Source organism: Paenibacillus sp. FSL R5-0378, assembly GCF_038009285.1.
Lineage (GTDB): Bacteria > Bacillota > Bacilli > Paenibacillales > Paenibacillaceae > Paenibacillus_AQ > Paenibacillus_AQ favisporus.
The window spans coordinates 6,984,715-7,100,057 of record NZ_JBBPAY010000001.1 but is presented as its reverse complement, the minus strand read 5'-3'; the positions used below and the strand labels follow the sequence as shown (position 1 = coordinate 7,100,057).

Annotated in this window: 102 protein-coding genes (2 of these 102 only partly in view); 75 read left to right on the top strand and 27 right to left on the bottom strand. The window is 48.6% G+C overall.

From position 1 onward, the window contains the following. The 7 genes from MKY74_RS32740 to MKY74_RS32715 all read left to right on the top strand — a co-directional run. On the top strand, positions 1-171 hold the end of the coding sequence (locus MKY74_RS32740; RefSeq protein ID WP_076176612.1) for an McrB family protein. 1,980 nt of this gene lie to the left of the window's left edge; 171 of the gene's 2,151 nt are visible here — the last part of the coding sequence; its start codon lies beyond the left edge, outside the window; its stop codon occupies positions 169-171. After that, complete coding sequence (locus MKY74_RS32735) at positions 143-2,596, top strand: restriction endonuclease-like protein (protein ID WP_076176613.1); 2,454 nt, start codon at positions 143-145, stop codon at positions 2,594-2,596. The genes MKY74_RS32740 and MKY74_RS32735 overlap by 29 nt, the downstream gene beginning before the upstream one ends. Positions 2,597-2,634: 38 nt before the next feature. Beyond that, on the top strand, positions 2,635-2,721 hold the full coding sequence (locus MKY74_RS35750) for a nuclease-related domain-containing protein (protein ID WP_445671809.1): 87 nt from the start codon (positions 2,635-2,637) through the stop codon (positions 2,719-2,721). A 444-nt stretch (positions 2,722-3,165) separates the two neighbouring features. Then, on the top strand, positions 3,166-3,936 hold the full coding sequence (locus tag MKY74_RS32730) for a hypothetical protein (RefSeq protein ID WP_076176614.1): 771 nt from the start codon (positions 3,166-3,168) through the stop codon (positions 3,934-3,936). A gap of 247 nt (positions 3,937-4,183) precedes the next feature. Beyond that, the gene (locus tag MKY74_RS32725) at positions 4,184-5,407 is read left to right on the top strand and encodes a Shedu immune nuclease family protein (protein ID WP_076176615.1); all 1,224 of its coding nucleotides are present in this window, start codon (positions 4,184-4,186) and stop codon (positions 5,405-5,407) included. A gap of 329 nt (positions 5,408-5,736) precedes the next feature. Further along, positions 5,737-7,887 (top strand): ATP-dependent nuclease, encoded by a 2,151-nt coding sequence (locus MKY74_RS32720; RefSeq protein WP_076176616.1) that lies wholly within the window; start codon positions 5,737-5,739, stop codon positions 7,885-7,887. A 6-nt stretch (positions 7,888-7,893) separates the two neighbouring features. Further along, complete coding sequence (locus tag MKY74_RS32715) at positions 7,894-9,636, top strand: UvrD-helicase domain-containing protein (protein WP_076176617.1); 1,743 nt, start codon at positions 7,894-7,896, stop codon at positions 9,634-9,636. A 246-nt stretch (positions 9,637-9,882) separates the two neighbouring features. Here MKY74_RS32715 and MKY74_RS32710 read toward each other — a convergent pair whose 3' ends face one another. Beyond that, positions 9,883-10,239 (bottom strand): helix-turn-helix domain-containing protein, encoded by a 357-nt coding sequence (locus MKY74_RS32710; protein ID WP_076176618.1) that lies wholly within the window; start codon positions 10,237-10,239, stop codon positions 9,883-9,885. Positions 10,240-10,513: 274 nt separating this feature from the next. On the opposite strand from MKY74_RS32710, the gene MKY74_RS32705 reads away from it, so the two are divergent. Next, complete coding sequence (locus MKY74_RS32705) at positions 10,514-11,008, top strand: hypothetical protein (protein ID WP_076176619.1); 495 nt, start codon at positions 10,514-10,516, stop codon at positions 11,006-11,008. 123 nt (positions 11,009-11,131) lie between these two features. Continuing rightward, a complete protein-coding gene (locus MKY74_RS32700; protein ID WP_076176620.1) occupies positions 11,132-11,593 on the top strand; it encodes an MEKHLA domain-containing protein in 462 nt (153 codons plus the stop codon). A gap of 1,210 nt (positions 11,594-12,803) precedes the next feature. Here MKY74_RS32700 and MKY74_RS32695 read toward each other — a convergent pair. Then, positions 12,804-13,022: a hypothetical protein gene (locus tag MKY74_RS32695; protein WP_076176622.1), complete on the bottom strand. Its 219-nt coding sequence runs from the start codon at positions 13,020-13,022 to the stop codon at positions 12,804-12,806. Between the two features lie 299 nt (positions 13,023-13,321). Here MKY74_RS32695 and MKY74_RS32690 point away from each other — a divergent pair, with 299 nt between their 5' ends. From MKY74_RS32690 to MKY74_RS32680, 3 genes are all read left to right on the top strand, one after another. Continuing rightward, positions 13,322-14,227 carry a copper amine oxidase N-terminal domain-containing protein gene (locus MKY74_RS32690; RefSeq protein ID WP_076176623.1) on the top strand — a complete coding sequence of 302 codons (906 nt, stop codon included), beginning with the start codon at positions 13,322-13,324 and terminating at the stop codon, positions 14,225-14,227. A gap of 52 nt (positions 14,228-14,279) precedes the next feature. Continuing rightward, entirely contained in the window at positions 14,280-14,813 is a 534-nt protein-coding gene (locus tag MKY74_RS32685) for a hypothetical protein (protein ID WP_076176624.1), read from the top strand. A 96-nt stretch (positions 14,814-14,909) separates the two neighbouring features. Continuing rightward, the gene (locus MKY74_RS32680; protein ID WP_144025544.1) at positions 14,910-15,425 is read left to right on the top strand and encodes a hypothetical protein; all 516 of its coding nucleotides are present in this window, start codon (positions 14,910-14,912) and stop codon (positions 15,423-15,425) included. A 258-nt stretch (positions 15,426-15,683) separates the two neighbouring features. On the opposite strand, the gene MKY74_RS32675 is transcribed toward MKY74_RS32680, so the two are convergent. Next, a complete protein-coding gene (locus tag MKY74_RS32675; RefSeq protein WP_167372949.1) occupies positions 15,684-16,097 on the bottom strand; it encodes a DUF3221 domain-containing protein in 414 nt (137 codons plus the stop codon). A gap of 227 nt (positions 16,098-16,324) precedes the next feature. After that, positions 16,325-17,536, bottom strand: a complete 1,212-nt coding sequence (locus MKY74_RS32670; RefSeq protein WP_076176626.1) for a S1 family peptidase — start codon at positions 17,534-17,536, stop codon at positions 16,325-16,327. A 937-nt stretch (positions 17,537-18,473) separates the two neighbouring features. Between MKY74_RS32670 and MKY74_RS32665 the strand changes: the two genes are divergently transcribed. The 4 genes from MKY74_RS32665 (at position 18,474) to MKY74_RS32650 (ending at position 24,338) form a co-directional block, all read left to right on the top strand. Further along, the gene (locus MKY74_RS32665) at positions 18,474-19,406 is read left to right on the top strand and encodes an ABC transporter permease (RefSeq protein ID WP_076176627.1); all 933 of its coding nucleotides are present in this window, start codon (positions 18,474-18,476) and stop codon (positions 19,404-19,406) included. Between the two features lie 11 nt (positions 19,407-19,417). After that, positions 19,418-20,329 (top strand): carbohydrate ABC transporter permease, encoded by a 912-nt coding sequence (locus MKY74_RS32660; RefSeq protein ID WP_076176628.1) that lies wholly within the window; start codon positions 19,418-19,420, stop codon positions 20,327-20,329. A 29-nt stretch (positions 20,330-20,358) separates the two neighbouring features. Further along, on the top strand, positions 20,359-21,993 hold the full coding sequence (locus MKY74_RS32655; RefSeq protein WP_076176629.1) for an extracellular solute-binding protein: 1,635 nt from the start codon (positions 20,359-20,361) through the stop codon (positions 21,991-21,993). A 104-nt stretch (positions 21,994-22,097) separates the two neighbouring features. After that, entirely contained in the window at positions 22,098-24,338 is a 2,241-nt protein-coding gene (locus MKY74_RS32650; protein ID WP_076176630.1) for a helix-turn-helix transcriptional regulator, read from the top strand. A 298-nt stretch (positions 24,339-24,636) separates the two neighbouring features. Here MKY74_RS32650 and MKY74_RS32645 read toward each other — a convergent pair whose 3' ends face one another. Next, complete coding sequence (locus MKY74_RS32645; RefSeq protein WP_076176631.1) at positions 24,637-26,943, bottom strand: serine hydrolase; 2,307 nt, start codon at positions 26,941-26,943, stop codon at positions 24,637-24,639. Between the two features lie 548 nt (positions 26,944-27,491). On the opposite strand from MKY74_RS32645, the gene MKY74_RS32640 reads away from it, so the two are divergent. Further along, positions 27,492-27,833, top strand: coding sequence for a hypothetical protein (locus MKY74_RS32640; RefSeq protein ID WP_076176632.1), 342 nt, complete (start codon positions 27,492-27,494; stop codon positions 27,831-27,833). A 132-nt stretch (positions 27,834-27,965) separates the two neighbouring features. Here the strand turns inward: MKY74_RS32640 and MKY74_RS32635 are convergent, their stop codons facing one another. From MKY74_RS32635 to MKY74_RS32625, 3 genes are read right to left on the bottom strand one after another with little or no spacing between them, the layout of a single operon-like run. Beyond that, a complete protein-coding gene (locus MKY74_RS32635) occupies positions 27,966-29,087 on the bottom strand; it encodes a Ger(x)C family spore germination protein (protein ID WP_341013788.1) in 1,122 nt (373 codons plus the stop codon). A gap of 20 nt (positions 29,088-29,107) precedes the next feature. Further along, positions 29,108-30,631 (bottom strand): spore germination protein, encoded by a 1,524-nt coding sequence (locus MKY74_RS32630; RefSeq protein WP_285855412.1) that lies wholly within the window; start codon positions 30,629-30,631, stop codon positions 29,108-29,110. Then, complete coding sequence (locus MKY74_RS32625; protein WP_251678654.1) at positions 30,628-31,728, bottom strand: GerAB/ArcD/ProY family transporter; 1,101 nt, start codon at positions 31,726-31,728, stop codon at positions 30,628-30,630. The genes MKY74_RS32630 and MKY74_RS32625 overlap by 4 nt, the downstream gene beginning before the upstream one ends. Positions 31,729-31,833: 105 nt before the next feature. Here MKY74_RS32625 and MKY74_RS32620 point away from each other — a divergent pair, with 105 nt between their 5' ends. Beyond that, the gene (locus MKY74_RS32620) at positions 31,834-32,106 is read left to right on the top strand and encodes a hypothetical protein (RefSeq protein ID WP_076173974.1); all 273 of its coding nucleotides are present in this window, start codon (positions 31,834-31,836) and stop codon (positions 32,104-32,106) included. Positions 32,107-32,177: 71 nt separating this feature from the next. Here the strand turns inward: MKY74_RS32620 and MKY74_RS32615 are convergent, their stop codons facing one another. Both MKY74_RS32615 and MKY74_RS32610 read right to left on the bottom strand, forming a co-directional pair. Beyond that, a complete protein-coding gene (locus tag MKY74_RS32615; protein WP_076173972.1) occupies positions 32,178-32,582 on the bottom strand; it encodes a VOC family protein in 405 nt (134 codons plus the stop codon). A 179-nt stretch (positions 32,583-32,761) separates the two neighbouring features. After that, positions 32,762-33,661, bottom strand: a complete 900-nt coding sequence (locus tag MKY74_RS32610) for a LysR family transcriptional regulator (RefSeq protein WP_076173970.1) — start codon at positions 33,659-33,661, stop codon at positions 32,762-32,764. 117 nt (positions 33,662-33,778) lie between these two features. On the opposite strand from MKY74_RS32610, the gene MKY74_RS32605 reads away from it, so the two are divergent. Continuing rightward, positions 33,779-34,702 carry a DMT family transporter gene (locus tag MKY74_RS32605; protein ID WP_076173968.1) on the top strand — a complete coding sequence of 308 codons (924 nt, stop codon included), beginning with the start codon at positions 33,779-33,781 and terminating at the stop codon, positions 34,700-34,702. A gap of 117 nt (positions 34,703-34,819) precedes the next feature. Here MKY74_RS32605 and MKY74_RS32600 read toward each other — a convergent pair whose 3' ends face one another. Further along, positions 34,820-35,671 carry an aldo/keto reductase gene (locus MKY74_RS32600; RefSeq protein WP_076173964.1) on the bottom strand — a complete coding sequence of 284 codons (852 nt, stop codon included), beginning with the start codon at positions 35,669-35,671 and terminating at the stop codon, positions 34,820-34,822. Between the two features lie 172 nt (positions 35,672-35,843). Here MKY74_RS32600 and MKY74_RS32595 point away from each other — a divergent pair, with 172 nt between their 5' ends. Together MKY74_RS32595 and MKY74_RS32590 are read left to right on the top strand one after the other, a co-directional pair. After that, a complete protein-coding gene (locus MKY74_RS32595; RefSeq protein ID WP_076173961.1) occupies positions 35,844-36,293 on the top strand; it encodes a MerR family transcriptional regulator in 450 nt (149 codons plus the stop codon). A gap of 94 nt (positions 36,294-36,387) precedes the next feature. After that, positions 36,388-36,651 carry a hypothetical protein gene (locus MKY74_RS32590; protein WP_076173958.1) on the top strand — a complete coding sequence of 88 codons (264 nt, stop codon included), beginning with the start codon at positions 36,388-36,390 and terminating at the stop codon, positions 36,649-36,651. A gap of 196 nt (positions 36,652-36,847) precedes the next feature. Here the strand turns inward: MKY74_RS32590 and MKY74_RS32585 are convergent, their stop codons facing one another. Further along, positions 36,848-36,931: a putative holin-like toxin gene (locus MKY74_RS32585; RefSeq protein WP_269474728.1), complete on the bottom strand. Its 84-nt coding sequence runs from the start codon at positions 36,929-36,931 to the stop codon at positions 36,848-36,850. Positions 36,932-37,156: 225 nt separating this feature from the next. On the opposite strand from MKY74_RS32585, the gene MKY74_RS32580 reads away from it, so the two are divergent. From MKY74_RS32580 to MKY74_RS32520, 13 genes are all read left to right on the top strand, one after another. Beyond that, a complete protein-coding gene (locus tag MKY74_RS32580; protein WP_076173956.1) occupies positions 37,157-39,088 on the top strand; it encodes a fructose-1,6-bisphosphatase in 1,932 nt (643 codons plus the stop codon). A 177-nt stretch (positions 39,089-39,265) separates the two neighbouring features. Beyond that, positions 39,266-40,429 (top strand): epoxide hydrolase family protein, encoded by a 1,164-nt coding sequence (locus MKY74_RS32575; protein WP_076173954.1) that lies wholly within the window; start codon positions 39,266-39,268, stop codon positions 40,427-40,429. Positions 40,430-40,644: 215 nt separating this feature from the next. Beyond that, entirely contained in the window at positions 40,645-41,205 is a 561-nt protein-coding gene (locus MKY74_RS32570) for a helix-turn-helix domain-containing protein (RefSeq protein WP_076173951.1), read from the top strand. A gap of 193 nt (positions 41,206-41,398) precedes the next feature. Continuing rightward, a complete protein-coding gene (locus tag MKY74_RS32565; RefSeq protein WP_076173949.1) occupies positions 41,399-42,628 on the top strand; it encodes a CynX/NimT family MFS transporter in 1,230 nt (409 codons plus the stop codon). A gap of 5 nt (positions 42,629-42,633) precedes the next feature. Next, positions 42,634-43,065 (top strand): universal stress protein, encoded by a 432-nt coding sequence (locus MKY74_RS32560; RefSeq protein WP_076173946.1) that lies wholly within the window; start codon positions 42,634-42,636, stop codon positions 43,063-43,065. Positions 43,066-43,335: 270 nt separating this feature from the next. Further along, entirely contained in the window at positions 43,336-45,822 is a 2,487-nt protein-coding gene (locus MKY74_RS32555; protein ID WP_144025495.1) for an Ig-like domain-containing protein, read from the top strand. A 532-nt stretch (positions 45,823-46,354) separates the two neighbouring features. Beyond that, positions 46,355-47,524, top strand: a complete 1,170-nt coding sequence (locus tag MKY74_RS32550) for an ROK family transcriptional regulator (protein WP_076173941.1) — start codon at positions 46,355-46,357, stop codon at positions 47,522-47,524. A gap of 258 nt (positions 47,525-47,782) precedes the next feature. Continuing rightward, positions 47,783-48,862 carry an extracellular solute-binding protein gene (locus MKY74_RS32545; RefSeq protein ID WP_076173938.1) on the top strand — a complete coding sequence of 360 codons (1,080 nt, stop codon included), beginning with the start codon at positions 47,783-47,785 and terminating at the stop codon, positions 48,860-48,862. Between the two features lie 315 nt (positions 48,863-49,177). Continuing rightward, entirely contained in the window at positions 49,178-50,260 is a 1,083-nt protein-coding gene (locus MKY74_RS32540) for an ABC transporter ATP-binding protein (RefSeq protein ID WP_076173936.1), read from the top strand. A gap of 16 nt (positions 50,261-50,276) precedes the next feature. Next, positions 50,277-52,019, top strand: a complete 1,743-nt coding sequence (locus tag MKY74_RS32535) for an ABC transporter permease (RefSeq protein WP_076173933.1) — start codon at positions 50,277-50,279, stop codon at positions 52,017-52,019. Between the two features lie 173 nt (positions 52,020-52,192). Continuing rightward, on the top strand, positions 52,193-54,769 hold the full coding sequence (locus tag MKY74_RS32530; RefSeq protein WP_076174036.1) for an NEW3 domain-containing protein: 2,577 nt from the start codon (positions 52,193-52,195) through the stop codon (positions 54,767-54,769). A gap of 167 nt (positions 54,770-54,936) precedes the next feature. Beyond that, on the top strand, positions 54,937-56,448 hold the full coding sequence (argH, locus tag MKY74_RS32525) for an argininosuccinate lyase (RefSeq protein WP_076173931.1): 1,512 nt from the start codon (positions 54,937-54,939) through the stop codon (positions 56,446-56,448). Then, positions 56,445-57,509 (top strand): N-acetylglucosamine kinase, encoded by a 1,065-nt coding sequence (locus tag MKY74_RS32520; RefSeq protein ID WP_076173929.1) that lies wholly within the window; start codon positions 56,445-56,447, stop codon positions 57,507-57,509. Before argH ends, MKY74_RS32520 begins: the two co-directional genes overlap by 4 nt. Here MKY74_RS32520 and MKY74_RS32515 read toward each other — a convergent pair. Both MKY74_RS32515 and MKY74_RS32510 read right to left on the bottom strand, forming a co-directional pair. Beyond that, a complete protein-coding gene (locus MKY74_RS32515) occupies positions 57,455-57,658 on the bottom strand; it encodes a helix-turn-helix domain-containing protein (protein ID WP_244169392.1) in 204 nt (67 codons plus the stop codon). The two genes, MKY74_RS32520 and MKY74_RS32515, sit on opposite strands and share 55 nt — an antisense overlap. A 102-nt stretch (positions 57,659-57,760) precedes the next feature. Next, on the bottom strand, positions 57,761-58,144 hold the full coding sequence (locus tag MKY74_RS32510) for a RidA family protein (RefSeq protein WP_076173927.1): 384 nt from the start codon (positions 58,142-58,144) through the stop codon (positions 57,761-57,763). Between the two features lie 105 nt (positions 58,145-58,249). Between MKY74_RS32510 and MKY74_RS32505 the strand changes: the two genes are divergently transcribed. From MKY74_RS32505 to MKY74_RS32480, 6 genes are all read left to right on the top strand, one after another. Beyond that, the gene (locus MKY74_RS32505; protein ID WP_076174034.1) at positions 58,250-58,594 is read left to right on the top strand and encodes a winged helix-turn-helix transcriptional regulator; all 345 of its coding nucleotides are present in this window, start codon (positions 58,250-58,252) and stop codon (positions 58,592-58,594) included. Between the two features lie 83 nt (positions 58,595-58,677). Continuing rightward, positions 58,678-59,598, top strand: coding sequence for a GNAT family N-acetyltransferase (locus MKY74_RS32500; RefSeq protein ID WP_076173925.1), 921 nt, complete (start codon positions 58,678-58,680; stop codon positions 59,596-59,598). Between the two features lie 73 nt (positions 59,599-59,671). Then, the gene (locus tag MKY74_RS32495) at positions 59,672-60,046 is read left to right on the top strand and encodes a chromosome partitioning protein ParB (protein WP_144025494.1); all 375 of its coding nucleotides are present in this window, start codon (positions 59,672-59,674) and stop codon (positions 60,044-60,046) included. Between the two features lie 199 nt (positions 60,047-60,245). Beyond that, positions 60,246-61,466: a multidrug effflux MFS transporter gene (locus MKY74_RS32490; protein WP_076173921.1), complete on the top strand. Its 1,221-nt coding sequence runs from the start codon at positions 60,246-60,248 to the stop codon at positions 61,464-61,466. A 381-nt stretch (positions 61,467-61,847) separates the two neighbouring features. Then, entirely contained in the window at positions 61,848-62,795 is a 948-nt protein-coding gene (locus MKY74_RS32485; RefSeq protein ID WP_084204098.1) for an aminoglycoside phosphotransferase family protein, read from the top strand. Positions 62,796-62,992: 197 nt separating this feature from the next. Then, entirely contained in the window at positions 62,993-63,895 is a 903-nt protein-coding gene (locus MKY74_RS32480) for an AraC family transcriptional regulator (protein ID WP_076173918.1), read from the top strand. Between the two features lie 448 nt (positions 63,896-64,343). Here the strand turns inward: MKY74_RS32480 and MKY74_RS32475 are convergent, their stop codons facing one another. Next, positions 64,344-65,189 carry an alpha/beta fold hydrolase gene (locus MKY74_RS32475; protein ID WP_076173916.1) on the bottom strand — a complete coding sequence of 282 codons (846 nt, stop codon included), beginning with the start codon at positions 65,187-65,189 and terminating at the stop codon, positions 64,344-64,346. Between the two features lie 424 nt (positions 65,190-65,613). On the opposite strand from MKY74_RS32475, the gene MKY74_RS32470 reads away from it, so the two are divergent. The 5 genes from MKY74_RS32470 (at position 65,614) to MKY74_RS32450 (ending at position 68,921) form a co-directional block, all read left to right on the top strand. Further along, the gene (locus tag MKY74_RS32470; protein WP_076173913.1) at positions 65,614-65,928 is read left to right on the top strand and encodes a rhodanese-like domain-containing protein; all 315 of its coding nucleotides are present in this window, start codon (positions 65,614-65,616) and stop codon (positions 65,926-65,928) included. Positions 65,929-65,933: 5 nt separating this feature from the next. Then, positions 65,934-66,332 (top strand): rhodanese-like domain-containing protein, encoded by a 399-nt coding sequence (locus tag MKY74_RS32465; RefSeq protein WP_279628499.1) that lies wholly within the window; start codon positions 65,934-65,936, stop codon positions 66,330-66,332. Positions 66,333-66,396: 64 nt separating this feature from the next. Next, positions 66,397-66,780 (top strand): DUF302 domain-containing protein, encoded by a 384-nt coding sequence (locus MKY74_RS32460; RefSeq protein ID WP_076173910.1) that lies wholly within the window; start codon positions 66,397-66,399, stop codon positions 66,778-66,780. Positions 66,781-66,996: 216 nt separating this feature from the next. Next, positions 66,997-68,079, top strand: a complete 1,083-nt coding sequence (locus tag MKY74_RS32455) for a Gfo/Idh/MocA family protein (protein WP_076174030.1) — start codon at positions 66,997-66,999, stop codon at positions 68,077-68,079. Then, positions 68,076-68,921, top strand: coding sequence for a hypothetical protein (locus MKY74_RS32450; protein ID WP_076173909.1), 846 nt, complete (start codon positions 68,076-68,078; stop codon positions 68,919-68,921). Before MKY74_RS32455 ends, MKY74_RS32450 begins: the two co-directional genes overlap by 4 nt. Before the next feature lie 184 nt (positions 68,922-69,105). On the opposite strand, the gene MKY74_RS32445 is transcribed toward MKY74_RS32450, so the two are convergent. Further along, positions 69,106-70,302 (bottom strand): acyltransferase family protein, encoded by a 1,197-nt coding sequence (locus MKY74_RS32445; protein WP_076173908.1) that lies wholly within the window; start codon positions 70,300-70,302, stop codon positions 69,106-69,108. A gap of 96 nt (positions 70,303-70,398) precedes the next feature. On the opposite strand from MKY74_RS32445, the gene MKY74_RS32440 reads away from it, so the two are divergent. From MKY74_RS32440 to sigJ, 8 genes are all read left to right on the top strand, one after another. Further along, positions 70,399-71,325: a helix-turn-helix transcriptional regulator gene (locus MKY74_RS32440; RefSeq protein WP_076173907.1), complete on the top strand. Its 927-nt coding sequence runs from the start codon at positions 70,399-70,401 to the stop codon at positions 71,323-71,325. A 134-nt stretch (positions 71,326-71,459) separates the two neighbouring features. Continuing rightward, on the top strand, positions 71,460-72,773 hold the full coding sequence (locus MKY74_RS32435; protein ID WP_084204095.1) for an ABC transporter substrate-binding protein: 1,314 nt from the start codon (positions 71,460-71,462) through the stop codon (positions 72,771-72,773). A 76-nt stretch (positions 72,774-72,849) separates the two neighbouring features. Beyond that, entirely contained in the window at positions 72,850-73,800 is a 951-nt protein-coding gene (locus MKY74_RS32430) for a carbohydrate ABC transporter permease (RefSeq protein ID WP_076173906.1), read from the top strand. Between the two features lie 3 nt (positions 73,801-73,803). Beyond that, positions 73,804-74,637, top strand: coding sequence for a carbohydrate ABC transporter permease (locus tag MKY74_RS32425; protein WP_076173905.1), 834 nt, complete (start codon positions 73,804-73,806; stop codon positions 74,635-74,637). Positions 74,638-74,809: 172 nt separating this feature from the next. After that, entirely contained in the window at positions 74,810-76,534 is a 1,725-nt protein-coding gene (locus MKY74_RS32420) for an outer membrane protein assembly factor BamB family protein (RefSeq protein ID WP_076173904.1), read from the top strand. A gap of 197 nt (positions 76,535-76,731) precedes the next feature. Beyond that, positions 76,732-77,424 (top strand): aspartate/glutamate racemase family protein, encoded by a 693-nt coding sequence (locus tag MKY74_RS32415; RefSeq protein ID WP_076173903.1) that lies wholly within the window; start codon positions 76,732-76,734, stop codon positions 77,422-77,424. Between the two features lie 203 nt (positions 77,425-77,627). After that, the gene (locus MKY74_RS32410) at positions 77,628-78,935 is read left to right on the top strand and encodes a phytoene desaturase family protein (RefSeq protein WP_244169389.1); all 1,308 of its coding nucleotides are present in this window, start codon (positions 77,628-77,630) and stop codon (positions 78,933-78,935) included. Beyond that, positions 78,913-79,818 (top strand): RNA polymerase sigma factor SigJ, encoded by a 906-nt coding sequence (gene sigJ, locus MKY74_RS32405; protein WP_076173902.1) that lies wholly within the window; start codon positions 78,913-78,915, stop codon positions 79,816-79,818. The genes MKY74_RS32410 and sigJ overlap by 23 nt, the downstream gene beginning before the upstream one ends. A 159-nt stretch (positions 79,819-79,977) precedes the next feature. Here the strand turns inward: sigJ and MKY74_RS32400 are convergent, their stop codons facing one another. After that, positions 79,978-80,616, bottom strand: a complete 639-nt coding sequence (locus MKY74_RS32400) for a TetR/AcrR family transcriptional regulator (RefSeq protein ID WP_076173901.1) — start codon at positions 80,614-80,616, stop codon at positions 79,978-79,980. A gap of 185 nt (positions 80,617-80,801) precedes the next feature. Between MKY74_RS32400 and MKY74_RS32395 the strand changes: the two genes are divergently transcribed. From MKY74_RS32395 to MKY74_RS32385, 3 genes are all read left to right on the top strand, one after another. Next, complete coding sequence (locus tag MKY74_RS32395) at positions 80,802-81,044, top strand: SDR family NAD(P)-dependent oxidoreductase (protein WP_076173900.1); 243 nt, start codon at positions 80,802-80,804, stop codon at positions 81,042-81,044. A gap of 89 nt (positions 81,045-81,133) precedes the next feature. Further along, positions 81,134-82,018: an SDR family oxidoreductase gene (locus MKY74_RS32390; protein ID WP_076174021.1), complete on the top strand. Its 885-nt coding sequence runs from the start codon at positions 81,134-81,136 to the stop codon at positions 82,016-82,018. A gap of 235 nt (positions 82,019-82,253) precedes the next feature. After that, positions 82,254-82,433 (top strand): hypothetical protein, encoded by a 180-nt coding sequence (locus MKY74_RS32385; protein WP_076173899.1) that lies wholly within the window; start codon positions 82,254-82,256, stop codon positions 82,431-82,433. A gap of 190 nt (positions 82,434-82,623) precedes the next feature. On the opposite strand, the gene MKY74_RS32380 is transcribed toward MKY74_RS32385, so the two are convergent. After that, on the bottom strand, positions 82,624-83,085 hold the full coding sequence (locus MKY74_RS32380) for a copper amine oxidase N-terminal domain-containing protein (RefSeq protein WP_076173898.1): 462 nt from the start codon (positions 83,083-83,085) through the stop codon (positions 82,624-82,626). A 136-nt stretch (positions 83,086-83,221) separates the two neighbouring features. On the opposite strand from MKY74_RS32380, the gene MKY74_RS32375 reads away from it, so the two are divergent. From MKY74_RS32375 to MKY74_RS32365, 3 genes are all read left to right on the top strand, one after another. Further along, complete coding sequence (locus tag MKY74_RS32375) at positions 83,222-83,737, top strand: DUF4241 domain-containing protein (RefSeq protein ID WP_076173897.1); 516 nt, start codon at positions 83,222-83,224, stop codon at positions 83,735-83,737. Between the two features lie 18 nt (positions 83,738-83,755). Beyond that, the gene (locus MKY74_RS32370) at positions 83,756-84,613 is read left to right on the top strand and encodes a copper amine oxidase N-terminal domain-containing protein (protein WP_076173896.1); all 858 of its coding nucleotides are present in this window, start codon (positions 83,756-83,758) and stop codon (positions 84,611-84,613) included. 179 nt (positions 84,614-84,792) lie between these two features. Beyond that, positions 84,793-86,211: an N-acetylmuramoyl-L-alanine amidase family protein gene (locus MKY74_RS32365; protein WP_076173895.1), complete on the top strand. Its 1,419-nt coding sequence runs from the start codon at positions 84,793-84,795 to the stop codon at positions 86,209-86,211. Positions 86,212-86,530: 319 nt separating this feature from the next. Here the strand turns inward: MKY74_RS32365 and MKY74_RS32360 are convergent, their stop codons facing one another. Both MKY74_RS32360 and MKY74_RS32355 read right to left on the bottom strand, forming a co-directional pair. Beyond that, the gene (locus tag MKY74_RS32360; RefSeq protein ID WP_076173894.1) at positions 86,531-87,061 is read right to left on the bottom strand and encodes a GNAT family N-acetyltransferase; all 531 of its coding nucleotides are present in this window, start codon (positions 87,059-87,061) and stop codon (positions 86,531-86,533) included. A gap of 187 nt (positions 87,062-87,248) precedes the next feature. Continuing rightward, the gene (locus tag MKY74_RS32355) at positions 87,249-87,953 is read right to left on the bottom strand and encodes a DUF1036 domain-containing protein (RefSeq protein WP_244169388.1); all 705 of its coding nucleotides are present in this window, start codon (positions 87,951-87,953) and stop codon (positions 87,249-87,251) included. A gap of 242 nt (positions 87,954-88,195) precedes the next feature. Here MKY74_RS32355 and MKY74_RS32350 point away from each other — a divergent pair, with 242 nt between their 5' ends. Continuing rightward, positions 88,196-89,323, top strand: coding sequence for a beta-ketoacyl-ACP synthase III (locus MKY74_RS32350; RefSeq protein WP_076173893.1), 1,128 nt, complete (start codon positions 88,196-88,198; stop codon positions 89,321-89,323). Positions 89,324-89,460: 137 nt separating this feature from the next. Here the strand turns inward: MKY74_RS32350 and MKY74_RS32345 are convergent, their stop codons facing one another. From MKY74_RS32345 to MKY74_RS32330, 4 genes are all read right to left on the bottom strand, one after another. Beyond that, complete coding sequence (locus tag MKY74_RS32345; protein ID WP_076173892.1) at positions 89,461-93,936, bottom strand: glycosyl hydrolase; 4,476 nt, start codon at positions 93,934-93,936, stop codon at positions 89,461-89,463. A 264-nt stretch (positions 93,937-94,200) separates the two neighbouring features. Next, positions 94,201-95,619 carry a peptidase M56 gene (locus tag MKY74_RS32340; protein WP_244169387.1) on the bottom strand — a complete coding sequence of 473 codons (1,419 nt, stop codon included), beginning with the start codon at positions 95,617-95,619 and terminating at the stop codon, positions 94,201-94,203. Between the two features lie 107 nt (positions 95,620-95,726). Then, positions 95,727-96,677, bottom strand: coding sequence for an aldo/keto reductase (locus MKY74_RS32335; RefSeq protein ID WP_076173890.1), 951 nt, complete (start codon positions 96,675-96,677; stop codon positions 95,727-95,729). 107 nt (positions 96,678-96,784) lie between these two features. Beyond that, entirely contained in the window at positions 96,785-97,606 is an 822-nt protein-coding gene (locus MKY74_RS32330) for a helix-turn-helix transcriptional regulator (protein ID WP_076173889.1), read from the bottom strand. Positions 97,607-97,776: 170 nt separating this feature from the next. Between MKY74_RS32330 and MKY74_RS32325 the strand changes: the two genes are divergently transcribed. Continuing rightward, a complete protein-coding gene (locus tag MKY74_RS32325; protein WP_076173888.1) occupies positions 97,777-98,193 on the top strand; it encodes a hypothetical protein in 417 nt (138 codons plus the stop codon). 148 nt (positions 98,194-98,341) lie between these two features. Next, positions 98,342-98,827 (top strand): EVE domain-containing protein, encoded by a 486-nt coding sequence (locus MKY74_RS32320; RefSeq protein ID WP_076174017.1) that lies wholly within the window; start codon positions 98,342-98,344, stop codon positions 98,825-98,827. A gap of 421 nt (positions 98,828-99,248) precedes the next feature. On the opposite strand, the gene MKY74_RS32315 is transcribed toward MKY74_RS32320, so the two are convergent. Beyond that, positions 99,249-99,821, bottom strand: a complete 573-nt coding sequence (locus MKY74_RS32315) for a TetR/AcrR family transcriptional regulator (RefSeq protein WP_076173887.1) — start codon at positions 99,819-99,821, stop codon at positions 99,249-99,251. Positions 99,822-100,113: 292 nt separating this feature from the next. Between MKY74_RS32315 and MKY74_RS32310 the strand changes: the two genes are divergently transcribed. The 4 genes from MKY74_RS32310 (at position 100,114) to MKY74_RS32295 (ending at position 102,661) form a co-directional block, all read left to right on the top strand. Beyond that, positions 100,114-100,890, top strand: coding sequence for an SDR family NAD(P)-dependent oxidoreductase (locus MKY74_RS32310; protein ID WP_076173886.1), 777 nt, complete (start codon positions 100,114-100,116; stop codon positions 100,888-100,890). A 476-nt stretch (positions 100,891-101,366) separates the two neighbouring features. After that, positions 101,367-101,927 (top strand): TetR/AcrR family transcriptional regulator, encoded by a 561-nt coding sequence (locus tag MKY74_RS32305; protein ID WP_076173885.1) that lies wholly within the window; start codon positions 101,367-101,369, stop codon positions 101,925-101,927. A 7-nt stretch (positions 101,928-101,934) separates the two neighbouring features. Further along, positions 101,935-102,258, top strand: coding sequence for a DMT family transporter (locus tag MKY74_RS32300; protein ID WP_076173884.1), 324 nt, complete (start codon positions 101,935-101,937; stop codon positions 102,256-102,258). 1 nt (position 102,259) lies between these two features. Beyond that, positions 102,260-102,661 (top strand): YvaD family protein, encoded by a 402-nt coding sequence (locus MKY74_RS32295; protein WP_076173883.1) that lies wholly within the window; start codon positions 102,260-102,262, stop codon positions 102,659-102,661. Between the two features lie 295 nt (positions 102,662-102,956). On the opposite strand, the gene MKY74_RS32290 is transcribed toward MKY74_RS32295, so the two are convergent. Together MKY74_RS32290 and MKY74_RS32285 are read right to left on the bottom strand one after the other, a co-directional pair. Then, on the bottom strand, positions 102,957-104,654 hold the full coding sequence (locus MKY74_RS32290) for an ABC transporter ATP-binding protein (protein ID WP_076173882.1): 1,698 nt from the start codon (positions 104,652-104,654) through the stop codon (positions 102,957-102,959). Positions 104,655-104,806: 152 nt separating this feature from the next. After that, complete coding sequence (locus MKY74_RS32285) at positions 104,807-105,859, bottom strand: ArsR/SmtB family transcription factor (protein ID WP_076173881.1); 1,053 nt, start codon at positions 105,857-105,859, stop codon at positions 104,807-104,809. 318 nt (positions 105,860-106,177) lie between these two features. Between MKY74_RS32285 and MKY74_RS32280 the strand changes: the two genes are divergently transcribed. The 9 genes from MKY74_RS32280 to MKY74_RS32240 form a co-directional block, all read left to right on the top strand. Next, positions 106,178-106,681 (top strand): GNAT family N-acetyltransferase, encoded by a 504-nt coding sequence (locus tag MKY74_RS32280; protein ID WP_076173880.1) that lies wholly within the window; start codon positions 106,178-106,180, stop codon positions 106,679-106,681. A gap of 192 nt (positions 106,682-106,873) precedes the next feature. Then, entirely contained in the window at positions 106,874-107,152 is a 279-nt protein-coding gene (locus tag MKY74_RS32275; protein WP_076173879.1) for an ArsR/SmtB family transcription factor, read from the top strand. A 93-nt stretch (positions 107,153-107,245) separates the two neighbouring features. After that, a complete protein-coding gene (locus MKY74_RS32270; RefSeq protein WP_076173878.1) occupies positions 107,246-108,307 on the top strand; it encodes an LLM class flavin-dependent oxidoreductase in 1,062 nt (353 codons plus the stop codon). Between the two features lie 121 nt (positions 108,308-108,428). Then, positions 108,429-109,577, top strand: coding sequence for an MFS transporter (locus MKY74_RS32265; RefSeq protein ID WP_076173877.1), 1,149 nt, complete (start codon positions 108,429-108,431; stop codon positions 109,575-109,577). Positions 109,578-110,074: 497 nt separating this feature from the next. Further along, positions 110,075-110,803 (top strand): hypothetical protein, encoded by a 729-nt coding sequence (locus MKY74_RS32260; RefSeq protein ID WP_076174015.1) that lies wholly within the window; start codon positions 110,075-110,077, stop codon positions 110,801-110,803. 10 nt (positions 110,804-110,813) lie between these two features. Beyond that, entirely contained in the window at positions 110,814-112,499 is a 1,686-nt protein-coding gene (locus MKY74_RS32255; RefSeq protein WP_076173876.1) for a vWA domain-containing protein, read from the top strand. A 28-nt stretch (positions 112,500-112,527) separates the two neighbouring features. Further along, positions 112,528-113,667 (top strand): toxic anion resistance protein, encoded by a 1,140-nt coding sequence (locus tag MKY74_RS32250; protein ID WP_076173875.1) that lies wholly within the window; start codon positions 112,528-112,530, stop codon positions 113,665-113,667. Between the two features lie 151 nt (positions 113,668-113,818). Further along, positions 113,819-114,487: an FMN-dependent NADH-azoreductase gene (locus MKY74_RS32245; RefSeq protein WP_076173874.1), complete on the top strand. Its 669-nt coding sequence runs from the start codon at positions 113,819-113,821 to the stop codon at positions 114,485-114,487. An 80-nt stretch (positions 114,488-114,567) separates the two neighbouring features. Continuing rightward, on the top strand, positions 114,568-115,343 hold the 5' portion of the coding sequence (locus tag MKY74_RS32240; protein ID WP_076173873.1) for a sigma-70 family RNA polymerase sigma factor. Its footprint extends 160 nt past the window's final position; the window shows 776 of its 936 coding nt (coding positions 1-776); it begins with the start codon at positions 114,568-114,570; its stop codon lies off the right edge, out of view.

Below are 115,343 nucleotides of genomic sequence, written 5' to 3'. Positions count from 1 at the left end.
GGGGAATCACTTCAGGTCAACGATTTACTGGATGACGCATCCACCTTGTACTCCAGATGGGATGCCGGCAAAGAAGCCCCAGCCGCGAAATATCCCCAAAGTGCACGGAAGCTGGCGTTTATGCTGAGGAGGTTAGAGGAAGATGGATTTACATCCTTCTGGCTCTCCTAACGCTGATATCGAGTTGTTATGCGTGGAGACTAATCTTTTTACGCTGTATCTAAAAGGTCGTCCAACTCATCCTACGGTCGAAACGCTAGTGTTGCATAGGGATGGGGAAGGGCAATGGATCAATGCCCTACTTAAGGTTTCAAGTCCAGCTTCTCAATTGCAAATTGAGGAAGTGAAGATTTTTTCCCATTTAGATGGGGGATTAGTGGACTGGCATGAGGGCATGCCGGCTTTTCCTTGTTTTTATGAGACTCGAAACTATGAGCTCATTGTGGAAAAGAAGCAGCAACCGCTTGACCTGACTTTTTACCATGACAACATTAGCTTGCGGGAGAGCGTTAAACCCGTAGGGAAAATGGTTCTATCCGGCATCTTGAACTTTAAAAATGAAGTCGGCTACACGGAGCTTGAATTCCGCTTAGCGGGAAAAACGATGTTTCGGCTTGAACTTGAAATATTCCCCGTTAAGCTGGATTACAAGCAAGACTATATGACGCTGCTGCACGAAGTGAACAGCCAGATTTATAACCTTTCGTTTGATTTTATGAGAAGGACTTATCAGTTAACCGGGTTAAGAGAGACGCAGAGTCAAAGCTTGACGGAGTATTATACGATTCTGCAATTTGTGTTTGAGCGTTTGCTGGAAGCTATAAGACGAATTACGTTGCAGCCGCATCATCGTTTAGTGACCGACCGTCAGGTAAAACCTGCTGAGAAGGTTCGGAAGGCAGGGAAGGAGAACATCTCTTTTTTGAACAAGAGGGCAGGCAGGCTTCTTGAAGATCCCACGCATGGATATGTCCGGATTGAGAATCGGCTTTATAAGGCGACGCATTTGATCGAATCCAAGAAGCAAGTTTCCTACGATACGAATGAAAATCGGTTCGTAAAGTGGATGCTGGAACGGGTCAAAGGAAACCTATCAAAGCTAAAACGTCGTTTGCAAGAACCGCAAGGGATGCAGCAGCGGAAAGAAGATGTTTTGCTATTACGTCGCTTAGATCAAATGGCGAGCCAAGTGGAACAGGTGCTGCATGCGAGCTTTTTGCGTGAGGTGGGGAAGCTACAACATTTCACGGTCAGTTTGGTTATGCAAATGGCACCAGGGTATAGGGATGTGTACCGCTATTATTTGATGCTGCTGAAGGGTTTGTCCATTCAAACTGATTTGCTTCGCCTCTCGATGAAAGACGTGGCGCAGCTTTATGAATATTGGTGTTTTCTTAAGCTCAATGAAATTCTCGGTAGAAAGTACAAGCTCAAAAGCCAGGATATCGTAGCGGTAAATCGGAACGGTATATATGTAACTTTAGACAAGAAACCAACAGCCAAGATGGAATATGTGAATCCTAAGACGGGTGAAGTGTTCACTCTCTACTACAATTTAAGTTTCGGAAAAAGCCAAACCCCAACACTCTCACAGCGCCCCGACAATGTGCTGACTTTAAGTAAAAAAGATGCCGGGCGGGAAAAGGTGTATCAATATATTTTTGACGCTAAGTATCGTTTGAATCCGGCTTATGAAGGTGATGCTTATTTCAATGCTTATCGTGCACCCGGACCAGTGGAAGAGGACATCAATACGATGCATCGTTACCGGGATGCGATAGTCAGCCTGGATGCTTCGTCTCAGGAATATGAAAGGAATATGTTTGGGGCTTATGTTTTGTTCCCTTATCATGATGAGGAACGCTTCAAGGAGCACCGTTTCTATAAAAGCATTGAGCTGATGAACGTGGGGGCGTTCCCTTTTTTGCCGGGATCGACGAGGCTGGTAGAGCAGTTCTTGGACGAGATTATTTTAGACAGTCCGGAGAAAGCGTATGAACGATCTACGAAGCCACGGGGAACCCAGGAATATTTTGCGAATAAATTAAGTGGAAAAAATGTCTTGGTCGGCTCCCTACGAGACGTCTCCCAGTTGCAGGTTATGCTGGATCATAACATCTACCACATGCCGCTCAGGAACCTGTCCGACGCGAAAATTTTGACGCAGCTGGAGTACATCGCAATGTGCCAGTCCCGGAAGAATTTCGATCATACAGGCCATACGGGAATTCACTATTATGGCAAAATCAAAGACTGGCAGGTCGTCCGTCGTGGGGAGATCAAGGAACGTCCGGCTCGGCCGGGTAAAGAAAATGAGCTGTACGTCAGATTCACCTTAGAGTCCTGGGGGAAGCTTGAGCAGCCTATTCAATTAGGCGGGATAGGGATTTATACGGTTCTGTATACGTCGAAATATATGCTGGACCGGGCCCGTGAACTTGCTGAATTAAAGCTGGAGACGGAAGAGCAGCTGCAGGAATGGCGGGAGAAACGGCGGGCCGGGAAGGTGGAGGTTAAACTAGATCATCCGTATGTGGACTTGGCGAAGCAGGTGAAGGTTGATTTATTGGAGGAAATCGATGTGAAGAATGAATAATTAAGTAATCGCACACGGGGAATTCGCAGATCGATCATGTGGTGATCACCCCGCTAGGTTTATTTATCATCGAGGCAAAGAACTACACAGGGGAAATTAGGGGACGCGCAAGGCTAAGTCATTGACTGTAAGCAACAGTTTTAAAATGTACAATCCTATTATGCAAAATTACGGCTATATTCAAGCGATTAATAGTTACCTCCCCGACTACCAAGGCAGTCGCTCTATCTCGCTCGTTGCGTTTACGATGCGTTGCCGGTTCAGCGTGGATCCAGAATTCAGAAAAATCCACTTGCACGAACAGAATATGTATGATGTTGAACATATCCAGCTTAAAATGAATGAATCATATGTATTGATTAAAAAAGAGAGTTCTTTAAAATACTAGAAATTTTTCTTTGGTAACTAGCGTTCATTGTAACTTACCCATACAAGCATTAAATGATTCGGCTTTCGCTTACCGCTGGAAATTAGGCTGTAATACGAATGTCAAAAACTCGTTGGATAGAGGGAGTTATGTGAATTGGAGTTATCTGCAATGATCGTAAGATTATGGAGGAGGATTTTACATGGGATTAAAAGTCAGTATTAATCGTGATTATTTCAATATTATGGCCGATAATGCGGTCCAATTAATCAAGGAATTGCCTGAGCCTTTGCCTTGGGTGGAGCCATCGATTAATATGCTGTATTTGAACGCTGCTTCTTCGTTAGTAATGGGTAATTTCTACGGTTCAATAATATGTTCTAGCACTTTATTAGAGCATACCTTAAGGCTTGCAGTTCTCAATCCTGATAGTAATGGTCTAAAAAGACAACTTTCTAAGTCAAAGTTGGATAAGTATCAATCTATTTCGGCTTTATTGAAAGCACCGAATATCTCTAATATTATACCTAATCAAGATGATATTGACTGGTGGGAGAACGTAGCTAGTAAGCTAAGAAACAAATCTGCACACTACTTGATCCCAACTTTACTGAAGTTATTTACGGGCAAAGACTATGCCCCGGAAAATTATGTGCTTACAAATGATGATGGTACGCCTCAACACGATTTATTACACGATTGGGGCTCTTTCTTTCACAAAACAGACTATCACATTGCTATTAGATTCTTTAAAGAATCAACAGATCAATTGCAAAAAATAATTAATAATACTCAATGGGAGTCAGATCTTAGTTGGTGGGAATCACAAGCTGATCATTACAATATGTTTTTTGAATACCAGTGGACAATAGATAACATGAAAAATAGCTTGAACATTATGTATAAAGATTTATTTCAAAGAAGTGAAAAGAAGAGTGAAGATTGTTCAGAAGAGGAAGGTCACATCAGATAACAAAATTTTCAAGGTGCGGCTCCTCGTGGAGCCTTGGTCTTCCAGATGCATTCCGAAGGAGTTTCAGCAGACACATCTGACTTCGTCGGACGTCGTGAATACGAAAACATTATATGACAGAATCTAAATTGCAGATCTACCACACATAGATGTAATCGTGTTTAACAATCTATTAAATATAAAATATAAGCAAGATATGGAAAATTAACTGAAACTTAAGATGAAAAAAGTTTATTAAGGAGATTTCATGATTAGATTCGAAGAAATCGGGGATGAAATTATATTTCGATATACGCCAAGGGATGGGTTGTATTGGATAACAAAAAAATTTGACGATAATGAAAAGATAGCTATAGGCAAAACCTTTTATTTTGAAAAGAATGATCTATACAAGGAGATCAGCTGGGAGGAGTTGGCCCTAGAAGAGGCCCAATTTTCTTTTGCAAAGTTAGAAGGCGACTATTTTAGAGTCAAGAAAACTGCAATTGGGATAGAGAAAGAGTTATTGATCCATAAAAGCATAAAATTCCAATTAAATATATTTAAGACATGGAACAATATATCTATTTTCAGAAGGGTTTTTGATGTGATAGAAGGAGATTTATCTATTGGACCAAAAGAATCCGATTTACCTATAGAAGAATTTAATAAACTATTAAAAATATTTCCCAACTCTACTGAAATACAGAAATATTCGAATGCAAGGATTAGTCATATATTGAAGGAATATGTAAATATAAAACAAGATTTTGTATCAGAATATAATTCTTACATGTCTAAAAAGTCAGTTGCTAAAAGTATTAAGTCCAGCTTAAGTGCTTCATTTGCTGAGTACGAGATAAAGAAGTACCAGATAGTACTGAATCGACTTAAAGATATGCTGAAAAATGAAAAAGGCTACTCTGAATCAGATTGGCAAATCGAAATTATTGACGTATTAATATTGATGTACCCTAAATATATCACAGCATTTAAAGAAGTAACCGTCTACGACGATTACGATTTGAAAGAAAGAAGATTAGATTATATGTTAGTTGACTCAAATGGAAATGTTGATGTGGTTGAAATAAAAAAACCTAATTCCAATGCGTTAATTTCGACAAGAACATATAGAGATAATTACATCCCCGTTAGAGAACTCTCAGGCACTATCATGCAAGTAGAAAAGTATTTGTTTCATTTAAACAAGTCGGGTAGACAAGGTGAAGTAAAGTTAACAAATAAATATAAGGATTTGCTTCCCGATGGTTTCATGATTAACATAACAAATCCTAATGCTATCTTAATTCTTGGAAGAGAGAAAGATCTTGATATTGAACAACTACGAGATTTAGAAGTTATTAAGAGAAAGTATAAAAATGTGATGGATATTGTTACATATGATGATCTTATTAGAAGGTTAGAAAGAATTATCGAAAAATTTCAAAGTCAATTGCCGAAAGAAGATTCTAAAAGTGACTCCGCCGTATAACATAATATTCAAGCAGCGACTCCTCGAGGAGCTTGGTTTGCTGGATGGATTGAAGGAGGCATTTTCATTAGACGCATCCGGCTTCGTCTAACGTCGTGAATCCTGGGAACGTTATACGATGAAATTAGGAATAAAAGAAAAGAGGTTTAAATGACCCTCTAAATGCTAGAATTTTGTAATTCGCAAAAGGGTTGTAAAGCATCTTTGAGGATCTGTATGTAAATATTTCTTTCTAGAATGGACTGTAGAGAAATTTGAATGTCTTCGTAATTTCGTAAATCGGAAGATTTAAAAATCTTAAGAATAAGCTTAATGAGGGGAGCAGAACTATGTATTTAAAGTACCTGCAAATAGTTAATTACAAAAATTTAAAAGCAGCAAGATTTATTTTTTCACAAGGAGCAAATACGATTATTGGAGAGAATGATTCTGGGAAATCTAATGCGGTAACAGCATTAAGACTACTATTAGACGATTCGTATTACTATAATAGTAAACGAATGAAGGAAAGCGACTTTGCTTATGATCTAGGGGAATGGCGGGGACATTGGATCATAATTTCTGCTGTATTCGTAGATATAACATCCATTGATAAGCAGACGGAGGTATGTGCTGAGATTGTACCTGAAGATGAAAATCGAGTTTTCCTTAACTCATATATCAATAGTGGTACTGGCGATATTGGAACGGTTACACTTTTTATCCGTCCACAAAAATTTGTACGAAAGAAATTATATGAAGCTCAAACAAAAGAAGAATTTGAAGAGATACTCAATGAAGTCAAGCTATCCGATTACGAATTTTATTATACTTCGCGATCCCAGACAGATTTTACTGACCCAACAGTATACAAAACGATTGTCGGTGATTTTGAAACAGGCTCTTATTGTAATCCCGATGACGATGACACGGCTATTTTGGGAAGTAAGTTGAATATTACTGATGTTCAGGATCATATTTCTGTTATGTTTGTGGATGCCTTGAGGGATGTCGCAAATGAAATGCGTAAACCAAGGAATCCCATCAGAAGAATTGTAGAGGCTATTGAGGCCCAGATCGATCCGGCTGACATTGAAAGAATAAAAGAAAAAATTAGTGAATTAAACCTTTCAATTTCAGAGGTAAAGGAAATTGGCGAAATAGGCACACAAATTAATTCTAAACTTATGGATATGATCGGAATGGTATATTCCCCTGAAATTGCATTAGAATCACAATTAAATGATGAAATAAATGCTTTATCACGGTATTTGTCTATAAAGCCTTCTAATCAAAACGATATGGATTTGTTGGGACTTGGGCATCTAAATATGATTTATATGGCTCTTAAATTAGTTGAGTTCAAATTCAACCGTACACGTGAACTTATTAACATCATGATTATCGAGGAGCCTGAGGCACATATTCATACTCATATTCAAAAGACTCTCTTCGACAACTTGAAGTTGACTAAAGATTATACTCAAGTGATAATGACCACACATTCAACCCATCTTTCGGAAGCTTCTGAAATCAGTAAAATTAACTTAATTAAGACCAAGGGAGTCGTGTCTTGTGTAATGCAGCCGATTGAAAATTTAGATCAATTTGGAGAAAGTAAATTACTATTAAAAGATATGAAATTGTCCGAATGTATTGAAAGATACTTAGATGCTAAACGTTCGGTACTACTGTTCTCAAAAGGAGTTCTGCTTGTTGAAGGTGACGGAGAAGAAATCCTAATACCTAATTTGGTCAAGAAGGGACTAGGTATCTCCTTAGATGAACTTGGAATTGGATTAATTAATGTCGGAAGCACCGCATTTGAGTACATTGCATCTTTATTTGATAACAAAAGAATTCAGCGTTATTGCTCCATTATTACGGATAGAGATATTCAGGCGGTTGCTGAAGATAGTTCACATTACAGTGTAAATGCCCAGAAGAAGGGAGAGGCTAGGAGGATAAAGCTTGATGGTTTGTTTTCCGAAAATCCATGGGTATCGACTTTTTATGCTACTAATACTTTTGAGGTTGAATTCGCGAAGCATTCGAGTAATCAATATTTTATTAAAGACATAATAGAATCCCATTATACGCAAGAAGCGGCTATTAAACGACATAAAGAGGCATTAAAAGCAGGTGGTACAGACGGTGCCAATACTGTTTTAACATTAGCAAATTCTATTGGAAAGGGATGGTATGCCACTCTACTCTCCAGTAAGGTAGATGAATCAGTAGTGATTCCAGAGTATATACTTAATGCAATTGCATATGCGTGTCAGGAGATTGTTACAGCAGAGATTAAATTGAAAATGGTAAGGTATTCAATGACCTTTTATCCTAATAGTAATTCAGCAGCACAAGATATTCTTTCTACTTTAACGAATGTTCTTAATGAAAAGGAAAAGGAGGAGGTCATAGAGAGGTATTGCACGACGTTCCCCATTGATACACCTGCAATATTTATACGAAAAATAAATGAAGCTTTCTGGTGGTGACAAGATATGGATAATAAGCACTTATGGTTCTTGAATGACTTAAACCCCAAACAGAAGGAAATTTGTATAAGTGATAAAAATTTGATATTAACAGCCTGCCCAGGTAGTGGTAAGACAAGAACACTTACATATCGGCTAGCGTTCCTTTCAACTATCTATTCAGCATCAAATAAATTAAATATTGCAATTACATATACTAATCGTGCATCAGAAGAAATAAAGAGCAGACTATTAAGCTTAGACATTGACCTGAGGAATGTATGGGGAGGAACCATACATCAGTTCTGCTTAGAATTTATCATTAGACCATACTCAATGTATTCGAAGCGGCTAAGCCGCGGGTACCGGATCATTGATGAGTTTGTACAGAATAGATATGTGAACGAGATAAGCAAAAAACTACAAATACGTCTAGGTTTTAATGAGAACCCGTTTGCATATCCTGCAGTTGTTGAAGAATATAACAAAAGATTGGAGGAGAGCAAAGAAATTGATTTCAATATGATATTACAATTGTCGCATGATCTGTTGAGTCAGAATGATTTTATTTGTAAAAATATAGCCAGTTTATTGCGGACTGTACATGTTGATGAGTATCAGGACACCAATGAGCTCCAATATCAAATATTGGGCAGTATATTTCGCGAGAATAATACGATACGTTACTTTTTCATTGGTGATACTAATCAAGCTATATATGGCGGTATTGGAGGAATAGCCAAAAATAAGAAGGAATTAGACAGTTTATTTGGAACGGATTTTGAGGTGGATCGACTAGACGGATGCTATCGTTCGACCCAAAGAGTTATTAATTTCTATTCAAAGTTCCAAATTGATTCATCAATTATTTCATCAGAGTCAGAACTTAGGGATATGACGGGTGTAATAACATATGATAGACTCACGAACAAAAATAATATCTCCAATAAAATTGCTGCTATTATCCAGGAACAATTAGAGTCTGGGGTTCCCGAAAATGAAATATGTGTGGTCGCACCTCGGTGGTGGTTACTCTACCCCATTAGTAAGACATTGCGTGAGCTATTACCAGATGTTAGTTTTGATGCACCGGACGTGACACCTATCAAATATGATCCTATGAACGTTTTTTATCTAATCTCACAAATTAAGTTCTCCGAGTCTGGAAGATATAGCAGCTTACGAAAAAGAATTGCTGGCGAAATCATCTCGATCTTATTGAATGATTATAAATTAGCACTGCCTGACTACGTAGATTGTTACTTTGTTTTAAAATGTATTAATAGTGCTAAAATATGTGATGAAAACGGAATAGAAACGTTTACTAATACAGTTGAGACCTTGATGTCGCTTTGTAAGATTGATATGGAGCAAGAAATATATTTGAAAAGAGCATACATTGATTTTTTGAATAAAGTTAATGAAAGAATTGATAATTATGATTTATCAATTGATATGGAGTCGTTTAATAAGTGTTTCCGAGAGAAAAAAGGAGTAGTGATAAACTCATATCATGGAGTAAAGGGTGAGGAGTATACAACGGTTATTGCATTTGGGTTGTTAAACGGATATATTCCTTACTGGAATCTTGTATATGGTGATTATAACAAAAGAGTTATTGAAACTTCTAAACTCCTATATGTTGTATGCTCTCGAGCAAAGAAAAATTTATATTTGATTTCTGAGCAGGGCCGAACTACACAAAAAGGGGAGCCGCTCACGCCGACTGAGGAGTTAGTAGCAGGGTGTGAGGATTTTGCTTTGAATTAATCATGTGAGGAAGTAAATATAATTGAAATATCCAATGAAAAAGTACTTATAACATCATATAACATTGTATTCACGCTTCGGGCGCTCGATGAGATTGACTGGAATCAGGCGGACACATCTATGGGATCAGCTCTCAACCACTATTAATTTCAACAAAACAGCCTAAGTTCGGTTGAATACTGAACTTAGGCTGTTTGAACTGCTATTTTAAAGCCGGCACTTTAACGAAGGCGAGTTCAACTCCGATCAGCCTTTTTTACTATTACCGTCCATTCGCTGAAAAATCTCAATCAGTATATTTCTGACCATCTCTATATCCTTTGGATCACGTTCTCTCAGCATTGAGACAACTTCTTTCAAAGTCGATTCCTCGGGTAGTTCTTCCTGTTCCTTCAAATATGTAAAAAGCTCGTAAACTCCAACGTCTAAGGCACTGGCAATCTTCCCTAGATTCCTCATGGAAATATTGCGTTCTGCTCGTTCAATAAATCCTATGTAGCTTATATTGAAGCCAGCCTTCTCTGCCAATGCTTCTTGAGACAATCCCCTTAATTTACGAAGATCCTTTATTCGTGCTCCGACTAATTTTAGAATATCTGACATCGTTACACCTCTCTTTAATAGAAGTGTAGGGAAAGTTTTGACTCGCAATAATATATAAATAGTAAGTTATTTGAAATAATTACTACTATATAGTAATATTATGTATGTATTTTATCCTAAATTAGGATATTTATTCATGAGGTATTATTGCTTTCCAGATGTGTGTGAATAATTCGATACGTATACTTCTAGGGCATCGTAATTTGGCAAGGTCTATAAAGCGGAACAATCGTAGTTGAGGAACCGCAAATAATCGCAATAGGAGCTGAAGCATGTGAATCATTCAACCTCCATCGACAAAGCCAGAGAATGTAGGAATAAGCCGTTAAAAATCCAGGAACGAAATTTGGGTCAAGCCAAAGGCATGATCAAAATGCAACATCTTGCACAGATCCACATGAACTCAGCCGCGCGGATGATGCATCCAACCTCTGCACATGTCTGCGTCTTGTTTAGTGACCGCGCCTTCGAGTACATGCTTAAGGCGTTGTATATGAGGAAGAATAACTGCATGCTTCCTCCGCCTTCTTTTACGCTTCAGGATATCTTACAGTTAACGGCTCAGGACTCTGTACCGGATTTAGATAGGGTATTGTTCATATGCACAATCCATTTTCTGGCCGGCTGCAATGACATTTCCCTTTTGCAAAATGTAACTCCTTCACAGCTTCAGAAACTGTTGAACAAAGTGGACGATGTACTGCTTCACCTGTCAGCCAGAGTTGGATCTCATCCTTCCGAGTCGTACCGCTCTATTTTTCACAAATAAAAAAAGCATGCTAGTTAGTGAAGCCGAGCAAGCGGATTTGTTAGTGTAATTTCCTATGCGTTGTAAATAGATATACATACTGATAATATGACCTTGAGACGGATAAGAGGGGGATTTGCAGTTATGCATTACGGTGGAATAGGAGCCACTAACGAGCATGCAAGACTGATCATGGAGAGCTATCAAAGATTGACTGGACAATCGCTTCTGGGTGAGCCGGCCTCAGACAGCCACCCGTTCGAACAATTATTTAACGCACCCTGTGTGGTGCTTTCCCACGGAACAGAGACCGACCCGGTCCTGAACTTCGGCAATCGGGCGGCGCTGGAGCTATGGGCAATGGATTGGGACAAGTTCACAAGCACGCCGTCAAGACTCACTGCGGAACCGATGGAACGGGAGGCGCGGTCGGTTTTTCTAAAAACGGTAGGCGAACAAGGCTATATCGATAACTACACGGGAATCCGCATATCCAGCACAGGCCGGAGGTTTCACATCTTGGAGGCAACCGTATGGAATTTGACGGACGAAACCGGAAAGATTCACGGGCAGGCCGCGGCATTCCGAGAGTATCGTTACGTTTGAGGATACGGTTTGAACCAAGGATACGAAACAGACATGGTTTTAAACTAGCGCGCCTCTCGAAATCATAGTTGGCAAAAACGGGTAATTATACGTAAACGCTTCTCATGATTTTGGGCGAAGCCAAGCAAAAGGCTGATCTTGAGGCTAAGCTGCATAAGTAAATTGAGGTATATTTCTCCATATGCTAAGATAACAATAAATAAGGAGCAGCGGCCAACTGCTCCCCTATACAGCATTTGTGGTGGGATTACCTCCTCAGGTGTAACTGAACAAGAAGTAACCCGTCAGGCCGTCAACCTGTGGCGGGTTACTTTTTTTTCTGTCGATATACGACAACAAAGCAACGATGAATGCTGCAAACACGATAATATCGGAAAAATAGAAGTTCATACACATCACCTCCCTCTGGAGGCTTGTGTATACCCACCACAAATTGTGCTGTACAAACCAGACTATACCATAAGGGACTCATTGCGAGAGTCCTTTTTCTATTTGCAAAAGGAGGGAAATCCGTGGCATCACCGACTGGATACGGCAGAAACATAAAGGGGCAGCAACGGTGATATGGGCTATAACAAGTCCAACGGATATGTCACGATTAATGTCCAAGACTTCTTGAATTCTTCCAAAGTATTCGACGGCGATCGTTCTGTTTTTCCATTGCCCGGGCCGACTACCTGGCTTCATTGTTAAAAGAGAAGCTCGTCTCCACCTATATGAATGTAAAGCAGGACTTGGGGAGAGGCCGACATACCGGCGGCAATCGATCGAAATAAAGAATAGCAGCGTAGGAATAATCACTTGTGCCGCTATCTCTTTTTGGAAAGGAATGAGTGAACAAACTATTCCTTATTCGAGTTTAACCTCATCTGGGACAGCCCCATTTTTTATTTATTTTTGGAGTTGAGATAAACATGCAGTACCGAAGCAAAATAGCCAATAAAGTACGTGATGACAACAACCAAATTGATGTAGAAGGCATTTTGAGAGCTTAAACCTAATGCCTCGAAAAGATCAGTAATCCAAAAAAAACAAATTAAAAAAACAATAAGGAATATCCAGATCGGTAACGGAACAATAAACCACTTTTTAAATGCCTTTTTCATGGAGTATAAGTTACCTCCTAGTCAAGTTTAAGGGAGAAGTAGGTTGCCCAAGCAGCAGGCCAATAGTAATCACGGAAAGAACCACTATTTCTGGCTTGACCCATTTAATTGCTTGCGATGAGACAAATAATATTATTTACTAGATTTGGTTCAAACATATCAAAATCAACCGATCCATCTACATTCCGAATGGTTTGATAAAGCGTGAGTATCCCCGCGGTCACGATTCCGACAACAGCTGCAGCCATTCCGGCATTAATAACAGCCTCCGCTGCCAGGAGGCCGAATAAAGTAGTTACAACAGCTACACCGATCCCCTGCATATAGCCTGCATTCCCAGAAGATGTGTGCACCTTATAGACCGAAACATACAACAATCCCCATATTTTTTAAATAAAACTCCCCTTCCAAAATGAACTTTGTATTAGTACTACTAAAATTGTAAACATTTACATGTTACCAATAATTAAATATTGTTTCTATATATAAGTAATTTTGGTGATGAAAAGTATTGAATTCTCTTTTTTAGACAATCCCTTCAGATTTTATGGAACAATTTATAAACAAAGAGTGTCTTACATATTAAGGAGAATTTACCTCCGGTGTGAAAGGAGAGAGCGTAATGAGAAAGTTTAAGTTACTAACATTATTCGCAACTGCAGCACTGGGGATTTCCATGGTCTTTGGTGGACATAATCAGGCATTGGCTTCTAGCGTCAAGGTGATCGGGAAGAACGGCCCCATTACCTCGGATGTTGCACCTTACTTAAAGAAAGGAACCGTGCTGGTACCGATCAATATCATTGGAAAGCTTGGTCTAAGCAATCTCAATATGTCTTGGGATAATACCCACAAACAGGTTAGGATCTCATATCGAAAAGTCATGATCACGGTCAAGGTTAACGAAAAATATGGGATTATCGGAGATGAGGGGACTCCATTAGCGCAGCCTGCCCTGATAAAGCATGGAAGGGTTATGGTCCCTGTAAGATTCGTTGGAGAGGCGTTGGGTGAGCCGGTGGCATGGGATGCAAAGACTCAAACGGTAACCGTTGGGAGTTCAACGGTAAGTAGTCATGCTAAAAGTGCTCTAACCTTGGAGCGAATCCGGGTCCTCTCTCTACCTCGTGTGAGCTTAAAGGAACAGATCAATGCGGGTGGATTAATGACGGTGGTCTGCTATTTCCCTGTAGGAAGAGCGGATGAGTATTTTGTGAAAGAGGAAAACCGAATCGATTATTATAAAGTGCAGCAAGGAAAGGCGGTTCAGATATGGGCTGCTGAAACAACTTACGATATTGTTGAGAATAAGGGTCTTCCTTTCTTTCCGTATAAAATTGTTCAAGAAATAGGGGAGCGGCCAAGCGTGAAGGGGTCTTTTATATATTATAAAAACATTGGAGCTATCGCAGCTGTATTTTATGGCATTATCAATGAGCAAGGAAAGGCCATACAGCTAGGTGAAGCAGATGGGAACAAAGGGGTTATTGTAGACATCCCTGAGGAAAAGAACTACATGAAACATTAAATGGCTACCTGAATTGATGGCTGGTTCATATTTTTAAGTCAAGGGGCTAATCATGAGAAAAATAAATAGAAGATTTATAATTCTTACATTTGCTGTTCTTGTTTTGATCACAGGGACAAGTGTATATGCAAGCGATGTTCTTCCTTCTCTTTTTCCAAATGTAAGTCCCGAAGATGAGGCTCTTCCGCAAGCAGTTCATGATCGTTTAACTCAATCATGGAGCCAAGGTCGTGAGATCATACTGAGCAGTGAGGGAAGGGCATTTGGAATCAATAGCAAAGACGAAGATTTGTCAAAATGGACATTTATCGATTTTGCTCAATTTTATGATATGATATCTACTTTTTCTATGCAAAAACGTTCTTCTTTTCTAGAGGCTTATTATAGTGAGGAGCGGAGAGCTAATCTTGACGTAGGTGATTATATGTCGGCATTACTGATAAATCCAGAAAAGTCACGGGCTTTAGTTTATTGGGAGAAAGCCAATGGTTCTTATGTTGTCATGGATTTAAAATCTAAAAGAAATTCGAAATCCTGGTATGTCGATGGAGTTGAAATTTTTAAGGTTACGGGATTTAAGAAATGAACGAATTAATTTAGCTCATCAATACTCACATTAATTACTGCTGCTTATAACAGTAAATCGTTATTTTGAAATTTTCTCAAAAGGACGTGCTATGCATTGAAAAAATATGCTCTAATTTCTGTATTATCTCTCTCGATAGTTTTATCAGTAGCTATAGCAACGTCAGTTGCGCCAACTTCTCCAAGCAATACAGAAATTTCAAGTGTGGAACATACGATAAATGACAATATCGTGCAAACAGGGGATGAAGGTAATGATATTGAAGATCCTATAATCACTCCATTTGCAGTTGACCCTTTATTTAGCACTGTTCTTGCTGGAACAAATGCTACCTCTAATTTTACTGTTAACAAGGGATATGGTCATATAAAAATATATGTAAAAAACACTGGCTCATACCCCATCTCAGTTACTGTACAGCATAGAGATACAGGCAGAGTTTATCTTGATACAACTGTAGCTCCAAAAGCTGCACCTTTGGATTGGAGAAGTTTTAATCAATTCCCACAGGGTGTCTACAGTGGAGATTATGTTGTTACATACCGAGCAGGTGGGAATATTATGAGCGGTGAAGCTTGGGGAATGTCTGCTACAATTAATAGCGATCTCTAATTAACAGATTAAAAGATCCTGCTGGCTTCACCGGTGCGCTGAATACGGAGCCTGCAGTCTTCTCGATAAAAGCAATGGGCTGCCACTAGGCAGCCCATTAACAGAGAAAACGAAAATTAATCAACGAATGAATTCGACCGAGAAATCTCGGAGGATTCGAGTAAAGCCAACATGGAAGCATGAAGCAAAGATCCCGTGATGAAAAACCGACCTGGAGGCGAAATGTGAGCAAAATAATTGATACTCGGATTTTCAAGGTTAATCGTTTATATCTACAGTTACCTTTCGGTCTTCATTTTTAGAATCAGAGAATATAAGAGTCCATTTATTGTTGTCATTTGAAAATGCTATATCTTTAACTATAGGGACCTCTACATTTTGTAGTTTCGATAGAGCTTCATTTAATACATCTTCTTTTGTTTTATGTGCACCAGGAATAGCATCCATTTTGATTACGCTTATTTTTTCTGATACTCCCTGTGCTGGATTTGATGTCTGTATCTGGCCCTTTAATTGCACTTCAACTAATTGTCCAACTGTAAAGTTAGGAGCATCCGTACTTGTGATCCATATTGTTTCGTATTCATTATCACGATATGGTCGTTGTGAAACGACCAGCAAGCGTGTAGTTTCATTTTTTACTATATACCCGGTTATCGTGCTTGTATCCATGCTCTTATTCACCTTTTCCGACGTACTGCAACCTAATAGTAAGAATGAATACATAATTATTAAAAAAAATACAAGAGCTTTCTTTTGTTGTCTTCCCAAAGATAGAGCATTTTCAAGTAAATTGACCATATCAAAAATCTCCATTTTTCACATAATAAGAATATATTAACATTATACTAAAAAGATAATACTGCCGAGAAAACATAATCCCGACAGTATTTAATATACTAGTAGTTAGTATCGGATGTATATAGGCTATAGTCCGGCCAATAATAGCGGAAATAGGAGATTTTTGTTGCGTATGCGGCTGAATTTGGCCCGTATGCTGTATCCTTTTCGGACATTATACCATACAGTACATTGGGAACAGTAGAATACATTGGCGCTCCACTATCCCCATTGTTTTGATTTTGCCAATATGGATTTTCAACCTTTATTGCATCTTGGAAATTTGAGGTGTTCACACTAGTGCTGAGTACTTTAAAGCAGGTTTCATTCGTTGTAATGCCTGCTTTGCAGAGCGTTTGTCCTTGTGTTGCTGAGGCAGTTGCAGTATATTTCCCGTCGTAGGCTGTATTGGGAGATGTCCGCAATATTTTATTACTTATCCAGCGTCCGGAAGCAGTCACCTTTATCAAACCAATATCGTGATTAAATGATTTAGCCCAATCAACGCCGACTGAAGTGGAATTTTGATATACCGTAGAAGTACCGTTACCCGTTAAGCAATGTCCTACCGTCACGATGAATCTATCAGTTCCTTTTGTAGCCGTAGCAGCCATCGTACAACTAGAATTATTAATTGCTATACCGCCGCCTAATACACCAAAGTTATCCGTTCTTGTAAATGTTTTTTCAGTTCCTTCAAATGCACTATTTATGCGGATATCCACTGCATCTTTATAAAGTCCGAGTAATTTATTCTTTACTGCATCTGACATACTCGAGGCTTCAATTACCACTTTTCCTAATTCTTCATCCATATAAGTTTGAGTAATTTTGGTTCCATCATTATTATATTCAGAAAATTTTGAAAGATCTTTGTTTATATTAAAGAGTTCTTTGGAGGAGTACTTTCTTCCCTTTACAATTTTTATCTTATCGGAAGGGACAAGACTTTTTATCTTTTCAATAGTACTATTTACATTCTCGCTGTCTTTAGAAACCGCAATATTAAAATTGCCACTTTTATCGATATAAAAGGAACCCACATTTTCAAAGTCAACTAAAGCTTTTTTTACTGCGACTAGCTGATCGTTTTCTCTATCTTTTTCAGGGGAAGCCACCGAACTGGTAGTAGAAGAGAATTCTGCTGGATAAATCAGAGATGCTTCTGTTTGATTCACTGGACTATTAGCATCTGCTTCCGCGGAAGACATTGTCCAAATGAGCGTTGTAATTACTGCGGTAGATAGAACGATTGATTTGAAAAGTTTCATATAAGTGCTTTCCTCCCTTTATTTGATTTGCGATTATTCGAGGATCCATAACAATAGCAAACTAATTGTGATGCTAACTTCAAAATATCCCTATAGCTTATTATCCAGACGTCACCTCCTTTTTCCATGATAAATTAAATAATCCATAATTTACCTAGTTGTACATACATAATAATCCATAATATGGTTTCTTGTCTTATGTCCTAGTTCCTATCTTTTTAAATCTAACCTGTTAAGAAAATTAAAAGCGAGCAGTACCACGCTTTGAAAGATGAATTGGGATGAACCTTTGACGAACGATGGGAATATGAACGCGGTCTAGCGGAACAGCATGCTATCCTCAGCGATACTCAGCGGGTACTTGCGTGAAGGCAAAAAGGTTTCGTCACGATTGAGGACTAAGGAAAGAGGGCACGCAATTTCTTAAGGATGACCGAGAGAACCACTCATCATAGCAAGTCAGAAAATTGGTTTTCTCAAACAATTGGATGTCTGATCTCCTAAAAGTATACTAATATCTATATTCAGGCCTAGTCAGCCGACCAATGGTCCGACGAATGGGACTGTCTTTTTAACGGTCTTTGAGTTCTCGAGCGTGAGCACTATTTTTGATGTAGTCAAGGTATTAGTGAGCATCACGCTGGTTTCAATGGTGGTTTATTTCTATGGAAATCAGCGGAAATAACGATTTGCTCTTCTCACAAAGTCACCAATTATGGTGGCTTCTTTTTTTGTTTAACCATGAGCTCGACCACCTCGAAAATCCCCGTACCACCGGCCTTTCCCACCTTCCCCCGCCCATCTTCCCATCCCCCGAAAATATTGCGCACCCCATCAAAAAATGTTGCTTGCCTGAAATCCGGGGCTCGGCATATCATGAGTCCATGCGGAAGCGGGCCTGCAAGTTCCGTCGAGATCATCAGGGAAGGGGAAGATCATGAGAGCCATTCGTCAGCCGAATCAGCGAAAATCTTTTCGAGTGCGTGACAACCTCCAGCTGTACTTAATAATGCTTCCCGTTCTGGTTCACATTTTTATTTTCAGCTACATTCCGATGTACGGGATTCTGATCGCTTTTCAGAATTACTACCCTGGCAAGCCGTTTTTATCCCTGCACGGAACGGATTGGGTAGGTTTTCAGCATTTCATCGACTTTTTTAACGGCCCGTATTTCGGGCGATTGATGCGGAACACGTTTTTGCTTAGCTTTTATTTTCTAGTGTTTGGCTTCTGGGTGCCGATCCTGTTTGCGCTGCTGCTGAATGAACTCAAAAGCGGCGTATTTAAAAAATACGTGCAAACCGCAAGCTATTTGCCCCATTTTATTTCGAATGTGGTCGTGGCGGGGATGGTGTTGTCTTTTATCAATACGGACGGCATCGTGAACGCCATCGTCAAGCTGTTCGGCGGCACGCCGGTGGCGCTGAATACGGAGCCGGGGTATTTTCCGGCGATTTATACGATTACGAGCATCTGGAAGTCGTTTGGGTGGAGTAGCATTTTATATTTGGCCGCCATGTCCTCCGTGGACCCGCATCAGTACGAAGCCGCGAAGATGGACGGCGCCAACCGCTTCAAGCAGATGCTCCATATTACGCTGCCGGCTATCCGGCCGACGATTTTTATCCTGCTGATATTTGCGATCGGCAATTTGCTGTCGGCTAACAGCGAGTTTATTTTGCTCATCTATAACCCGATGGTGTACGAGACGGCCGACGTCATCGGCACGTATTTGTACCGCGACGGCCTGCTGGGCGGCAATTTCAGCGCAGGGACGGCTGTAGGATTGTTTATCTCGATCATCAATTTCACACTGCTGTACACAGCCAATACGCTCAGCCGTAAATATTCCGATTACGCCTTATGGTAAGGGGGAGTCCCATGGCCGCCTTGGTCAAAAGAAATCCGAACACCATCAAGCAAGGCTCGGTTGTCGTCGACGTCGTGTTGTACGCGCTGGCGCTCGCCCTTTGCTTAATCACGCTGTATCCTTTTTATTTCGTGATCATTATGTCCATCAGCAATCCGACGGAAGTCGCGGCCATGAATGTGTTCTGGTACCCGAAAGGCTTCTTCCTCGATTCGTACAAGCTGATCGTCAGCGATACGAAAATGTGGTGGGCTTATTCCAATACGTTGATCTATGTGAGTGCGGGTACGATTTTAAACTGTCTGACAGCGGTGCTCGGTGCCTATCCGCTCACCGTTCGCAATCTCATGGGCAGGAAATGGGTCGTGTCGTACCTGCTGATTCCGATGTATTTTGGAGGCGGTCTCATTCCGTCCTATCTGCTGGTGAACAAGCTTGGACTGTATGACACGATGTTCGCGGTCATCATTCCAGGGATGGTCAGCATTTGGAATATCATCCTGGTGCGGACGTTTTTTGCCAACATTCCGGACGGGCTGAAGGAGTCGGCTTTTATCGACGGCGCTTCCCATTTACAGCTGCTGTTCCGGGTCATTATCCCGATATCCAAGCCGATCCTGGCGGTCATCGCCATTTATTCAGTCGTCGGCATCTGGAACAGCTGGTTCGACGCGCTCGTGTATTTACCGAATGAGAAGCTGCATCCGCTGCAAATGTACCTGTACCGGGTCGTGGTCCAGCAGTCGGTTGATTTAAAGATGCTGTCGATGGAGGATGCAAAAAATGCGGTCGCCAACATGCTCTCGAACATCCAGCTGAAATACGCCATCATCGTCTTTACGACGTTACCCGTCATTTTTACATATCCGTTCTTTCAGAAGTATTTCATCAAGGGAGCGCTGCTGGGTTCTTTAAAGGAATAGGCTAGGCCATCCGAAGGGGGAAGAATTGTATGAAAAAAAGGAAAAAACCGTTCATGACCGCCATCGTCGCCGTTGTTCTCATCGCTTCTGTAACCGCTTGCAGCGGGGGAGACAGCAAACCAGAGGAAGCTGACAGCAACGCCCCGGCCGGGCAGCAGTCCGCCAAACTGCGGCTCCTCGGGCCGACGGGTTCGAACAAGTTCATCAAATTCGAGGACAGGGAGAAGTACCCGGTCTGGAAGGAAGTCGACAAGCTGCTGACCGATGCGAACCTGCAGCTCGATTACGAGCTCGTTCCGAACGAGCAGTATAACGTCGTTATCAAAACGCGAATGGCGTCCGGCTCCAATCTTCCGGATATCGTCAACATTTCGGCGCTGGACAATACGACGGTGCTCAATCTGGCGAAGCAGGGCGTGCTGCTGGACCTGAATCCGCTGATCGAGAAGTACAGCAACGGCAACATCAAGAAGATGTATGAGCAGGAGTTCCCGTATGCGAAAAAGACGACAACGACGTCAGACGGGAAAATGTACTGGTTCAGCGATCTGCACAAAAAAACGTATCAAGGCACCGATCCGGCTCCGGTCTCCTTAACGATGCTGCTTCGCAAGGACTGGCTTGATAAGCTGAGCCTTCCGGTTCCGACGAATGCGGAGGAATATTTACAAACGCTGAAGACGATGCGCGACAAGGACGCCAACGGCAACGGGCAAAAGGATGAGGTCCTCGTCTACGATCCGGGTGCCTTCTCGGGACCGATCGCGCAGTGGTTCGGGCTGGGGACCAGCATTTCTTCCGTGGATGTTGAGAACAAGAAGGTCGTCTCCCCGTGGTACCAGGACGGCATCAAGGATTACTTCCGCTACCTGCAGCAGCTGGTGAAGGAAGGCGTGCTCGACACAAGCCTGATCGGGGCGACAGGGGAGCAGAAGCAGCAGAAGATGACGGAGAACCAGGTTGCTTCCACAGGAGATTACAACCTGGAGACGTATCTGGAGCCGACGATCAAGGGGGGCGGGGAATATCTCCCGTTGATGCCGCTTCAAGCGGTAGACGGCATTGCGCCAGCAGCCCAAATTGAGCCGCCGTTTCTGGTGTGGCAGAAATACGCGATTACGAAAGACAGCAAAAACGTAGAAGCGGCGATCAAGTATTTTGACACGATCTATTCGGATAAGTATGCGGAGCTTCTGTATTGGGGCATCGAAGGACAAACCTATAAAAAGGATGAGAGCGGCGCGAATGTATTCATCAACAACGCCTCGGACGAAGAGCTGGCCAAAACGGGCCAGGTTCCCGGACTCCGCCTGTTCGGCGATACGGTGTTCCCGCGGGTTCAGTTCGCCAACCTCGAGTTTGAGCTGTCCGGCGTACCGAAATACAAAGCCGACAACGAGCTCGCTATTCTGAAATACAAGCCGTATTTCGTCAATATGAACGACAACTATTTGGCGATTCCCGACGATCAGCAGCTGGAAGCGAAAACGAAGATTTTGACCAACCTGAACACGTATTCCACGGAGCTCGCAACCAAGCTGGCTTTAGGGCAAAAATCGCTCGACAACTGGGATCAATACATGGCCGATCTGAAAAAGCTGGGGCTGGACCAGCTGCTGGAGATCGACCAGCAATTGCTCGACAGATACAACAGCATCCAGTAACGTTGACAGTAACCGTATGACTTTGGAAAATGGCAGGCTCCAATTCGCTTTGGAGGCTCTGCTGTTTTCCTGTTTTTGCTTATCTAATGGGGGAGGGATAGTCTGTGCGCAATGGCAGCTTCGGAAGCGGCACGTTTCGTAAAATTCTGTTGTCTTATACCGCGATTTTGATCATCCCGATTATTGTGTTCAGCGCATTAAACGTGCAGCGGAACATCGTCGAGGAGAAACGCCGGCAGCATGAAGCGCATGCTCTGGACGCCAAGCGGATCGCCGATCTGGTCGACAATAAACTGAATGAGCTCAAAACCTTGGGCAAAACGCTGAGCAACGAATCCTGGGTGAAGAAACTGATGCAGGATACGAACGTATACGATCAGGAATTCGATATTACCAAGATGCTGGACATTCGCACCAGTCTCGGCAATAGCGTGAGTTCGCAGGGGATTCTCTCGTTTGGCATGGTGGTGTTTCCGGAGCAGCAGAAGGCGATGACTTCGTGGGGCATGTTTCCGCTGAAGGATTTTTTTCAGTCGATTGTCGCATTCGACGAAGCTGCCGAGCAGCAGCTGCAGAACTCCTATTCGCAGCAGCAGTATTTCACCATCCTGCCACCGGCCAGCATGAAGCTGTGGGGCAGCGATAAACGCGTGATTCCGGTACTGCAAAGCCTGGAGGTGGTGAATCATCCGCGCGCAGTTTTGGTATTGTTTATTGATAGCGCTTACTTTTCGGAGTATATGCACCGGTTTGGGGGGATCGAATCGCAGGAGATCGTCATGACGTCCCGGGATGCGCTGATTTACAGCCAAGTCCGAAATGATCCGGCAGCCCGCGGCGGTGCGGCTTCCTACCCCATTCATTTGTCTTCGGAGGCCAGTGATGTGCAGTATGCGATCTCCTACGCGGACAGCAGCGTCATCGGTATCGGCAATTTGTTCAGCTCGCTGGCGGCCATCCTGATTTCCATCGTTATTGGCGCGTTAATGGCTTATCTGCTGGCCAAAATCAGCTACCGTCCTCTTGGGGCTCTGCTGAGCAAGTTGAGCGCCGCGGCGCGGGTTGAGGATTCCCGAAACGGCAAGGTGACGGGTTCCGAATACAATTTTATCGAAAAATCGTTCGACCGGCTGCTGCACGAAAACCGCAAGCTTCAGCAGTCGATGCAGGATTACGAAAACGCCGCCAAGTCGAATTTGTATCTTCGTCTGCTTAAAGGATATTTTATGGATGATCAGCAGAAGAACGAGCTGGGGAAACTGGGGATCGGTTATACCGAGGACATGTATTACTGCACGATGCTGGTCAGCTTCCACGCGATCCGGGACTTTTCCGACTTCGAGAAAATCCGTAAGATCGAAATGCTGATGATGGTGATCGTGGAGAAAGCGATGAGCCGTTACGGGCTGGACTATGCGCTGTTCGAGGTCACGAATGCGGACAAGGCAATGATCGTGTCCTCCGGGCAGCCGTTTGGAGACGATGATATGCTGGAGCGCATCGCTGCCGAGATGGCTGACGAAATCGAGCGGCTGAGCGGATTTCATCCCGATATTTTATACGGAGGGGTTGAGCAAGGGCTGGTCGGCATCAGCAAATCGTATTACACGGCCAATGAAAGACTGCGCTACACCATATTCTCGCGCGAGCATTTTCAGGTGCTGCAGGAGGAGACGATGCAGGCCGGTGTCGATTATTATTATCCGACGGATTGGGAAGTACAGCTCATCAATAACCTCAAGATCGGGAACCTGGATACGTCCCTGCAAATTCTGCATGAGATCCATGCCGAGAACGACAAGCGTGAGCTGGACGAGGCCAGCGTGAGCCGGCTGCTCTCCCTGCTGATGGAAACGATGCTGCGGGTGCTGCATGAGCTGAATCTGGATACGGATATCTATACGAAGCAGTTTTGCAGCCGGGCCAAAGCGGCGAATATGGAGGAAATGTGGAGCTATATGTTTGAGGTCGGCACGCTCATTTGCGAGCGGAAGCGGTATGCCAACACGTCTTCGGCGGTGTCGGCCGGCAGCGAGCTGCTGCAGTATGTGAACGACAACTATTCGAGCGCGGACATTTCGTTAAAGCAGCTGGCAGAGATGTACCATATGTCCCTATCGAAAGTGTCCAAAATATTTAAAGAGGTGACCGGCATCAACTTCTATGATTATGTATGCCGTCTGCGGATGGAGAAAGCGAAAGAGCTGCTCCGGGAACGAAGCTGTGGCATCGATCACGTTGCGCGCCGGGTCGGCTACGAAAATGTGTATTCCTTCAAACGCGCCTTCGCGCGGTATGAAGGGATCAAGCCAGATGAGTATGTGGAGTCGGCGGATGGCCGGTGATGTTGGATTGGGGAGATATTCAGCATCAATGCTGTCCATTTTTTGTGGCCGCGGTCATGTATCAATCTGTATGACCTCCGATCTTATGAGCTCGGGAAATGGCAGTTTCGGCATCTGTTAACGAGCACGCCCTGAACAAGAAGTCAGCACCAAAGATTATGGACTTGGAGTCGTTAACGGCAAAGTGATGTGTAATGGCTACCGCAAGCAAGACCTGCATTATGACCCAAAAAAAGGGCGCGAAGGACCCTTTGATTCAGGTCTTTCGCGTCCTTCTCTCTTAGGAACCGGATTTGGATTATAGCTGAAAACGCAAGTCTGCGATGAGCTTCACGGCTTCGGCTCTCGTGGTCGGATTGCCAGGACGGAGGGTGCCGTCAGGATAGCCGCTCACAAGCTTCAGGGACACCGCTTTAGTGACAGCCTCACTCGCCCAGGACGGTATGTTCTTCCGGTCCTGGAAGGAGAGGGCTCCCGAAGGTACGGCAATCAGGCCATGCTTGTATTCATAGGCCCGGGTGATCAAAGCCACGACCTCCGCGCGGCTGATCGAAGCATTCGGCCGGAAGGAGCCGTCCGATCCGATTATGATGCCAGCCGCTTGAGCGGCAGCGACGTCTGGCGCATACCAGGCCTCGCTCGGGACGTCGGCAAACGGCTGACCGCCAGTGGAAGCCGCAAGACCAAGGGATCGCACAAGCAGGGAGACGAATTCCGCACGGGTAATTTCGTGCTCAGGACGGAACGTGCTGCTTGTACTTCCCTTTATGACATTCGCGGCAGTGGCGCTCTCGATCAGCGATTCGGCCCAATAGCCGGGCGTCACATCCGTGAACTTCACATCATTGGTCAGGCTGCTGTATACCGCCTTGGCGACGGATTGCACGACCGGATTGCCAATCGTCTGTGCCTCATCGAAATCTCCCGTCGTCGTGACTTCGGTCATGACGGAGATGGCGATCTCCTTGCCCGGCACGAGGAAGTAGCCGACGTCATGGGTCACGTTCGCGTTCTCGCCGGTCTTGTGGGCAATCGGAGCATCCGGCAGCGCGGCGCCGAATTTCGTGTTCACCTCTTGCGCCTTCATCCAATGGATAATCTGCTCGCTCGATTGGGCGGACAGAAACTCATGGTTGTAGATTTTGGCGAGCAGCGTCACCAGGTCGGCCGCGTCGATATAGTTGTCCTGCTCTGGCGTTGGCGCCGCGGCGAACATCTTGCGACCCAGATGCATCGTCTTGAGACCCAATTGATCCATAAGTGCCTGAACCTTGTCCAATCCGACAACGTCGATCAGTACGTTGGTCGCCGTGTTGTCAGACTGGGTGATCATCAGCCGTGCCAGCCGCTCGATTGTCACATCCTGCGGGAAAGTCTCCTTCTGGAGCGATCCTGTGCCTCCGACAACATCATCCGGTTCAACCGTCACCTTCTGGTCGAGCGTCAGTGTGCCTTTGTCCACCTGCTGCATCAGCGTCGATACAAGCGCCATTTTGATGGTGCTGGCCGGCATGTAAGATTGCAGCGAACCCAGCAGAACTTCGGCGCTACCAGCTTGTCCGCTCAAGTCCTTGATACCGACCGATACACGGATGCCCTCTCTCTCGGCTCTGTCGATGATGGGGGCAACCGCCAGAGACATGGCCGGCCATGCCGAAGCGGTAGAAGCAGCAGGTGCCGGATGGTCGGACAGATAGTTATAGGTTGCCTTGGCGATGCGCTGCACGTAAGGGTTGTCAAGTTCCTGGGCTTTACCGGCATCTTCCGGCTTCAGCACCTTCGTAAGTACGGCTATCGCGATCTCGCGGCCCGGAATGAGGAAATAACCGACGTCGTGGCTGACGTCTCCAAGCTCCCCAGTCTTATGTGCAATCGGCTTGCCCTGCAGAACGGCGCCGAATTTCGTATTGACCTCCTGCGCCTTCATCCACTCGAGAATCTGCTCGCGGGACTTCGCCGACACAACCTTCGCGTTATAGATTCGATCAAGCAAAGTGAGCATCTCCGGCGCACTCGTATAGTTGTCCTCGGCAGGCGATTTGGCCGGGGTCATCATTTTGCGTCCAAGATGGGTGACGGTGAAGCCTTGGCTCTTGATGAACGCGTTGACCTTGTCGAAGCCGACGAGTCCGATCAGGACGTTCGTTGCGGTATTGTCCGACTGTGTGATCATCAGCTTGGCCAGCCGTCCGATCGTCACCTCCTGCGGGAACTTCTCATTTTGCAGCGATCCCGCTCCACCGACGACATCTTCCGGCTTCACCGTCAGCATCTCGTCCAGGGAGTGCTGACCGGCATCCACTTCCTGCATAAGGGTAGCAATCAACGCCAGCTTGATAATGCTTGCGGAGTAATAGGCATCCCGGGAACCGAGCTCAATCGTCTCGTGTCCGTATGTACCGCTCAAATCTTCGATGTCGACCGATACGCCGACCCCATGTTCTTCGGCTGCATTGATAATTGGCTGAAGAACGGTCGCCAAGCCGGCCAGATGTTCGCTGGAAGCGGCCGCATAGGCGGACTGCGCTTGAACGGACGGCAGAAATAGTGCTGCCGATAAGGTGATTGCCGTTAAGACTTTGAGACTTCTGAATCTTTTGCGCATGATGAGCCTCCTGATTTAATGTTATATTTTATTACATAAAAATGAATGTTATCGGACATATTATATATCCATGTTACTTTATATATCAATATAATGATAGATTTTTATTTGCGTAAGGTTTGATGAGAACACCCATCTAATGTATCTCTAAAGTCTCTCTCATTCCTTATGTTTTAATATAAGAGAGTAATCACAATGAACTGGAAGGACAAATATGAAAAATGTAATGAAGCTTATGCTGATCATGGGCGTATCTGCGGTAACTATTATTCAACAAGGGCGGAGGAAAAGCGGGGATGTTATCCGCAGATTCTCTCTATCAACAAGTAGGTATTTCGAGTACGGGATTCTCCTTCGATAAAGGCACAACCCGCTTGAATTTAGGGAACCAAACTACAACAATTTCTGAAATGAACCGAAACGGTATGATTGATTTCAAGCAGCCCTTTCTTGCTTAAACCGGGGCTCGAGAAGGCGAAGGGTTAGCTGAGTTTAAGCCCGATCTGTCTAGTTTTTATCGGATCTTGATGAGGGGGGGGCGCCTTCAAATGCTAGATTTGCGGGACCAGGTATTGGCCGAGGTAGGCGTAGGAGATCAGGCAGACAATGAGATCAGGGAAGTACGGAACATTGAGGCCAACAACCTGTCCGAGCGGTTACAGTTACCTGCAGCCAGGGATGAACTCTATCAATGGGGCGAAACTCTCAATAGTTTCCTTCATAAGCTGGATATGTCTTTCGAACAGCAGCGTCGGTTCGGGATGAACCAAAAAACACGAGTATCTGTGGTGAAAACGAAATTTGAAAAGTTGCACACGCTCGGAATCCACAAGCAGAAGGCGTGGGAATACGCAAACAAGAGGACGGGCTTACTGGAGAATTTCCAATAGCCCCATCCTCTCATATCCCTCGGCAATAACAACCTCAAAGGATTTTGATTCCTCTGACTCCTCCTTCGCGTATCAGCTAGCCGACGAATCGCAGAAAAGGTGGTTGGCATCGGTAAGATCCACGTCCCCGATTCAAGGGACTTTCAGTTTCCCGCCGTTATTCAGCTTAAGTGAAACCTTAATCTCCTGTAGAGAATCTTTGGTCAGCTTGAAATCCTTTTCGGCATAGATTTTTTTCCACTCTTTATTTTGCTTGCGGTACAGCGTGTAATTCAATTGTAAAAGATCGGATTGGATCTCGAGCCCGTTCTCGAACGTTTGTCGGATTTCTTTCCGGACTTGTTCGGCTCCCTTGTCCTCCATAAGCCGTTCAGACATCGGCTGGATGACCTCGCTAACCACTCCGGTAAGCATGACGTCGACGGTGAAGGTAACGTCCTTCCCTTTGACGTTCGGAACGATTTGGATTTTTGGATTTTCGAGGGATAACGATACCTGGGGTTTCCCGTTTTTTCGTATGATTAGCGGACTGCGCTGGGTTTGGGGCTCTACCCAACGAAGCCCGGGAATGCTCTGCTCACTAAGCCATCCCTGGTATTTTCCATCTTGAAAAACGTATACTCCATCCATTTTCAGCATGGAGTGGGGTTTGCCGCCTTTTTCCCAGTTTCTGTTCGAAATGGATAGGGACGGCAGTAGGGTTGCCTTTCCCGGTTCCTGTATATCAGACTGGAATTCCCTGGAGGTGATTGGGGTGATATCGGATTCTTGTCTGTAACTCTCCTGGGGTTGTTGAAGCAATGACATGAGCGGCGATAGATTGAAAAAGGGAGTTACCGTAAACACCTTGTCCAAAGGCTCTTTGGTAGCAAAGATCCATGGCGTGTATCGCATTTCATAATATCGGTGCTGAAGTTCATCGAAATCGTGAATGCCCTTTTTTAATACGTTATCACTGACAACGACCGAAATAATTTGTCCATAAAAATTACGCATCTGCGAAGTGCGGTACAGTTCATTGACGGCGCTGATCGGCGTATCGCCCTTGCCTTTCCCGACCCAGACGGGAATGGGTTGAAGAGGCTTTCCCGATTCCATTTTGGCAACATCCGTAAAGTCCAGCATTTGCGCATAAACGATGTATTGATCATCAGCATAATCGAAGCCTATGCTCGTTAAATAATTGACGTCTTGTACATCCTTAATATCCCAACAACCAGTCAAAAGAAGAGAGAACATCAAACATATTGACATCAGTTTCTTCCCCTTGGACATCAGGAATCACCTTTCCTCGTAGAGTCTTGCGTATGCAGTATTTCAGGCCGGCGATCGATGGTATTCCATGGTTTCCGGATGATGGCCGCAATAAAGTCTTTCCAGGTAAGTGGGGATAAGGGAGCGAGATAGGGGACGCCGAAGGATTCCAACCGCGAAAGATACAAAATAACCGCGATCGTGGATAGAATAAATCCATACATCCCCAGTACCGATGAACACATCAATACAAAAAGCCGGACGATGCTCACCGAGCCAACAAGCGATTGATTGACTAATGTAAAACTCGAAACGGCGGTTACGGCCGATACGACCAGCAACGTCGTAGAAGCAAGGCCGGCCCGGATCGCTGCATCCCCGACCACGATGCCCCCAACGACGGCTACCGTTTGGCCGACCGCTTTAGGCAGCCTCTCGCCGGCTTCCCGGAACAACTCGAACATGCCAATCATTAAAATGGCCTCGATGGGTCCTGGTATAGGCAATCCTATTCTTGACATCGAGATCGTAGCCAAGAGCGGATACGGGATTTGTTCCACATTATAGGAGGAGAGTGCGATCCAAAAACCAGGAAGAAACAAAGACGTCACCAGGCCGATAAAGCGCAAAATCATTCCTAACGTCGAATAATAAAACGGAAAATAGGCATCTTCAGGGGACTTTAACAGAAGCGTCAAATTGGCCGGTCCGATAATGGCGTTCGGTGCTCCATCGACAATGACAGCGAAGCGCCCGTGGACGAGGCAGTCTGCCACATAATCGGGACGGCCGGAATAATCCAATAACGGAAACAGCGTGAAGGAATAATCGGAGATGATTTTCTCCAATTGGCTGCTTCCCATGATGTTGTCCATGTTAATATGCTTCAACCGTTTTTTGGCCTCTTTCACAATTTCAGGTTGAATGATGTCTTCGATGTAGAGCAAAGCGACTTTGCTGTTGCTCCTCTTTCCAACGGTAAATTGTTCGTAGCAAAGGGAATTGGTACGGAGGCGTTTCCGTATCAAGGCCACGTTGGTTGGTAATTCCTCCACGAACCCGTCCTTCGGCCCTTTGATGGATATTTCCGTATTGGATTCCGAAGGGCTGCGATGAGGGGGGGAAGCAATATCCAATCCATATACAGCATTCAGCTTGGAAAAATAAATAAGGAGTTGTCCCGAAAATACGCTTGTGATGATGTCTCCGGTCTGGTCAATCGGGGTTAATTCCAGTTTCTTATCCAATCCCATGCCGGGTTTCGGGTGATTCAGCATGCTTTCCAATCGCGGAAATACATATTCGTTGATTTGCTGGATATCCGCCAAACCTTCGCAATAGATAAGGAGAACTGACTGCGAAGATTCAGCGTCACCAAATTCATACGAATCCATCTTGACATCCGCGCAATTATGAAATAAGGAATGTAGCTCTTCGGATGACCATTGGTGTTCGTGGGAAACGTCGACAGAGCGTTCTACAGACGGCTTGCTCTTTGTAGATCCATGATCCAGAAGGGTTTTCCATAACCGGCGAAATTTCATTTGCGACTCACCCCATTCCTATTTTTCACGAGTACTGCGATAAACAATAACAACGACACGCCTACAACCAATCCTAAGGACAAAGGTAAATAGACATGCTTCAAGAAGCCGGCATACTGCATGTCGCTGATGGGTAATTCGACAAGGGCAACCATAGCGATACCGAGCATGGTCAGCCAAATATGCCTGATGTTCTTATGCTGATTGGCCGGCAAGAGTTCGACGAGAAGGAAGAGCGACATGGAAATCCGCACAAAAGCTCCCGACAGCCACTGGTAAATGGATAAGAAATCCACGTGCCGGATATATTTCCCGACCTGGACGAGCCGCCATTCTTCATAAGCCGGGTACCGCAGTTTGGCTGCTTCAAAGGGTCCGAATTCGGCTATTGCCCCCGTTACAGGTCCAAACACCAAAATGACCAGGAAGATGGCCAATAGACACAGCGACCAAGGACGAATGACCTTTTTCAATCGATGCTGAAAGAGCAAAATGATAATCAGTTCTACAAGTCCCCCGCCAACATACATGCATCCTTTGAGGATCGGTTCGGCTCCATGTTCCATTATGGGGGTCAATAAGGAGTAATTTTTTTTGGGGAGATTGGTGCTCATGACGAAATCCCCAAATACGATGACAAAAGGCAGTAGAATGCCCGATGTAATGGCGATCGCACGTAATCCGGCTTGAGCAGCGAAACAACATAAGAGAACTAGTGAAGCGGATAGAACGAGTTGAGGGGTTCTTGGCAAGTAAGAAGCATGCGTCCAGATGGTTGTATCTTTTACCGTTAAGACCATGATCGAAAAAAGATAGGCAATGAAAAAGGCTCGAAACACAGCGCTGATTGCTGTTCCGTAATTTTCACGCAGCCAAGTCGAGATTTGTTGCTGCTTTGTTTTTTTCATGATGTAGTAAAGAATCAGCGTCCAAATGGTGTACGGTAAAATAACAGTCAATACACTTAGCCACGCGTCTCTTCTGGCTTCTTGCAACAAGGAAGGAATGACCATCACATGGTTCATTAACCCTACCGCTAAGGCAATAATGGAGAATGAGGGAATGATGCCGATCGCAACGCCTGTTTTATTCACCATAAAATCCCCCTTAACCATGAATTTAATAAACATTCATTTCCATAAATGCTTGAGTTCATTCCGAGGTTGAATGATTGCTCTGTTATTGGTGGTAGGTGGACCGATATGATTGCTGCCCAAAGTGCAGGGTGTATCAAGGGGCTTAATGCTGCTCCACATGATGCAGCTGAAAAAGGACAGGGAGCCTGCCCTGTCCTCTGTTACCTAGATGATGATCAACGCGTGATGAGTTTACGGTTCGATCAAGGATTACAGATCGAATTTTCCAGTTGCCCATCATCTTGGCGACTTCAGGATCGCGGTACGATAAGAAAAGACTTCCCGCGTAACGAGGGTGGAAATTTGTTTGGGGATGTAGAATTTCCAATGAATTATTAATATCGTGAATCGAATTTGTAGGTATTAGCCAACGAACTACATAATTCGTCTCACTCACTTCAACTATCCGTTTACGACCTGCCGCTGAACCGTTTGATCGCTTCCTCCGTCACCGGCGTGAAGAGGTTAATCAGGTTGCCGTCGGGATCCCGAAACAGCACAGCACGGTTACCCCACGGCATCGTGGTTGGCTCCTTGACCCACTCGCTGACAAACGGCTTCAAGCGCTCGTATTCGGCGTCGACATCGTCAACACGGAACTCGAGGATGACCGTGTGATTGTCGGCCGCCACGGCGGAACCAGCGCCGAACAGCTGCACCGTCTGGGAGTGGCCGATCGCCAGGGTGCACGTTGACCCAACGATTTCGGCGAAGACGGGCGCGGGGCGTTCCGCCGACACGCCCATAACTTTCTCATAAAACCCGACAAGACGATTCACGTCGTCGGTAATGATGCGTACAGAAGCAAAATTCATGAAATACCATCCTTCCTATAATCCATGATACAGTACCGTATATTATCATTTTGGGTCATAAACCTTCGTATTGATCTCCCATTCCTTACGGTTACATACTCCGAGTATAAAAGAACGCTACTGACAACAGTATGTCAGTAGCGTTTTAACATTCGTTTTCGAACGAACGGGCAGGTTAACTATGGTTTAATCAAGGGTTCATGCTCAGCTTGGATGGGAAACAACTTCTGAGCGGTCTCGATAAAGGTTTTGACCGCAATGGTACAGTCCTCCAATGGAGCGGAGACGATGTGAATATCCCGGTAGGCTGCAGGTGAGATGCGTTTGAGGATAAGGCCAGAAGGCAGGTCCAACAGGGACAGCTCAGACATGACGGCCAAGCCTTCGCCTGCAGCAATCATTTGAAGAGCCGTTCTGTAGTTGTAGAGAATGTATTGAATATTGGGCTCTTCCCCGGCACTGTCGAACCATTGCAGGACAGGAGGCTCGTAACCGGCTTTGCAGATCAGCATAGGCTCCTCCCGCAAATCTTCCGGGCTGATGATGGACTTTTCGCTTAAAGGGTGATCCTCTCTCATCACGGCATAAATGCCTTCCCGGTATAGTGGATGAGAGTGAGTCGTTTTATCCGAGGGGATAACAAACCCGACATCGATGACCCGGTTATCCAGCCATTCCTGTATGTCCGCGATGGTCCCTTCAAGAATGCTGAATTCGAGCTTTGGATATTGTTGTTTGATATGGCTGATGATCTTCGGAACAAAATAAGAAGCGGCAACCGGGAATGCGCCGATTCGGACGCTGCCGGTTTCCATTCCCTTTTCGCTGGCGATTTCCTGGTCGACCTTATCATATCCTTGAAGAATCTCGCGGAAGATCCGCACGATTCGTTCTCCAACGGGTGTGAGGGCAACGCCCAGACGCCGGTCTCGAATCAGCAGCGTTACCCCAAGCTCGCGTTCCAGAGCGGTAACCGCACGGCTAACGGCAGGCTGTGTCATATTCATCTTTTCCCCGGCGGACGTAAAGCTTCGGGTCTCCGAGATCGCCACAATCAATTGAAGAAGTGATTTGTTCATACCAAATTTGATATCTCCCTCATGAGTTATATTCATTTTATTTATGTTAAGGGTTATTGTAACATGACTATAGAACAAGAGAAAGACTTGGAATAGAGTGGGGAGAGGTGTTTGGTAATGAAAGCTAAAGCATGGCTTTTTCTAGTATTGGCTAATCTGTTCTGGGCAGGGAATTTGATCTTCGGCAAAGCGGTAACGGCCGATTTCCCTCCGGTCTGGGCTTCCTTCCTGCGTTGGGCGATTGCAGCTGTCGTATTAATTCCGATGGCCCAGCTGGTGGAGAAACCGAATTGGCTGAAGGTGTGGAAAAATAACTGGGGTCTTCTATTATTCTTTTCGCTAGTAGGCGTTGTATTCTACACGCTGCTTACCTATACAGCACTTCAGCATACTTCATCGACAAACGGCAGTCTGATCAACAGCTTGACTCCGGCCGTGATGATCGTGTTGTCACTGTTGTTCCTGAAGGACAAGATTTCGGTGTGGCAGGGAGTGGGACTCGTCTTATCTTTCCTGGGCGTATTAACGGTATTGACGAAGGGACACCTCCTTGCCGTGTTCAGCACGCATTATAACCAAGGAGACGGCATTTTGCTCATAGCTGTGTTCCTGTGGGCTATCTATTCCATTGTCAACAAAAGGGCGCAGCATCTGCCCCCGATTACTTTTGTAGCCTTTACAGCCTTGATCGGCGTTATTTGTATGGTTCCACTGCTGTTTATGCAGCCTTTGCAAACCGGGCATATCACTGCAATCGGCATTACCGGGGTCATCTATCTGGGTTTGTTCCCATCCATCGGTTCGTTCCTGTTCTGGAACCAGGGAGTCAAGGTGCTTGGACCGGGCAAAGCCGGGATCACGATGAATCTGATGCCGATTTTCACCGCCATCCTGTCTGTGATGACAGGACAGGCATTACTGGTCTCCCAGATGGTTGGCGGTGTTATCGTGATTGCGGGGATGCTGCTGTCCGCTAACCTCATCCGGTCGGGAAAAGCCAAAACGAAAACGATCGGCGAGCAGCGTACAAGCGTGGTTTAAAGGGGTTATCGATACCGTGACAGAATCCGTAAGAGGAATGGGAAAAGCCAAGAGGGTGGTCATCACCTTCTTGGCTTTTGTGGTGTAGTGGCGGTAGAGGGGAGTCTAAACTAAGGGTTACAGATCGATTTTCCAATTGCCCATCATCTTGGCGACTTCCGGATCGTGGTACGATAAGAAAAGACTTTCCCGCGTATCGAGGGTGGAAATTTGTTCGATATCGTCCGCGCTTAACTCAAAATCGAAAATGTTGAAGTTTTCGACGATCCGCTCTTTGCGCACCGATTTGGGAATAGCCACGATTTCACGTTGAACAAGCCAGCGCAGCACGACCTGGGCGACGGATTTGTTGTATTTTTCTCCGATTGAGGTCAGCACTTCGTTGCCGAACAAGTTGTTGCGTCCTTCAGCGAAAGGCCCCCATGATTGGTGCTGTACTCCCTGTTCTTTCATAAAAGCGGCGCTCTCGATCTGTTGGTAGAACGGATGCGTTTCGATCTGATTGACGGCGGGCACGATTTCGTTATGCACGATGAGGTCCATCAGACGGTCGGGCAGGAAGTTGCTGACCCCGATCGCCTTGATTTTGCCTTCGCGGTACAGATCCTCCATCGCGCGCCAAGCGCCGTAGTAATCGCCAAACGGCTGGTGAATCAGGTACAGATCGAGATAGTCGAGCTGCAGCTTTTTCAGGGATTTGGCAAACGCCAGCTTGGCCCTCTCATAGTTTGCATCCTGAACCCAGAGCTTGGTTGTGATGAACAGCTCCTCACGCGGTACACCGCTGCGCTTGATCGCGCGTCCGACCGCTTCCTCATTCAGATAACCGGCAGCGGTGTCGATCAGGCGGTAACCGGCCATCAGCGCTTCATATACCGCATTCTCGCATTCTTCTGCATCGGGAATCTGGTAGACACCGAAGCCGATGATCGGCATTTGTACTCCGTTATTTAAAGTCACGGTTTGCATTGTCATTCCTCCCATGGTTTAAGTATAAAACGGCAAACGGCCGCGAATCCCGGGAATCGGGCACCTCAGCGGGGCTTCCGCTTACGGCCGGTTTGCTTTACAATAAGCCTACTACCTTCGTGTTACACGAAGGCAACCTCTATCAAAAATTTATTTTCCAAGGGGGATTACCATGCATACGGTCAAAGAAGCCGCCTTGATCACGGGACTTACCGAGCACGCTGTACGCTTTTACACGGATAAAGGCCTGGTGCCGAGCGTACAGCGCGATAAAAACAACATCCGGATGTTCGACGAAGAATCGATCAACTGGCTGCTTGGCGTCAAATGCCTTAAGCAATCCGGGATGCCGATTGAAGTCATCAAAACGTACATCGATCTCTGTCTCGAAGGAGACTCGTCTATTCCGCAGCGCTACAAACTCATCATGGAACATAAAGAAGCCGCGCGTGTTAAGCTTGAAGAGGCCCAGCGGCACATTGCCCATTTGGAACAAAAAACGGAACTCTATCAGGCCATTTTGGAGCACCGCTCTCCAGACACGACCAATCCGGGCAACTGGGACAACATTCAGCATATGCATGGCGACGTATTTTACTCGCCTTCGGTTCGGAAGGCATAAGAGATATTCTTTAGCGGGTCAAAGGCGTTAGTCGAGGGGGAGAAAATGGGTAGTTCTATAGATAAGCCATAGAGTTTGGAGGTTTAATTCGGAAATGGAATACATTCTAATCATCATATCTCTCCTGATCATCATGAATTTATGGGCTAAGGTGAGTAAACTAGAAGGTCGCATAAAAGGGATGCAATATACCATAAACCAGTTAACCCAACAATTGGGACTGCCTGAACATCCAATAAATGATGAACTGCGTCAGCTCATAAAAGAGGGCGAAGACGTAAAAGCCATTAAAAAAGCTAGAGAAACTTTAGGCCTTTCACTGCTAGAAGGAAAAGAATATATTGATAAGTTGAAATAGGTAACCAGTCATAAACCATGCTGAAGAGATACATTTTTTACAACGAAAGTGTTATAATGATCAACAACAGGTATAAAATAAAATAAGAGCAAGGATGTTGTAGCATCCTTACTCTTGACAACAGCCGCTTTAAAGGCGGTTAGCTAAACTAGGTAATTAGTCGAGAGATAGACCGCAAACCTTTGCAGAGGGCGGTCTATTTCTTTTTCATGTAGGTTAGCAGCGCTAGAATGAACATGCCGAACATGAACATTAGGGTAAGCGCGTCTTTGACCTCCATTGGCATCACCTCCCTTCTTCGGGAGACTAGCCGACCGCCCATAAGCTTTTCTGTTGTCTATAGTAAATTATACCACTCGCGAGCTTAGCCTGTTAACCTTATTCCTTAACCCCACAGGGAAACCGTCATGTTTTTCCTTTAATTGTCTACACTAAGCATAATGGTACGCCGCTAGCTTAAAAAATCTTATACATCATCATCTTTCCTTGAAGGGGGACAACTGTTTTGGATTCGCAGTTTCTAGATTTATTGGCCCAGCAATATGATACGGAAGAAAAAGTGATCACGGAAATCATCAACCTTGAAGCGATCTCCAACCTCCCCAAGGGAACCGAGCATTTTGTCAGTGATTTGCATGGAGAGTTCCAGGCTTTTCAACATGTGCTCCGAAACGGTTCGGGTACCGTCAAAGAGAAAATCAAAGATTTGTTCCGTGAGGAATGGACGGATCAAGAAATCAGTGATTTTGCGGCGTTAGTCTATTATCCGGAAGAAAAAATACAGCTGGTTAAAGGAGACCTGTGCAATAAACAAGCCTTGAACCGGTGGTATCGACAAACGATCGAACACATGCTTAAGCTCATTTCTTATGCCTCTTCCAAATACACGCGCTCGAAATTGCGTAAGGCTCTGCCGGAGCGGTTTGTATATATCATCGAAGAGCTTCTATACAAGACGGATTTAACCCACAATAAGGATCCTTATTATGAGGAAATATACCGGCAAATTATCTCCTTGGGACAGGCGGACAAGCTCATTATCGGCCTTGCTTATACGACCCAGCGCCTGGTGGTTGACCATCTTCATGTGGTCGGAGATATTTATGACCGCGGGCCGGACCCGGATAAAATCATGGACACGCTGATCAACTACCATTCAGTAGACATCCAGTGGGGGAACCATGATGCCTTATGGATCGGCGCCTATGCGGGTTCCCTGGTCTGCCTTGCGAATATTATCCGGATCTGCGCCAGATACGACAATCTGGACATCATCGAAGACGTATACGGCATCAATCTTCGCCCACTGCTGAACTTGGCGGAGAAGTACTATGATGACAATCCGGCCTTCAGACCGAAGCTGCAAGCGGACCATAACGTATCGGAGCCGGAAATTCTGCAGATTACCAAAATTCATCAAGCCATTGCCATGATCCAGTTTAAGCTTGAAATCCCGATTATTAAGAGACGCCCTTACTTTAATATGTCTGAAAGGCTTTTGCTGGAGAAAATCGATTACGACAACAATGAAATCAACCTTGGCGGAAAAACGTACCCGCTGGAAAACACCTGCTTCGCAACAGTAAACCCCGAGCAGCCTGAACAATTGTTAGAGGAAGAGCAGCAGGTGCTGGAGAAGCTGCTGTTCTCCGTTCAGCATTCCGAAAAGCTGGCGAGACATATGAATTTTCTGATGAAAAAGGGCAGCCTTTATTTAAAATACAACGGGAATTTGCTCATCCACGGCTGTATTCCTTTGGACGAAGAAGGAAACATGGAAGAAATGCAGATCGAAGACCAACTGTATTCGGGCCGTCAGCTGCTCGATGTTTTTGAATATTATTTACGTTACGCCTTTGCGCATCCGGAAGAGACAGATGATCTGGCTACGGACATGGTGTGGTACATCTGGACAGGGGAATGTTCCTCGCTCTTTGGAAAAAGAGAAATGACCACCTTTGAACGCTACTTTATCCAAGATAAAGAAACCCATAAGGAGAGAAAGAACCCTTACTACCATTTGCGTGAACAGGAGGAGATCTGCCGGAAAATCCTGCTGGATTTCGGTTTGAATCCGGATCATGGACATATCATTAACGGTCACACGCCGGTTAGAGAAATTCGTGGGGAGAACCCGGTTAAAGCGGGCGGGAAAATGGTCGTCATTGACGGCGGATTTTCCAAAGCTTATCAGTCTACAACGGGCATTGCCGGGTATACCTTGCTGTATAATTCCTTTGGCATGCAGCTTGTGGCTCATCAGAAATTCAATTCCAGAGAAGATGTGTTATGTAACGGGACGGACGTATTGTCTGTAAAAAGACTGGTGGACAAAGAACTGGAGCGGAAGCTGGTGAGGGAAACGAATGTCGGGGAGAAGCTGCAGCAGAAAATATCCAATTTGAAGAATCTCCTGGAATATCGTTATATGAAATGAAACAGCTGCGAAATGGAACCATGGCTATAGGTAAAAGGAGTCGCCCGAGGGCGGCTTTTTTATTTTTAAAAATGTTTTGCCTCCTGCTGTACCCTGACATAATGCTGTCAAGGTGGTTGGTCTAATATTAGTAATGTAAGCAAGACAAACGCCAACCCATTTGAGGAGGAAAATGAAATGACTACAGTTAACCCGAATTGTTACGAGGTAAGTGAAGCGATCCATCCTTTCCATATCGCCGTGCCACAGGATGATCTTGATGATCTTCGGTATCGTCTGTCCCGGACGCGGTGGCCTGAAGCGATGAACGGGGCCGGCTGGAAATACGGCATTTCACTTGACTACATCAAAGAGTTGGCGTCCTACTGGCAGAATGAATATGATTGGCGGAAATATGAGGCGCAATTGAACGAGTATCCGCAATTTACAACGACAATCGACGGAGCCCAGATCCATTTCATGCATGTTCGCTCGCCAGAGCCAGATGCATTCCCATTGCTGCTTACTCACGCCTGGCCCAGTTCGATTGTGGAGTTTCTGGAATTAATCGGTCCGCTTAGCGATCCGCGCAGCCACGGCGGCGATCCGGCGAACGCATTCCATCTCGTCATCCCTTCCGTTCCTGGATTCGGCTTCTCGGGTCCGGCGCTCGGCTCCGGATGGAATATTGCCCGCATTGCAAAGGCATGGGATACGTTAATGAAACGTTTGGGATATACAGAGTACGGATCACACGGCAGCGACTGCGGTGCACTTGTGTCCAGAGAGCTTGGTATACAAAAGCCGGAAGGTCTGCGCGGCATACACGTGTTGCAGTTATTTTCCTTCCCTTCTGGAGATCCTGCCGAGATGGCGGGTTTATCGGAGGAAGATCAGAAGCGGCTTCAATTTCTGGCGAATTTTCATGAACGGGCGGGCTTTAATTCGATCCAATCCACCCGGCCGCAGACGCTCTCCTATGGGCTTGCGGATTCGCCGGCAGGTCAGCTCTCTTGGATAGCCGAGTTATTTAACGGTTTTGGCGATCATGTGGATTTTATTGACAGGGATGCACTCCTGACGAATGTCACTCTGTACTGGTTGACCAATACGGCGGAATCGTCCGCCCGGTTATATTACGAGAACGCACATCAGCAGCAGGAGCCGCAAGGACCGAATACGACTCCGACAGGAGTGGCCTTGTTCGGAGATGATTTCAAATCGATAAAACGGTTTGCCGAACGGGACAATACCAATATTGTGCACTGGTCGGAGTTTGAGCGCGGCACCCACTTTGCCGCCATGGATGCGCCGGATCTTCTGATTCCCGACATTCAGTCATTCTTCAGAAGATACCGCTGATATCAGGGATATGGGAAGAAGCCAAGAGGGCGAAGATCGCCTTCTTGGCTTTTTCATCAAACGACATTCGACTGCTCGGCAAACAGCTCGGGCTGCTCCGGGTAGCCGTATGGAAAAGAATCCAGATAAACAATATACTGTATAGGATGAACTAAAGAAATGAATGTCATAGATCTATAACCCTATAACTGTTTTTTATTGAGGTGAATATCAATATGGAAGAAATCGATGATTCAAAACAAATTGTATTACAAATCGGCGGTGCCTTGAAAAAGTACAGAAAAGAAAAAAATATGAGCTTAGACGACTTAGCGGAGTTAACGGGCGTCAGCAAACTTACTCTGGGGAATATCGAACGTGGCGAGACAAATCCAACTTTGGGGATGATATGGAAAATTTCAAAAGGCATATCTTTACCGCTATTGGCTTTGTTCAAATCAGAAGAACCTGTTAGTTTGTATCGGGCAGGGGAAGGACTGCGATTTTCTAATGGTGAAAAAAATTGGGTCATTGAACCTGTCTTTAAAAGCAACGATATTGAAATGTGTCGGGCATACTTACAGCCGAACAGCTCGTATTACCCGGAAGGTCATCATGTGAATACAACGGAAATTGCGACAGTCATGACGGGTTCCATTGAAATACAAGTCAACGGAGAGATTTACACATTGAATCAATATGATACGATGAGTTTTCGTGCAGATTATGCTCACTCTTATACGAATCCTACGAATAGTGAAACCGTACTCCATATCTCCTTAAAGTATGGTTTCTAAAAATCGAAAATTCCTCTTATTACATACAACTCCGAATTCCATGATGGGATTCAGAGTTGTATTTTTGTTTTTAGATGAGTCCTGGTTTACTATAAAATACTTCTTGTTAAAAATAATATACTATAATATACTTTTGTTGTTCGCGCGAATGTTTTTGCATCATAGGCATGAATTCAGGAAGGAGAATTGAAGAATGCCGAAACAAATTAATAAAGGGGTATCATCCTCTATAGGGCTGATCATTCTCGGCATTATTGTTATTGCAGCAAATTTACGTACTCCCTTAACCTCTGTCGGTCCTTTAGTGAGTCTCATAAGGGATGACGTTCATATTTCAAATACATTAGCGGGCCTGATCACAACGGTACCCTTGCTTGCGTTTGCTTTATTATCTCCTCTAGTACCGAAATTAGGACGAAAATATGGGGTTGAACGTATCATTTTGATGGCCCTCATCTTCCTGACAGTTGGTGTTGTCATACGTTCTTTGTCTGGCGCAGTTGATCTGTTTATTGGAACAGCCATTCTTGGATTCGCCATTGCCGTGTGTAATGTATTATTGCCAAGTATCATCAAAAGGGATTTCCCGAATAAAATTGGCTCCATGACAGGTGTTTACTCCATTTCAATGAGTTTATGTGGAGCAATCGCATCGGGAATCAGTGTACCAGTAGCCGTGAACGCAGGTCTAAAATGGCAGGGAGCATTGGGAATATGGGGGATGCTAAGCTTTGTTTCGGTCCTCTGTTGGTTACCCCAATTAAGAAATCAAACGAAGCAAACGGCCACGACGAGTCAACAGGTGGCCGGCAAAGAGGTGAATGTTTGGAGATCCCCGCTTGCCTGGCAAGTAACCATATTTATGGGGATACAGTCCATGGTTTTCTATGTGTTGATCGCATGGTTGCCTGAAATTTTAAAGCAGCAAGGAGTTGATTCCAGCCAATCCGGATGGTACCTCTCGATCATGCAGTTGGCTATGCTTCCATTTACCTTTATTGTCCCCGTTATTGCTGGGCGCATGTCCAGCCAACGTTTGTTAGTAGTCATCACAACCATTTTGCTGTTGACGGGAACGCTCGGGATCCTTTACGGTAGCTCCGATATCATTCTGTTATGGATCATCTTACTCGGAATTGGTGGAGGCTTCGCCTTTAGTTTGTCCATGATGTTTTTCGGGCTACGTACTGAAAATGCGCATCAGGCAGCGGAACTGTCCGGCATGGCACAATCGATCGGATATCTGCTTGCCGCAATCGGTCCTGCCCTTATCGGATATCTGCATGATGCGACAAATCGTTGGAACCTGCCGCTTTTCATTCTGCTTGGCGCTTCGGTCTTACTCCTTTTAGTCGGTTTAGGCGCAGCAAAAAACCGTTATGTAGGTAGCCGAAATCGTTACGAGCTGCCACGGAAAGGATGATTAGAATGTTTGATAAAATGATGGTGGCCATTGATCAAGCTGAAATAACGAACAAGCTCCTTGATGCAGCCGTTGAAATAGCCCAAAACAAACAAACGCAAGTTACCTTGGTTCATGTCAGCCAGGAATATGTGTCGAATGGCATGACCTATGTACCAGAGAATTTCTTGGAAGAAATTTTGAACGAAATGGAGAAAGCGGGTTTGGAACAGCTGCAGCAAGCCGAATCTAAATTGAAATCTGCGGGGATTAACCCGGAAACCGTTCATCTTAAGGGTGATCCTGCACATGAAATATTAAATTATGCAAGGGATACCGAGCAGCAGCTTATTATTATCGGAAGCCGTGGGCTGAGGGGCATCAAAGAAATGATGCTTGGAAGCGTCAGCCACAAGGTTTCACAGCTATCCAATTGTCCAGTCCTCATTATGCATTAGCTCCTTCGGGAACTGCAGAGATGATATGGGAAAAGCCAAGAGGGTGAACATCACCTTCTTGGCTTTTTTGTGTCATCATGAGGCTGATCGGGCGATTCTATCAAAAATATTATGTTTAGAATCCAAGCAAGTAGATTGTTAGATTCGTTGCCTAAACCTATAATGGAGAGTGACATAGAAGGAATAAAATAACAGATGGATAGATGAATAGAAGAACAAGGAGAGGTCTATGTGTACCCTGTGAAAAAAATGTGGAGGTTATTTCTGTGTTTGATCATTATAGCGGGGGCGCTTCCTTTAACAACAATCAATGAAGCGTCCGCCAGTGATGAAGCAGCCGCTGTCCAGTCGACGGGGAGCGTGAACACGCCAGCCAGCGACGAAGCGGCTCATTTGGGCGAATCCCCCTCTCAGGGAACGGGCCAGTCTGACACGGAGCCGCTAACGGCTACTGTTGTGGTGGCCAAGGTTAAGCTAATCATTGGGGATTCTTCAACGGTAACGATCAAATTCTCGGGAGCGGTGACCAGTTTCGATCTATCATCAGATATGACAGCTCAGAACGGCTCCTTAGGCAACCTTTCCACTCCAGACAACATCACCTACACGGCGACGCTGACGCCCACTGCGAACATCAATGCCAAGAATAACGTCATAACGCTTAACTTAGCGGGGGTGACTTATGCCGGAGGACTCAAAGGAACAGGAACTATCGATTCGAATAACTACGAGATTGATACAGAGCGTCCAACCTCCACGATTGCGATTGCCGATTCCAAACTGATGGCCGGCCAGACTACAACCGTGACGTTTACGTTCTCGGAAGCGGTAAAGGGTGTCGACCTAGCTGACCCGACTGTGGCTAACGGCACATTAAGTAACCTCAGTTCGAGTGACGGCGGCAAGACATGGGCGGCGACCCTGACGCCGACCCCGGGTATACAGGATAACACCAATATCATCACGTTAGATAATACAGGAGTGGCGGATCTCGCCGGCAATGCGGGTGAAGGAACGACCAATTCCGCCAACTACGAGATTGATACTGTACGCCCAACGGCCACCATTGTGGTTGCTGACAATGAGCTAAAGCCAGGCGAAACTTCACTTGTGACCATCACTTTCTCGGAGGCGGTGTCAGACTTCAACTTATCCAGCCTTACGGCGAGTAACGGGACACTAAGTAATCTCACTTCGATCGACAGGGAAAGGATTTGGACCGTTACGCTGACGCCTAAAGCCAACGTCAACGCGGCTGACAATTTCGTTACGCTCGACAACAGCAAGGTGCATAATGCGGCCGGCAATTCATTGGGGGAGGGAGTGACAAAATCCAATCCCTATACTGTCGATACGGTGCTGCCATCTGCGGCATTGAGCCATTTGACCATATCGAGCGGCACATTAAGCCCTGCTTTTGTACCCGAAACGACAAGCTATACCGCCAATGTTCCTTATGCTGTATCCAGCATAAAAGTAAACGCGACAATGAAGGATAACAGCGCCACGATGACCGTGAACGGAAGTCCGGTAGCCAGTGCGCAACCAAGTCAGGATATTTCATTAAACGTAGGTGTAAACCCCATTACGATCATTGTAGCTGCCAAGGATTTGTCGACCAAGACCTATACGATCTCCGTGACACGTGCTAATCGCGAGACAAATGAGGGCGGGAGCAGCGACAATGGTAGCAGTGGTAGCGGCAGTAACAACGGTGGCAGTGTTGACAGTGGCCATGTAAGCAGCGGCTGTTCAACAACACCGGTAATCCCGAGCGATAACAAAATCATCTCTACGGATGGTCAATTAATCCTTCCTCCAGGTAAAGCCGGAGAGGTTCGTTCAGGAGATGCCATCACGATCTCTGTTCCAGCATGCGCGACAAAGCAAGAGCTGAAATTAGCGATCCAAAAAGTAACGGACACTCATCCATTTAAAACTCATCATGAAGTTTTCCTTAGCCCGGTATTTGAGCTTTCAAAAAATGTACCGGCATACTTTGATAAACCGGTAACGTTATCTTTTGCATTTGACCCGGCAAGCTTGAAAAGCAATCAAACGGCGGCTGTTTTTTATTATGATGAAGCGAAGAAAATTTGGATCAAGGTTCCGGCCGGCAGGGTACAGGAAAACCGCATTGCTGTCACTGTCGATCACTTCACAAAGTTTACAGTACTCGCCATTGATCAAACAACCGGGTTAACCGTCATCAGCGACCCGGCGGAATTTGCCGATATCTCCGGACATTGGGCAGAAGCCAGCATCAAGCAGGCGGCAAGCACCGGAATCGTCACCGGTTATCCTGACGGCACGTTTAAACCGGGTAAGACGGTCACCCGCGCAGAGTTCGCGGTAATGCTCGTTAATACGCTAGGCATCAAAAAGCCGGGAGCTGAGCTGACCTTTATCGATTCAGCCAGTATCGGTGCATGGGCACAAAATGCGGTCGCACAAGTGGTGCAGCTAGGTATGATGAAAGGATACGAAAACGGTACTTTCCGTCCGAACGCAGAAATCACACGCGCTGAAATAGCCGTCACCATTACCAATGTTGTGGGCCAGATCAGCAAGGATACTCCGGAAGCAGGCTTCGCAGACGACAGCGAAATTCCGGATTGGGCCAAAGGCAGCGCTGAATTTCTGAAACAAACCGGGATTATGCTCGGGAAAGACGGCAATCGATTCGCTCCCCAAGACGCTGCTACAAGAGCTGAGGCTGTGACGGTCTTGCTGAATATGTTCGCACTTCGAGGGTAGATGAAATTTTAACCCTATGAACGATTGATGTCATGAAGAAGGCTTCCGGCATAAAACGCTGGGGGCCTTTTTTTGTGACGATTTGAAAGATGATTTTCTATCAGAAGGTATTCGTGATAAAAATTTGTAAAAGTTACCCGAAGAGGAGCCGGTCGATACCCAGGTATTTACGCCTGATTGTCGCCCGGCTTTTTTCTCGTTATTTAGTGGGAATTTTAATTTCAACATAGGAAAAAAGGGTGCGGGAAGAAAGTCGTATCCCACAAAACCGGTTTAACTCTGATTCGATCCTGAGAAAAGGGATATTCCACAGATGGTGGAGACTGGAAAAAGCGTATCATTTCGGGGCAGGCGAGCATTTATACGTTTGGAAAGAGGAGTAGGTGAGCATGAGTTTCGAGTTTTTTCGACGACTAGGCATGATTCCTCATTTTCGGGAAACCGCATTGACTGATCAAAAGCGCATTCATATACTTGAGCCTAAATTTGGATTTGTTAGTTATTTTAACAAAGTAAGGTGGTGGATGACATCGTGATCGGTAGGGGGAAAACCGGGAACGCCAAATTCGTCAAGCAGATGAACCGGGAAGGCATTTTGCATCAGCTCCGGCAGGAGCCCCGCTTGTCACGAGCCGAACTGGCAGTAAAAACGAAGCTTAGCCGTCCTTGTGTCTCGGCCTTGGTGGAAGAGATGATTCATGAAGGGCTCATTCGTGAGGTGGGTACAGGAGAATCCAGAGGGGGGCGCAGGCCGATCCTGTTGGAATACAATGTGCAGGCGTATGCAGTCGTAGGCGCCGTGTTTGAAGGCAGCGAGCTTGAAATGGCCGTAGCCGATATGAAGGGCGAACTGATCGCCCAAATGCATACGCGTTTGAAGCAGCCGGTGGATGGGGAATCCGCACTTCAGGCGCTCGAAGAGACGCTGGAGCGTCTGCTGGTTGCGAGCGGGACGGACCGGGGCCGGGTGATCGGAATCGGCGTTGGGCTTCCGGGCATTACGCAGCGCCGAAGCGGCACCGTCAGCCATGCTCCAAGCACGGGCTGGATGGACCTCCCCGTAGGCAGGGAGATTGAAGAGCGCCTTCAGCTGCCGGTGGTGCTGGATAATGACGTCAACATGATGACGCAGGGCGAATTTTTCGGCGGGGCCGGGTCTGGCGTATCCAGCCTGGTGTATATGTACGTCGGAACCGGGATCGGCGCCGGCATTATCCTTGACAAGCAACTGTACCGCGGAAGCAAGGAAGCCTCCGGTGAAATCGGGTATATGCGGATCGGTGACTCGCCGGGAAGACGCAAAGGCGAATTCGGTGTGTTCGAGAAAAATTTCTCGGTGAACGGCATACACGGTAAAGCGAAGGCGCTCGGGCTTGAGGTCGATCCAGAGACGAGCATTCTCCGGCAGTTAATCCGGCTGAGCGAGGAAGGCAGCTCGCAGGCGGAGGGACTGCTGAATGACGTGTATCACGGCTGGGCTTCGGGAATCGCCAATACGGTCAGCGTGCTCGATCCCGAGATGCTGGTCTTGAGCGGCGAAATGGTTCATTTGAACGAGGCCGGGCTGAACCGGATCCGCGAGCTGCTGCTGGATTGGGTGCCGGTGATGCCGGAAATCCGCTTGGCGGCGCTGCGAGAGCGCGCGGGACTCATGGGTGCGGTACACAGCGTGCTTGAAGCGCATTCGTACGCATCCAGGTAGTTAACATTTCGAATTATAAATTAGCTCAACATCCTAATGAGTACTTAATCATGGGCAGAGTAGCGGAGGGGCCGGAATCGATCTGGAGAAGCGTTAGCGTTCGCCTTTGTTGCCAAATTTCTACCTTGTTGAAAAGGTGAATCAAGAAATTTGGGGACAACAGCGATCGGAAGAACGATCCGGAACCGCAGCGGCCACCCTGCACCATACTAACAACTAATCATTTCAATGTTGAGCCTAAAATTAGGGGGATTAACAATGGCAAAGAAATGGTTCAAGCTCGGCATGATGTCCATCGCTCTGACAATGACGGTCGGTCTTACCGCTTGCGGCGGCGGAGACAAGGAACAGGCCGCCTCCGGTGAAGCGGGCGGGGACAAAGGATCACAGAAGCTCGTCATCTACACCGCCCGTGACAAAAACGTCGTTGAGCAGATTCTGCCGAAGTTCGAGGAGCTGAACCCGGATATCGACGTCGAAGTGATGACGATGGGCGCCCAGCAGATCATGGAGCGGGTGCGCGGAGAGAAGGCCAACCCGCAGGCTGATTTCTGGTGGGGAGGCACGCAGTCCTCTTTTATCACGGCGGCGAATGAAGGGCTGCTGGAATCGTATAAGCCGAGCTATGCGGACAGCATTCCGGCTGAATACAAAGACAAGCAGGACCGCTGGTACGGGGAGATGTTGCTGCCCGAGGTCATCATGTACAACTCCGAGGCGGTGAAGAAAGAGGATGCGCCGAAGGATTGGGATGATTTGCTCGATCCGAAATGGAAGGATCAAATTCTGATCCGTGGTGTCATGGCGTCCGGCACGATGAGAACGATCTATGATGCCATGATATACCGCCAAGATCCCGCGAATCCGGAAAAAGGCTATGAGTGGCTGAAAAAGCTCGATGCCAACACGAAAGAGTATACGCAGGACCCGACCCAATTGTACTTGAAGCTGGCCCGTCAGGAAGGAAAGCTGTCGCTGTGGAACCTGCAGGACATTCTGATCCAGAAGGAGCTGCAGAAGCAGCCGTTTGACTACATCTATCCGACCAGCGGTGCACCGATTCTGGTGGATGGTGTCGGCATTATCAAGGGTGCCAAAAACTTGGACGCGGCGAAGAAGTTCTTTGATTTTATTTTTGATGAAGGCCAGCTTAAGGAAAAGGCGGACAAGCTGTTCCAGATTCCAACCCGGACCGATATCGACAAAAGCCAGTTCCCGGACTGGTACAAAAACCTCGATACTAAACCGCTGGACCTGGATTGGACAGTCCTTGCGGATAAAGAGAAGGAATGGATGCAGTATTGGGATGAGAATATCAAAGGCAAGGGCGGCAAATAAGGGGATTGCGGCTTGATGGGCAAAGTTCTGCAACCATATAAGTTAAATCAAAGAATATGATGCAGGCAAGGGAGTAAAATGATTCCGAAGAAGCGGAGCGGTCGCATTTGGCTTTCGGATTTCTACCTTAAAAGTCCAATATAATCAAGAAATCCGAAAACAAGAGCGATCATAGGAACAGTTTACGTACTTGCCCCATCATCCATTTCAACAGTTGAACTTATATAGCTACTAGGTTGTCTGCCTTTCGAATGGTTTGCACGAAGGCAATTAAGCTTGCATCTATACGTGAATGGACTTGAAGGAGGACGAATGATGATCGGAGTCACGCTGGACCGCGTCAGCAAAACATTCGGTGGGGCCAAGGGTGTGGAGGAAGTTGACGTACATATCAATCCAGGCGAGTTTTTTACCTTTCTGGGTCCGAGCGGCTGCGGCAAAACGACCACTTTGCGCATGATCGCCGGTTTCTATTACCCCAGCGACGGACGAATTTTATTCGGTGAGCATAATGTCACCCACATGCCGCCCAATAAGCGCAACACGGGCATGGTATTTCAAAACTACGCCTTATTTCCGCACATGACCGTGTTCGAGAATATTGCTTTCGGTCTTCAAGTCCGGAAACAGGGAAAAGCTGAAATTAACGAGAAGGTCACGCGCGCTCAAAAGCTGGTGCATCTCGACGGCTACGGGCAGCGCCGCATCGATCAATTGTCCGGCGGGCAGCAGCAACGGGTTGCGCTCGCTCGTGCACTGGTGATCGAGCCGAATATTCTCCTGCTTGATGAGCCCTTGTCCAACCTCGATGCCAAGCTGCGGGAAGAGACACGGCAGGAAATCAAACGGCTTCAGCTGGAGCTGGGCATTACTACGATTTACGTTACGCATGATCAATCGGAAGCGATGTCCATGTCGGACCGGATCATGGTCATGAAGGATGGCGTCGTGCAGCAGATCGGTACGCCGCATGAAATTTACAACCGTCCGGTCAACCGCTTTGTCGCTTCGTTTATCGGGGAGTCCAATCTGTGGGAAGGCACGGTGGAGCGGCTGGAAGGCGGGATGGTAGATGTACGGCTCGCACCGGATTTACGGCTGACCGGCCTCGCCAAAAACGCCTCGCCCGAATGCAAGCTGGCGGTGGGACAGAAGGTTACATTGTCGGTACGCCCGGAGGCGGTTCGGGAGGCCGCCGCGTCCGAACGCGGAGAGGCCAATACGATGGCCGTGAAGGTGCTGCTATCGGAATTCACCGGAATCAGTGTGAATTATATGGCTCAGGCCGGCCCGCTGTCCGTGAAGGCGATGTTTGTCGGGCAGGGGCACCGGATGAGGGAGCGGGACGAGGAAGTGTTGTTTACCGTGGCGCCGGACAGCATTTATTTTTTGGAATAGGGGGTGACCCGAAGCGATGAACAAACCTCAGCCTCAATTGGCACCGCCGCCTATTCGCTCAAGCAGTCGATGGAATTCGCTGACGAGATCGCCGCATTTTGTATATGTGCTGATTGCGCCGTTATTTCTTATCCTACTGGCATATGTCATCTATCCGTTCTTCCAGACGTTCCGGCAGAGTTTGCAGTTGGACGGCGGCTTTTCGCTCCAAAACTACTCGCGTTTCTTCAGTCTGGAACATACGGCGAATCTGGAGGCCCTGTGGACGAGTGTATACATTTCGGTACTCAGCGTGATCACCTGCGGCATTGTGGGGGTGGCCATGGCATTCCTGCTCGAAAGGTACGAGTTCCCCGGCCGCAAGCTCTTGTCGGTGCTTGTCCTCGTGCCGATGGCTCTGCCGCCATTGATCGGGGTGTTATCTTTTGAATTTTTGTACGGTTCCAGCGGGATTATTCCGCGGGGGCTGCAGCATCTGCTTCATCTGGACAAGCCGCCTTTTACGCTGAAAGGGATTTGGGGCGTGCTGGTGGTCCATACGTTTACGATGTACACCTATTTCTATATGACGGCGTCTTCGGCGATCAAGGGTCTTGATCCGTCGCTTGAGGAGGCTGCATCGAATCTAGGGGCGAACCGGTTCACCATCTGGCGGCGGGTGATTCTGCCCATGCTGACGCCGGCTATCGTTGCGGCATCGCTGCTGGTTTTTATGATCTCGATGGCGTCGTACACCGCGCCGCTGATCTTCGGCATTGAACGGACGATGACGATGCAGATTTATCTGTCCCGTACCAACGGCGACTTGGATATGGCTTCGACGCAATCGACGCTGCTGTCCGTCGTGTCCATTCTGTTTCTCATTCTGATGCGGTGGTACCAAGGCGCGCGGAACTACCAGAACATGAGCAAAGGTGTCAGCGTTCACCGGACCGAAGTGAAAAGCAAAGCGGGCAGAAACACCGCGATGGTGCTGTCTTTTCTCGGGGTGCTCGTGCTGATGCTGCCGATCCTCGTGATCGTGCTGCTTGCTTTTTCCGAAGACGGGAAGTGGACGACCCAAATGCTGCCGCCGTCTTATACGCTGGACCATTTCAAGGATCTCTTCACCGACAGCAAAACATGGCGTCCCATCGCCAACAGCTTCAAAATCAGCATCGCGGCGACGATCGGCAACCTGCTGTTCGGCGTCGCAGCCGCCTATGCCATCGTGCGCATGAACTTTAAAGGGAAGACGCTGCTCGACATTCTGATCATGCTGCCTTGGGCGCTTCCGGGCACGGTCGTGGCCGTGAACCTCATAACGGCGTTCAGCGAGCCCAATGCGTTTTCCTTTGGACAGGTGCTGATCGGCAGCTTCTGGATTTTGCCGCTGGCTTATTTCGTCCGGCATCTGCCGCTGATCTTCCGCTCGACCTCGTCCACGCTGATGCAAACCGACCGCTCGGTAGAGGAAGCGGCGCGAAATTTGGGAGCGTCCTGGTGGTACACCTTCCGCCGCGTCGTGTTTCCGATGGCGCTGAGCGGCATCCTGGCGGGCACGCTGCTGGCGCTTGTGGAAGGCATCGGCGAGTTTGTCGCCTCGATTCTGCTGTATACCAACAAGACGACGCCAATCTCGGTCGAGATTTTTCAGCGGATGTACGCCTTTGAATTCGGAACCGCCTGCGCGTACGGCGTGCTGCAAATCGTCATGATTATTCTCGTGCTTTACGTTTCCCGGAGGCTGACCGGCGGCAATGCCGGCTCCGCGATTTGACGATCCATTTTCCTGAACCTGAAGCGGTAAAAGAATACCTTTTTTCATTACGCGGCGACCTGTCCGATAAAAGGCGAGCCGATTGCGATAATGATACAGGCAGGCAGCGGCATGTGCCGATGCAGGCCAACACTCACGCTTGAAGGAGGAGAAGTAACTTGAGTCAACGTGAACTGAGTAAGAAACGCAGGGCGAAACAATGGATGGCGGCATCGATGAGCCTGGTGATGGCAGGTACGATTGCTTTTCAGGCCGGTCCTGGTAAGGCATCTGCTGACAGGGGGGGGGTCGATTTATGGAAAGCCATCAAACCCCTCACCACCATTGCCAGCGCGATGAATACGGGGGCTCACCCGGATGATGAGCACAGTGCGACACTCGCGTATCTTTCGCTCGGACTCGGCGTGGATACATACAGTGTCATCGCCAACCGCGGGGAAGGCGGGCAGAACGAAATCGGCAGCGAGCTGGGCAACGCCCTCGGAATCATCCGCACACGGGAGCTGCAGGAAGCATCGAAGATTACGAATGTGACGCTGGCGAACCTGAGCCAGAAGCTGGACGATCCGATCTATGACTTCGGATTCTCCAAAAGCCCGGACGAAACGTTGGAAAAATGGGGGGAAGATGTCGCTTATGAACGGCTGATCCGCCAAATCCGGGAGAAACGTCCGGATGTGTTGATTCCGGCGTTCCTGAACGAGCCTTCGACGCACGGGCATCATCGCGCGATCAACGTGCTGACCGTACGTGCCTTCAAGGATGCGGGCAACCCGCAGGTGTTCCCGGAGCAGCTAAAGGAAGGGCTGCAGCCTTGGCAGCCGAAGAAGCTCTATGTACCAGGAACGGAGAAGGCATACGATGTCTCTTTGCCGGTCAACGAATATAATGAGCTGTACGGCGCTTCCTATGCCCAGCTCGGAGAAGAATCCCGCTATATGCATAAGAGCCAGGGTATGGGCCGGCAAGTGGACGAAGGCCAAGGAACAGCCTATTACACACTGCAGGCGTCGGCGGACGGAAAAAAGGACGAAAAGCCGGCAGCGTCGTTGTTCGGCGGAATCGCCTTTACGTTTGACGATCTGGCCAAAGAAATAGACGCCAAAGGAAAAGACAACAAAGTCGCCAAGCAGCTGAACACGCTGCAAAAGGACGCGAGCGAAGTCATTGCGGCTTATCCCGCTTTTGCGGAAGTCGCCCGCGAAGTTCACGAAATGAAAGCGGACGTTCAAACCGCCGTGGAGCTTGTGAAGTCATCATCTTTAGATTCATCGGCGAAAAATGATCTGCTGCACCGCTTGGACGTGAAGGAAAGACAGCTCAATAAAGCCAGTCAGGAGGCGACTTCCGTCGTCGTCAAGGTGAAGCCGGAGACCGGAGAGCTTATTCCGGGGCAAACGACGAAGGTGACGGTGACGGCCTTTAACGGCGGAGACGTGAATGTCGGCAAGGTCAGCCTGAAGCTGAATGTTCCCGAAGGCTGGAATGCGAAAGCGTCAGGAGCGGCGACCTTCGCCAAGCTGGACAAAAACAAGACGGTCCAAACGGAATTTGAGGTCACCGTGCCGAAACAGGTGGAGGACTTCAATCCTTATGCGCTTCCGCTGATTTCCGCCGATATCGGGTATGAGGCGTTTGGAACAGCGGCAACGCTGCATGCGGTTCCGGATAATGCGGTAGCCGTGCTGCCGCCGGTTGCGCTGTCCCTAAGTCCGGAAGCGGCAGTTCTGAACACGCTGAAACCGGAAGACGCCGTATCGGTCAAGGTGACCGCGACGAATTATGCGCCAGGCGCGGAGAAAACGAAAGTTTCGCTGAAAACGCCGGAGGGCTGGACAGTGGAGCCTGCGGTGCAGGAATTGAGCTTCGCGGCGAAATACGAAACCAAGACGGCTGAATTTACCGTCAAGGCGCCGGAGGGCGTGAAGGCGGGAAGCTACAGCTTATCGGCTGTATCGAGCGATGGAACGCAGGACAGCAGCAGAACGGTACAGGTCATCCAGTATCCGCATATCGGCAAAACCTATTACGTTAAGCCGGCCAACCTGGCCATTCAAGCGTTCGATCTGAAGGTGTCGGAGGGATTGAAGGTCGGCTATGTGTCCAGCGGGTTTGATAACATTGATCAGGTGCTGCGCCAGGTGGGCATCAATGTGACGAATCTGGATGCCAAAACGATTCAGTTCGGCGATCTGTCGCAGTACGATACGATTGTGCTCGGCATTCGGGCCTATGCGTTCCGGCCGGAACTGATTCCTAGCAATCAGCGTCTGCTCGATTACGCCAAAAATGGCGGCAACCTGGTTGTCCAATATCACAAACCGGAAGACAAATGGTCGCCGGACCTCGCTCCGTATCCGATCAAGATTGGCGCGCCGCTGATCGAATGGCGCGTCACGGACGAAAACTCCAAGGTGACGATGCTTGCGCCGGATCATCCGATCTTTAACACGCCGAATAAAATTACATCGGCCGACTGGGAGAACTGGATCCAGGACCGCTCCGCCTACAACCCGTCCGAATGGGGCAAGGAGTACACGGAGCTGATCTCGAACGGCGACCCGGGTGAGAAAGAGTTTACGGGCACGTTCCTCACAGCCCCTTATGGGAAAGGGAATTACACGTACAGCTCCATTGTCTGGTACCGCGAAATGCCAAGCCTTGTTCCAGGCTCGATTCGCATGTTCGTGAACATGATCAGCCTGAAGCAGGATGGAACGGTTTCCACCGGAACCACTCCCCAGAAGTAATGGAGGATCGGACCGGAATATAGGATGAATCGTTGAAGGATTAAGCTTGAAAGGGAATGGCGCGGAGCGATAGACTTCGCGCCGGACCCTGGATTTTCAAACGGATAAAGACTTTGGCTTACGTACATAAACACAAAAACACAAACTATGGAGGGGACTGGGGCAACATGAGGAATCGGGAACAGATTTTGGAACGGGAAGGCGGACATTTTCCGGGGCGTACCTATACGGAAGCCGTGCTCGAGCCTGCTTTCGATGAAGCGAAGAACAGCTTGCTCGGGGCGATGATGGCGATCAACAAAGCGCATTTGATCATGCTGAAGGAGCAAGGACTCGTAAGCGGGGAAGAAGCTCTCCAAATCGCGTCGGCCATTCACGGCCTTGACCTGGAGGGGCTGCGCCAAGCGGAATATACGGGACAGTTCGAGGACCTGTTTTTTCAGGTTGAGCATGAGCTGCATGCAGCGGCCGGAGACATTGCCGACAATTTGCATCTCGCCCGCAGCCGTAACGATATGGGCATCGCGATTTACCGGATCGTGCTGCGGGAGAAGCTGCTCGTAACGCTTCGCGGAGCCCTTGCACTCAAGAGTCAGCTGCTTTCGTTTGCAGAGGAGCATAAGGGCACGATCATGATCGGGTATACGCATACACAGCAGGCGCAGCCGACGACGTTGGCCCACTATATTTTGGCGATGGCTGACTCTCTGGATCGCGACATCCGCCGGCTGCAGGCAGCTTATGCCAACTGCAACCGAAGCAGCATGGGGGCGGCAGCACTGACCACATCCGGCTTCGCCATCAGCAGGGAGCGGGTGAAGGATCTGCTGGGCTTCGACGAGCTGATCTATAACTCTTACGACGCCATCGGCGGTGCCGATTACGTCGGCGAGATGATGACGGCCGTGCAGCTGGCCGCGATTAACCTGGGCAGGTCGTCGCAGGACTTCCTGCTGTGGTGCACACAGGAATTCGGCATGCTGCGCGTGGCCGATCCTTACGTGCAGATCAGCTCGATCATGCCGCAGAAAAGAAATCCGGTATCGTTCGAGCATATGCGTGCGCTGCTCTCCAGCTGCGTCGGCAATACCCAGACCGTGCTGACCATGATGCACAACACGCCATTCGGCGATATCGTCGATACCGAGGACGACATGCAGCCTTATGCCTGGAAGGCGCTGAAGGTGCTGGAACGGATGTATCGTCTGCTCTCCTGCGTCATCGGAACTGTGGACGTTAATAAGGAAGTGCTGCGGAAGCGGACCGAGGGCAGCTTTGCCACCGTGACCGAGCTTGCAGATACGCTGGTGCGCTCCGACCGTTTGTCGTTCCGCAGCTCCCATCATATCGTAAGCCGTCTCGTGAAGCGTGCCGTCGCCGATGGACTTGCTGCTAACCAGATTACGCTGGATCTGGTCAATGAGATCGCACTGGAAGTCATCGGCCGCAAGCTCTCGCTGACGGAGGAGCAGCTGCGAATGGCGCTGGATCCGGTTCATTTTGTGAATATCCGTACGCTCCCCGGCGGACCGGCTCCTTCAGAAATTCAAAGCGTGATCACGAAGCGGAAAGGAGCCCAGCAGACTCAGGAGCAATGGCTGGACGCAGCCCGCAAACAGGCGGAAGGAGCCTTGAAGAACCTGGATGACATCCTGGCCGGCTGGAGCGGCAGCCGATGAACATGGCAACCATTCCTCTGCTGGCCGTAGACGGCGGGGGGACGAAGTGCTTGGCCGTGCTTGCGGATGTCGAGGGCCGGGTACTGGCGAGCGGGCGTGCGGGATCATGCAACTACCAGGGAGTAGGGCGCGAAGCCGCGGCGCTTGAGCTTATGCGTGCGATCGAGGAAGCAAAGAGGCAGCTGGCGGATCTGGATATTCAAGGGAATACGCGGTCTGTGTTTGACGGGGATGCTGCTCCTATCTCTTCGGAGGCTGCAGATCCTTCACCTGCCGTAACAGTAGAATCACCGCTGCATGTTGCCTGCGCGGTGTTTGGCCTCGCCGGCCTGGATACTGACTATGACCGTCAAGTAATTGAGGAACTTGTCCATGAAGCGCTTCGAAACACGCAGGTGCAGGCCGACCGCATCATCGTGGAGAATGACGGCGTGGCCGCTCTACTCGGTGCAACAGGCGGTGCCCCCGGCATTCTGGTCATCGCCGGCACCGGATCAATCGTGTACGGGATTAACGCGAGCGGTGAAAGCGCTCGTGCCGGCGGCTGGGGCCACCGTGTTGGCGATGAAGGCAGCGGTTATTGGATCGGTAAGCAGGCCATCATCGCCGCACTGCGTGGATATGACGGAAGGAGCGGCCCCACGGCGTTAACGGGTAAGCTGCTGCATCATCTGAAGCTGCGCACGGAAGAGGAACTGTTCAACTGGGCCTACTCCGCGGCATACAGCGTGGAGAAAACAGCCGGGCTCAGCAAGCTCGTGAGTGAAGCGGAGCAGGAGGGAGACGCGTCTGCACGCATGATTCTCGAGGCTGCTGCCGACGAGTTGTTTCTAGGGGCCCGGGCCGTGATCGATAGAATCGGATTGGCTGCAGCGGAAGAGCCATTTGCCCTGATTTTGCAGGGAGGCGTGCTGCAGAATATTCCGCTTGTGCGAAGCCGATTAGCGGAACGAATCCGTTCCATCTCGCCTCTGGCCAACGTGGACGAGGCAAAGAAGGAGCCGATTTATGGGGTGATTGCGCAGGGGATGCGGCTGCTGGGGAAGGGGAGTGTTTCGTAGTAGACTGCCGAGGACCATCTTGTCCCATACCCTTTAATAAAAACCAATGGCTTAGCTTGAAGCGCCTTTGCTAATGCAGTGACTGTTAGCATAGAAGGCGCTTTTTCTCCGTTCTCTAGTTCACCGACGCTCCGCTTACTGCAATCAATACTTTGTCGATCATCAATAAAAGACTGAAGCCCGGAATAGAGCGTTCAGTCTTTTTTCGTAAATGCTGCGCCCTTGCAGTCCGGCCAACTACGTTAGCCGAGTTAGTCCGTGTGTGCGACGGCTCTGATTTCGATCAGCTGCTCGGGAGACGCCAGATATGTTACGCCGATGCAGCTGCCGGCTGGCCTGTGTTGTCCGATGTATTCCTTGAACAGTTGAATGCAATGCTCGAAGTGCTCTTGCGCTTTTGTTAGATAGATCTCTACATAAGCTAGGTTCGATTTCGTGACACCAAATTCCGCCAGTACTCGATCCAGATTTTCCAGCGTCTGCCGGGTCTGTGCCTCGATATCTCCCTCGCCAACAAACGCTCCCTCTGTATCGTGGGAAAATTGCCCCGAAATGTAAATCGTGCCGTTGACGCTATAGCCCTGGGTGATGCCATGATCCCAAAGATCGTGATTGTAGGTTTTCACTGTAGTCATTTTTTTCTCTCCTTTACTTCAAAGTAAGGTAAGTATAAGATGAGAAAAAATAAAAATATAGTACGCACTTTATTGATAGGTACTATCAGAAAGGGTAGTGCAAATATGAGCATGGCTGAGTATAAAGGCAAAGTTAAAAATGTACAGGATACACCTTTTGGATACACATTATCCGTGATTGGCGGCAAATGGAAAATGGTGATTATCTACCTCCTGGCGGAAAATCAAACGGTTCGCTTTAATGATCTGAAGAGACAGATCGGGGCGATTACTTTTAAAACATTGAGTTCACAACTGAAAGAATTGGAAGCGGATGGGATGGTGACACGGAAAGAGTATCCTCAAGTTCCTCCAAAAGTCGAGTACAGTCTTACAGAGAAAGCGGAGACACTTTTACCCGTTTTGGAAGGGTTATGCGAGTGGGGAGTCAAAAACCAACCGAAGACATGAGCGGCTTTCAATTAACGGGAAACGTTAGTTCAACGCCAGCAGCATTGTTATAAATCGCTAATATCATTGGAGGCAAAATAGGAATGAAATTTTCGGATGATGACTTGGTAATTCGCCTGCATGAACGGTCAGATACAGCAAACATTGTAACCATGACCAATCGTGACCCATTTCATATGTTGAACGGGCTAACGGCCGAAGCGTTTGAGCAGGATTTAGATGAACCCGGGGAACGAATTCGGGATAACACGTTCGTTGTTGAGCTTGGACAGACAACCGCCGGTTATTTTTCTTTATGTTTCGTTGAACGGACTACACACATTTCCGTGTATTGTTACGGGACGGTGGACGTGGATTGGCGCAGGCGAGGCATTGGTACGGCAATGTTCAAGTTTATTTTTACACGGCTGGAAGCAATCGCACGACAAGAGGTCAAACCAATTCACTTTATTCACCGTGCACTCACGAGTATTTCTGGAGAAACCGCTCTTGGTGCCAATTTTGGCATGCAGGCTCAAAACAGCCTGGGTATTTTGTGCTTAAATGACCTAAACCACATCAAAGTTTCGAGCCCTCCATCAGAATTTGAATTCCGTCCCCCTACGCTAGAAGATGCTCCAATTTGGGCAGAGATTTATAACGATGCATTCGGTGGTAACAAAACGGTTGAGAGTGTCATTCACGAATTTCAGGGAACTGGTTTTTCGCAAAACCTGTATATGCTATGTGAAAATGAAACGGGGACAGCGGTTGGCCTCCTTTGCGCTACACTTCGAGGAATGCACGCCAGAATACCGACCCTTGCAGTAAAGCGTAAATGGCATAGACGGGGTATTGGGGAAGCAATGTTATCCGAAATACTGCAGAGGCTTCAGGATTCAGGTGCAGTTGATGTCCGGTTAAGCGTAGACAGTAGCAACGATGCGGCTAAAGGGCTCTATACAAAATTTGGTTTTCAGGAGGAATATCAAAGAATTCATTATGCAGCGATCTTCTCACCGTAGCAGATTATCCATCACGGTCAAGGAGTGGAGGACGCTATGCCATCGATTAATATGAAAAACTGAGGTGATTGTTGTGGAAGAGCTACTTTCACGAATGAAGCATATTCATGGAAGGATGATTGACGGAAGGCATCATTTCTGGGACGTAGAGAAACTATGGGAGTTATCTAAGAACTTACCCGTTCATACAATCAAGATTGATTCAATAAAGGAACTGGATCAGGATTGTTGGTTTAAAGATAGCAGGAAGACACCCATTCCAACGATACGCAATGTTGCGCTTCATTGTCAGCGGATTATCAACGCCAACATGGAGTACCCCATATTATTATGTTCAGACGGACAATTAATTGATGGGGGACATCGAATTGCAAAAGCATTAATGGATGAAAAAAGTGAAATTGACGCCGTGTATATTACATTGCCGGAGGCGGACGTGATTCAATGAAGAAATTCTATAAGCGAAAATCCTTGACCTACAGTTAACTCTAGGCCTTATACTTCAACTAAACATGAAAAGAAGCGCAGAAGATCTAACGAAGACTAGGAAAGGAGACTGGAGAAAAAGATGTGAGCTGCCTCATCGGCATGTCTGAAAATGATCTTAGAAAATAGAAACCATACTAGAATTGGAGATTCAATTCATAATGAGCAAAAATAATGCAGGGAATGTTTTCGGCCTGGCTTTGCTGCTGGGTTTATTTTCGACGTTAGGCCCGTTTACGATTGATATGTATTTACCGGCATTTCCTGAAATCGCACATAATTTCAATACGAGCGCTTCACTCGTCCAGTTTAGCCTGACGGCTTGTTTGCTTGGATTGGGCATAGGTCAGCTCGTTATGGGCTCGCTAAGCGATGTGTATGGCCGGCGGAATCCGCTGCTGATCTCCATGGCCGTGTATATCATCTCCTCGTTGGCTTGCGCATTCGCACCCAATATTGGCTTGCTGATCCTGTTCCGATTCGCCCAGGGGTTTTCCGCTTCCGCGGGAATCGTCATCTCGCGAGCCATAGCCCGCGATCTGTACAGCGGCCACGAACTTACTAAATTTTTCTCTTTGCTGCTGCTTGTCGGTAATTTGGGTCCACTTGCTGCACCGATTGCAGGCAGCGGTATTCTTTCGTTCACAACGTGGATTGGTGTGTTTATCGCGCTGTCTCTGCTGGGGATTTACTTGTGGGCGATGACAAAATGGCGCTTGAAAGAGACGCTCCCAACGGAAAGACGCGAGAAACCCAACTTCGCGAACCAGCTGCGCAGCTACGGAATGCTCTTGCGTGACCGTCAGTTCGTCGGCTACATGCTGGCACAGGGGATTATGATCGCGGGTGTCTTTGCTTATGTTTCAGGAACACCTTTTATTTATCAAAATATTTATGGCGTCACACCGGCTGTTTTCGCCTTGCTATTCGGATCAAATGGCATCAGCTTGATTATAGGCTCGCAATTGGTCGGGCGGATGGCGCATCGCATATCTGAACAGGCTTTTCTGCTGTTTGGCCTATGGGTAGCCTTATCGGCAAGCATCGTCGTTCTAGTGGTCGCTGTATTCCATGGTCCGCTGTTCGCGTTGGTCATCCCGCTGTTTTTCTTTGTTTGCTCCATAGGCATTACATCCACTGCGGCATTTCCTCTTGCCATGGAGAGACAGGCCAATATGGCGGGCAGTGCTGCCGCACTCCTGGGGGTCATCCCTTTTCTGTTAGGTGCGGTGGTTGCTCCTATGGTTGGGATTGCCGGTGAAAATACCGCCGTTCCACTAGGCCTGATTATTTTAGCGACGAGCACGGCAGCCATGCTCGCTTATTTCGGACTGGTCAGAAAAGCTCCGCGTGCATCTCAACAGGCGCAAATCCGAGCCTGATTTTTAGATCGGATTGAGGAAGTAAAGCTAAGTTAAACGAGAACAATAGCTCACAAACAACCAACAGCAGCCGGCCATTAGCCGGCTGCTGTATTTGTACTTTAAGACCAACCGCGGAGAACCTTATCCGCATCGTCTTCTAGCTCATTCCTTAATTGCAGAAAATAGTCCTCGATCTGATCAAGGAGTGCCTCTGTGAGTGCCCCGGCTCGACACAGGAATTGGAAGTCTTGATGTGTCTTTATGATCCTCATTTGTATATCCCTCCTGAAAATGAAAATGACCCCTCGAACAAGGGGCTTGGCATTAGGTCACGAATACGATATATATCTGATTTTGAACTTGATACGGTTAGATAAATTAGAGAAAGAAGGGTTAAGCATGAGTGATTCCATGAATCAGTATGAACGATTTCGCAACTCCATTCCTCTACTAAGAAACAGTACAAAGCTTGAACAAATTCACAAGGGATACTCAAGTGATGGTAAATACATCGTACATGATAGCAATGGCCACCCCCAATACATATTAAGAACCTACAACATAGATCAGGTTGAAAACAAGAAATTGGAATTTAGCAGACTGAAGATGATGGAAAAGCATGATGTGAAATGCTCTAGACCTATTGAAATTGGGGTCCTACCTGAACAAGAACTAGGTTACATGATCGTCTCATTCATTGAGGGAAATGAAGCATCAGAAGAGCTACCATTTTTAACGAAAGAAGAGCAATTCAACATTGGTATTCAATCAGGCTTCGAATTAAAGAAGATTCATCAGGTTATCTGTCCTGATAACATTAAGTCTTGGGATGAAAGAATGGCCGCCAAGCATCATCGATATCGAATGGAGTATACCAAATGCGGAGTTGCAATAAATAACGAGAAGAAGTTGTTATCCTTTATTGATGACAAACTGTACTTAATGAAGGGTAGGCCTAATATTTTCCAACATGATGATTACCATATTGGAAATCTTATCGTTAAGGACGGGAAGCTTTCAGGTATCATTGATTTCAACAGGTACGACTGGGGAGATCCAATTCATGAGTTTGTGAAAGTGGGTATTTTTAGTGCAGAAGTTAGTGTACCTTTTTCAGTCGGTCAAATCCAGGGATACAATAATTACAATGAACCTGATGATGAGTTCTGGAAACTTTATTCACTCTATCTAGCCATGACTTTGATCTCATCCGTCGTATGGATCTTGAAGGTAAAACCGGATGAGTTAGATTCAATGTTGATGAAGATCCACCAAGTAATGGATGACCATAACAACTTTGAGTTAACTGTGCCTAAGTGGTACAGTCAGTATCAAGTTAATGTTTGACTGGGTAATTTGACCAAGAGTAGTATCAAATAGTTTTAAGAAAGGGCCATCCCGAAAAAGGATGGCCTTAAAACTTGCCGTTACAGACAGCGCGGAGAACCTTATCACAAGGAACGCCAGGCTTTTATTGTGCAACTCGAATCAAATATACGAAGATCGCCGGTGCTATGATCGAAGGGAAAGGAGGGAGGACTTCCATGTACGAATGGAACGAGATGGTCCAGCTTATGGTGGATTGGATCGAAGCCAATATAACGGAGAGTTCGTCTTTATTGAAGATGTCAGAGCAGTTAGGCTATTCCCCTTATTATTGTTCCAGGCAGTTCAACCAATTGACCGGGACAACATTACGGGATTACGTCTGGACTCGAAGAATCAGTCGAGCCGCCTTGGAGCTCCGTGACACGGACCAGCGGGTTCTGGATATTGCTTTAAAGTACGGGTTCTCATCCCAAGAGGCGTTCACGCGTGCGTTCAACAAAGCTTTTCAGCTCACCCCCGCAGCCTACCAAAAAGCTCCCCGCCCTATTAAGCTGGCTATTCGTCAGGAGGTATTCTCGCCTTACCATTATTTGATCAAGGAGCGGGATAAGATGAGCAAGGTGCATTTGCAACCAGCGGAGATCAAAGTTGAGTTCATTCCGGCGCACAAATTTATCGGGATTTGGGACCTTTCCGCAGCAAACTTTGGGGAATTCTGGGAAAGGGGACATTCTTGTGACGAGATCTGTGGCACGCTGGAGAGCATGTCCAATCACACCCTCCCTGGACAACTGGGGCAGACGGCGGGATGGTTTTACCAAAATGGTCAAAAGGGGTACCTATATGGAATCCCTGTTTCACTGGAGTACGAGGGGCCTATTCCGGAAGGGATGGAGTGCAGGGAAATTCCGGAATCGGAGTATTTGGTCTTTTTTCACCCGCCTTTCGATTATTTGAAGGATAATGGCGATGTGATGAGCACCGTTGAAGAAGTGGCGTGGAACTTCGACCCCACAGGTATGGGCTACGAATGGGATGAAGGGATCAAACAGGACTACCAACGGCATTACCCAGAGGGATATGGTTATGCTGTGCTGCGGCCGGTAAAAAAGGCATAGCCGATTATGTAATAACGTAACGTAAGACCCCTCGTAAAGGGGTCTTTTTGTATGAAATAGGCTAGTGACTCATTAGCTATTAATCCATTTCATAGACACATTCCACAATTCCTCAGCCGCGTCGGGATTCATTGCGTAAGAGGCGAGCCCCGACGGAGTCTCTCCAACACGAGATCCGACCTCGTTGCAGTTTTCAAAATATCGGCCGCCGATACCGTTTAACAAGCTGCTCCAGATTTTGTAGCTGAAAATGTACTAGAGGCTGTTAACTGGCTCTTAAAATAGCTATTCAGTTAGTCCAACGTCTGCGCAGCTAACAATGTTATTGTCACTGACATTCATCTGTTTTTATGAGATATGGGAAAAAGCCAAGAAGGTCAACATCACCTTCTTGGCTTTTCTGGCGTAGTGGCGGTAGAGGGCGGGCTTTACAATAAGTTCTCGTACACTATCTTAGTGAACTCAAAACGTCTTTCAGCCGCTCGGCAAACGGTTTTGGCTGCACTTGGTAGCCGATGTGATTTTCCGGGAACTCGGCAATGTCTACCTCCAAACGTTCTGCCAATCCTTCGGCGGAGCGTGCGGGAAAATAACGTCTGGAGGTGCTGCCTACAGCGGGGCAGACCTGTGCCGTAGAATGAGATAGCGCAGTTTGGAGCTGCTCCAGCTTGAAAGCATATCCAAGCACGCCCGGAGCTTCCTTCGCCATGAAGTATTCCATGTTTGCAATCATGCGTTCCCTTTGCTCATCGCTCGGTGGCGAAGAAGGGCTGGGACCGTCATCATCTCGAAGTCCAATGGCTGAAGTGAACTTGATAAAAGCCGGAAATAAACCTAACTTGCGGTGATCTGCGATTAGGTCCTCCATAATCGTCTTGGCCTGTAATCGTTCATCGCCGTGTAAAAGATCCAGCAAAGGCGGTTCATGCGGAATCAACACACGCACTTGTCCGGGATAGCGCATCGTCAGATCAAGTCCAATGACAGCCCCGGAACTGCTTCCGAAAACGTATGCCGGCTCATCGGTTAAAGCGGCCAAGAGGCGGTGAGCATCGTCACTGTGCGTCTCGATCCGGTAATTTTCAGCTGGATTGGTGAGCTTGCTGCGGGAGTGGCCCCGGCGTTCGTAAGTGACGACTGTGTACTGATCGGCGAGATGGTCCGCCACCTCCAGAAATACATCGGCATCACCGCAACCCCCGTGGATCATCAGAAGTACAGGCCCTGCCCCGCGCACCTCATAGTGGATACTTGCTCCAGGCACAGTTAACATATCCGTCTTTATCATACTCATTTCATCTCTCCTTATAGGAAGATCATAAGGCAGCTTTATGAACTGAATATGAATTCAAGGCTAAGGGATGAATTGGTCATAGGTATAGGACTTGATAACACTTCCGGAGGTCATCTCCAAACTGAACTTACTGATCCAATAATGATAAACAGAACATACTAAAGAAATGAATGTTATAAGCCCCGAGGACGACGATCCCGGGCTTTTTTTGTTGTCTTGTCCAGATTACCACTAAGCATTGCAGTGATTGAAGGTGGCGTGGTTCCCCTTAAAAAGGCCAGCTCAGTTGATGAGCTGGTCTTGATTTAGCTATCTAAGCACTGGTAATTCCTTCATAGGGACTTACCAAAGTTGACAAAGGGGAAAATCACAATTAATATACCCATAGGGGTATATGTATAACATCAATAAGGAGTGAAACAGCATGGCATTCAAATTTCCCAAAGCAACGACACCGCAGGAAGTAGCATTAAGACTCAATCGTGGTGAGAAGTTGTATATGCTGGATGTTCGCGAGCCTGAGGAGTGGGCTGTGGGTCATCTAGAAGGCGCCAAGCATATTCCGCTCGGGCAGCTTTCCGGACGTCTGCATGAGCTTGATAAGTCGAAGGAGATTATCGTGATTTGCCGCAGCGGCAATCGCAGCGGTCTTGCCTGTGAATTGCTGAACGAAAAGGGATTCGACGTGGTGAATATGACGGGAGGCATGAACAACTGGAATGATGTTGTCGAAAGCTAAAGGATGTGAAAACTTTGCAAACGGGAACAATCATCAATTTCGTTATCATTGCACTGTTTGGATGGTTTATATTTTCGAGGTTAAAACCAGTTAAGGGACTCCGGAGCCTGAACGCACAGGAGTTTAGTGATGAAATGAAAAAGCCGGGTAAACCCCTGCTGATCGATGTCCGTGAACCGGGTGAATTTAAGGGAGGATTTATTGCCGGGGCGCAAAACATGCCACTGTCCCAACTGCCCGGATTGCTCACAGAAATCCCGAAGGATCAACCGGTGCTCCTCTACTGCCGAAGCGGTATGCGCAGTAAAAGCGCGGCGAAGATGCTGCTCAAAAACGGGCACAAGGAACTGGCGCATCTACAGGGCGGTCTGGGTGCCTGGAACGGAAAACTGTCGCGTAAGTAATATCCATGTTTATGTTTGGTTAAGTTAACCTAATGGTGAGATAAAAACGGGAGGCTGACATGCGATGTTTCATTACACGGTTGAAACGACCAAAACGATTGAACAAGCGATTGAAGCTCTGACGGAAAACCTGAAGGCGGAAAAGTTCGGCGTCCTTTGGCGGTTGGACATGAAGGCGAAGCTTCACGAAAAGGGTGTTGAGTTCAATATGCCGTATGAGATCCTGGAGGTTTGTAATCCGGTTGAAGCTAAACGGGTATTGTCTGAAGATGCATTGGTCGGATATTTCCTGCCGTGCAAGCTGGCTGTGTACGTGGAGAACGGAACAACCAAGATCGGCATGCCGAAACCAACGGCATTGATCGGGTTGGCAGAGAATGACGCCTTGATGAGCATTGCATCGGATATCGAAAAGCGCCTGACGGCATGTGTGGATAAGAGTATATAAACGGATACGATAATCCTATTTTCCCATACGATAGTAAAATCAACTAAACCACTTACATGATAACATGTCGGTAAGTTGGCCGTGAACGATAGACAAATGAAATGCTGTCAGCTGAGAAGGCTGATGGCATTTTTTTATGAATCGTATATCGGTCAAACTATTCTCTGCAATCCGGATCTGCCTAACCGGGTTCAGGACCATCGGAGGGAACAGGTTATGTCAAAAACGATTGTAGCCGTGATCGGCTGCGGGACCATTGCCAACAATGCGCACATCCCGGCGTACATGGCGAGCAAGGATGCCGGGATCAAGTATTTCTGCGACATTCGCAAGGAGCGGGCTGAGAAAGCCGTCGAGCAGTACGGTTGCGGCACGGCGGTGGAGGATTATCAGGTCATTTTGGAGGACCCGGACGTGGTGGCGGTATCAATCTGCACGCCGAACAACGTTCATGCTCAAATCGCGATCGACTGCATGCGTGCTGGCAAGCATGTGCTGTGCGAAAAGCCGGCGGCGCGGACGTACTGGGAGGCGCTGGAGATGCAGAAGGTGCAGCACGAAACCGGTATGACGCTGAACATCGGTGTCGTCAACCGCTTCAATAAAGGCGTCAACATCATCAAGCAGATGATCGAAAGCGGCGAGCTTGGCGAGCTGTACCACGTCGTCGTAAGCTTCCGCGCGCATCGATCCATTCCCGGGCTCGGCGGTGATTTTACGACCAAGGCGGTCGCCGGCGGCGGGGCGCTGATCGACTGGGGCGTTCATTATCTGGATATCGTCATGTACTGCGCGGGCGATCCACGGCCGAAGACGGTGACGGGGCAGGCGTACTCCAAGCTGGGCAAAGACATGCAAAATTACGCTTACCTGAACATGTGGGCGGGTCCTCCAAACTATGAGGGCAGCTATGACGTCGACGACTTCGTGACGGCGATGATTCGAACTGAAGGCCCGTCGATTTCGGTCAACGGCGCCTGGGCGCAAAACATCGGCGTGGAAGAAACGTACATTGATTTCCTCGGCGACAAAGCTGGCATTCGCCTTCAGTACGGTCAGGAGTTCACCTTGTATTCGGCGAAGCATGGCGCATTGATCGAAAGCACGCCGAACTATCCGAAGACCAATGCGTTCCAGGAGGAGATCGACGGCTTTATCGCGGGCATCCATTCCGGTGAAAAGCTGCCGTCGCACATTGACACGGTGATTTTGACTGCGCAAATGATCGAGGCCATTTACCAATCCTCTGAAGAAAGCCGTGAGATTTCCTTAACGGAAGCTGGAGTGGCACAGGCATGAAGAAAATCGGCTTTATCGACTATTATCTGGACGAATGGCATGCCAACCAATATCCCGGATGGATCAAGGACGCTTCGCGCGGGGAGATGGAGGTCGCCTTTGCGTATGCGGTCAAGGACGCGGAGCATGGGATGACCAATCGGGAATGGTGCGCAAAGCAAGGCGTGGCATGGTGCGACACGATCGAAGGGGTGATCGCCCAAAGCGACTATCTGATCGTACTGTCGCCTGACAACCCGGAGCAGCATGAGGCGCTGGCGGAGCTGCCGCTCGCCTCGGGTAAACCGACGTACGTGGACAAGACGTTTGCCCCGGACCGGGCAACCGCCTTACGCCTGTTCGAGCGGGCCGGGCGGCATCGCACGCCGCTGTATTCCTCGTCCGCGCTGCGTTATGCCGACGAATACGGGGAGATTGAGCGCGCGGGGATTCGGGTGATTGCGAGCCTTGGCCCGGGCTCGTTCGAGAACTACTCGATCCACCAGATCGAGCCGGTTGTCGCGCTTATGGGTACAGACGCGAAGCGCATCATGTTCATCGGCACGGAGGCTGCGCCGGCACTGCTGATCGAGTTCGCGGGCGGCCGGCAGGCCACGATCCAGCAGCCGGGTCCGGGCTGTCCGTTCATGATGGCCGTCAACTATGATTCCGGTACCTGCCGCGTCGTGCAGCCGGTTTCGGATTATTTTCAGCGCTTCATTCGGGATCTGGTGGCGTTTTTCGAGAACGGACAGGTAAGCGTGCCGCCTGCCGAGACGGTCGCCATTATGTCGATCATCGAAAACGGCAGGATCGCCGCCAAGCAGCCGTATCGCTGGATCGATCTGCCGGAGAGCTGGTAAGCGGCAGGAACAGAACAAAGCAGCCATTTTCGCGGAGAACGGGAATGGCTGCTTTGTTGCGCCTGAACATTCATATAGGGCGCAGTATTCAATCTGTGGAGACTCGCCCTAGCGCACGATGGCGCTGGAAACGAGTCTCCGGAGATTTTTTTGCATTCGGATGGATTGGTTCGTTGAACATGTGCTATATCCCCTTCGATTTTTCAACCGGCATGCCGCCGGACTTTTTGCGAACCAGTCGATCCATGACCCGCCTGCTCCACGGACTAAGCGTTGCCAGCGTGGGAGCATCGACGAAACGGCAGAAAAGATGGGCTAATGCAAAGATAAAAGGAGTTGTTAGGATAACGGTGAGGACTGTGCTAAGGCCGTAAGAGAACAGGAGGTGGAACTGATAGAACAGATAGGAACCCAGCGAGCAAATGATGGTGAAGTGAACCAGGTATAAAGAGAAGGATATCGTGCCGAGGTAGAGGAAGGGCTGCCGGCCGAACAGCGACTTGAGGCGGGGCGAGATGAGCAGGGCCGTTAAAGTCAGGCAAGCGCCAAGCGTATGGGAGAACACGAAGAACGAAAAGGTGGACGAGCCTTTCCATACCAGGATGGAGTAAATAGTGTTCTGGGTTCCCACGTAAGGGAAAGAGCCGAGATACAGTCCGGCCCCCAGAAACAGGGGAGCGCTCCAGGGCGGAAGAACGGCGGTCAGCCGGTTGCGGCCGCTGTACGTCAAGTCGCTGAGTGCCATGCCGAGCACAAACCCGAGGTAATAGGAATCGGCAAGGAGCACCGCAAGAGCGGCGTAACCGATGATCCGCAGCCTGAAGCGGCCGAGGGTCAACAGAAACCCGAAGATGAGGAAGGAACCCAGCAGCTCGTAGGTCATGGTCCATAACACAGGATTGTAAGCGGATCCATAAGTGAAGAAGGTGTGGTACAGCGCCTCCCGGATCATGTCGAGTACACGGGGGCTGGCCGTGAATGGATCGGGCATCGACGATTGGGTAGTTTGGCGGATGTCGTCATAAAATCCCAAGCCCAGCCGCATAACCGCGAAAGCGAGGCAAACGGACAGCGAAGCCGGAATGGCGAGCCGGAAAAACCTGCGCAGCGCGGACGCATAAATATGCATCTTGTCCTTCGTGAGAAAATAGCGCCAGCTCAGCACGTATCCGCTCAGCACGAAAAAGACGCAAACCGAGAAGTTGCCGTTGAACATCAGGTTCATCGGCGTTCGCGCGGCCAGACCTTCAAAGGGAAAGTGGGCGATCTCCGGTTTTCCTTCGAAGACAGACGGCGCGAAGACCTGAAAAAAATGGGACACCACGACGACGCAGGCCGCCAGTCCTCTTAAACCATCCAAATAAGCGATTTTAGTCTTCATGCAAGTGCAAGCCTCCCTCGATTTTTGAATCCCATTCTAGGCGATTCGCGAGGGGAAAGATTGTACTTCCGTATCAAATGAGAGGAGTCGTGCCGAATGAAAAAGCTCGATATCGATCGATTGACCCGCGCCGGAGTCATCTATTTCAATTCGAAGCTCGAGATGCTGGAGAATTTGCACTGCAAGATGTACCGGATGAACACCCTCGTCAGCCTGTCCACCCATTTCCATGACTATTATCAGATCTGGTACGTATCCAAAGGCGAATTCGTGCACACGATCTCCAATCGGCAGTACCGGATCCGACAAGGCGATTTGTTCCTCGTTCCCCCCTTTACGCTGCATCGCGTGCAGGCTTTCGAGACAGAGGGGGAGATCCTCGGCTGCGAATTTATGCCGTCCTTCATTAACGAGCGCTTCGCGGATCCTTCGGGAGAGCGGAGATTTTTTGACGCCGAGTATTTGAGGCATTTCTCACAGTCGGACTGCACGCCGCATTCGCAGATCGCCTTCGACGGCGTCACGGACGGCAGAATCCGCGGCCTGCTTCAGGATATGCTCGGGGAATACGAGGAGCGGACGCCCTTTTTTGAAATTGTGCTGAAGGCCAGTCTCCTGCAGCTGCTGTCGATCATCATCCGCCAGGTGAACGGGGAGCTGGTGAAGGCCGGGTTTCAAAAGATCGAAAGGTACCGCGACACGATGAACAAGGTCGTCGAATACATCGACCGGAATGCGCATGAGGACATCAAGCTGGAGCATATCTGCGCGATATCCAACATGTCGAAGCCGACCATTTGCCGGCTGTTCAAGGAGTGGACGGGCAAGACCTTCAACCGCTATCTCGTCGATTTACGGATATCCAACGCGCTCGTCCTGCTGCAGCGGCCGTCCATGTCCATCACGGACGTATGCTATGCCACGGGGTTCAACGAGCTCGCGTATTTTTGCCGGATTTTCAAAAAATACACGGGCATTTCCCCAAACCAGTTCCGAAAACAGGTGATGGGCAAGCCATTTTAAGTTTTAACGATAATCCAATTACTAGAGACAATAGTGAAATTAACTAAAACGCTTACATGATAACATGTGGGTAGTTGACGGCGGCAAGCGCGCATTGGCGGCGCTGCCGCCCCAAGATTAAGGAGGGAAGAGACATGATGCGAAAAGGGAGTACATGGGGGCTCGTGATGGTTTTCCTGCTGGTCGCGGTCCTGTCGGGCTGCGGCGGCAAAGATGCGGCAAGCGGTGGCCAGGAAGGCGGCGAAGCGAAGGGCGGCGATGCCCCGAAAGAAAAAGTGCAGCTGAGCTTCTGGTACGGCTGGACCGGCATGGAGGCGGAAGCCCTCGAGAAATTGATCAAGAAATGGAATGACGCCAATCCGGACATTCAGGTAAAGGGGCTGTCCCAGAGCGATTACCAGAAGCAGCTGACGGCGATTACCGGAGGTAACCCGCCGGACGTCGCGTCCAACTTCGGTCAGGACGTCGTGCCGTGGGGCGAACGCGGGGCCATGATGCCGCTGGACGATTTGATCAAGAAGGACAACGTCGACCTCGGCGACTTCGTGCCTGCTGCACTGAGCTCTTCCCAGTCGAATGGAAAAACGTACGCTTTACCGATCGCGATGCACGTCTCGATGCTTTTCTATAACAAGGAGCTTCTGGAAAAGGCGGGCTTTAGCGGGCCGCCGGAGACGATGGGCCAGCTCAAGGAGTACATTGCGAAGCTGAGCGTCAAGGAGGATGGAGGCAAGCTCCAGCAGCTGGGCCTGTGGCCCGGCGTCGATGCCTATACGTTCAGCTACGCTTATGGCGGATCCTATTACGATGCGGACAAGAAGCAGGCCACGCCCGACGATGCGGGGGTCAAGAAGGCCGTGGAATTCGGAAAAGGAATCTGGGACCAATTCGGGTCGAAGGAGCTCGATCGCTTCGCGTCCGGCTTGGGGCAGTACATGTCGCCGCAGAATCCATTCTTTACAGGCAAATACGCGATGACGATCGACGGCGAATGGCTGCCCACGTTCATTAAGCAGTACGCCCCGAACCTGAAATACGGCATTGCGCCCATTCCGTACGATGAGAGCAACCCGAGCCTGAAGGACCCGGGCAACGTCACGACCAGCGTATTTTACATCCCGAAAGGCGTGAAGCATCCGGAAGAATCGTGGCAGTTCCTGAAATGGATGACCGAGCCGGAGCAGATGGCGGAATTCACCGCGGCCATCGGAAACCTGCCGACCCGAACCTCGCTGCAGACACATGAAATTTACAAGGAAGTACCGGGCTTCCAGGAGTTTTTACAGTATTCCTCCAGCCCGAACCTGCATTCCTTCCCGGCTACGTCCTTTTCGACGGAGTACATGACCGAATTCTCGAACCAGTATAACGCGATCCTGCGCGGGGAAGTCAGCTTGGACGAGGGGTTGAAACGGGTGAAGGACAAGATCCAGCCCTTAGTCAAATAATCCGGTTCTTTACATCCGGGCTCGGTCCGCTTTTGGGCCGGGCCCGCATTCCAACAATCACGAGGAGGACGTGCAGATGATCGAAACGATATCCTCAGCGGCGCCTAGGCGGAGAAAGGGCTGGACGAGGAAGGAGTGGCATTATTTTTGGCTGGGGCTGATCTTCGCTTCCCCATGGATCATCGGGTTTCTGATTTTTACCGTGTATCCTTTCTTCAGCTCCCTCTACTTCAGCCTGACGGAATACGATCTGTTCAATCCGCCAAAATGGGTGGGTATGGACAATTACGCCGCGATCATGAAAGACCGCAGCTTCTATAAATCGATCAGCAACACGCTGTTCATGGCGTTCATATCCGTTCCGGTCACGCTGTTCAGCTCGCTGCTCATTGCGCTGCTGCTGAACTTCAAGGTGAAGGGCATCCGATACTACCGCACGATCTTTTATCTTCCGGCCGTTATTCCAGGCGTGGCGAGCGCCCTGCTCTGGACCTGGATGCTGAATCCGGACTTCGGCCTGGTCAACATTTTCTTGCGCTGGCTGCATCTTCCCGATCCGGCCTGGCTGCTTGATCCCCGGTTCACCAAGCCTTCCCTGATCCTGATGGGGCTCTGGGGTTCCGGCGCGGGGGCGCTCATTTTTCTCGCGGCGCTGCAAGGGGTTCCGCAAACCTACTACGAAGCGGCCCAGGTCGACGGTGCCAACTGGTGGCACCGATTCTGGAGAATCACGGTACCGGCGCTGTCGCCGATCATTTTGTTTCAGCTGATCATGGGACTCATCGGGGCTTTTCAAATTTTCACGGAATCCTACATTCTGGCAGGTGGCAAGTCAAGCGGCGGCGCTCTCGGCGGGCCGGGGCAGTCGTTATTGTTCTATGCCGTCAATTTGTACCAGGAAGCCTTTATCAATCTGAAAATGGGATACGCCTCGGCGCTGGCCTGGATCCTGTTCGTGATCGTCATGCTGATTACGCTGCTGGTCCTGAAAACGTCCAAACGCTGGGTCTACTACGGGGGTGAATAGCGGATGAGCGCTGGCAAGCTGTTTCGCACGAAAATTTTTCCGCATACGATGCTGATTTTGTTTGCATTCTTTTTTCTCTTTCCGTTCGTTTGGCTCGTGTTCACATCGCTCAAGTCGTCGAACGAAATTTTTGAACTGCCGCCGCGCATCCTGCCGGAATCGTTTCAATGGTCGAATTACAAGGCCGCGTTCGAAACGGTGCCGTTCGGGCACTATATGCTGAACACCCTGGTTATCTGCGTCGTTTGCATCGTCGGGCAATTGTTTGCCTCCCCGCTGGTGGCCTATTCGATCTCCCGGATTCCGTGGGTGGGGAGCAAGATCATTTTCGCGATCGTCCTGGCAACGATGATCCTGCCCTCGCAGGTGCAGCTGATTCCGCAGTACATTATTTTCGCCAAGCTGGGCTGGGTCAACACCATCCTGCCGCTGACGATCGGGGCCTTTTTCGGCGCGCCGTTCTACATTTTCTTATTGAGGCAATTTCTCTTAGGCATCCCCAAGGAGCTGTCCGAAGCTGCGAAAATGGACGGTGCGTCCGAGTTTCGTATTTATTCGCAAATTATTATGCCGACCTTGAAGCCGGCGCTCGCGACGGTTGCGTTGTTTACCTTCGTGGGTGCTTATACGGACTTTATGGGACCGCTCATTTACTTGAACGATGCCGCCAAGTGGACGCTGACGCTCGGTCTGCAGGGATTCCAGCAGGATCACGGGGCGCAATGGGAAAAGCTGATGGCCGCGTCGACGATCATGGCGATTCCGATGATTTTGCTCTATTTTTTCGGGCAGAAGTACTATATGCAATCCGGATCTGCTTTTACGGGGTTCAAATGATTCATGCATCCCTTGGCGATCTCAAAGGGAAGGCAAGTTTGTGCCCCATATATAAAGGCTGGTTGGAAACCCCAATCAGCCTTTTTTCAATTCTCCAACCTTGTAACTTTGCCTCGGCTCGTAGCGTCCATAAGACAGTAGGTAAATTTCGTTAAAAGCTGGGAGGATATCGATGATGCGAAAATGGACTATGGCCGCTGCCGGGCTGCTGCTTGCCGGGACGCTCGGGAGCGCCTGGACAGGCCCGTCCGTGTGGGCTCAAACCTCCGGACCGAACGCAAGTTATTCGAGCCCGGGCTCGGAATTTTATTTGACGAATCCGATACCGCTCGCCAAGCCGAAATGGACGGCGGCGCTTGACGCGCCGAAGGACTCGTCCGCCTCCAATCCTTCCGTAGTTATAGCGGGACAGGGGAAGGTCTACTACATCGCGGGCGGCAAGCTGATCGCGAAGGAGGCCGCGACCGGGAAGACGCTGTGGTCGTTCGGGACGGGACTTGGCCATGCAACCCTCACGAGTACCGACGGAACGAAACTCTACGTCGGTGCCAAAGACGGCTCGGTTTACCGGGTCGATAAGGCGACTGGAAAGGGCGCGCGCATCTACCGTGCTCCATCGGGGCATGCGCCCGAGATATCCGTGGACGGTGGAACCTTGTACGTCTTTGCCGCCGGTTCACTCATCTCGGTCGATCCTGCTACAGGCAAGGAGAAATGGCGGAATCAGGACGGTAAGTCCCTGCCTCAGCGCGTCGGTGGCACGCTGCTCTCGGGCGCCGTGGAATCGGGAGCGATCACCGTCTATACAACTTACGCGATCGATCCCGCTACGGGCAAGACGCTGTGGCGGCTGCCGGGCGATCATACGGGGCTTCTCAAGTCGGAAGGGAATAAGCTTTACTTCCAGGACCAGTGGCTGGATGCTGATTATGTGGAGACTGCGGCGAACATCGACGAGGTGGATGTGAAGACCGGCAAGATTACGGCAAGCAAGAAGTTTGTTGCCTTAAAGGCTGACGATAACCCGGTCTATCCCCCATATAAAGTGGTGATGAATGGCAATGACGTCTATGCGGCCGTTGCCGGCGAGGGTGTCTTCCGCTTCAATTACGACGCCGATCCCGCTGTTGTGAAGCCGGAATTGATACCGGATCGGGGGGAGTTTATCGCGGGCCCCTATAACGGCAAGCTGTTTTTCCTGGGTGAGGACAGCCGCGGGATTCATGCGCGTAAAATCGTGGATCGTTCGTATGTGAATTATAACGGCCCCGACAATCCGGCCAGCCGCGTCGATATGATCCAATCCGGCTTGTACGTCGGGCAGAGTGACGGTACCGTCTATGCGCTGAACGTCTCGACAGGTAAGGCTTTGTTCCGTGCGCAGACAAAGGCGCGCAGTTACGGAGCTTTTCAGGTTGAGGGCGGCATGCTGCTCGTTCAGGCGGAGAGCCAGCTGTATGCGTACCCGCTGCCTTCCGAATTGGCGAAGCCCGCTGCTGGGGGCAGCGCGGCGGGAGCCTTCGCGAAGTCGGATGCCAAGGTCACGCTGGATGGGAAGGCACTTCCGCTGCGGGTTGGAGCGGGTGTCATGTCGGCAGATAACCGGATGTTCATCCCGTTCCGGTCACTGACGGAAGCGCTCGGAGCCAAGGTTGCATACGACGCCAAGACGAAGCGGACGACCGTGACCTACGGAACACGCGTTTTCTCGATCGCCGACGGCTCCCCTTTTGCTCTCACAGACGGGAAGCAAGCCGCACTGTCTTACTCCCCGGCGACGCTGAACGGCTCGCTCTACGTGCCGATCAAGGACTTCGGCGATCTGCTGGGTGTGCAGGTGAAATGGAACGCCGGCAAGCGTACGGTGGAGGTAACCAAGGCGGCTGCCACGAAATAAGGTTGACGATTCTTTGAGGTTAGAGCAGGAGTAAGGAACACCGAACGAATGGAAAAATTCCTATTGTCCTTAAGGAGCCTAATGTATACTGAAAACGGCGGGATGACCGCCGTTTTTCCACATTCACTTTACAGAATTGAAGGTTAATCGGAGCTGATTTTTAAAGACTAACCAAGGACAATGGAGATGAGCATAAAATGAAAGTAATCGGTCTTATTGGCGGAATGAGCTGGGAATCTTCTGCTTTGTACTATCGAATGATCAATGAAGAAGTAAGAAGTAGGTTAGGTGGGCTGCACTCTGCGAAATGCCTGTTATATAGCGTTGATTTTGAAGAAATTGAACGTTACCAAGCGGAAGGAGCCTGGGAAAAGGCGGGAGAAGTACTAGGCCAAACCGCACGCGCTTTGGAAAAAGGGGGCGCTGACTTTATCATCATTTGCACCAATACGATGCACAAAGTTATCGATGATATTCAGGCCAAGATCAACATCCCCATTTTGCATATAGCGGATGCTACAGCAGCCCAAATCAAAGAAAGCCAGATTCAGACGGTTGGGCTGCTTGGCACGAAGTACACCATGGAACAGGACTTTTATAAATCACGCCTGGAGCTGAACGGGATTCAGGTAATCGTTCCAGATCGGGATGACAGAGAGGCCGTAAACAAGATCATCTACGAAGAGTTATGCCTGGGCAAGATTCATCAGGAATCCAGAGAATATTATAAAAAGGTTATTCAGGGCTTGATCGAATCTGGAGCCGAAGGGATTATATTAGGCTGTACAGAAATTGGACTATTGGTGAAGCCGGAAGACGCAGAAGTTCCTCTGTTTGACACAACCTATATCCATGCTTGCGAGGCTGTAAATATGTCTTTGAAAGCGTGAAATTGGAGCTGAATCCCGTACGGACCAATTAAAATAGGAGTTCATCCCAGCGCGCCCGCCAGGGCGCGTTTTTTAATGTGATATAGGGTTTGAAGAACGCCAGTACAGCCAAAAAAATTTTGAAGAAATTTCCCGGCCGATGTTGTCACATCCCATCCTCACTCCCCGTCATACGGGTAAAATCACCGAAAGGGATGATCGAGATGGAGATGGAATACGGTTATGATGTGGCGGTAGTTGGCGGGGGCATAGCAGGTCTGACGGCAGCGGTGTATGCGGCGAAGGCGGGGAAGCGGACGATTCTGATCGAGAAGCAGGAGCGCCTCGGCGGGCGAGCCATCACGGTGAAAAAGAAGGGAGCATACTTCAATCTGGGCGGGCACGCCCTGTATCACGGCGATGCGTTTGCGACCTTCCGCGAGCTGGGGCTAAGTTTGCAGGGAGGTCAGCCTTCCACCGATGCACTCGGCATTTGGAACGGGAAGCTGGTGACCATGCCGATGGGGGTCAAATCGCTCTTTACCACGCCGCTGCTGTCCTGGAAAGGGAAGGTGGAGCTGGCCTCCTGGCTGGCGAAGCTTGGCAAACTGGATACGCTCCGGTACGAGCGGGTCAGTCTCCGGGAATGGCTGGAGGGGAATATCAAGGACCCTATGCTGCGGCATTTGTTTTATTCGCTTTTTCGCACGGCAAGCTACGTGGTAGCGCCGGATCTGCAGGCGGCGGGTCCCGTACTGCGGCAGCTTCAGAACTCTCTGAAGGGCGTGCTGTATCTTGACCGGGGCTGGGGCGCGATGGTCGACGAGCTAGGCAAGCTGGCTGAGGATGGCGGCGTAAAGCTGCTCTCGAAGAGCAATGCCGTGTCCATTGGGCACGCTGAAGGCTCCGTACGGCATGTGCTCTGCGAAGACGGAACGACAATCAAGGCGAATTCCATCATCGTCGCCGCATCGCCCACGATCGCTCACCAGCTGGTACCCGGAGCTGAAACGACCGCCCTTCATACCTGGAAGGAGCAGGCGGTCGAAATTACGGCTGCGTGCCTGGATGTCGCGCTCCGTCGCCTGCCGAAGCCGGATCAGCAATTCGTGTACGGCATCGACAGGACGGTCTTTCTTTCCAACCAGTCGCGTGCTGCTGATCTAAGCGACGATGGATATCAGGTCGTTTCCGTGATGAAATACAAGGGGCTGGAAAGCGATCCCAAACGGGATTTGCAAGACCTCGAACAAACGCTGGATCTCGTGCAGCCAGGCTGGAGGGATGAGCTGGTCGTCCGGCAGTATTTGCCGAAGATTACGGTTTGCCACGATTTTATGCACCTGAACCGTCAGGAGAACCCGGGGCCCGCCGTCCCGGAAATCAAGGGGCTGTATGTGGCAGGAGATTGGGCTTCGCACGGGGAATTACTAACCGACGCCGCGACAGCGAGCGCGAAAAGGGCTGTGCGGCATATTCTCTCCTTGGAGAGCGAGGAAAGGGCGACCCATGAGCATAGAAGAATTGTATGAAGCCTATAGAAAACCGCTGATATCCTATGCCTACCGGATGCTGGGCAGCGTTATGGATGCGGAGGATATCGTGCAGGAGGCCTTTATAAGCTATGGCCGGCTGGAGGAACCTGATGCGATACGAAATGAGCGATCCTTTTTGTACAAAATCGTGACCAACCGCTGCCTTGATCTGCTCCGTTCCTCGGCGAAGAAACGGGAGCTCTATGTCGGTCCCTGGCTTCCTGAGCCTCTGATGGGTTTGCTGGATGCCGCCGAGGCCGACCCGTCCGAGATCTATATGCGGCGCGAATCCATATCAACGGCATACCTTTTGCTCCTGCAGCAGCTGAGTGCCGTCGAAAGAGCCGTTTTTCTCCTCCGCGAAATTTTTCATTATTCGTTCGACGAGATTGCCGGGATGGTTGGCAAGAGCACCGCGAACTGCCGGCAAATTTTCCACCGGGCCAAAAAGAGCATCCAGGTGGATCCTGAGCAAAGCCTGCCGGTTCACATAGCCGAAGAGAAGCTGAGGGATTTCGTCAGTTCCCTTCTGCAAGGAAATACAAGCCGATTACTGGAACTGGTCAGCGAGGGCGCTGTCATGATCTCCGATGGCGGCGGCAAGGTCAAGGCGGCACGGGTGCCTGTCATGGGATTCGAGCAGGTTACCAAACTGCTGCTTAATCTGCTCAAAATGCATGAGGGTAAATTTGCGTATTCATTCGTTTCTGTCAACGGCATACCGGGCTTCCGGCTTGCGATGGATAATGGGGATCAGTACGTGTATTCTTTTTCTTTTAAGGATGACAAGATTCAATCGATCTATGCCGTAGGAAATCCAGAGAAAATAAGGCACCTGCCAGCATTCGAGCAGCGGGATGATGAACTTGGCACGCTGTGACATCCGCGGATAATAAACCAAACGATGACTTAACCGCGATTATCGTTAACCTAGAGGAATAATAGAAGAAAGTGTGAAAAAGACCCTGCCGGCGCGAGCCAGCGGGGTTTTTGGCGTTCATGGATCAGGTCGTGCTGGAACGATGAACAAAATGATGAATTATATGGTTTGCAAAATTCTAACGACTTCATCCTCAATCTGGGATTCATCAACCTTGTCCCAATGCTCAGGGCGAATCATTTGATATTTTTTCATACGGTAAAACTCCATCACGGCTTGTTTCAAGGTGAGGTCGTACCACTGGATGCTGAACGTCGGTTCCATAATCCGTCGCAGCGTAGCGTCGTCTTGAACCAAAGACAATACTGCATTCATCCGGTTGAAAATTCCCTGATCCATCCCGGCTTCAAAAAAGCTCTCCAGCCTTTTATTCCGATTCTGCTGGGCAATAACCAGACTTTCAAACAACCGTGGATAGAATTCCTTGAGGTCCTCCAGGAACAAATCGGATATAAAAATGACGCAGATCAGCGATTGCAGGAACGTTTGCTGAAAACGCTTGATATAAGAGACGGTTTCGTCGTTCACCACAGCATCGGCCTGCTGCAAGTAGTTCATCTCATACTCTACAACCTGCTGAATGATGTCATCCTTGGATGAAAAGTGCTTGTACAGTGTCACTTTGCTGATGTCCATATATTTGGCGATATCGTCTATTTTAAGTTGGCTGAACTTGTTCTTTCGGATGACCGGTTTTATTTTCTCGATATAATGACCGGCGCTTACCGCTTTTCTCACGAAATGAAGCCTCCTTTGTGCTTATACAACATATTATAACGATTTCGCTGGGATCACAAACATTTTTTACGAAAATTAATAAATTAACTTTTTTTATTAATTTTGTTTACTTATTTAATTTTCCGTTCTATAATCGGTCTTGCAAAAATAAATGAGCCTTTTAAGCCAAGGAAGGAAGTGAAAAGATGAGTACTGTAGAAAAAGGGGAATACGAGGGCAAGCGGGTCGTCATTACAGGAGGAAGCAGCGGTTTCGGCCTGGAGACGGCGAAGATGCTGGTGGATGGAGGAGCGCGTGTATTGATTACCGGCCGCACCCAGTCCACGGAGCCCAGCGAGGTGGCCCAAGCCGCCCTGTTCCTCGCCTTCGATGCGACCTATACCACGGGGGCCGAGTTCCCCGTAGACGGAGGCGGCTCGCAAATCTAAGTACGTCTAAAACCGCGTTTTGATGACCATCCGATTTTCATAAACGAACCAAGGAAGGGAAAGTGATCAATATGGAAAATACAAAAAATATGCGCGTCTTTGTAACAGGAGCAACGGGGTTTGTCGGCACCGCTGTTGTTCGTGAACTTATTGCTTCGGGACATCAAGTCGTCGGGCTCGCCCGCTCGGATAAGTCTGCCGAATCGCTGACGGCTGCCGGGGCTGAAGTGCACCGTGGTTCCCTGGATGATCTTAGCAGCCTGCAGGAAGGAGCCGCCGCAGCGGACGGCGTGATTCACCTGGCTTTTAAACACGACTTCGCGGATTTTGCGGCAGCCGCTGAGGCGGACAGCAAGGCGATCGAGGCGATCGGGGCGGCACTTGAGGGTACTGGAAAGCCATTCGTGGCGACCTCGGGAACGCTGATGCTTACGCCGGGGCGGCTCGGGACGGAAGAAGAGGCGTCGACACAGTCTACGCCGCGCCGCTCCGAGGAGGCTGCGCTCGCGCTGGCTGGACGCGGAGTGAGAGCTTCCGTCGTCCGCCTGTCACCGTCCGTGCATGGCCCGGGCGAGCAGGGCTTTGTTCCGACTCTGATCGGCATCGCTCGGGAGAGAGGTTTTGCGGCGTATGTGGATGAGGGGCTTAACCACTGGCCGGCGGTTCACCAGCTAGATGCGGCGCGCCTGTTCAGACTGGCGTTGGAAAAAGGTGCAGCAGGCGCCGTGTACCACGGGGTTGGCGATGAGGGCGTGCCTTTCCGGGAGATCGCTGAGGTCATCGGCCGCCACCTGAACCTGCCGGTACGCAGCATTTCCCGCGAAGAGGCGGAGGCTTACTTCGGTTGGCTCGCCTTCGCCGCGTCGACCGACAATCTGGCGTCGAGCGCCCTGACCCAGGAACGCTTGGGATGGCAGCCCGTGAACCCTGGTTTGATCGCGGATCTGGAACAGGGGCACTACTTCAACCGCTAAAATTGATGGATTGGGTGAATGAAGAGGTTTTTTAAAGGTTAACCAATGAAATCGTCTGACGGTAACATTTGTGAATAAAAAGTCTTGGCTTGTGACTCTGTACCTCCTTCATGGAAGTATTGGGTACAGGCCAAGACTTTTTTGGTAGGGAAACGATTCCAAACCGTCTATGGAATCTCGAAGGCTATGATATGATAGCGTTAATATGAATAACCTATCGAAAGGAAGATACACCATGGATATTATCCAAGATCTTCAAAAGTTAATTAAACTTACAGGTGAACGTGCAAGGTTAGAGGCTAAAGTGAATGGGACTTACATTGTATACAAGACAAATAGCGGTCGGATTATTAAGGAATTTGCAAACGGTGACATTCAGACAGTGAATAGTCCGGGATCTTCTTCCGATGAATAAATTTTCTCCAATCAAATGGGTATTGGTAGACCATTACTCTATTTATTGTTTCTAATTTAAAGTCATTTCAGTTGTCCTTAACAATCATTCTAGGTGAGTTGCTCTTCTAACTCACAAAAAAGCACCTTCAAGTTAATCTACATATCTTTTGATATGGTTGATTATCTTGAAGGCGATTTTGTTAACTAATTCATTTATTCTGGAAATCAATTTGTATCGTTAGGTTGGTTTTATCAAATTGTACCTTTCCACCAAAAGCTTCAGCGATAAAGCGAAGATTTACGTACATAAGACCATCATCAACAAGCTCTGGACCTTGTAAAAGCTGTACTTCCCTGCCATTTAGAGTAGCAATCTTTTTTCCGGCAGTTAACGTAACCGTTGTATCATTATTTTTAGCCGTAACAGTTTTGGTTTGATTATCAAACTGAGCGTCCATCATTAACGCCGAGAAAAATGCCCTGAAAGGAACCAAGGTTGATCCGCTCGGAGGAATTGCCGCAGTTAAGGTTTGTTTGTCCCCATTAATGTATATCGTAGGACGGTATACTCCGCGGGAATCCGGGCCCGCTGAAGCAAACACAGCTTGTGCACCAAAGACTAAGATGCAAACAGTCAGCACAGCAAGGGATAGAAAAGAACGGCGCTTCATCAAATACCATCTCCTTTTTTAAGTTTAATAGTCAAACAGGACGCTTCATTTGGACAAATCCTATCAGTACAGACGCTTTTTCCACCACACATGTTACAATAAACCCAAATCATCACAGTTATTGGAGGTATCTTCAGTGGTCATTCAACTAGGCAATTTTGAAGTGAATTCCGGGCAATTGGTCGTAGCGGATCCTTGTTACGAATTGGATCGGGATACGATTATTATGGGCGTGCTGGAAACGGCCTTAACTGGCACATGGATAGGAGAAGTGGAGAAGGTCGAGGTTCGCGACTGGGGCGAAGCCAACGCCAAACTGACAGCTTACCATCATTCCGTAGCGGAACAGGCGGCGTCGCTGGAATGGATCAAGTGCTCTTTTGTGGCGGGGGTGGACAGCGGGCAGGCCGGAATTTTTGATATCGACAAGCACCGGATTCCGGATGCGGATGCCCCTGACGGTAAACAGGACCAAGATACCGAATGGTATTTCGCCTGCTGCGATCTCACCGAGAGCGGGGAGGAAGCAGGCGTTCTGGATGGCGGCGTCGTATCACGGACAGGCATGGGCGACGGGGCGTATGGAGTGTATAAAGCCGTAAATTCAGACAATCAGGTAGTTGGCGTGAAGATTGTGTTTATTAAGGGTTAGTTTAAAGGCGGCTGGTTTTTGTACGAGAAAGATCTCGAAGGTGAGGCGAATTCTGTGCTGAAGAAAACCCTTTTACTTGTTCTAAGTGCGATTTCATTGATTTTTGTTACCCAAGTGAATCAAGTGTCGGCTGCATCTCCTGTACTGCCTCTTCCTTCAAGTGCTCACGTGTATTTAAAGGCAGGCCCGTTTTATATTTTATATACTCATCCTACTGCGCCTTATATAGACCAAAACAATCGCTTGCTCGTTCCTCTTCGATCACTCGAAGAATTATTTGGAGGGAGCGTTTCATACTTACCCGAGAGCAAAACCGCTCAGGTCGAATGGCTGCAGCATCAATTTAAATTTGTTGTAGGTTCCAATCTTGCAGAGATTGATGGTAAAAGTTACGTTATGGATACGAAGCCAGTGATGAAGAATGGAGCAATTTCATTGCCTATCCGCTTGTTTTTAGACGAAACAAACCTCGATTATCATTGGGATAATAGACTTCAGGTGCTGGTTCTGGATGATGAGCGTATTCTTGTGGGCGAGCCGTTTACTGATTTTAAAGGGAATGATTTGAAGAGTACAAATATAGATAACGTATTCCAAATCAAAAGTTATTCGATTGAAAAGTCCAAGTATGATACCTTTGCTCTGAAAATTACAGCTAATAATCAATCAGGGAAGGATATTCCGAAGGGAAAAGCAGATATTCATCCGCTCGTTTCTTACGGAAAAATGTATGGCGGTTTTGCTACCGATTCCTACAGCCGCCCAGCATACCCTGCTATTCCAGGAGTGAAAGCTGGGGAGGATGTTACCATACAGCAAAACTTCCCTTTACGGGATGTCGAATATATCATTACGGTTGCTAGAGTTTTTAAATAGATATACAGGTAGATGACTCTCTCGAGGGTCATCTTTTTTTTTATTCTATAGAAGGAACTCACCTCATTTTCACTTCGAGCGCAACTATTTTCCGTTTTTATTGTTATATATTGTAAATGGTAATTTGTCGCTTTTACTAGAATCATGATAGAAAGTTCAAATCATAACAGAGGTGCCCAATGAAGAAATTTTTGTCTCTGCTGTTCCTGTCTTTGTTTCTACTGATTCTGCTCCCCAATTCAATCAGTGCCGCATCCAAGCCATCCAAAATTGTATTAGACGGCCAGGAACTGGCCCTGCCGGCTGATGTGAAGGTCTCGATCATTGATCAATCCATGATGATTCCACTTCGGGTGGTGGCGGAAAATTTAAAGTTTCAGGTGAACTGGGATCAACGGTCCCGTAGCGTTACAATCCAGCAAAACGCCAAAGCCATGATGTTAACCGTCGGCAAAAAAGAGGCAAAGGTCGCGGATCAGCTCGTACGGCTGGATACGGCTCCCCGGAATATGAATCAAAGCGTGGTCGTTCCGATCCGATTCGTCACCGAACAAATGGGACTGGCTGTCAATTGGGACAATCGCAACAAAACGGTATACCTGACAAGCCCGCCTCAAAACCCGGATCAAAGCAAAGTTCCGAACTCCGAATCCGAAGCAGACAATACAGAGCCGTTGACGCATGTGAGTCAGATCCATTATTTAAACCAACAGCTCGTCATTCGTATGGATGGCCAAGTGACGCCCAAGATTTCAACTTTAGCCAACCCCGCCCGAATCGTTGTTGATTTACCCAATACGACCTTCGGGGCTCTGACTCAGCCGCTGGATTCGGCCATGATGGGGAAATTGGACGTGAGCGGACAGCCGGATGTATCCGAAGTCAGATATTCTCTATTTAGCAGGGACCCCGAGCAAGTCCGGGTCGTGGTGGAGTTAAGCCAGGATAACCCGGCTTCCTATCATCAGGAGTTTATCGGCGATCAGCTCATTATAGATCTATCTGGGACGGGCAGCGATCCCCAGACTCCCGTGTCTTCAGGCGACGAGAATGAAAGAAAAATCGTAGTCATTGATGCGGGACACGGTGGCAGCGATCCGGGAACGACGAGCATCAGCAACAAACATGAAAAAGACTTTAACCTCGCGCTTGCTCTGAAAGTGCAGGAGCTTCTTCTTAAGGAACCCGAAATTGAAGTCATCATGACCCGTGACAGCGACGTGTACCCTACCCGGACAGAACGCGTGCAGCTGGCCAATTCATTAAATGCGGACGTTTTTGTATCGATCCATGGCAACAGCGTACTGGAATCGCCGCAAGCAACCGGTACAGAGAGCCATTATTATCAGCGGAGCAGCAGCAAACAGCTCGCCGATGCGATCCACAAGCGTTTGGTCCAGGCGATGGGTCTGAAAGACCGCGGCGTTAAAAACACCAGCCTGCAGGTGATTCGTGAGACCCATATGGCTGCGGTTCTATTAGAGGTCGGATTTCTAAGCAATGTCTCGGATGAACAAGCCATGCTGTCGGACACCGTTCAGTATAAGGCAGCACAAGCGATTGTTGATGGCATCAAAGAGTACTTAAGCATTACATAGGGAGAACATCGCAGGGAGAGAGAGAAACAAAAAAGAACGCTCGAAGAGCGTTCTTTCAGAGAGCATTAATAGAATTTCCAATGATCATGCCGATGCTTTTTCTTTTTCTTACAGATGACTACAGCTTTTTGACCGGGGTGCAGCTTGACGACGATTACTTTTTTTCGATTACAACACATAATGATCACCTCCTATATTAACAATCTATGCTTTTACGAATAGATTTGACTGGACAAACAGGCACAATTTGATAGGTTATGAGATCAATCGATAGAAAAGCCCCCCATATCCTTGGCTGGAACGGGGGGCTTTCGCCTGATCAATAGACTAGTGGTTTTTGCATAAAAATAACAATATCGGAGCGGGTGCTTGTTCCGTGCTTATCATGATATTCCCAACTGATCTGAAATTCACCGTAACCCCAGTCGATATAACCCAGGTGTTCATACAGCCTTCTTGCTTCGGGATTGTCTTTGCTGCTCACTTCCAAACCGATATGGGTGCAGCCTCTTTCGCTTGCTAATTTCTCAGCCTCACGAATGATTGCCGTCGCTACCCCTTTTTTGCGATAGTCCTCTTTCGTCAGTCCTCCCTCCAGAAAGGCACTGTGAGTCACATCAATATATTGAGTTACACGAGGATCCTCAGGGCCACTCCATCGCAGTAAGAAATGTCCAATCGGTTGATTTGTATGCCATGCGATCAGAAATACGCCCTCACCTTTCCTCTGTACTTCGAATCGCCGATGCTGGGGATACGTCAGGTTCCCGGGGCTGAACACTTCCTCGAGCAAATCCAATTGAGAATCCTCGGCTGGTTTGACCACAATATCAAACTCGTGTTGATTCATCACTCATCACTCCTACCGGTTGATATGGATACTAATCATTCTGAATACGGGGTGGCCTATTCCTTCGTCGTTATCTTAATTATTATGTAAAAGAATCTAAGCAGACTAATGACTATATCATGATGTGTGAAAAATAGCAAAAGCCGCCGATCCTCGATCAGAATCATTGCGGCTTTGGGATGAAGCGTTATTTCCGTTTACGATTTCTCGGCTTTCTAACTTTGCCTAGTTTGCCCAGTTTTCCAGGGATTCTTCTCAGGCTGGATTTGCCTAATCTAAATTTCCGCGCACCCTTTTTCGGTGCTTTCATATTTCTTGATTTCACTGCGCCTGCGGCTTCTACCAGGGTAAGGGTATAGTTTTGGAAATTGCCGACATTAATCTCATCGAACTCTATCAATCTACAGCCCGTCCCTTGGCAGCTTTCGATCCAGCACATGTTGAAGGCGGTACTCGGAACATCGGTGGGGAAATCTCCGCTCCACGTATTGCCGAATAGGTCATAGGCATAATAATAATACGTTTGATTTACAGAGGATCCCGTTACCAGTAGCCGGCGTCTTCCCGGAGAAATCCGGTACCAGCCAGCTTTTGAATAAGTGATCGGGCTGCAATCCGGATCATAGTACCCCACCGCGACCCATACGGGGTTCGGCGTACTGTTTCTAACATAAAAACTCATAGCATCCACTCCATCCTGATCAAAGAATCGGTACTGCACTATTAATCTATGTGAGATTTTTGAAAGGGTCATAGACAAATGGAAGATGAAAGAGTCCAAATTGAAGACAGCCGCATGGGACCGATTGTGAAGGCAGACAACCATTTTGATCTGAATCCCGCCTTTACCCAACACGAATGAACGCTTTTCCAATAAGATGTGGTATGCCATTCTTGATTGAGCCTTCCTGGATTATCTCCATTGTCTGCGCTGCATTCGAACCGGCTTCCTTCATCCCGTGACTGCAACGGTAAAAGAGTGGATCGCAGAGGCTGCCGCTGCCTGAATAAAGCGGTTTTTTTGTTGTTTAAAAACATACATGGAGAGTATTTGAATCTACTAATTTTTCATCTACTTTACAATTAGTGGGATTAATATCATAATTAGTAATCATATCTTTAGTGAGGTGTTATATGAAATCCGTTTATATCACGAGCATGGGGAAGTTCCTTCCCGGCGCCCCGGTGGGCAATGAGGAAATGGAAGATTACCTTGGTAAAATCGGAGGCAGATCCTCCAAGACGAAGCGTATCATTTTGGAAAAGAATCAGATCAAGCAGCGCTATTACGCGATGGACAAGGAGCAGAAAAGCTTGTACACCAACGCGGAGATGGCGGCCCTGGCCATACGCGAGGCGTTGGAGCGCAGCGCCAGTGTCCGTCCGGAGGACGTCGAATTTTTGGCGACCGGTACGACACGAGCGGACCTGCTGCTGCCGGGTTTTGCGAGTATGGTGCATGCCGAGACGGGACTGCCGGTGATGGAGATTTCTTCGCACTCGGGATTATGCGCGAGCGGGATGCATGCGCTGAAGAACGCTTTTCTACATATCAAGTCAGGGGAGCACCGGACGGCCATCGCTTGTTCCAGCGAGTTTCTGAGCCGCGAGTTCAAACATACGAAGTTCGAGGCGCAGAGCATTTACAGCAACGGCCGGGTACCGTTTGACACGGATTTTCTGCGGTTCATGCTGTCAGACGGAGCGGGGGCAGCCCTATTGCAAAATGAACCCTCTGCACAGGGGCTCTCCCTGCGCATCGAGTGGATCGACAACAAGTCGTATGCCAATGAGTACGAGACCTGCATGTATTCCGGCATGAGCAAGGAGGATGGCGGACGTTCGTGGCTGGACTACGCCTCGATTCATGAAGCGGCCGATCACGGCGCGCTGAATTTGAAGCAGGACGTCCGGCTGGTGAATGAAATTACGAAGGTCGGGACGCGGCGGTTTTTGGAGCTGGTGGAAGAAGGGCGGATTGACCCGGACGCGGTCGATTGGATGGTGGTCCATTATTCGTCGCATGTGTTCAGGGAAGAGATCTTCCAGCTGCTGGAGCAGGGCGGCGTGACGATCCCTGAGGAAAAATGGTTTACAAATCTGTACACCAAAGGAAATACGGCGGCAGCTTCGATTTACATCATGCTGGAAGAGCTGCTGTATTCCGGACGCCTCTCCGCGGGGCAGCAGATCGTGTGCGTCGTTCCGGAAAGCGGCCGCTTTCAGGCATCGACGATGCTGTTGACGGTGGTTGGGGATTGACAGCCTTCTTGTAACAATGTATTCAATGCAATTTCCATAACACGCATAAAAGGACCCTCAGCGGAGGGTCCTTTTTGCATTGTTGATTAAGGAGAGTTTAGTAATGAAGATGGTTCCAGGCTTTCATTCATCGTTCCCTAATGTTCGCTATCTTCATCCACAATTTCTTGACTGTTAGTGCCTTCACCAGTGGCGTTACCGGCTTCGCTGGAATCTGCGACGTCACTTCCTGTGCCGCTGTCAGCGCCATCCCCACTGACCTCAGCGTCGCCATTGATCACGGCATCCAGCGTTTTCTCATCCAGTGTCACATCATCCACATACACGGACATCGTTCCTTCACCGCTTGGCGAGGCGATCTGCAGCCCGATGGCCTTGATCAGCGTTTTATCGATGGCAGCGCCGCTGATATCTTTGCCGTTCAGGTTCAGCTTGATCCACTGGTATTCGCCTGTCAGCTCGACTTCGTCAGTGGAAGCCCATGCCCAGTTCGACCCGGTCTTGATAAACAGCTTCGCTTTGGCTGTCCCGCCGGCTACTCGGGCGCGTACCATCAGGGTGCTGCCTTGGCTGAGGTCCTGGTCGCTCATGTAGGCGAGCTCAAAGTGCTTGTCGGCTGCGCCCGCAGACGGAAAGTCCGCGCTGAGCACCTTGCTGCCGCCATCCTCCGGATTGGCGAGGTTGCCGGCTCCGAGCGTGTCGTCGTTCAGCGACCAGCCGGTGATGGAGCTGTTGAAGTCGAACAGCACGCCGGGTGCGGTGCCGCCGCCCGCGCTGCCACTGGGCACGGTGCCAGCGTTCGGATCGAGCAGGGCATGGATGTCGTCAAAATACATCGACGACGTCAGCCGGTTGCCGTCCGGCACCGCGTTCGTATAGATGGAGAACGCCTGGACGTTCTTCAGGTTCGTCTTCGTCAACGTGCCGGTCGCCCCGTTGGCGGGCTTGAACTCGCTGAACGGAGCGGTGATGAGCGCCGGCTCGGTCGTCTTGGTGTCCGGGTAGTACTCGTACGTCTTGCCGTCCGCGTTGATCTGCATCACCAGCTTCTGGCCTTGGCCGTCCGGCTGGTACCAGAATTGCAGGGCGTTGAAGCCGGACCAATCGGCGCCGTTCATCGCCTTGGTGATGCCGGCGTAGCCGCTGCCTGCCAGCGTGTACGTGTACTTCAGCCCGTAGCTGCCGCCGTGCTTGTGCGTGCCGTCCAGCGCAGCACCGGCCGGGTCGCCGCCGGCGTGCACGAACTTGCTGGCCAGCGCGTCGCTGCTGCCCAGGTAGCTCTCGAAGTCGTCGACGACGGACGGGTCGCCCGCCGATTCGGCATAGGCGCTGTAGAGCCTAATGTTATCGACGTAGACCGGGAGCGTATCTCCATCCGATTGCAGCGCGCTGCCCACGATGGACAAGGCGATGTCGTCGGCAGCCGCCAGCGCATCCGCGTTCGTAAAATCGATCGTCGGGCTGAATTTAACGTACTCCACGCCATCGATCGTTTCTTTGGGCAGGGACGCAAATGACGAATACGTTGTGTCCATGCCGTACTTATTAGTCCAGTCCGGTGGGAGCTGCCCTACGGCGCGCAGGCTGGCCTGCTCGCTGGATGCCCCGGCTGCAGCGGGGACCCACACGTCCATTTTGACCCGTTGGATACCCGCGAGCGAGCCGGCGCTGGCTTTAGCCTTGGCGTTCTTCAACTCCAGCTTCAGCTCCTGCCATGAATCGGTTCCGTTCAAATGCGGAGCGCTGATCTTCAGGGATCCGCCGTTAAAATCGCTGTACACCGCGCTTCCGTCATTCGTTTCTTCCGAAGAACTGGTATATTCGCCGTTGTATTGGATGCCTTCCGTGTCAGCGGCGGTATCGAAAGTGTAGGCACCGGCCAGCACCTCGCCGATCTTCACGAACACCGTGTTTGTCTGCTCATGCAGCACGTCCCCGCTGCTGCCATACACTTTGACGGTGATGTCCGCGGTTTTGCCGTTCTGCTCCGCCGCCGGCATCCACTGCGCCTCGTAGTAGCCGCTGTCCGGGTTCAGGGTCATCGGATACTCGGTATCCGAACCCTGCACGCTGTAGACGACACGATCCGGCGTTTCGTTCAGGACGCGGACGCGAATCGTCGTTGAAGCCTCCTTAATGGTGCTTTGGTCCGTCGGAGAAGCGATATGCATGAAGCCCTGTTCGGAGGCGGTGTTGACCTTTTTGTCATAGGCGCCAATGACCCCGTCGCTGAACAGCGTGTACGCATCCTGGTAGTACTTTTTAAAATCCGGCAGCATTTCATGCTCCTGGTTCGGATCGCCGGTTGGGTAAGGGACGTAGAGGGAGTCCGGTCCAAAGTTGGCCCAGGTCAGCATGAACGCCATCTTTTTCGCATCCGGATCGGATTTGAGCGTGTTTGCCAGCTTCGTGTAGAAGTCGGGCGTCGTATTGCCGGAGACCTTCATTTTCTGGTAGCCGAATTCGGTAAAGGCAGCGACTTTGCCGCGGTTGTCCGCGATGTTGGACACGGTTTTGGCTTCCGTCTTGACGCCGTTAAACCAGGAGTCGCCCTCGCCGTTGTAGTAGCTGTCGAACCCGAGGATGTCGACGTAGTCGTCGCCCGGGTAGGTTTTTAAGTAGGTATCCGCGGAGTCGCCAAAACCGCCGCCAGGCGAGTAGGCGTACAGGAAGTTGTGGACGCCTTTCTTGTCGCGGAGATACTCGACCGTGTAGCGGTAGATTTCCTTGTATTCGTCGGTCGTTGTAAAAGCGGCCCCCCACCAGAACCAGCTTCCGCTCTGCTCATGGAACGGTCGGAAGATGACTGGAATCGGCTTGCCGTCATCGGTTTTGAGGTGCAGGGCGAAGTCGGCGATCTGATCGAGGAAAGCGTTATACGCCGCGTTCTTGTCCCCGCCAGGCAGGATGTGGGACACGACGTTGCCCTTGGTGTCGTAAAAATCCCCGCCGGTGACGAAGTTCGGCATATGAGAGCTGAGTGTCAGCACGCCGCCGTCGGCGTATGCTTTCTTCATGACGGCGACGAGGTTGTCGCGGCTCTGTTCGGCATTGCCGGCGACACCTGGCTTTTCTTTGCCTTCCAAGCTCAGCGTATCCCACCCGAACAGCCCCGGATAGGCACCGACGCTGTTGAAGGTGTCTGATTGGGTTCCGTCCTTCGCCGTGATGGACATACCTTCGGTCGTGGCATGCTGCTGGCCGAACAGGATGTTCTTGCCGCGGAGCTGGTTCAAATAGACGAACAGCGATTTGGTGCGGTCGGTTGCCGCTGCGTCCGTCAGGTTGACGGTCGTGACGTTTTCCACCGGACCGCTGCCATTGCCGCCGCTGCCGTTTCCGTTCCCACCGGAACTGGAACCTCCGTCTGTACTGCCCGAAGGGTTGCCGCCTGCGCCTGTGGTGCCTGTGCTTCCGGAAGGCGCAGGGCTTGCATTGACTGCTCCACCTGAGATGCTGGTCGTTCCAGGCGGAAGCGCCTTGCCGTTCAGCGTGACGCCGCTGCCCTGGATCACCGCCTGCTTGATGCTGCCCGTGCCCGTGATTGCGGTGCTTGCGGCCGACGGGTTCACGGTCAGGGAAGCGATGGAGGCGCCGGCACTGAGGCTCAGCTGCACCGGCTGATTGAACTCGGCGCTGTCGATGATCGAGCTGTCACCCGCGTTCAGTTGGGACGGGCTGTTTGCCGTCAGCTGCCCGATATGGGTCGTGCCAGCCAGCTGCACATGCACCTGGCCGTCGCGGCGGTTGACCAGAACGCTGCTGAGGTCGGAGTCTTTGACGATGACCGTATGGGCGCCGCCGCCTTCGATGAAAGTTGTGCCCTGAACCGTGACGTGATCGAGGGTGACCTCGCCGTCGCCAATTCCTGGCGCCAGATATAAATTGCCCTGAATGATGGCGTCCTTCAGGACGACACCCCCGTGGTTCACCACGGCGCTGCTTTGAATCTTCCCGGCGGTATAAGTACCCGCAGCCGGATAGTACGCGCTGACCAGCTTATCGATCAGGGTAACAATTTCCGCGCGGGTAATCGGTACCTCGGGGCGGAAGGTCCCGTTTGGGTAACCTTGGAAGTAACCGGAGAGCGCCCGGACCGCTTCGCGGGCGTACGCCCCGATATTCTCTTGATCTGAGTAGGGAAGGGAGGAGGCTGTTTCGTTTCCGCTGAATTCAAACGCCCTGGCAAGCAGCACCGCAGCGTCCTGACGGGTTAGAGATTCGAAGGGCTTGGCCGCGTTGTCGGGATATCCGATGTAGTAGCCGGCTTCTCTGGCAATGGAGAAAGCGCTTGCAAACCAGGTGCCGGCAGGGACATCCGCATAAGCTTCCTTCGACTGGGTTGTAAAGCCGAACAAATGATTTAAGAGAGATACGAATTCTGCACGTGTGATTTCTGCATTGGGGCGGAAGGTGTGATCCGGATAGCCCTGGATCAGCCCGCTGCTCAGCCATTTTTGCACGCTGGCCTGTGCCCAGTGCCCTGTAAGGTCATTGGCGGTCATGCCGCTGGGGTCCGTTTGGACAGCTGCCGATCCGTAGGCAGGAGACAATAGTGAAGCGATCAATACCGCCGATAGGGTAGTGCCCAGCCATTTGGATGACTTTTTCATGAAAACTCCCCTTGATTGATAGAAGATAAAGGGCTAACAAAGCGGTTTTTAAGCTAACAGGATATCATATTTAGAAACTATGTAACCGCTTTATTTATCCCTTTTCGAGTCAATATACTATCATAACGGGGTGTGTCTGGCAAGAATTTAGTTATATTAATTTTCTAATAAAATAATAACAAAATATAAAATAGTTATCTTTAGCTGAATCATCGTTCAAAAGAAAAAGCCTCCACATTCCAAAAGAATGAGGAGGCTGAGGGATTATGCGCTTTTCAATGGAGGGGAGGGAGCGAGAATCAGCGTTTTGAGGTTCTCTTCCTGATATTTATCCAGGCCTATGAAGACCGCAGTATAGCAGATTCCGTCCTGCTTCCATAAATAATAGGTTTGGTTTTTTATTTTTGTCTTGTCCGCACCGTAAAATGGCCCAAAATAAACGTGGGCGTTGTCGTTATACGCCATGATTTCCACACCATCGATCTCCAGCTTGCGCAGGAGCGGCAGCTTCGCCGGATCGACCATATATTTTTTACTCTCATACAGCCATAGCTGGTCGTTCAGATCATATATGGTTGAATCATAGGGTGGGCTATAAATATTCCACAGTGTGTCTGCAGAGGGTCTAAGATCGAAACCGGTGTTCTGATCTTTCGGACGCAGCAAAGTCGAGTCAATTAGTTTAAGCTGAGTGTCCGGCATATTCATGTGAAATTTCGGCTGAAAGCCGAGAATCTTCTGCGCCTCGGTCAAATCCGTTTCATCGTAAAGAGGGAAGGAATTCCCCTCCCCGTCGTAGCGAATGTGTTGGACTTGCTGTGGAAGAACGAACGATTGGATGATTTGCGCCAGATCCTCTTGCATGAGTGTTCCGCGGTGCAGCTGAAGTTTTTCTTTTGAAGTCTCGTTCCCGCTATAGTAGTTGATTGCATAAGAGACGCCGTCATCCTGCCAGACAAAGCTTTGCGCTCCATTCGGCTTGCGCTTGGTGCCCTGCGTTTTTGTGTACTGTACGCCTGTAACATGTCCGAGCGTCACTTGTTCTTCCTGGAAAGAAGGAGCCTCGGTTATTCCCGAGGAAGATGAACGGGGAGCGCCCCACAATAAACCCTGCTCGAGCATATTACCTGGCCCCTTGGAGGCCACTATTTCAATATTTTGTTCGTTGTTGTTTCCGAATTGGGATACAAAGCTGATGGTTACGACATTTAAGAGATCCGTCCGACCGGGAGTGGAGAAGAGCATATTCTGATTTACATTTCTGAGCTGATAACCATCGGGCAAGTAATCCGGGACTTTGTATTCGAATTTGGAAAAATCGGCTGCCCGGTCGAGGCTGTGAAACCATTTAAACCAGTCCATCGGTCTTTCGATCTTAAATGAGGCGCTGTGGGCCTGGGGAGCGGTCTGAGTATTTTGATCCAATGAGTTGTGTTCCCCGGTTTTGTTACCTTGTGTCAGCAATACGGCGCCTGCGGCTATGATCAGGACAACAATCACCGCAACGGAGACCATGTAGCGGCCCTTATTGTATTTGGGGATCATGCAATATCTTCCTTTCGTTGTTAACATCAAAAAGTGCAGATAACCTACAGCTTGGGCATTCCACATTGGTATAACGTAATCGAATGAATGGATGTTACGAATTTCTTTTTGATGCAAGGAAAAGGGGTTAGGATTCAAGACGCTCAAGGGCTCCTAGTGCTTGCCAGCAGAAATAAAGTAAGGGCAACCCAATTGGGCGCCCTTCATCTGTTTAAGAATCATATTCTGACCGGTTTTTATATGAGTCAGGCTTGACGAAAACGGCTGCCGGAGGCAATGCCCTTAGGTGAGATTCGCTCGATCTCCGTCAAATCGTCGGCCGTTAGTTTTACATTCAGCGCGCCAAGGTTTTCCTGCACACGGTCAAGCCGTTTCGTTCCCGGAATCGGAACGATCTGCTCGCCTTGGGCCAGGAGCCATGCCAGGCTTAGCTGGGCGGGGGTGCAGCCTTTTTGCCCGGCTAACTTCTCGACCAAGGAGGCAACCTCGACGTTCTTGACGAAATTCTCGCCTTGAAACCTTGGGAAACGATGCCGGTAATCGTCTGCCGGCAAGTCCTCAGGCTTCTTGATCTGACCGGTTAGAAAGCCGCGGCCAAGCGGGCTGTAAGGGACGAGGCCGATACCCAGCTCCTTAAGAACAGGGAGGACTTCATCCTCCACTTCCCGGCTCCACAGCGAATATTCAGTTTCGACTGCGGTGATAGGGTGGACGGCATGGGCTCGCCGGATGATGTCCGCGGGTGCCTCCGATAACCCGATGTAGCGGATCTTTCCCTGCTGAACGAGATCGGCCAGCGTTCCGACCGTTTCCTCGATAGGGGTGTTGGGGTCGGGCCGGTGTTGGTAGTAGAGGTCGATGTAATCGAGACCCAGGCTGTAGAGGCTGGCATCGACGGATTTTTTTATATAGGCGGGGTCGCCTTTCGGGCCTTGTCCGTGTGTGATCCCGAATTTGGTAGCGATAATCGCCTCGCCGCGTCGGCTTTTCAGGGCGCGTCCAACAAGCTTCTCGTTCTCACCGAACCGGCGGAATTCCGGGTCGCCGTAAAAATCGGCCGTATCGAACATCGTTACGCCCAGATCCAACGCTCCCTGGATCGTGCGAACGGATTCCTCGTTATTCGGCATCGTCATCGTGCCGAGACTGATGGCCGACACTTCAAGTTCTTTACCTAGTTTTCTTTTCTGTACCATAGAGATTCCCTCGTTTCCTGCGTTAGTATCGCTCGAACATGAACCTATTCTAAGCGATCCAACTTGAGGCAACCACACAGCGTTTTTACTAGTAAAAATATTACCCGTCAGTCTTTCTTATCCACAGCAGCCGGCATATAGACGCAGATGTGCAGATCCGGGCTGTCGGACAGATTCGCGAGCGGCCGGATGTCATAAGCAACAGGATCATCAGAGGCCGAGGGCTGCAAAATAACCCGGTCTAATTTCTTGAGTCGAATCTCGTACGGCTTCCACAAGCGGTTAAATTCCTCGCTGCTTTGGATCAGATGCTCCACCGTTGTTTCAAACCAAAGATCGTCCCGGTGTTTATCATAATGGGTTCTGAATACCGCAACCCCATAACTCGCGAATTCATCGATATTCACGATCCGTCGGCGCAATTGTTCATTTTCGAAAGCCAACCGAATTAATGAACGCTCCTCGGCTGGAATGGAAGCAAAATCGGTTAACATTCTGCTGGCCGCCTCGTTCCAAGCGAGGACTTCAGTTCTCTTATTGGTGATATATGAGGGGTAGGCTACTTGATCGATGATCTTCTGCAGCTGTGGATCCACGGCAGCGGGAGGCGCCGAACCCGCAGCATTGGGAACGGGCTCATAAGGATTCCACAGCTGAAGCAAATGGCCTCTCTCGTCCGGAGACAGTTGAAGCGCATTGGCAATGCTCTCGATGACTTCCCTGGAGGCGGATAGCTCTCTTCCTTGCTCCAGCCACGTATAATAAGTGGCGCTTACGCCTGCCAGGATGGCTACCTCCTCCCGCCGAAGGCCGGGTGTTTTGCGCTGACCGCTGGAGAAGTTTAATCCCGCATCCTCTGGAGAGAGACGTTCCCTGCGCGATTTGAGGAACGCTCCCATCGTTTTGGCCCTGCTGTTATGTACCGTCATTAATGTTGATCACCACCTGTTGGTTTGGGTTTCGTTCAAGGTATCAGCATGATCATTGAGGCTGATTTACGATACAAGTATACCATAGGGACCTGTGACGATAGGAAGGGTATAGATTGAATCAAGTAGCCGTCACTCAGGTGTAAGTTCCGTTTTGAAAGGAGTCTAACATGAACATCGATTTTTTAAAGCAACTTCAAAGAATCCTAAGATTAAAGGATTTGGAAGCATGGGATGTTGCCATGAACGGTAAAGATTGCCGGATTATCATTGTGGATGAGGGGCGGCCAAGCCGTGATGAGGATTTTCCATGGCTTAAGGATGGAATAGGGGAGGACAAGAGAGAAAATCATATCACGGCGCATGTATTTTCATCTACAAGTTTGGAGAAAAGTGAAGAACGCATGTTGTACCACATCGCCGAACATCTGACGGATCATGCGGCACTAGCACACTGCCATGTCACGGTACTCTTTCAGCAAGAGGACGATTATGATCTTGCTTTAAGCCGCTTGCTGCAAGCCAAGGGATATCCGGAGTGCCACTCCATGCCTCTTAGCAAGTTTTTTCGTTTTTCTCAAGATTAGCGAGGACCGTCTAGAAGTCATATCATTGGTATATACCAAGATGCTAAAACGCTACTGACAGACCGTTGTCAGCAGCGTTTTTATATAGTCATAGGAGATGATTTAGGAGGAGGCACCCATATTGGAAAAGAAAAACGAGAATCAAATCATGCAGGTTACCGCAGATCGGCAAAACAGCCGCTATTGGATTGGCGTTGTATCTGCCTCTCACGTGAAGCGGGGGGTCCAAGGCGGATTTGCCCAGCTCTGTCATGGAAAAGCAGCGCCTCTGCGCCGGATGAGTCCCGGCGATTGGCTCATATACTACTCTCCACGAACCGACATGTCGAAAGGGGAACCGCTTCAAGCGTTTACCGCCATTGGGCAGGTGACCGGTGACAGGGTCTACGAGTATCCGATGTCCGAATCCTTTGTGCCTTTTCGCCGGGATATTCGTTACCATCCATGCCGTGAAGTGAAGATTGCCCCTCTATTGGACCGGCTTACCTTTACCCGCGGGAAGCGCAGCTGGGGATATGCTTTTCGCTATGGGCAATTTGAGATCGGATATGAGGATTTTCAGACGATTGCCGGCATTATGTTAGGTGAAGTAACGTGGGACAATGCCAGCCAAAGCGTGCTTATTGATCTTTAGCGCGAAAAGTCACAGTCACGATCCATGGCTGTGACTCTTTTGCTTTTAAAAGGCAGAAAAAACGACCAAAGCCTCTTCACGAAGAGAACACGTGGGACAGAGAGCGGCATAGTCTTCTGATTAAGCAATGGCATCTGCTTTAGATAAATAGGGCTGACGATTGTAAAGGCAATAGTGGAGAGATTATGGCATTAATGCTGCTTACAGCGAGAGTATGTGATTTACAGATGATTTCAGAATGGTTATGGGGGGGGACGTTGATTTTCGTTGGCTGATTTTCCTTAGTGATAACCTGGACTCGTTGCAGGCTAAGTGTGCAGTCCGTCAGGACAAGAATTCAGAACGGGTATGTAGCCACAAATTTGAATTGACGATGGGGCGGAACATTCTTGCCAGCCAGGGGCTTCTCCAACATTACCTTTTAGGCGTATCCGGTTTTAGGAAAAGTTATTTGAATGTTCAGTTTATATAATAGCTGCTTAACTTGCATAGCTACAATTTCGATATCGCTATCTACTTCATCAAGTATATAGGATTCCAATACTCCTATTATTGCCGTTCCTAGAAACTTCAAAAAAATATGCTTATCGGTAATGGGATACGAATCCTCATTAATCTTTTTATTGATTTCCCCCATCGTAAAAGACGATAGCTTTTTGCGAAATGATGAAGCATCTCTGCTTTTAAACAATGCGGCAAAAAATGATTTATGCTGCTCAAAATAAGAAAACCATGAAACAGAATCTTCTATAAGTCCTATGTCTTTTTTTTGATCACATATTTCTCGCAATTGTGCTATATGGTCATCCACAATCTTATCTAATAGATCATACTTATCCATATAATGTAGGTAGAACGTTTTTCGACTAATGTTGGCTTTCTCCGTCATGTTTCTAACTGTAATCTCGTCAAACCCTTCCTTAACTAACATTTGCAAAAAGGTCGATTGAATAGCCTGTCGAGACTTTAATATTCTTCTATCTATTTTATCCATAGAGCAGTCCCCCATTATTTTGTACACAATGATAACAATATGTGTATTAATACGCAATTTGCGTATTGTGGTTATAGAATCAATCGAACCTTTATTATAGTGTAAATATACACAAGGCAAATAACACGCACAAGTGTATTTTAAAGATGAAAGTAGTTTTAACTGTGAGGGTTCAAACACGGGCATTTATGCGGAGAAACTTGTTGAGCTAGCCCATTGAACGGCCTATGGAGGCACTTCAGCCGAGGGTACAACCCGTGGGCAGTCATGTTATATGTTTAGGAGGGTTACAGTGAAGCGATTAGAGAGAAAAACAGCAGTGATTACAGGAGGAAGCGATGGGATCGGTTTTGCCATTGCTTCGGCATTTGCCGAAAATGGCGCAAACCTTGTCTTAGTCGCTCGAAATCAAGAAAAACTGTTCCATGCAAAGCAGCTTTTACAGACAAAAGGTGTCTCAGTTGAGACAGTCTCTGCCGATCTTAAAGATCTTTCAAGCATTCCACATGTGACAGCAACACTGCTTGAGCGAACACACGGCCAAATAGATGTGTTAGTCAACAATGTTGGAGTGGCCCATTTCAAACCTCTTCCTGACCTTTCCTTGGACCTCTTAGATGAAATGGTGAACCTCAATATCAAAGTACCATTTCTTCTCATTCAACACTTGCTGCCAGCACTGACCGCAACGAGAGGGAATATTCTCAATATTTCAACCTATTGGTCTCAAAAAATGATTGCGGGACGGCCATCATCAGCCTACTCGATGACACGTGGCGCGATCAATACGCTCACCAAAGCGCTCGCTAACGAGTTGGGTGAACTCCAGATCCGCACTAACGCTATCGCTCCTGGTTCTATTGACACATCGACCTTCCGGAAGTGGCTTGATACAAAGAATCAAGAAGAGCTTCTCGAATATCAGAACTACGTTACAAGCGCGTACCCGCTGGGGCACATTGGAAATGAAGAAGATGTGGCGAATGCCGCTGTCTATCTGGCCTCTGACGAAGCAAAGTGGGTCACTGGAACCATTCTCAATATCGATGGTGGTTTGACTGTACGGTGAGGGTGATGGGCATTGAAGTCGTCCCATTCAATCCCATATCTCCCGCCAAATCAACACAACTACTCATCTAGTAATTGACGACAACATTCAAGAGATCGAATATAGCAGACGCAACTAGGAGTTATTTGATTTGCTAATGAACTTGTCAGAAGAAACGAAAGTGAAGTTTGTATTACTGGTCAAATATTCTTAATCGTCAAATAGCTCTCATCTTGTTTCTAAGATGAGGGCTATTTCAAATTATCTGTTCATTTTTAAATATGCGATAAGCGAGTGGGAGCAATGGCGACCAAGGCAGCAGATTAGCGAGCGTTCGGATCATTGGATCAGACAACTGGGGCAGCTGGGCTCTATACTTTCCTTCTTGGGTGAATCAGGGGGCATTGTAAGTTGACGAAAGGAAGGGGACGTATTATATTGAATAAAACCAGGAAAATATTATATTTTTATTATTTTCCGCAACAGGAGTGAAATGAATGAATGATCGAATTATGGAAGTGGTAAGACACGAAATCAAGCGAAGAGGTCTCCGTTTCACCATGGCGGAACTTGCGAAGCTTTCAGGGATGAGTACGAAAACACTCTATGGAATATTCTCTTCAAAAGAGGAACTCATTACTGCCATTCTCGATGATACGATGAATGAATTGAAAGAAAAGGAGAAGGCGATTCTTGAAGACGATAAACTGAGTACACTTACTAAATTGAAAAAGTGTTTAGTTCTTGTTCCTGCAGATTTTCAGTTTGTAGATATGAACCTTATAACGGACCTCCAACGTTTCTATCCATTGCAGTGGAAGCTGCTGGATCAATTTCTGAACCAACAATGGGACAGCATCCTTAGCTTGTTTAATGAAGGCATCAGCGAAGGGACTCTTCGCTCTTTTAATACTGAATTATTTATCGACCTGTATGTTGGCGGTTTCTATCGGCTAATAGAAGACCCCTCAGCACGTAAGAGTAACAAAGGTCTGCAGGAAAGCTTAGAAGATATGGTGGACATTCTATTGTCCGGCATTGTACAGAAAGAAGGTTAGGAATGGTATGCACTGGATATTATTAACGTTGGCTATCCTTGCGGAAGTAGCCGGAACGACAACGATGAAATTGTCGGAAGGTTTCAGCAGGCTTACTCCTTCTTTGCTGCTCTTTGTTTTTTACGCTTCCAGTTTAACTTTTTTGAATTTTGCATTAAAAGGAATCGAGGTGAGCATTGCGTATGCGATTTGGTCTGGTCTAGGAACAGCTCTTGTTGTTGTTATCGGCATACTCATTTTTTCTGAACCATTGACTCTATTGAAGACCATATCGATCATCCTTATCATTGCCGGCGTCATCGGTCTAAATCTTGGCGGGGGGAGAGCGTGATTTGAGTAAGAAATTGAGAGTGCTGTTCTTGTTTACAGATATCGGATTTATGGTGTATTGGATCGTTACGATCTTTGCGCTTATTCCCCAAGCTTACCTATACCAGAATTATAGCAACGAGTTATTAGTCATCTGGAATTGGTCCTTTTTTCCGTTAGATAGTTTCATTTCGATAACAGGAATATACAGTCTATATTTACATAAACGTCATGACCTCAGATGGAGCCAAATGGCTTTGATCTCTCTTACCCTAACCTTCTGTTCGGGTTTGCAGGCGATAGCGTTCTGGATCATTAAAGCGGACTACGACCTGATGTGGTGGATACCCAATCTGTATTTACTGATTTATCCTTTATTTTTTATTCCAAAGCTTCTTAAAGCTCCTGCCCACACGAGTGCATGAAGTAAATGAGGCATAAAGAAGGAGCTGCGCTGGGCAGCCCCTTCTCCGTTTATATGCTGAGTTTCTCGTTTTGCTTCTGAATAAACTCATCTTTGGTTAAACCATACAAAATAAAATCCATGTATTTGCCATTGATATATACCACTTGTCTCCGCACACCTTAATAACGACCTCCGATGATAAGCATGAATTTAGTTAAAATCCATATTAGCACGGGATATCCTAATTCTGGGGATAATGAATGGTTTTAATTTTTTATTATCGTTAGCTTTGGGGCATGCCTTGCCAAGTTGGACTATACCGCAACCGGCTTTTCCAGGGTGAAGAACCGGCGGAACCCCTCATTCTGTTCAAGCAGCTCCTCGAGACTGCCCACTCCGGCAATGCGGCCTTCATTCATGTAAATGACCTGATCATATGAGCCCAGTAAATCCGGATTCAAGTTGTGCGTAATCGTGATTAGGGTCAGATCGGAAAGAGCCAGAAGTCTGTTTTCTATTTCATAGGCAGTTTGCATATCCACAGCTGAGGTCCCCTCATCGAGAATAAGAATGGGCATGTTGCGGATCAACGCCCGGGCAACAGCGATTCTTTGGCGCTGGCCACCGGAAAAGTTAGAGCCATTTTCTCCAACAGCGGACGATAGCCCGTTCGGCAGTTGCGAAATCCATTGGTCAATTCCGCTCATTTGAATAGCGGTCTGGATCTCTTCCTCTGAATAATTCTCATATAAGCAAATATTCTCCCGGATGTCCGTATCGAACATGTACACCTGCTGATGGATAGTTGATACCATTTGCTGAAGCAGGTCTCTATCCAGCTGTTTAAGTTCTATCCCGTCATATGTGATCGACCCATCGTAGCCTGCATAGCTGCCCGACAGCAGCTTGACCAGGGTGGATTTGCCGCAGCCGCTTGGTCCGACAAGCGCATATTTTTTGCCTTTAAATAGGGTCAGATCAATATCTGATAGCACCGTCCTCCCCTCCTTATAGGCAAAGCTCAACTGGGAAGCCTGCAAGTTGGCGTGAAATACGGGTTCGATCTCCCCTTTATAATAATGATCGTCATATTCGGCCAGAGCGTCGATTCGCTTCACTACCGGCTTGACACCCTGAATTCTAGGCACATTCTGCATAATCACGAGCACCGGGCCAACAAACCCGTTACTAAGTTGAACAAGGGCAACAAGGCTTCCCGCCGACAGTTTCCCTGTAAGGATCAAGTAGGCTGCGATGAAGACGACGGCGAATTGGGTTAAGCTTCCTAGAATCCCGGACACTCCCTCATTCATGGCGAGCGTACGATCAGCGGTGAATTTGGTATTTGCGGCGATTTCGTTTTCCTGCGCAAATTTCTTTTCCGCATGTTTGCTCATGGAATAAGACTTAATGACCTCATAGCCCGAAAGCATATCTTTAAGCCTTGAAGTGAATACGGACATTTGTGTGGAAACGGCTTCTTGTCTCTTTTGCAGGGCTTTGCCGAAAAGGGAGGGAACCGTGAACATCAAGATCATGCACCCGACCAGAATGCCGGTAACCAGCGGACTGAGAAAAAGCATGATGAGGAGGGAAGCGACAAAAATGATAACGTTCTGCAGCGTGAGCAGAAGAGGTTGGACATAGTTTTCCTCGATTAGCTTGATATCGTTGGACAGGGCCGACAAATAGTCAGCCGTATTTGTTTTCGAGAATTGTTCAAAGTTTCTTCTTAGAATCCCGCGAAATACCTGGTCTCGCAGCGTTACCGTCCAACCTCGAATCAATGCCTTGCTGCAGATGGAATACAGATAACCAAAAAGGCCTAGCAATGGTACATAAATGATAGAGACAATCAAGGTTTGTTGAAAAAGACCCATGTCGCCCTTTACAGCTGCATCAATAATTCTTTGCAGTAAAATAGCGACAAGCACGCTTCCTGACGAGACTATGAGGCTAAAGCATACGGTAAGCGCGATCAGCCCCTTATTTTTCAATAAAGCTTTTCTCATAACTCCCCTCCAAAGTTAGACGTATTTCTAATTTGTGATTTGAGAATATCACATATATAAAATATACGTCAAATAAATTAGAACTAAATCTAATTTCAAAACAAAAAATACCCTCTGCTAAGAGGGGAAGTCCTAAGAGGATGGCGCAAGGCTTACAGTAGAAACTCTTCTAAATCATCAAGGAAATTCCGGATTTCGCCTTGGTCAAGGCGATAGTACACTTTTCCGTTCTTTTTCTCGATTGAGACCAATCCGCAGGCGAGCAGTACATTCATATGATGGGACATGGTAGCTGCCGTCAGCCCCAGTTGCTCGGCAATTTCCAAATTGTATTTTGGACTTACTTTTAGGGAAGCCAGTACTTGTAGTTTACTGTTGTCCCCGATCGCCTTCAGCCTGAGAAGTAGCAAGTCCTGGGAACCGTCATTCGTTGACTTCTGTATCGGCAGGGCATCGACCAATAGTCCGTAGTAGCACCGTTCACTGTACATGATCTCACTCAGTGGCATGATCAAGGTTGGGTACACGACGGCCTTTTGGTATTCAAACACATCGACAAATTTAAAAAAGACGCCTCCCTCTTGTATTTGCACAGACTGACTATACTTATGAATCAGCTTGTCCAAGGGCTTTTGAATCTCTAACCGCGCGTGCTTAAATGCCGCTAAGTTACGATTCACAAGAGCGGTCAACGTCTGAATCCGCTCCACGGGATAATTCAGTAGGGTCATGAGTTTCCACTTCATTTTTTCATCGAAAGGAGTGTTGTTCAGGAAAGAAATGATCTCATCCAGTGTATGTATGCCCTCAAGCCGAAGAGGCTCAGGCAAAGCGGCATGTACGCCTTCATCATTGGTAATCACCTTCAGGATCTCGAGCCGAGCTTCTTTTTCACGGATCGATTCAGGATCAGTCATCCATTTTGGATTCTCACATACGACAGCAACGAGCATATGGAAAAATTGGTCTGTATCATCTCCAAAGAAAAACTCGGCTTGTTCATTCCATTCCCTATGCTTTAAGAAGGCTCGAATGTATTTGTCGAACGGTTTCAAATGCTTATTGTAAAACGTTTCCCCATCCACACCGAATTTATTGAGTTCAGCAATGCCTATATCCTTGACCTTATCGGCATGTCTGCTGTAATACAGCAGACCTAACGTTTCAAAAACCGGGTCCAGTTCGGATTGAATACTAAGATTCATGGTACCTCCATTTGTTTTAAAGGTTCGGTCATTATCTAATACATTATATGTGCATGGAATTCGGTATTCAAGCTCAGCAATCTTCTCACGAACAACTGACGTACCTGAGGTTAAAATAAAAAACCGGCACAACGACGCGCCGGTTCACGAAATGCCATATAGACATATTCCTAAAAATGCCATGGATACAGAATAGTCTATTAAAAAATTCAATATAAGTCTATTACTTTTTTTGCATAGATTGTATGTTATTAAAGCGACCGCGGCGCAAAAACGAATCGGTGATCTTGCCGAAGATAAGGAAGGGAGAAATCCTGCATGATTACACTCAGAAAAATCACGCTCGAAAACAGACGCGAAATATTTAAACTAGAGGTTTCGGAAGATCAGCGCCGCTTCGTTGCGTCCAATTTGTCCAGCGTAGCTTCGTGTTATGTTCTTGCGACCAATGGAGGGCATCCTTTTCCGTTTGCGATTTACGCGGATGAGCAGCCCGTCGGCTTTGTGATGATCACGTATAAAATTACCGGTTACGATACCCCATCCATCGCAGATGACGGCTATTGTATTTTGCGGCTGATGATGGATCAGCGGCACCAAAATAAAGGCTATGGCCGGGAAGCCATGAAAAAGGTGCTGGAGTTTATCCGCACTTTTCCGGCAGGTCCAGCACAATACTGCTGGATTTCTTACAAGGCCGATAATGCGCCCGCCAAAAAGCTGTATGAAAGCCTCGGCTTCCGTGACAGTGGTGAAGTGATCGGAGACGAGCAAATCACGGTATTGCGGCTCAACTCACAGGCTTCTATTACTTGTGTCTGAGGACAGACACGTCAAACGCAAAACCAAACCTAAAACCAAGCAGCGGCCGGCCTAAGGACCGGCTGCTTTTCATTGATCTAGCAGGCCATTTGCAGCTCCTAGGTGAAGCCCTTTACTTTCCAACGGCATCATGCTAAACTGGATTTCGATAGTTATAGAACTGCGGAATAGATGGAGGAGGTGAGCATCATCATGGGTGATCATCAAACAGATCTGCAGGCCGTTAAGGTATATAAAGCTCTGGGGGAACCAACCCGGCTGAAGATCGCCTTGCTGCTCTCGAAGGAAAGCGATCTATGCTTCACGGCCATCGGTGAGAAGCTTGAATCCGTTGCGGGTTCGACGCTGTCGCATCATCTGAAGCAGCTGACGGATTCCGGTCTGATTGATTCACGGAAAAGCGGATCGTATATTCACTATAACGTCAATCGGGATGTGGCGGAAAAATTTGCGCCTTATTTAATGGCGTAATTTTTTTAACCAGCATTTCGATAGTTCTAGAACTGAGGAATTGGTGGTTGTACAAGTCATCCTCTATACCCTATGAAGAAGGAGTGCACTCTTATGAGCGACAAAGCTAATACGTTGGAGATTGGAATCAGTACGTTTCTTCATGCAGATCCCGAAAAAGGGGGTGTCTCACATGCCGAGCGGCTGCGTCAAGCCATCGAAGAGATCCAATTGGCCGATCAAGTCGGCCTTGACGTCTTTGCCATCGGTGAACATCACCGTATCGACTATACAAGCTCGTCGCCAGCCGTCATATTGGCTGCTGCTGCGGCGACAACAAAGAACATCCGGCTCTCGAGCGCGGTGACGGTGTTGTCTTCGGATGATCCGGTGCGGGTATACCAGAGCTTTGCGACGCTTGACGGACTGTCGAACGGGAGGGCTGAGATCATGGCCGGACGAGGCTCGTTCATCGAATCGTTCCCGCTGTTCGGCTATGACCTGAAGGATTACGAGGAATTGTTCGAAGATAAGCTGGAACTGCTGCTCAAGATCCGCGCTTCAGAGCGGGTGACATGGCGCGGCGGACATCGTCCTGCGATTGACAATATGGGCATCTATCCTCGTGCTGTGCAGCAGCCTCTACCGGTCTGGATCGGCACGGGCGGCAGCCCGGAATCGGCCATACGGGCCGGCTTGCTGGGACTTCCGATCGTCTTCTCAATCCTTGGCGGACTTCCGCAGCGATTCGCATCCTTGGTGGAGCTCTACAAGGAAGCGGCTGTGAAAGCCGGGCATGATCCAAATCAGCTGCAGATTGCTACCCACTCGCATGGCTTTATATCCGATACGACACAAGAGGCGTCAGAGCGGTATTACCCTGTGATGGCGGCCCAAATGAACCGGATCGGACGGGAACGCGGTTGGTCTCCTTATACACGTGATTCATACGATGCATCCTGCAGCCTTCATGGCGCTCTTTATGTCGGGGACCCTGAATATGTGGCGGAGAAAATCTTACTGCTGCACAAGAATCTGGGCCTGACCCGATTTCTCATGTACGTAGATTTCAGCACGCTCCCTCATCGCGAATTGCTGCGAACGATTGAGCTGCTCGGCACCAAGGTAGCACCGATAGTCCGTCAAGAGCTAGGGCCGTCAAGCATCAAGCGGTAATGATGGAGCGCAGTGACCCGATCGGGGCGTTAGATGCCTAAGGATGGGGGCAATATTTTTTTAAGTCATGATTTCTACAGATTTAGAACTGTAAAATTAATGGGAAGAGGAGAGATACGATATGAGATGGAAAATTTATATATTGGCGATTGCGAGCTTTTTAGTCGGAACCTCTGAGTTTGTGATTGCCGGCATACTGGATATGCTTGCAAAGGACGTTGGCGTGTCGGTAGCAGCGGCCGGCCAGTTGATTACTGTCTACTCGCTTGCCTATGCGATTGGTACCCCGATACTGATTGCGCTCACAGCAAAGATAGATCGGAAAAAGCTGATGCTGTCGGCTTTGGGCTTGTTTTTCATAGGTAACCTGATCACCATCACATCTACCGGTTACGGCATGCTGATGGGGGCAAGAATCATTTTGGCCATCAGTACCGGGGTATTCATGGTTGTCGCCCTAACCGTTGCGGCCAAAATCGCCCATCCTGGAAAGCAGGGCGGTTCGATCGCCACCGTTCTCTTAGGCTTTAATCTCGCGCTCATTCTGGGGGTTCCTCTGGGACGGGTCATTGCGGGCTCGTATGACTGGAAGGTTATTTTCACGGGAATCGGCGTGCTCAGCCTGCTCGCCATGTTGGTTCTTCTGCTGGCGATTCCCAAATCAGAGGGAGAGGCTCCCGTTCCCATTCGGGAACAGCTCGCCTTGTTCAAAACGCCCCGGATTTCCGCTGCGTTGTCCATCAGCTTTTTCTGGATAATGGGATATACGATTCTGTATACCTATATCACACCGTTTCTTCTGACCATTACGGGGATGAGCGAACGGATGGTAAGCATCGGGCTGTTTGCATTTGGGCTGGCAAGTCTCCTGGGCTCCCAAGTCGGCGGCTACGGTGCAGACAAATGGGGGATCCCCCGCACGATGGTAGGCGGTCTGATCTTTCACTCGGGTATTTTATTTTTGCTGGCAGCGTTTGCCCATTACTCCATGCTTGTGCTCCCATTGCTGATGCTGTGGTCCTTCTTTGCATGGTCGACGGGTCCGGTTCAGCAAGTGTACTTAATCGGTATGGCTCCCCAGGCTTCGGGGATCATCTTAAGCTTGAACAACTCCATCGTGCAGTTGGGGATGGCTGTTGGGGCTGTCATCGGAGGCATTATTGTGGACAGCATCTCTCTGACAGCAGCCGGCTGGCTGGGTGGAATAGGGGTCGCCCTTGGGCTGATCCCGGCCGTGTATTCTTTGACAATGCGCCGCCAGGCTGCATGAGAAGAGCTGGAAGCACTGGCTTTGACTTTCGGATTTCTCCCTTAAGAAGGCTCTATACATTAAGAAATCCGAAAACAAGAGCGGTCGCAGGAACATTTTACGTACTTGCCCCCATTATCCACTTGAGTGATTCATCATCTAGCGTAAGTGCAATAGCTCCGTCCAAAATGAAGGCAGCCGGCTTGTTGAGCGGCTGTCTTTTTGCGGTTAAGGGGACTTCCATTCGTTCATACTGCCACCTTCCCGAGCATAAGGAAAATAAGTAGCCCGTTAACATAGAATGAACTAAAGAAATGAACGTGTTATAGGCCTCTAGTGAGCCGCCGTAAAAGGAAGCTCAATGCAAACTTTAGTTCAATCTATATAAATGAAGCCAAAACGGAGATCGAACCGTATTAAAAATAAATCGTTACAAAAAATGACATCCCAAAACATCATCATGTAGAATATGGTAAAGGATGAGATTAGTGATGAAGGAGGTGCGAACCTAATTGGGAATGAAATACATAAAACTGCTGGGTATCACTCTGGGGGTCATCGTCGTGAACATCGTTCTGTTCTCCCCGGGGTTTATCGGTCTTAACCTCGGCGGCAGCGCCTTTTCGACGGCATTCGGGATTACCTTCCTTCTGGCGAGTGTTCTGGTCCTCATTTATTCGGTTTACAGTGTTAACGCCAAGACTCCGGCTGCCGTGCCGGTCAAACAGATCCAGACGCATGATGACTACGTAAATGCCTTGCAGTACTACAAGAAAGTAAAAGCGTTAGAAGCGGATATATCCCTTGCTTTAAATCAGCTCGACCGCATCGCACGCAAGAAGTACAAATTGGTCGGCGTGTTGACACAGCGTTTCGATCCGAGCGAGCTTAGCTACAAAAAATTCATGTCGACGGTCCAGGCGGTAGAAAACGTATTTTACCTCAACCTCAAAAGCATCCTGAACCGGCTGGGCGCATTCGACGAATCCGAGTTTAAAAGTCTTAGTGGATCTAAAGCCTCCCATCTACCTCCAGAATTGCTCCAAGAAAGAAAGCAGATCTACAACGAGTATTTAACATTCACCAAGAACTCCCTGGCGACCAATGAAGAGATTCTGCTCAAGCTGGATAAGCTCCTGCTGGAAATATCCCGCCTGGACAGCTTCGAAGCCGGCGACATCGAGAAGATGCCCTGCATGCAGGAAATCGATCTGTTAATTAATCAAACCAAATATTATAAGAATTAGAGGTGTTCAAGTGAAGAAGGGCAGGTTTATTCTGACTTCAGTGATCGTGTTGATTTTTGTATTTGCGCTCGTGTACGGGGGAATTACGGTAACCTCGAATCTCGGGAAATCGAAAGACCAGGTGACCGCGGAAGATGCAGCCAAACGGCTGGATAAATTGTATTCGAAGATTTCACCCGCAACGGCAACGCCTGTAAAAGGACAAATTGACCTGGACCCGGTGGATGTGGCCTCATCCCTTCCGGATATCAGCAAATTTCCGATTACGGTGCCGAACACGAATGATCATTATGTCGAGATTTTCTCATCGACCGAGAAGTCGGGAACCGGCGTGGACGGCTGGCTCACGGAGGCGGCGACGGAGTTCAATAAAGCGAATGTGGCTGTAAACGGAACTCCCGTATCGGTTAAGGTCCGCAACATCGCTTCCGGTACGGCAGCGGACTATATCATGTCAGGTAAATACGTACCGGATGCCTTCACGCCTTCCAACGAATTATGGGGAGAGATGGTCAAGTCCAGCGGTGTCAAAACCCAATTGGTGTCTAAGCGCCTCGTAGGCAACGTTCCAGGGATCGTCATCAAGAAGTCGAAATACGATGCACTTGTCGAAAAATACGGTTCCATCAATGTCAAAACGGTAACGGATGCGATCGCAAGCAACGAGCTTGTCATGGGTTATACGGATCCTTTTGCCAGTTCGACCGGCCTGAATTTCCTGGTGACCTCGCTGAATACGTTCGACAGCTCCAATATTTTAAGCGATAAAGCGGTTCAAGGGTTTGAGAAATTCCAAGCCAACGTACCGTTCATTGCCTCGACGACGATCCAAATGCGGGATGCGGCTACATCGGGCTCTCTCGACGGGTTCATTCTGGAGTACCAGACATTCGTCAATGCACCAGACCTGAAAAGCGGCTATGTCTTCACTCCATTTGGCGTGCGTCACGACAGTCCGCTCTACGCGCTTGGCGATACGAAGCCGGAGAAGCTGGCTATTTTGAAAAAGTTCGCAGAATTCGTAACCCAGGATAAGTACGCTAAAGCAGCGAAAGACAAAGGCTTCAACGGGCTGGAGGATTACAAATCCGAGATGGCCCCGATTGACGGGAAGCTGCTGACATCCGCCCAGAAGGTATGGAAAGAGAAGAAGAACGGAAGCAAGCCGATCGTAGCCGTATTTGTGGCGGATACGTCAGGCAGCATGGATGGTGAACCGCTGAACCGCCTGAAGGAATCGCTCATTAAGGGTCAAAAATATTTGGGCAAAGACAACAGCATCGGCATGGTTTCTTATTCCGACGACGTGACCATCCAGCTCCCGATCGGAAAATACGACGTCAATCAGCAGTCGATGTTCGTGGGCGCAGTGAACAGCCTTCAGGCCAGCGGCCAGACAGCGACGTTTGACGGCATCGTGGTTGCGCTCAAGATGCTGCAGGACCAGCTGGCGGCCGATCCGAACATGAAACCCGTTATTTTCGTACTAAGCGACGGTGAAACGAACAAAGGCAATTCGCTCAGCGACATCAAAGGACTGATTGAGAACTATAAGGTTCCGATTTATACCATTGGCTATAACGCCAACATCAAGGCGTTGCAAAGCATTTCCAGCATTAACGAAGCCGCCAGTATCAATGCGGATACCGATGACGTCGTGTACAAGATCGGAAATCTGTTCAACGTTCAAATGTAAGGGTGAAGTCAAAGGGGGAGGATGAGATATGGCGTTTACGATGAGTGTCTCAAGTGCGGAGCAGATCCAGGCTGTGATCGAGGAGGAAGTTAAGCCGGTACCGGAAGAGGTAGCGAAGCTGAAAGAAATCGCCGATGCGAATGTGGCTTCCATTATGGAGCTGGATGTGGAGTCGCTGGACAAACGCAAGGAGATTTTGCAATCGATCGACAGCTTCGGGCTGGATACGATGAAGCTTTCTTCCGAGAAGAACAACCTGCTGCAGGTGTCTGTCGGCAATCTTTCCAAAGGCGGGGACGAAGGGGGAGCCGTTGCCAAAGGGCTGACGGAACTGCATACGCAGCTGAAGGATCTGGACCCCAGTCTGATCGACTTTGCTAAAAAGGGATTCCTCGGCAAGCTGTTCAACCCGCTGCGGGCATACTTTTTGAAGTTTGAGAAGGCAGACGACGTCATTGCTGACATTGTCGTATCCCTCGACAAAGGGAAAACGACGCTCAAAAACGACAACACGACGCTGGAGCTGGAGCAGCAAACGATCCGGGAGCTGACGAAGACGCTGAAGAAAGAAATTCAGCTGGGGACGATGATGGACGAATCGATCGAGGCGCAGATTGAAGCGGCAAAGCAAAGGGGAGAAGATCCGGAAAAAGTCCGTTTTATTACAGAGGAAGTCCTTTTTCCGATGCGGCAGCGCGTGATGGATCTTCAGCAGATGCTGGTGGTTAACCAGCAGGGCATCATGGCCTATGAAGTGGTCATCCGCAACAACCGCGAGCTGATCCGGGGCGTGGACCGGGCCAAAACCGTCACGATCTCGGCGCTGAAAATCGCGGTGACCGTGGCCAGTGCGCTGTACAATCAAGGCATTGTGCTCAAGAAGATCGAGCTGCTGAATCAAACGACGAACAATATCATTGCCGGCACCTCCCGGATGTTAAAGGACCAAGGCGTAGCGATCCAGAAGCAGGCCATCGAAACCAGCGTCTCCGTCGATACGCTCAAGCAGGCTTTCTCCGATGCAATCTCCGCCTTTGAAGCGATCAGCTCTTACAAACAGGCGGCACTTCCGAAAATGCGGGATACGATCAATCAGTTCCGTGCCTTGTCCGATGAGGGGGAGAAGCACATTCAGCGTCTGGAAAAAGGGAAAGCGCTGGGGCTGTGACCGGTTATCATGAAACCTCTATATTGGAAGTGCGAAGACAGCCGGTTTTGTGACCGGCTGCTTTTTTTTGAATAATTTCTCCATCTTGTCACAAAATCAAATTGTGGATTGTCTTCAATAGTGTTGAAACCAGGAGGGAGAGATAGAATTTATGGAAAAGCTGCTTGTCATTAATGCGCATCCGAAAGTGGAGGACGCTTCATCCGTAAGCTTGACCGTGCTCCGGCATTTTTTAGAAGCTTATCGAAATCTAAATCCGGAGGGGCCTATCGAACAAATTGATCTGTATTCGGAAGATGTGCCCTGCATTGATCGATTATTTTTCAGCGCACAGGAAAAAATGCAAAAAAATGAGCGCTTAACGGAAGAAGAGCAGCGGCTCACTTCCCGGATGTCGGAAATCCTTCGGCAGTTCAAGAGCGCCAAGAGGTACGTCATCGCCATGCCGCTGCATAACTTTAATATTCCTTCGAAGCTCAAAGATTATATGGATAACATCCTGATCGCCAAAGAGACCTTCGCCTATACGGACAAGGGATCGATCGGCCTGCTGACCGACGGCCGGAACGTTGTCGTCATTCAGGCAAGCGATGGGATTTATACGAACCAGGACTGGTACACGGAAGTTGAGTACTCCCATCGTTATTTGAAATCGATGTTTAACTTTATGGGCGTCGACTATCAAATCATCCGGGCACAGGGCAATCATTCCTTGAAGAGGGATGAGGTGCTGGCTAAGGCATTTCAAGAAGCCGAATCTGCGGCGGCTTCTTTGGCACATCAGGGAATGCAAGTGTCCAATCAGGCAGGGAGCAAGTAATTCATCGTAAGGGCGTCAGCCCCGGATTCACGTAGGCTATGTTACAATAAGCGGAAAAGAGCGGGGACGGAGATGGATAGATGACAACAGATACATCCAGTTTATATGTAGAGTATAAGCCGCTGCTGAGCAGCATCGCCTACCGAATGCTGGGGTCGCTCACGGACGCCGAGGATATTGTGCAGGACATCTTCATTGAGCTGGAAACGATGCAGACCGATCATATTTTAAACATGAAAGCCTATTTACTTAAAATGGTGACCAACCGGAGCATCAATGTGCTGAAGTCGGCCCGCAAAACACGCGAAGTATATACCGGCCCTTGGCTGCCGGAACCTGAGACGGCTGATGCAGGTCAGACACCCGAAACGGCAGCGATCCAAGCCGAATCGGTCTCCTACGCGCTGCTCGTCCTTCTGGAACAGCTGTCGCCGGTGGAGAGAGCCGTCTTCATTCTCCGGGAAACGCTCGATTACGATTACCGGGATATCGCCGAGCTGCTGGACAAAAGCGATGCGAACTGCCGAAAGCTGTACAGCCGGGCGAAGCAAAAGGTCAGCACCGCGCCGGTTCCGGGGCGGGAGGAGAGAGCGGCCGCCGAGCCGCCGATTGCAGTGCCTGTAGAAAGCACTCGCGTCACTTCCGACCAGGCCAAGCATGCGGAAATACTATCCCGCGCTTTTATGGCAGCGGCGAATTCCGGCGATTTCAGGGAATTTGTCGGCATGCTTGCGGATGATGCCCGATTGTACACGGATGGCGGCGGCAAGGTCCGCTCGGCGATCTTCCCGATCATCGGCAGCCATCGTATCCTGGCCTTCCTTCAAGGGATTGCCCCGGGAAATATCAAGCCGGA

Coding starts and splice junctions, on each gene's coding strand:
- MKY74_RS32735 (WP_076176613.1), top strand. CDS start 143: ATGGATTTACATCCTTCTGGCTCTCCTAACGCTGATATCGAGTTGTTA.
- MKY74_RS32730 (WP_076176614.1), top strand. CDS start 3,166: ATGGGATTAAAAGTCAGTATTAATCGTGATTATTTCAATATTATGGCC.
- MKY74_RS32725 (WP_076176615.1), top strand. CDS start 4,184: ATGATTAGATTCGAAGAAATCGGGGATGAAATTATATTTCGATATACG.
- MKY74_RS32720 (WP_076176616.1), top strand. CDS start 5,737: ATGTATTTAAAGTACCTGCAAATAGTTAATTACAAAAATTTAAAAGCA.
- MKY74_RS32715 (WP_076176617.1), top strand. CDS start 7,894: ATGGATAATAAGCACTTATGGTTCTTGAATGACTTAAACCCCAAACAG.
- MKY74_RS32710 (WP_076176618.1), bottom strand. CDS start 10,239: ATGTCAGATATTCTAAAATTAGTCGGAGCACGAATAAAGGATCTTCGT.
- MKY74_RS32700 (WP_076176620.1), top strand. CDS start 11,132: ATGCATTACGGTGGAATAGGAGCCACTAACGAGCATGCAAGACTGATC.
- MKY74_RS32695 (WP_076176622.1), bottom strand. CDS start 13,022: ATGCAGGGGATCGGTGTAGCTGTTGTAACTACTTTATTCGGCCTCCTG.
- MKY74_RS32690 (WP_076176623.1), top strand. CDS start 13,322: ATGAGAAAGTTTAAGTTACTAACATTATTCGCAACTGCAGCACTGGGG.
- MKY74_RS32685 (WP_076176624.1), top strand. CDS start 14,280: ATGAGAAAAATAAATAGAAGATTTATAATTCTTACATTTGCTGTTCTT.
- MKY74_RS32675 (WP_167372949.1), bottom strand. CDS start 16,097: ATGGATACAAGCACGATAACCGGGTATATAGTAAAAAATGAAACTACA.
- MKY74_RS32670 (WP_076176626.1), bottom strand. CDS start 17,536: ATGAAACTTTTCAAATCAATCGTTCTATCTACCGCAGTAATTACAACG.
- MKY74_RS32665 (WP_076176627.1), top strand. CDS start 18,474: ATGAGAGCCATTCGTCAGCCGAATCAGCGAAAATCTTTTCGAGTGCGT.
- MKY74_RS32660 (WP_076176628.1), top strand. CDS start 19,418: ATGGCCGCCTTGGTCAAAAGAAATCCGAACACCATCAAGCAAGGCTCG.
- MKY74_RS32655 (WP_076176629.1), top strand. CDS start 20,359: ATGAAAAAAAGGAAAAAACCGTTCATGACCGCCATCGTCGCCGTTGTT.
- MKY74_RS32645 (WP_076176631.1), bottom strand. CDS start 26,943: ATGCGCAAAAGATTCAGAAGTCTCAAAGTCTTAACGGCAATCACCTTA.
- MKY74_RS32640 (WP_076176632.1), top strand. CDS start 27,492: ATGCTAGATTTGCGGGACCAGGTATTGGCCGAGGTAGGCGTAGGAGAT.
- MKY74_RS32635 (WP_341013788.1), bottom strand. CDS start 29,087: ATGTCAATATGTTTGATGTTCTCTCTTCTTTTGACTGGTTGTTGGGAT.
- MKY74_RS32630 (WP_285855412.1), bottom strand. CDS start 30,631: ATGAAATTTCGCCGGTTATGGAAAACCCTTCTGGATCATGGATCTACA.
- MKY74_RS32625 (WP_251678654.1), bottom strand. CDS start 31,728: ATGGTGAATAAAACAGGCGTTGCGATCGGCATCATTCCCTCATTCTCC.
- MKY74_RS32620 (WP_076173974.1), top strand. CDS start 31,834: ATGATTGCTGCCCAAAGTGCAGGGTGTATCAAGGGGCTTAATGCTGCT.
- MKY74_RS32615 (WP_076173972.1), bottom strand. CDS start 32,582: ATGAATTTTGCTTCTGTACGCATCATTACCGACGACGTGAATCGTCTT.
- MKY74_RS32610 (WP_076173970.1), bottom strand. CDS start 33,661: ATGAACAAATCACTTCTTCAATTGATTGTGGCGATCTCGGAGACCCGA.
- MKY74_RS32605 (WP_076173968.1), top strand. CDS start 33,779: ATGAAAGCTAAAGCATGGCTTTTTCTAGTATTGGCTAATCTGTTCTGG.
- MKY74_RS32600 (WP_076173964.1), bottom strand. CDS start 35,671: ATGCAAACCGTGACTTTAAATAACGGAGTACAAATGCCGATCATCGGC.
- MKY74_RS32595 (WP_076173961.1), top strand. CDS start 35,844: ATGCATACGGTCAAAGAAGCCGCCTTGATCACGGGACTTACCGAGCAC.
- MKY74_RS32590 (WP_076173958.1), top strand. CDS start 36,388: ATGGAATACATTCTAATCATCATATCTCTCCTGATCATCATGAATTTA.
- MKY74_RS32585 (WP_269474728.1), bottom strand. CDS start 36,931: ATGGAGGTCAAAGACGCGCTTACCCTAATGTTCATGTTCGGCATGTTC.
- MKY74_RS32575 (WP_076173954.1), top strand. CDS start 39,266: ATGACTACAGTTAACCCGAATTGTTACGAGGTAAGTGAAGCGATCCAT.
- MKY74_RS32570 (WP_076173951.1), top strand. CDS start 40,645: ATGGAAGAAATCGATGATTCAAAACAAATTGTATTACAAATCGGCGGT.
- MKY74_RS32565 (WP_076173949.1), top strand. CDS start 41,399: ATGCCGAAACAAATTAATAAAGGGGTATCATCCTCTATAGGGCTGATC.
- MKY74_RS32560 (WP_076173946.1), top strand. CDS start 42,634: ATGTTTGATAAAATGATGGTGGCCATTGATCAAGCTGAAATAACGAAC.
- MKY74_RS32545 (WP_076173938.1), top strand. CDS start 47,783: ATGGCAAAGAAATGGTTCAAGCTCGGCATGATGTCCATCGCTCTGACA.
- MKY74_RS32540 (WP_076173936.1), top strand. CDS start 49,178: ATGATCGGAGTCACGCTGGACCGCGTCAGCAAAACATTCGGTGGGGCC.
- MKY74_RS32535 (WP_076173933.1), top strand. CDS start 50,277: ATGAACAAACCTCAGCCTCAATTGGCACCGCCGCCTATTCGCTCAAGC.
- argH (WP_076173931.1), top strand. CDS start 54,937: ATGAGGAATCGGGAACAGATTTTGGAACGGGAAGGCGGACATTTTCCG.
- MKY74_RS32520 (WP_076173929.1), top strand. CDS start 56,445: ATGAACATGGCAACCATTCCTCTGCTGGCCGTAGACGGCGGGGGGACG.
- MKY74_RS32510 (WP_076173927.1), bottom strand. CDS start 58,144: ATGACTACAGTGAAAACCTACAATCACGATCTTTGGGATCATGGCATC.
- MKY74_RS32505 (WP_076174034.1), top strand. CDS start 58,250: ATGAGCATGGCTGAGTATAAAGGCAAAGTTAAAAATGTACAGGATACA.
- MKY74_RS32500 (WP_076173925.1), top strand. CDS start 58,678: ATGAAATTTTCGGATGATGACTTGGTAATTCGCCTGCATGAACGGTCA.
- MKY74_RS32490 (WP_076173921.1), top strand. CDS start 60,246: ATGAGCAAAAATAATGCAGGGAATGTTTTCGGCCTGGCTTTGCTGCTG.
- MKY74_RS32485 (WP_084204098.1), top strand. CDS start 61,848: ATGAGTGATTCCATGAATCAGTATGAACGATTTCGCAACTCCATTCCT.
- MKY74_RS32480 (WP_076173918.1), top strand. CDS start 62,993: ATGTACGAATGGAACGAGATGGTCCAGCTTATGGTGGATTGGATCGAA.
- MKY74_RS32475 (WP_076173916.1), bottom strand. CDS start 65,189: ATGAGTATGATAAAGACGGATATGTTAACTGTGCCTGGAGCAAGTATC.
- MKY74_RS32470 (WP_076173913.1), top strand. CDS start 65,614: ATGGCATTCAAATTTCCCAAAGCAACGACACCGCAGGAAGTAGCATTA.
- MKY74_RS32460 (WP_076173910.1), top strand. CDS start 66,397: ATGTTTCATTACACGGTTGAAACGACCAAAACGATTGAACAAGCGATT.
- MKY74_RS32455 (WP_076174030.1), top strand. CDS start 66,997: ATGTCAAAAACGATTGTAGCCGTGATCGGCTGCGGGACCATTGCCAAC.
- MKY74_RS32450 (WP_076173909.1), top strand. CDS start 68,076: ATGAAGAAAATCGGCTTTATCGACTATTATCTGGACGAATGGCATGCC.
- MKY74_RS32445 (WP_076173908.1), bottom strand. CDS start 70,302: ATGAAGACTAAAATCGCTTATTTGGATGGTTTAAGAGGACTGGCGGCC.
- MKY74_RS32440 (WP_076173907.1), top strand. CDS start 70,399: ATGAAAAAGCTCGATATCGATCGATTGACCCGCGCCGGAGTCATCTAT.
- MKY74_RS32435 (WP_084204095.1), top strand. CDS start 71,460: ATGATGCGAAAAGGGAGTACATGGGGGCTCGTGATGGTTTTCCTGCTG.
- MKY74_RS32430 (WP_076173906.1), top strand. CDS start 72,850: ATGATCGAAACGATATCCTCAGCGGCGCCTAGGCGGAGAAAGGGCTGG.
- MKY74_RS32425 (WP_076173905.1), top strand. CDS start 73,804: ATGAGCGCTGGCAAGCTGTTTCGCACGAAAATTTTTCCGCATACGATG.
- MKY74_RS32420 (WP_076173904.1), top strand. CDS start 74,810: ATGATGCGAAAATGGACTATGGCCGCTGCCGGGCTGCTGCTTGCCGGG.
- MKY74_RS32415 (WP_076173903.1), top strand. CDS start 76,732: ATGAAAGTAATCGGTCTTATTGGCGGAATGAGCTGGGAATCTTCTGCT.
- MKY74_RS32410 (WP_244169389.1), top strand. CDS start 77,628: ATGGAGATGGAATACGGTTATGATGTGGCGGTAGTTGGCGGGGGCATA.
- sigJ (WP_076173902.1), top strand. CDS start 78,913: ATGAGCATAGAAGAATTGTATGAAGCCTATAGAAAACCGCTGATATCC.
- MKY74_RS32395 (WP_076173900.1), top strand. CDS start 80,802: ATGAGTACTGTAGAAAAAGGGGAATACGAGGGCAAGCGGGTCGTCATT.
- MKY74_RS32390 (WP_076174021.1), top strand. CDS start 81,134: ATGCGCGTCTTTGTAACAGGAGCAACGGGGTTTGTCGGCACCGCTGTT.
- MKY74_RS32385 (WP_076173899.1), top strand. CDS start 82,254: ATGGATATTATCCAAGATCTTCAAAAGTTAATTAAACTTACAGGTGAA.
- MKY74_RS32380 (WP_076173898.1), bottom strand. CDS start 83,085: ATGAAGCGCCGTTCTTTTCTATCCCTTGCTGTGCTGACTGTTTGCATC.
- MKY74_RS32365 (WP_076173895.1), top strand. CDS start 84,793: ATGAAGAAATTTTTGTCTCTGCTGTTCCTGTCTTTGTTTCTACTGATT.
- MKY74_RS32360 (WP_076173894.1), bottom strand. CDS start 87,061: ATGAATCAACACGAGTTTGATATTGTGGTCAAACCAGCCGAGGATTCT.
- MKY74_RS32355 (WP_244169388.1), bottom strand. CDS start 87,953: ATGGCATACCACATCTTATTGGAAAAGCGTTCATTCGTGTTGGGTAAA.
- MKY74_RS32350 (WP_076173893.1), top strand. CDS start 88,196: ATGAAATCCGTTTATATCACGAGCATGGGGAAGTTCCTTCCCGGCGCC.
- MKY74_RS32345 (WP_076173892.1), bottom strand. CDS start 93,936: ATGAAAAAGTCATCCAAATGGCTGGGCACTACCCTATCGGCGGTATTG.
- MKY74_RS32335 (WP_076173890.1), bottom strand. CDS start 96,677: ATGGTACAGAAAAGAAAACTAGGTAAAGAACTTGAAGTGTCGGCCATC.
- MKY74_RS32330 (WP_076173889.1), bottom strand. CDS start 97,606: ATGACGGTACATAACAGCAGGGCCAAAACGATGGGAGCGTTCCTCAAA.
- MKY74_RS32325 (WP_076173888.1), top strand. CDS start 97,777: ATGAACATCGATTTTTTAAAGCAACTTCAAAGAATCCTAAGATTAAAG.
- MKY74_RS32320 (WP_076174017.1), top strand. CDS start 98,342: ATGCAGGTTACCGCAGATCGGCAAAACAGCCGCTATTGGATTGGCGTT.
- MKY74_RS32315 (WP_076173887.1), bottom strand. CDS start 99,821: ATGGATAAAATAGATAGAAGAATATTAAAGTCTCGACAGGCTATTCAA.
- MKY74_RS32305 (WP_076173885.1), top strand. CDS start 101,367: ATGAATGATCGAATTATGGAAGTGGTAAGACACGAAATCAAGCGAAGA.
- MKY74_RS32300 (WP_076173884.1), top strand. CDS start 101,935: ATGCACTGGATATTATTAACGTTGGCTATCCTTGCGGAAGTAGCCGGA.
- MKY74_RS32290 (WP_076173882.1), bottom strand. CDS start 104,654: ATGAGAAAAGCTTTATTGAAAAATAAGGGGCTGATCGCGCTTACCGTA.
- MKY74_RS32285 (WP_076173881.1), bottom strand. CDS start 105,859: ATGAATCTTAGTATTCAATCCGAACTGGACCCGGTTTTTGAAACGTTA.
- MKY74_RS32280 (WP_076173880.1), top strand. CDS start 106,178: ATGATTACACTCAGAAAAATCACGCTCGAAAACAGACGCGAAATATTT.
- MKY74_RS32275 (WP_076173879.1), top strand. CDS start 106,874: ATGGGTGATCATCAAACAGATCTGCAGGCCGTTAAGGTATATAAAGCT.
- MKY74_RS32270 (WP_076173878.1), top strand. CDS start 107,246: ATGAGCGACAAAGCTAATACGTTGGAGATTGGAATCAGTACGTTTCTT.
- MKY74_RS32265 (WP_076173877.1), top strand. CDS start 108,429: ATGAGATGGAAAATTTATATATTGGCGATTGCGAGCTTTTTAGTCGGA.
- MKY74_RS32260 (WP_076174015.1), top strand. CDS start 110,075: ATGAAATACATAAAACTGCTGGGTATCACTCTGGGGGTCATCGTCGTG.
- MKY74_RS32250 (WP_076173875.1), top strand. CDS start 112,528: ATGGCGTTTACGATGAGTGTCTCAAGTGCGGAGCAGATCCAGGCTGTG.
- MKY74_RS32245 (WP_076173874.1), top strand. CDS start 113,819: ATGGAAAAGCTGCTTGTCATTAATGCGCATCCGAAAGTGGAGGACGCT.